Annotated in this window: 106 protein-coding genes, 2 tRNA genes, 1 rRNA gene and 1 other RNA gene (1 of these 110 running past the window's edge); 61 read left to right on the top strand and 49 right to left on the bottom strand. The window is 55.5% G+C overall.

Translation table 11 applies throughout. The features are described 5' to 3' along the window. Nucleotides 1-4: 4 nt before the first annotated feature. Nucleotides 5-120: ribosomal RNA gene (rrf, locus tag BGP77_RS01120) — 5S ribosomal RNA — on the top strand. Nucleotides 121-314: 194 nt separating this feature from the next. Here rrf and BGP77_RS01115 read toward each other — a convergent pair. After that, the gene (locus tag BGP77_RS01115) at nucleotides 315-2249 is read right to left on the bottom strand and encodes a sigma-54-dependent Fis family transcriptional regulator (RefSeq protein ID WP_108162883.1); all 1935 of its coding nucleotides are present in this window, start codon (nucleotides 2247-2249) and stop codon (nucleotides 315-317) included. A 349-nt stretch (nucleotides 2250-2598) separates the two neighbouring features. Here BGP77_RS01115 and BGP77_RS01110 point away from each other — a divergent pair, with 349 nt between their 5' ends. The 6 genes from BGP77_RS01110 to BGP77_RS01085 all read left to right on the top strand — a co-directional run bounded on the left by BGP77_RS01110 (nucleotide 2599) and on the right by BGP77_RS01085 (nucleotide 8627). Continuing rightward, nucleotides 2599-3687, top strand: a complete 1089-nt coding sequence (locus tag BGP77_RS01110; RefSeq protein ID WP_108162882.1) for an ABC transporter ATP-binding protein — start codon at nucleotides 2599-2601, stop codon at nucleotides 3685-3687. A gap of 1 nt (nucleotide 3688) precedes the next feature. Next, a complete protein-coding gene (locus tag BGP77_RS01105) occupies nucleotides 3689-4789 on the top strand; it encodes an ABC transporter ATP-binding protein (protein WP_108162881.1) in 1101 nt (366 codons plus the stop codon). Continuing rightward, nucleotides 4782-5663, top strand: a complete 882-nt coding sequence (locus tag BGP77_RS01100) for a carbohydrate ABC transporter permease (protein WP_108162904.1) — start codon at nucleotides 4782-4784, stop codon at nucleotides 5661-5663. The genes BGP77_RS01105 and BGP77_RS01100 overlap by 8 nt, the downstream gene beginning before the upstream one ends. A 4-nt stretch (nucleotides 5664-5667) precedes the next feature. After that, nucleotides 5668-6546 carry a carbohydrate ABC transporter permease gene (locus BGP77_RS01095; protein ID WP_108162880.1) on the top strand — a complete coding sequence of 293 codons (879 nt, stop codon included), beginning with the start codon at nucleotides 5668-5670 and terminating at the stop codon, nucleotides 6544-6546. A gap of 13 nt (nucleotides 6547-6559) precedes the next feature. After that, complete coding sequence (locus tag BGP77_RS01090) at nucleotides 6560-6835, top strand: DUF2160 domain-containing protein (RefSeq protein WP_233252265.1); 276 nt, start codon at nucleotides 6560-6562, stop codon at nucleotides 6833-6835. Between the two features lie 67 nt (nucleotides 6836-6902). After that, nucleotides 6903-8627 (top strand): ABC transporter substrate-binding protein, encoded by a 1725-nt coding sequence (locus tag BGP77_RS01085; RefSeq protein ID WP_108162879.1) that lies wholly within the window; start codon nucleotides 6903-6905, stop codon nucleotides 8625-8627. A gap of 35 nt (nucleotides 8628-8662) precedes the next feature. Here the strand turns inward: BGP77_RS01085 and trmB are convergent, their stop codons facing one another. The 6 genes from trmB to ftsY form a co-directional block, all read right to left on the bottom strand. After that, entirely contained in the window at nucleotides 8663-9358 is a 696-nt protein-coding gene (gene trmB, locus BGP77_RS01080; protein WP_108162878.1) for a tRNA (guanosine(46)-N7)-methyltransferase TrmB, read from the bottom strand. Nucleotides 9359-9372: 14 nt separating this feature from the next. Beyond that, nucleotides 9373-9762, bottom strand: a complete 390-nt coding sequence (locus tag BGP77_RS01075) for a DUF423 domain-containing protein (protein WP_108162877.1) — start codon at nucleotides 9760-9762, stop codon at nucleotides 9373-9375. An 81-nt stretch (nucleotides 9763-9843) separates the two neighbouring features. Further along, complete coding sequence (gene rpoH / locus BGP77_RS01070; protein ID WP_199224155.1) at nucleotides 9844-10716, bottom strand: RNA polymerase sigma factor RpoH; 873 nt, start codon at nucleotides 10714-10716, stop codon at nucleotides 9844-9846. Nucleotides 10717-10920: 204 nt separating this feature from the next. Beyond that, complete coding sequence (ftsX, locus tag BGP77_RS01065) at nucleotides 10921-11889, bottom strand: permease-like cell division protein FtsX (RefSeq protein WP_108162876.1); 969 nt, start codon at nucleotides 11887-11889, stop codon at nucleotides 10921-10923. Further along, nucleotides 11886-12563: a cell division ATP-binding protein FtsE gene (ftsE, locus tag BGP77_RS01060; protein WP_108162875.1), complete on the bottom strand. Its 678-nt coding sequence runs from the start codon at nucleotides 12561-12563 to the stop codon at nucleotides 11886-11888. The genes ftsX and ftsE overlap by 4 nt, the downstream gene beginning before the upstream one ends. Further along, complete coding sequence (gene ftsY, locus BGP77_RS01055; RefSeq protein WP_108162874.1) at nucleotides 12560-13543, bottom strand: signal recognition particle-docking protein FtsY; 984 nt, start codon at nucleotides 13541-13543, stop codon at nucleotides 12560-12562. Before ftsY ends, ftsE begins: the two co-directional genes overlap by 4 nt. A 213-nt stretch (nucleotides 13544-13756) precedes the next feature. Between ftsY and BGP77_RS01050 the strand changes: the two genes are divergently transcribed. From BGP77_RS01050 to coaD, 4 genes are all read left to right on the top strand, one after another. Next, on the top strand, nucleotides 13757-14638 hold the full coding sequence (locus BGP77_RS01050) for a hypothetical protein (RefSeq protein WP_108162873.1): 882 nt from the start codon (nucleotides 13757-13759) through the stop codon (nucleotides 14636-14638). After that, entirely contained in the window at nucleotides 14639-15223 is a 585-nt protein-coding gene (rsmD, locus tag BGP77_RS01045; RefSeq protein WP_108162872.1) for a 16S rRNA (guanine(966)-N(2))-methyltransferase RsmD, read from the top strand. Between the two features lie 58 nt (nucleotides 15224-15281). Further along, nucleotides 15282-16685 carry a coniferyl aldehyde dehydrogenase gene (locus BGP77_RS01040; RefSeq protein WP_108162871.1) on the top strand — a complete coding sequence of 468 codons (1404 nt, stop codon included), beginning with the start codon at nucleotides 15282-15284 and terminating at the stop codon, nucleotides 16683-16685. Nucleotides 16686-16751: 66 nt separating this feature from the next. After that, nucleotides 16752-17243 carry a pantetheine-phosphate adenylyltransferase gene (gene coaD, locus BGP77_RS01035; RefSeq protein ID WP_108162870.1) on the top strand — a complete coding sequence of 164 codons (492 nt, stop codon included), beginning with the start codon at nucleotides 16752-16754 and terminating at the stop codon, nucleotides 17241-17243. A 3-nt stretch (nucleotides 17244-17246) separates the two neighbouring features. Here the strand turns inward: coaD and BGP77_RS01030 are convergent, their stop codons facing one another. Further along, nucleotides 17247-18374 carry a succinylglutamate desuccinylase/aspartoacylase family protein gene (locus tag BGP77_RS01030; RefSeq protein ID WP_108162869.1) on the bottom strand — a complete coding sequence of 376 codons (1128 nt, stop codon included), beginning with the start codon at nucleotides 18372-18374 and terminating at the stop codon, nucleotides 17247-17249. 159 nt (nucleotides 18375-18533) lie between these two features. Between BGP77_RS01030 and BGP77_RS01025 the strand changes: the two genes are divergently transcribed. Next, nucleotides 18534-19574: a GMP reductase gene (locus BGP77_RS01025; RefSeq protein ID WP_108162868.1), complete on the top strand. Its 1041-nt coding sequence runs from the start codon at nucleotides 18534-18536 to the stop codon at nucleotides 19572-19574. Nucleotides 19575-19577: 3 nt separating this feature from the next. On the opposite strand, the gene BGP77_RS01020 is transcribed toward BGP77_RS01025, so the two are convergent. The 8 genes from BGP77_RS01020 to BGP77_RS00985 form a co-directional block, all read right to left on the bottom strand. Then, nucleotides 19578-20105, bottom strand: coding sequence for a DUF6436 domain-containing protein (locus BGP77_RS01020; protein ID WP_108162867.1), 528 nt, complete (start codon nucleotides 20103-20105; stop codon nucleotides 19578-19580). Then, nucleotides 20098-21630 carry a methyl-accepting chemotaxis protein gene (locus BGP77_RS17980; RefSeq protein ID WP_158269229.1) on the bottom strand — a complete coding sequence of 511 codons (1533 nt, stop codon included), beginning with the start codon at nucleotides 21628-21630 and terminating at the stop codon, nucleotides 20098-20100. Before BGP77_RS17980 ends, BGP77_RS01020 begins: the two co-directional genes overlap by 8 nt. A gap of 335 nt (nucleotides 21631-21965) precedes the next feature. Next, the gene (locus BGP77_RS01010; RefSeq protein WP_108162865.1) at nucleotides 21966-22448 is read right to left on the bottom strand and encodes a GNAT family N-acetyltransferase; all 483 of its coding nucleotides are present in this window, start codon (nucleotides 22446-22448) and stop codon (nucleotides 21966-21968) included. Then, nucleotides 22445-23509 carry a glutathione synthase gene (gene gshB / locus BGP77_RS01005; RefSeq protein ID WP_108162864.1) on the bottom strand — a complete coding sequence of 355 codons (1065 nt, stop codon included), beginning with the start codon at nucleotides 23507-23509 and terminating at the stop codon, nucleotides 22445-22447. Before gshB ends, BGP77_RS01010 begins: the two co-directional genes overlap by 4 nt. A 99-nt stretch (nucleotides 23510-23608) precedes the next feature. Continuing rightward, on the bottom strand, nucleotides 23609-24217 hold the full coding sequence (locus tag BGP77_RS01000) for a CDP-alcohol phosphatidyltransferase family protein (RefSeq protein ID WP_108162863.1): 609 nt from the start codon (nucleotides 24215-24217) through the stop codon (nucleotides 23609-23611). Nucleotides 24218-24219: 2 nt separating this feature from the next. Further along, on the bottom strand, nucleotides 24220-24861 hold the full coding sequence (locus BGP77_RS00995) for an ATP-binding cassette domain-containing protein (protein ID WP_108162862.1): 642 nt from the start codon (nucleotides 24859-24861) through the stop codon (nucleotides 24220-24222). Nucleotides 24862-24866: 5 nt separating this feature from the next. Then, on the bottom strand, nucleotides 24867-26582 hold the full coding sequence (locus BGP77_RS00990) for an ABC transporter permease (protein WP_108162861.1): 1716 nt from the start codon (nucleotides 26580-26582) through the stop codon (nucleotides 24867-24869). After that, nucleotides 26579-27769 carry an ABC transporter substrate-binding protein gene (locus BGP77_RS00985; protein ID WP_108162860.1) on the bottom strand — a complete coding sequence of 397 codons (1191 nt, stop codon included), beginning with the start codon at nucleotides 27767-27769 and terminating at the stop codon, nucleotides 26579-26581. The genes BGP77_RS00990 and BGP77_RS00985 overlap by 4 nt, the downstream gene beginning before the upstream one ends. Nucleotides 27770-27944: 175 nt before the next feature. Between BGP77_RS00985 and glnE the strand changes: the two genes are divergently transcribed. Both glnE and BGP77_RS00975 read left to right on the top strand, forming a co-directional pair. After that, nucleotides 27945-30761 carry a bifunctional [glutamate--ammonia ligase]-adenylyl-L-tyrosine phosphorylase/[glutamate--ammonia-ligase] adenylyltransferase gene (gene glnE, locus BGP77_RS00980; protein WP_108162859.1) on the top strand — a complete coding sequence of 939 codons (2817 nt, stop codon included), beginning with the start codon at nucleotides 27945-27947 and terminating at the stop codon, nucleotides 30759-30761. Nucleotides 30762-30794: 33 nt separating this feature from the next. Continuing rightward, nucleotides 30795-31832, top strand: a complete 1038-nt coding sequence (locus BGP77_RS00975; protein ID WP_255414336.1) for a branched-chain amino acid aminotransferase — start codon at nucleotides 30795-30797, stop codon at nucleotides 31830-31832. A 59-nt stretch (nucleotides 31833-31891) separates the two neighbouring features. Here the strand turns inward: BGP77_RS00975 and BGP77_RS00970 are convergent, their stop codons facing one another. After that, a complete protein-coding gene (locus tag BGP77_RS00970) occupies nucleotides 31892-32197 on the bottom strand; it encodes a YhbY family RNA-binding protein (protein ID WP_108162857.1) in 306 nt (101 codons plus the stop codon). 19 nt (nucleotides 32198-32216) lie between these two features. On the opposite strand from BGP77_RS00970, the gene rlmE reads away from it, so the two are divergent. The 16 genes from rlmE (at nucleotide 32217) to BGP77_RS00890 (ending at nucleotide 49503) form a co-directional block, all read left to right on the top strand. Then, nucleotides 32217-32888 carry a 23S rRNA (uridine(2552)-2'-O)-methyltransferase RlmE gene (gene rlmE, locus BGP77_RS00965; protein ID WP_199224154.1) on the top strand — a complete coding sequence of 224 codons (672 nt, stop codon included), beginning with the start codon at nucleotides 32217-32219 and terminating at the stop codon, nucleotides 32886-32888. A 45-nt stretch (nucleotides 32889-32933) separates the two neighbouring features. Beyond that, nucleotides 32934-34844: an ATP-dependent zinc metalloprotease FtsH gene (ftsH, locus tag BGP77_RS00960; RefSeq protein WP_108162855.1), complete on the top strand. Its 1911-nt coding sequence runs from the start codon at nucleotides 32934-32936 to the stop codon at nucleotides 34842-34844. Between the two features lie 73 nt (nucleotides 34845-34917). Beyond that, nucleotides 34918-35763 (top strand): dihydropteroate synthase, encoded by an 846-nt coding sequence (gene folP, locus BGP77_RS00955; RefSeq protein WP_108162854.1) that lies wholly within the window; start codon nucleotides 34918-34920, stop codon nucleotides 35761-35763. 28 nt (nucleotides 35764-35791) lie between these two features. Further along, on the top strand, nucleotides 35792-37141 hold the full coding sequence (glmM, locus tag BGP77_RS00950) for a phosphoglucosamine mutase (RefSeq protein ID WP_108162853.1): 1350 nt from the start codon (nucleotides 35792-35794) through the stop codon (nucleotides 37139-37141). Between the two features lie 106 nt (nucleotides 37142-37247). Then, nucleotides 37248-38003 carry a triose-phosphate isomerase gene (gene tpiA, locus BGP77_RS00945; protein ID WP_108162852.1) on the top strand — a complete coding sequence of 252 codons (756 nt, stop codon included), beginning with the start codon at nucleotides 37248-37250 and terminating at the stop codon, nucleotides 38001-38003. A gap of 5 nt (nucleotides 38004-38008) precedes the next feature. Beyond that, entirely contained in the window at nucleotides 38009-38383 is a 375-nt protein-coding gene (gene secG / locus BGP77_RS00940) for a preprotein translocase subunit SecG (RefSeq protein WP_233252264.1), read from the top strand. Between the two features lie 5 nt (nucleotides 38384-38388). Beyond that, nucleotides 38389-38475: transfer RNA gene (locus BGP77_RS00935), tRNA-Leu, on the top strand. Nucleotides 38476-38782: 307 nt separating this feature from the next. Next, a tRNA-Met gene (locus BGP77_RS00930) sits at nucleotides 38783-38859 on the top strand. A 437-nt stretch (nucleotides 38860-39296) separates the two neighbouring features. Continuing rightward, on the top strand, nucleotides 39297-39758 hold the full coding sequence (gene rimP, locus BGP77_RS00925) for a ribosome maturation factor RimP (protein WP_108162851.1): 462 nt from the start codon (nucleotides 39297-39299) through the stop codon (nucleotides 39756-39758). 56 nt (nucleotides 39759-39814) lie between these two features. After that, entirely contained in the window at nucleotides 39815-41308 is a 1494-nt protein-coding gene (nusA, locus tag BGP77_RS00920; protein WP_108162850.1) for a transcription termination factor NusA, read from the top strand. A gap of 19 nt (nucleotides 41309-41327) precedes the next feature. After that, on the top strand, nucleotides 41328-43916 hold the full coding sequence (infB, locus tag BGP77_RS00915) for a translation initiation factor IF-2 (RefSeq protein ID WP_108162849.1): 2589 nt from the start codon (nucleotides 41328-41330) through the stop codon (nucleotides 43914-43916). Between the two features lie 87 nt (nucleotides 43917-44003). Then, nucleotides 44004-44399 (top strand): 30S ribosome-binding factor RbfA, encoded by a 396-nt coding sequence (gene rbfA / locus BGP77_RS00910; RefSeq protein ID WP_108162848.1) that lies wholly within the window; start codon nucleotides 44004-44006, stop codon nucleotides 44397-44399. Between the two features lie 39 nt (nucleotides 44400-44438). Beyond that, nucleotides 44439-45368: a tRNA pseudouridine(55) synthase TruB gene (truB, locus tag BGP77_RS00905; protein WP_108162847.1), complete on the top strand. Its 930-nt coding sequence runs from the start codon at nucleotides 44439-44441 to the stop codon at nucleotides 45366-45368. Between the two features lie 130 nt (nucleotides 45369-45498). Next, on the top strand, nucleotides 45499-45768 hold the full coding sequence (gene rpsO / locus BGP77_RS00900) for a 30S ribosomal protein S15 (protein ID WP_108126065.1): 270 nt from the start codon (nucleotides 45499-45501) through the stop codon (nucleotides 45766-45768). Between the two features lie 253 nt (nucleotides 45769-46021). After that, nucleotides 46022-48142, top strand: coding sequence for a polyribonucleotide nucleotidyltransferase (gene pnp / locus BGP77_RS00895; RefSeq protein WP_199224159.1), 2121 nt, complete (start codon nucleotides 46022-46024; stop codon nucleotides 48140-48142). A 203-nt stretch (nucleotides 48143-48345) separates the two neighbouring features. After that, nucleotides 48346-49503: an SH3 domain-containing protein gene (locus tag BGP77_RS00890; RefSeq protein ID WP_108162845.1), complete on the top strand. Its 1158-nt coding sequence runs from the start codon at nucleotides 48346-48348 to the stop codon at nucleotides 49501-49503. Nucleotides 49504-49508: 5 nt separating this feature from the next. Here the strand turns inward: BGP77_RS00890 and BGP77_RS00885 are convergent, their stop codons facing one another. Both BGP77_RS00885 and BGP77_RS00880 read right to left on the bottom strand, forming a co-directional pair. Continuing rightward, on the bottom strand, nucleotides 49509-50159 hold the full coding sequence (locus BGP77_RS00885; RefSeq protein WP_108162844.1) for a replication protein P: 651 nt from the start codon (nucleotides 50157-50159) through the stop codon (nucleotides 49509-49511). Nucleotides 50160-50199: 40 nt separating this feature from the next. Next, nucleotides 50200-50943, bottom strand: coding sequence for a DnaT-like ssDNA-binding domain-containing protein (locus BGP77_RS00880; RefSeq protein ID WP_108162843.1), 744 nt, complete (start codon nucleotides 50941-50943; stop codon nucleotides 50200-50202). A 209-nt stretch (nucleotides 50944-51152) separates the two neighbouring features. Between BGP77_RS00880 and BGP77_RS00875 the strand changes: the two genes are divergently transcribed. Both BGP77_RS00875 and BGP77_RS00870 read left to right on the top strand, forming a co-directional pair. Then, nucleotides 51153-52031, top strand: coding sequence for an ABC transporter ATP-binding protein (locus tag BGP77_RS00875; protein WP_108162842.1), 879 nt, complete (start codon nucleotides 51153-51155; stop codon nucleotides 52029-52031). 17 nt (nucleotides 52032-52048) lie between these two features. Next, nucleotides 52049-53059 (top strand): ABC transporter permease, encoded by a 1011-nt coding sequence (locus tag BGP77_RS00870; RefSeq protein WP_233252263.1) that lies wholly within the window; start codon nucleotides 52049-52051, stop codon nucleotides 53057-53059. Between the two features lie 7 nt (nucleotides 53060-53066). Here BGP77_RS00870 and BGP77_RS00865 read toward each other — a convergent pair whose 3' ends face one another. Next, nucleotides 53067-54017 carry a patatin-like phospholipase family protein gene (locus tag BGP77_RS00865; RefSeq protein WP_108162841.1) on the bottom strand — a complete coding sequence of 317 codons (951 nt, stop codon included), beginning with the start codon at nucleotides 54015-54017 and terminating at the stop codon, nucleotides 53067-53069. 153 nt (nucleotides 54018-54170) lie between these two features. Here BGP77_RS00865 and BGP77_RS00860 point away from each other — a divergent pair, with 153 nt between their 5' ends. Continuing rightward, complete coding sequence (locus BGP77_RS00860) at nucleotides 54171-55082, top strand: bile acid:sodium symporter family protein (protein WP_233252262.1); 912 nt, start codon at nucleotides 54171-54173, stop codon at nucleotides 55080-55082. Here BGP77_RS00860 and BGP77_RS00855 read toward each other — a convergent pair. The 12 genes from BGP77_RS00855 to BGP77_RS00800 all read right to left on the bottom strand — a co-directional run bounded on the left by BGP77_RS00855 (nucleotide 55079) and on the right by BGP77_RS00800 (nucleotide 66876). After that, nucleotides 55079-56056, bottom strand: coding sequence for an AraC family transcriptional regulator (locus BGP77_RS00855; protein ID WP_108162840.1), 978 nt, complete (start codon nucleotides 56054-56056; stop codon nucleotides 55079-55081). The two genes, BGP77_RS00860 and BGP77_RS00855, sit on opposite strands and share 4 nt — an antisense overlap. A 32-nt stretch (nucleotides 56057-56088) precedes the next feature. Then, the gene (locus tag BGP77_RS00850; protein WP_108162839.1) at nucleotides 56089-56859 is read right to left on the bottom strand and encodes a 1-acyl-sn-glycerol-3-phosphate acyltransferase; all 771 of its coding nucleotides are present in this window, start codon (nucleotides 56857-56859) and stop codon (nucleotides 56089-56091) included. Nucleotides 56860-56939: 80 nt separating this feature from the next. Beyond that, entirely contained in the window at nucleotides 56940-58196 is a 1257-nt protein-coding gene (locus BGP77_RS00845) for a type II secretion system F family protein (protein ID WP_108162838.1), read from the bottom strand. Next, on the bottom strand, nucleotides 58189-59916 hold the full coding sequence (locus tag BGP77_RS00840) for a GspE/PulE family protein (RefSeq protein WP_108162837.1): 1728 nt from the start codon (nucleotides 59914-59916) through the stop codon (nucleotides 58189-58191). The genes BGP77_RS00845 and BGP77_RS00840 overlap by 8 nt, the downstream gene beginning before the upstream one ends. After that, a complete protein-coding gene (locus BGP77_RS00835) occupies nucleotides 59917-60759 on the bottom strand; it encodes a hypothetical protein (protein WP_108162836.1) in 843 nt (280 codons plus the stop codon). A 2-nt stretch (nucleotides 60760-60761) separates the two neighbouring features. After that, nucleotides 60762-61748, bottom strand: coding sequence for a M48 family metallopeptidase (locus tag BGP77_RS17860; protein ID WP_146171156.1), 987 nt, complete (start codon nucleotides 61746-61748; stop codon nucleotides 60762-60764). Next, complete coding sequence (locus tag BGP77_RS00825) at nucleotides 61745-62653, bottom strand: ExeA family protein (RefSeq protein WP_108162834.1); 909 nt, start codon at nucleotides 62651-62653, stop codon at nucleotides 61745-61747. The genes BGP77_RS17860 and BGP77_RS00825 overlap by 4 nt, the downstream gene beginning before the upstream one ends. A gap of 8 nt (nucleotides 62654-62661) precedes the next feature. After that, on the bottom strand, nucleotides 62662-64269 hold the full coding sequence (locus BGP77_RS00820; protein ID WP_108162833.1) for a secretin N-terminal domain-containing protein: 1608 nt from the start codon (nucleotides 64267-64269) through the stop codon (nucleotides 62662-62664). 4 nt (nucleotides 64270-64273) lie between these two features. Next, nucleotides 64274-64603, bottom strand: coding sequence for a hypothetical protein (locus BGP77_RS00815; protein WP_146171155.1), 330 nt, complete (start codon nucleotides 64601-64603; stop codon nucleotides 64274-64276). After that, a complete protein-coding gene (locus tag BGP77_RS00810; RefSeq protein WP_108162831.1) occupies nucleotides 64596-65243 on the bottom strand; it encodes a hypothetical protein in 648 nt (215 codons plus the stop codon). The genes BGP77_RS00815 and BGP77_RS00810 overlap by 8 nt, the downstream gene beginning before the upstream one ends. Next, nucleotides 65240-65947 (bottom strand): hypothetical protein, encoded by a 708-nt coding sequence (locus tag BGP77_RS00805; protein ID WP_108162830.1) that lies wholly within the window; start codon nucleotides 65945-65947, stop codon nucleotides 65240-65242. The genes BGP77_RS00810 and BGP77_RS00805 overlap by 4 nt, the downstream gene beginning before the upstream one ends. Next, nucleotides 65944-66876, bottom strand: coding sequence for a hypothetical protein (locus tag BGP77_RS00800; RefSeq protein ID WP_108162829.1), 933 nt, complete (start codon nucleotides 66874-66876; stop codon nucleotides 65944-65946). The genes BGP77_RS00805 and BGP77_RS00800 overlap by 4 nt, the downstream gene beginning before the upstream one ends. Nucleotides 66877-67052: 176 nt before the next feature. Between BGP77_RS00800 and trmL the strand changes: the two genes are divergently transcribed. Next, entirely contained in the window at nucleotides 67053-67520 is a 468-nt protein-coding gene (gene trmL, locus BGP77_RS00795; RefSeq protein WP_108162828.1) for a tRNA (uridine(34)/cytosine(34)/5-carboxymethylaminomethyluridine(34)-2'-O)-methyltransferase TrmL, read from the top strand. A gap of 11 nt (nucleotides 67521-67531) precedes the next feature. Here the strand turns inward: trmL and BGP77_RS00790 are convergent, their stop codons facing one another. From BGP77_RS00790 to BGP77_RS00765, 6 genes are all read right to left on the bottom strand, one after another. Further along, nucleotides 67532-68725, bottom strand: a complete 1194-nt coding sequence (locus tag BGP77_RS00790) for a UbiH/UbiF/VisC/COQ6 family ubiquinone biosynthesis hydroxylase (protein WP_108162827.1) — start codon at nucleotides 68723-68725, stop codon at nucleotides 67532-67534. Next, complete coding sequence (locus tag BGP77_RS00785) at nucleotides 68722-69936, bottom strand: FAD-dependent monooxygenase (RefSeq protein WP_108162826.1); 1215 nt, start codon at nucleotides 69934-69936, stop codon at nucleotides 68722-68724. The genes BGP77_RS00790 and BGP77_RS00785 overlap by 4 nt, the downstream gene beginning before the upstream one ends. Nucleotides 69937-69991: 55 nt before the next feature. Beyond that, the gene (locus tag BGP77_RS00780) at nucleotides 69992-70186 is read right to left on the bottom strand and encodes a DUF3185 family protein (RefSeq protein ID WP_108162825.1); all 195 of its coding nucleotides are present in this window, start codon (nucleotides 70184-70186) and stop codon (nucleotides 69992-69994) included. A gap of 81 nt (nucleotides 70187-70267) precedes the next feature. Further along, nucleotides 70268-71107, bottom strand: a complete 840-nt coding sequence (locus BGP77_RS00775) for a carbohydrate ABC transporter permease (RefSeq protein WP_108162824.1) — start codon at nucleotides 71105-71107, stop codon at nucleotides 70268-70270. A gap of 28 nt (nucleotides 71108-71135) precedes the next feature. After that, nucleotides 71136-72050, bottom strand: a complete 915-nt coding sequence (locus BGP77_RS00770) for a carbohydrate ABC transporter permease (protein ID WP_108162823.1) — start codon at nucleotides 72048-72050, stop codon at nucleotides 71136-71138. A gap of 113 nt (nucleotides 72051-72163) precedes the next feature. Then, nucleotides 72164-73417 (bottom strand): ABC transporter substrate-binding protein, encoded by a 1254-nt coding sequence (locus BGP77_RS00765; protein WP_108162822.1) that lies wholly within the window; start codon nucleotides 73415-73417, stop codon nucleotides 72164-72166. A gap of 266 nt (nucleotides 73418-73683) precedes the next feature. Here BGP77_RS00765 and BGP77_RS00760 point away from each other — a divergent pair, with 266 nt between their 5' ends. Genes BGP77_RS00760 through BGP77_RS00745 form a run of 4 tightly spaced genes read left to right on the top strand, consistent with a single transcriptional unit; the run spans nucleotide 73684 to nucleotide 77633 of the window. After that, nucleotides 73684-74973, top strand: a complete 1290-nt coding sequence (locus BGP77_RS00760) for an ABC transporter substrate-binding protein (RefSeq protein ID WP_108162821.1) — start codon at nucleotides 73684-73686, stop codon at nucleotides 74971-74973. Further along, a complete protein-coding gene (locus BGP77_RS00755; RefSeq protein ID WP_108162820.1) occupies nucleotides 74973-75698 on the top strand; it encodes a response regulator in 726 nt (241 codons plus the stop codon). The genes BGP77_RS00760 and BGP77_RS00755 overlap by 1 nt, the downstream gene beginning before the upstream one ends. After that, nucleotides 75685-77145, top strand: a complete 1461-nt coding sequence (locus tag BGP77_RS00750) for an ATP-binding protein (RefSeq protein ID WP_158269228.1) — start codon at nucleotides 75685-75687, stop codon at nucleotides 77143-77145. Before BGP77_RS00755 ends, BGP77_RS00750 begins: the two co-directional genes overlap by 14 nt. Nucleotides 77146-77195: 50 nt before the next feature. Beyond that, nucleotides 77196-77633 carry a nucleoside deaminase gene (locus BGP77_RS00745; protein WP_108162818.1) on the top strand — a complete coding sequence of 146 codons (438 nt, stop codon included), beginning with the start codon at nucleotides 77196-77198 and terminating at the stop codon, nucleotides 77631-77633. 15 nt (nucleotides 77634-77648) lie between these two features. Here the strand turns inward: BGP77_RS00745 and BGP77_RS00740 are convergent, their stop codons facing one another. The 6 genes from BGP77_RS00740 to BGP77_RS00715 all read right to left on the bottom strand — a co-directional run bounded on the left by BGP77_RS00740 (nucleotide 77649) and on the right by BGP77_RS00715 (nucleotide 82791). Then, on the bottom strand, nucleotides 77649-78476 hold the full coding sequence (locus tag BGP77_RS00740) for a phytanoyl-CoA dioxygenase family protein (RefSeq protein WP_108162817.1): 828 nt from the start codon (nucleotides 78474-78476) through the stop codon (nucleotides 77649-77651). A gap of 56 nt (nucleotides 78477-78532) precedes the next feature. Continuing rightward, nucleotides 78533-79189 carry a glutathione S-transferase family protein gene (locus BGP77_RS00735; RefSeq protein WP_108162816.1) on the bottom strand — a complete coding sequence of 219 codons (657 nt, stop codon included), beginning with the start codon at nucleotides 79187-79189 and terminating at the stop codon, nucleotides 78533-78535. Next, entirely contained in the window at nucleotides 79186-79560 is a 375-nt protein-coding gene (locus tag BGP77_RS00730) for an MmcQ/YjbR family DNA-binding protein (protein WP_108162815.1), read from the bottom strand. The genes BGP77_RS00735 and BGP77_RS00730 overlap by 4 nt, the downstream gene beginning before the upstream one ends. A 34-nt stretch (nucleotides 79561-79594) precedes the next feature. Continuing rightward, on the bottom strand, nucleotides 79595-81475 hold the full coding sequence (gene dxs, locus BGP77_RS00725) for a 1-deoxy-D-xylulose-5-phosphate synthase (RefSeq protein ID WP_108162814.1): 1881 nt from the start codon (nucleotides 81473-81475) through the stop codon (nucleotides 79595-79597). Nucleotides 81476-81668: 193 nt separating this feature from the next. Then, nucleotides 81669-82553 (bottom strand): polyprenyl synthetase family protein, encoded by an 885-nt coding sequence (locus tag BGP77_RS00720; RefSeq protein ID WP_233252261.1) that lies wholly within the window; start codon nucleotides 82551-82553, stop codon nucleotides 81669-81671. 4 nt (nucleotides 82554-82557) lie between these two features. Next, the gene (locus tag BGP77_RS00715) at nucleotides 82558-82791 is read right to left on the bottom strand and encodes an exodeoxyribonuclease VII small subunit (protein WP_108162813.1); all 234 of its coding nucleotides are present in this window, start codon (nucleotides 82789-82791) and stop codon (nucleotides 82558-82560) included. 197 nt (nucleotides 82792-82988) lie between these two features. Here BGP77_RS00715 and pomA point away from each other — a divergent pair, with 197 nt between their 5' ends. Continuing rightward, on the top strand, nucleotides 82989-83741 hold the full coding sequence (pomA, locus tag BGP77_RS00710) for a flagellar motor protein PomA (protein WP_108162812.1): 753 nt from the start codon (nucleotides 82989-82991) through the stop codon (nucleotides 83739-83741). Nucleotides 83742-83762: 21 nt separating this feature from the next. After that, nucleotides 83763-84728, top strand: a complete 966-nt coding sequence (locus tag BGP77_RS00705) for a MotB family protein (RefSeq protein ID WP_108162811.1) — start codon at nucleotides 83763-83765, stop codon at nucleotides 84726-84728. A 58-nt stretch (nucleotides 84729-84786) separates the two neighbouring features. Here the strand turns inward: BGP77_RS00705 and BGP77_RS00700 are convergent, their stop codons facing one another. The 5 genes from BGP77_RS00700 to BGP77_RS00680 all read right to left on the bottom strand — a co-directional run bounded on the left by BGP77_RS00700 (nucleotide 84787) and on the right by BGP77_RS00680 (nucleotide 89133). Continuing rightward, nucleotides 84787-85686 (bottom strand): universal stress protein, encoded by a 900-nt coding sequence (locus tag BGP77_RS00700; protein WP_108162810.1) that lies wholly within the window; start codon nucleotides 85684-85686, stop codon nucleotides 84787-84789. Between the two features lie 105 nt (nucleotides 85687-85791). Further along, nucleotides 85792-86376, bottom strand: coding sequence for a BON domain-containing protein (locus BGP77_RS00695; RefSeq protein ID WP_108162809.1), 585 nt, complete (start codon nucleotides 86374-86376; stop codon nucleotides 85792-85794). Continuing rightward, a complete protein-coding gene (locus BGP77_RS00690; RefSeq protein WP_108162808.1) occupies nucleotides 86376-86969 on the bottom strand; it encodes an SIS domain-containing protein in 594 nt (197 codons plus the stop codon). The genes BGP77_RS00695 and BGP77_RS00690 overlap by 1 nt, the downstream gene beginning before the upstream one ends. Beyond that, nucleotides 86969-87325, bottom strand: coding sequence for a YraN family protein (locus BGP77_RS00685; RefSeq protein ID WP_108162807.1), 357 nt, complete (start codon nucleotides 87323-87325; stop codon nucleotides 86969-86971). The genes BGP77_RS00690 and BGP77_RS00685 overlap by 1 nt, the downstream gene beginning before the upstream one ends. Next, on the bottom strand, nucleotides 87325-89133 hold the full coding sequence (locus BGP77_RS00680) for a penicillin-binding protein activator (RefSeq protein ID WP_158269227.1): 1809 nt from the start codon (nucleotides 89131-89133) through the stop codon (nucleotides 87325-87327). The genes BGP77_RS00685 and BGP77_RS00680 overlap by 1 nt, the downstream gene beginning before the upstream one ends. Nucleotides 89134-89234: 101 nt before the next feature. Between BGP77_RS00680 and rsmI the strand changes: the two genes are divergently transcribed. From rsmI to argJ, 21 genes are all read left to right on the top strand, one after another. Then, nucleotides 89235-90104 (top strand): 16S rRNA (cytidine(1402)-2'-O)-methyltransferase, encoded by an 870-nt coding sequence (gene rsmI, locus BGP77_RS00675; RefSeq protein WP_108162805.1) that lies wholly within the window; start codon nucleotides 89235-89237, stop codon nucleotides 90102-90104. Between the two features lie 41 nt (nucleotides 90105-90145). Then, nucleotides 90146-90492, top strand: an RNA gene (gene rnpB / locus BGP77_RS00670) — RNase P RNA component class A. A gap of 455 nt (nucleotides 90493-90947) precedes the next feature. After that, complete coding sequence (gene mraZ / locus BGP77_RS00665) at nucleotides 90948-91403, top strand: division/cell wall cluster transcriptional repressor MraZ (protein ID WP_108162897.1); 456 nt, start codon at nucleotides 90948-90950, stop codon at nucleotides 91401-91403. Further along, entirely contained in the window at nucleotides 91400-92338 is a 939-nt protein-coding gene (gene rsmH / locus BGP77_RS00660) for a 16S rRNA (cytosine(1402)-N(4))-methyltransferase RsmH (RefSeq protein ID WP_108162804.1), read from the top strand. The genes mraZ and rsmH overlap by 4 nt, the downstream gene beginning before the upstream one ends. After that, entirely contained in the window at nucleotides 92338-92643 is a 306-nt protein-coding gene (ftsL, locus tag BGP77_RS00655) for a cell division protein FtsL (RefSeq protein ID WP_108162803.1), read from the top strand. Before rsmH ends, ftsL begins: the two co-directional genes overlap by 1 nt. Then, the gene (locus BGP77_RS00650; RefSeq protein WP_108162802.1) at nucleotides 92643-94313 is read left to right on the top strand and encodes a penicillin-binding protein 2; all 1671 of its coding nucleotides are present in this window, start codon (nucleotides 92643-92645) and stop codon (nucleotides 94311-94313) included. Before ftsL ends, BGP77_RS00650 begins: the two co-directional genes overlap by 1 nt. After that, entirely contained in the window at nucleotides 94310-95755 is a 1446-nt protein-coding gene (locus BGP77_RS00645; protein ID WP_108162801.1) for a UDP-N-acetylmuramoyl-L-alanyl-D-glutamate--2,6-diaminopimelate ligase, read from the top strand. The genes BGP77_RS00650 and BGP77_RS00645 overlap by 4 nt, the downstream gene beginning before the upstream one ends. Next, on the top strand, nucleotides 95745-97085 hold the full coding sequence (murF, locus tag BGP77_RS00640; protein ID WP_108162800.1) for a UDP-N-acetylmuramoyl-tripeptide--D-alanyl-D-alanine ligase: 1341 nt from the start codon (nucleotides 95745-95747) through the stop codon (nucleotides 97083-97085). Before BGP77_RS00645 ends, murF begins: the two co-directional genes overlap by 11 nt. Next, nucleotides 97085-98167, top strand: coding sequence for a phospho-N-acetylmuramoyl-pentapeptide-transferase (gene mraY, locus BGP77_RS00635; RefSeq protein ID WP_108162799.1), 1083 nt, complete (start codon nucleotides 97085-97087; stop codon nucleotides 98165-98167). The genes murF and mraY overlap by 1 nt, the downstream gene beginning before the upstream one ends. Before the next feature lies 1 nt (nucleotide 98168). Next, nucleotides 98169-99503, top strand: coding sequence for a UDP-N-acetylmuramoyl-L-alanine--D-glutamate ligase (gene murD, locus BGP77_RS00630; RefSeq protein ID WP_108162798.1), 1335 nt, complete (start codon nucleotides 98169-98171; stop codon nucleotides 99501-99503). After that, on the top strand, nucleotides 99500-100690 hold the full coding sequence (gene ftsW / locus BGP77_RS00625) for a putative lipid II flippase FtsW (RefSeq protein WP_108162797.1): 1191 nt from the start codon (nucleotides 99500-99502) through the stop codon (nucleotides 100688-100690). The genes murD and ftsW overlap by 4 nt, the downstream gene beginning before the upstream one ends. Continuing rightward, a complete protein-coding gene (gene murG / locus BGP77_RS00620) occupies nucleotides 100687-101766 on the top strand; it encodes an undecaprenyldiphospho-muramoylpentapeptide beta-N-acetylglucosaminyltransferase (RefSeq protein WP_108162796.1) in 1080 nt (359 codons plus the stop codon). The genes ftsW and murG overlap by 4 nt, the downstream gene beginning before the upstream one ends. After that, entirely contained in the window at nucleotides 101763-103208 is a 1446-nt protein-coding gene (gene murC, locus BGP77_RS00615; protein WP_108162795.1) for a UDP-N-acetylmuramate--L-alanine ligase, read from the top strand. Before murG ends, murC begins: the two co-directional genes overlap by 4 nt. Beyond that, nucleotides 103205-104134 (top strand): D-alanine--D-alanine ligase, encoded by a 930-nt coding sequence (locus BGP77_RS00610; protein ID WP_108162794.1) that lies wholly within the window; start codon nucleotides 103205-103207, stop codon nucleotides 104132-104134. Before murC ends, BGP77_RS00610 begins: the two co-directional genes overlap by 4 nt. After that, the gene (locus tag BGP77_RS00605) at nucleotides 104131-104904 is read left to right on the top strand and encodes a cell division protein FtsQ/DivIB (RefSeq protein WP_108162793.1); all 774 of its coding nucleotides are present in this window, start codon (nucleotides 104131-104133) and stop codon (nucleotides 104902-104904) included. The genes BGP77_RS00610 and BGP77_RS00605 overlap by 4 nt, the downstream gene beginning before the upstream one ends. An 8-nt stretch (nucleotides 104905-104912) precedes the next feature. Next, entirely contained in the window at nucleotides 104913-106163 is a 1251-nt protein-coding gene (gene ftsA, locus BGP77_RS00600; protein WP_108162792.1) for a cell division protein FtsA, read from the top strand. A gap of 110 nt (nucleotides 106164-106273) precedes the next feature. Beyond that, on the top strand, nucleotides 106274-107434 hold the full coding sequence (gene ftsZ / locus BGP77_RS00595; RefSeq protein WP_108162896.1) for a cell division protein FtsZ: 1161 nt from the start codon (nucleotides 106274-106276) through the stop codon (nucleotides 107432-107434). A gap of 138 nt (nucleotides 107435-107572) precedes the next feature. After that, entirely contained in the window at nucleotides 107573-108490 is a 918-nt protein-coding gene (gene lpxC, locus BGP77_RS00590) for a UDP-3-O-acyl-N-acetylglucosamine deacetylase (RefSeq protein ID WP_108162791.1), read from the top strand. A 13-nt stretch (nucleotides 108491-108503) separates the two neighbouring features. Then, nucleotides 108504-109424, top strand: a complete 921-nt coding sequence (locus BGP77_RS00585; RefSeq protein WP_108162790.1) for a M23 family metallopeptidase — start codon at nucleotides 108504-108506, stop codon at nucleotides 109422-109424. 167 nt (nucleotides 109425-109591) lie between these two features. Next, nucleotides 109592-112327 carry a preprotein translocase subunit SecA gene (gene secA, locus BGP77_RS00580; protein WP_108162789.1) on the top strand — a complete coding sequence of 912 codons (2736 nt, stop codon included), beginning with the start codon at nucleotides 109592-109594 and terminating at the stop codon, nucleotides 112325-112327. Nucleotides 112328-112337: 10 nt separating this feature from the next. Further along, nucleotides 112338-112434: the 5' portion of a bifunctional glutamate N-acetyltransferase/amino-acid acetyltransferase ArgJ gene (argJ, locus tag BGP77_RS00575; RefSeq protein ID WP_108162788.1), read on the top strand. Its footprint extends 1127 nt past the window's final position; only the first 97 of its 1224 coding nucleotides appear in the window; the start codon lies at nucleotides 112338-112340; its stop codon lies beyond the right edge, outside the window.

Here is a 112434-nt window from a genome sequence, read left to right as displayed (position 1 = left end):
TTTGCTTGACGACCATAGAGCTGTGGAACCACCTGACTCCTTGCCGAACTCAGTCGTGAAACGCAGCCTCGCCGATGGTAGTGTGGGGCTTCCCCATGTGAGAGTAGGTCATCGTCAAGCTTTTAATACCGCCCCGGACCAGAGATGGTTCGGGGTTTTTTATTGTCTGCAACACAAGCACTACGATGACCTCCTCTACGAGAAGCGGAGTGCCGCCCAGGTCAGAGATGGCTTGGGCGGTTCGACGACTCGATTTTTTATGGCATGAAGATCAGGGGCGACGATAGCCCGGGAACGCGCTTTTCCGCCGTGCTTCAACGCAAATATTTATAAACCGTATTTCGACTCACACCCGCCAATCGCGCGGTACGGCTAATATTGCCTCCGGTTTGCTGGTAATACGTCGTTATCTTCTCAGCCAGTGTCGCCTGCATAGGCTCTGCTTGAACGCCATCCAATGAATGAGATTCCTGATTTCTTGGCGAAGGTTCTAAGTCGTCGTAAAAATCTTCTGGCAGATGCTCGGGCTTAATAAGACCATCATCGCTCATGGCGCTGGCAACTTTTAAAACGTTACTTAATTGGCGCATATTGCCGGGCCAGGGGTGTTGTAGAAACAGGTCCAGCACGGCGGGAGACAGCTGCAGTTGAACGTCTTCTGATTGCAGGCGTTGAGTGGCGTAGTTGATCAGTTCGGCTTTATCCGTTCGGTGCCGAAGTGCCGGTAGAGTAACGTTTAATCCAGCCAGACGATAATACAGGTCCTGGCGAAACTCGCCCTGCTGAACGGCCTGTTTCAGATCGCGATTGGTGGCAGAGATTAAGCGGATATTGATCGGATAGGTTTCTGTCGAACCCAGTGGCGTTACGACCCTTTCCTGAAGAACCCGGAGTAATCTCGCTTGCATGGTAATCGGCATTTCTCCGATTTCATCCAGGAAAAGCGTGCCGCCATCCGCGCGGCGAATCAATCCGATAGCGCCATCCTGGTTAGCACCGGTAAAGGCGCCTTTTTGGTACCCAAACAGTTCCGATTCAATAAGGTCGGCAGGAATGGAAGCACAATTGACGGCTACCAGGTTCTTCTTTCGGCGACTGCCATGGTAGTGCAGTGAGCGAACCAGAATTTCTTTGCCTGCGCCTGTCTCGCCATGAATTAAAACAGGAATGTCCTTTTCGATGACTTTGCTAAGTTGCAGCAGCACCTGCCGTACGTTCGCATCGCCATGCTCTAATTCGTCAAAGGGAACAACATCGAAAGGCAAATCGTCGTGCTTAGCAAAGCTCGTTGCTTTCGGTGGGACGGTTTCTTTTGCCGTCTGTGCTTGTCGATAATCCGGTATTTTAAGCGGCGGGGCTGAAGGAGGCTGCACCCTGACCCAGGTGTGGTATCGGCCGAACGCCTTTAATGAAAGAGGCGTGTTAGCGGGTTGATGACATAACTCCAGAAAACGGCAATCGAAGATTTGCTCGATGTTCAACAGTGCCAGATCTTTTGCCAGCATTGCCCAGGCGCGTCGATTGGCGGAAATGACTTTGCCACTGTCGTCTAACACCAACATGCCAGACCAGTGAGAATCCAGACCACTGATGTTAGCGCTGAAGGTGACAATAAAGTGATCCCGCTGGAATGCTGCATAGATCAACTGATTCTCAACACTGAGCGACATCAGCTTCACCATGCCAAGGGTATGATCCTGAGGCAGGTAGGCGTCGGACGAGATGTCGAGGACGCCGATCATCTTTTTGTGTGTGTCGTAGATGGGTGAGGCCGAACCGACCATATAGCGATTTGCTCGCAGAAAATGCTCGTCGCGGCTGACTTGTACAGCCTGACCAGTCGCTAAGGCAGTACCGATGGCATTGGTTCCCGTACCTACTTCTCTCCACTGATAGCCCGGAAGCAAGCCGTGACGATCACTGTCATGAAATCGGCTCGCCCCCCATGTATTGAGCACCTGGCCTTGATTATCAGCCAGAACAATCAGGCAGGCTGAATTGGACAGAATGTTCTGGTAGTGGGGCAAAACCTCTGTTTCGGTGGTGTGAACTAGGTTGTGATGTTCATCGAGTAACGCGGCCACGTGCCCTTTACGCACCTCGCCAAACTGCGGTTGGCTGCTGTGTGACAAACCATAGGATTCGCACCGAGACCAGGAGTTCTCGATGACTTTATGGTGGGGCAGGTCCGCCGTTTTTGACTCGGTTGATTGCAAGCCCAGGAGTAAGGCTTCATCTGTATCTGTCATTGCCGTTCTCAGGTAGAAGTTTCGTTATTGTTGTACTTCTTCCAGCCTTATCAGGCGCTTCCAGCATACCTGAAGTGTGTTCAACCGCCACTGTTCATAACGCTGAACAACTGTTGAACATTGCTAGTTAGATATGAACACAAATGAACAATGGCAAAAAGTTCTGATGGCACGAGTTTCTTATTGATCGTTTATAACCTATTGAAAAATAGGGTAATTTAAATTTGTTCGTTTTGTTTCGTATTATTGGCACTGAAGTTGTAATAACCCCAGAAGAACGCTGAAAGACTGACTGCAAACGTTTCAATGAACAGCAGTGGTCAACAATAACAACAAAAGAGAAGCAGCAATGTCCCTAGCCCTTGAGCGCGTCAGCAAAGTCGTTGGCGGTCAGGAATGGATCAAAGACATCAGTCTTACGCTGGAACCTGGGTCCTTCAATGTCCTGCTCGGACGTACCTTAGCGGGTAAAACCACGTTGATGCGGCTGATGGCCGGCCTGGAACGTCCGACCTCAGGTGCCGTCATTATGAACGGCGTCGATGTAACGGGTATGCCAGTTCGCAAGCGCAACTTATCGATGGTCTACCAGCAGTTCATCAATTACCCCGACCAAACGGTGTATGAAAATATTGCTTCCCCTCTACGCCTGGCTCGGTTGCCAAAAGACGTTATTGATCAACGTGTACGCGAAACGGCTCAGATGCTGCACATTGAAGCGCATCTTGAGCGTTTCCCTTTGGAGCTTTCTGGCGGTCAGCAACAACGCACGGCGATGGCTCGGGCCTTAGTTAAAGATGCCGACCTGATCCTGTTTGATGAGCCTTTGGTTAATCTCGATTACAAACTGCGTGAAGAGTTCCGCGAGGAATTGCGTGAATTGTTTAAAGCCAAGCATTGCATCGCTGTTTATGCCACGACGGAACCCAATGAGGCATTGGCACTCGGTGGGCACACCGCCGTTTTGCATGAAGGTGAGCTGCTGCAATACGGTAAAACCCCAGACGTTTACCACCGCCCTAAGGATATTCTGACTGCCCAGATGTTCTCGGAACCGCCCATCAATATCGTTGCCGGTCGAGTAACGGAATCGGAAGTGACGTTTGATGAGTCGGTACATTTCAAATTGAATCAGGATTTAAGCGGGCTGAAACCCGGTAATTATCAGTTTGGTGTGCGGGCGTCACACATCGGCTTGGTGCCTCACGCTGACGATGATCTTGAACTAACCGTACGGGTGGACCTCGCAGAGATCAGTGGTTCTGAGACCTTTCTTCACGTTCGTAGTGAACAGTTTGAGTTGATTCTGCATTTATCGGGCGTACACGAATACGCGGTTGATCAAGTAGTAAAGGTTTATTTTCCTACTCACAAAATTTATGTCTTCGACTCAACCGGCGCTGTTGTTCATGTGCCAACACGTTTAGGAGGTCGATGATATGGCGGAAATTATCTTACGAAGTCTGGCGCATACGTACGACGCCAAAGCAGGTGCTGACTCGGACTATGCCATCCGGCAAATGGATCATGTTTGGCACCAAGGCGGCGCATACGCTTTGTTGGGGCCTTCCGGCTGCGGCAAGTCAACGATGCTCAATATTATTTCAGGCCTGCTCAGCCCTTCGGAAGGTGAGGTGTTGTTCGACACGGAAAGAGTGAATGAGCTTTCCCCGGAAGAACGCAACATTGCCCAGGTTTTCCAGTTTCCAGTGGTGTACGACACCATGACCGTCTACGACAACCTGGCCTTTCCGTTAAAGAATATTGGTATGGCCAAACATTTGATTCCAGCCAAGGTTCATGAAGTTGCCGATATTCTTGAACTGACGTCTGTCTTGCATCGAAAAGCTAAAAACCTCAGTGCTGACGAAAAGCAAAAGGTATCGATGGGGCGTGGTTTGGTTCGCGATGACGTCTCTGCCATTTTGTTCGATGAACCTTTGACTGTTATCGATCCACAGTTGAAATGGAAATTGCGACGCAAGCTCAAGCAAATTCATGAGCGCTTTAATATCACCATGATCTACGTTACGCACGATCAGCTTGAAGCATCGACCTTTGCGGAAAAAATTGCCGTTATGTACGACGGCCAGATCGTCCAGTTTGGGACGCCACGAGAATTGTTCGAGCGTCCGGCACATACATTCGTCGGGTTCTTTATCGGCAGTCCCGGTATGAACTTTCTGGAGGTGACGGTCGACGAACACAATGTTCATTTCTCAGGTTTACGAATCCCAGCTAATCCACGGCGGTTGCAGAGTGCAATCGCCTCGGGGTCATCCAACATCAAAGCGGGCATACGACCAGAGTTTATACACGTTTGGGATGAGCCCAATGATGAAGCTTTTGAAGTTGAGGTGCAGGACGTAGAGGACCTGGGTACCTACCGAATCCTGTCATTTTATTTGGGTGGCCAGATAGTCAGAGCTCGTTTAAACGAAGACCAAAATATTCCTTCGCAAAAGGCCTACGTTAGTTTTCCCGAGCAGTGGTTGAATATCTACGTCGATGAATATCGAGTGGGGGATGACGATGAATAAAGTGGAGAATAACAAAGCCTGGTTTTTAGTATTGCCCATGCTTTTGTTAGTGGCTTTTTCAGCCATCATTCCGTTGATGACGGTGGTAAATTATTCGGTTCAAGATATTTTGGGTAGCAGCGCGTATTTCGTTGGCACCGAATGGTTCAAGGATATCCTTAACGACAGCCAGTTACAGCAGGCACTGATCCGGCAGTTTATTTTCTCATTCACTATTCTCGCCATTGAAGTACCTTTGGGTATTGGCGTTGCACTGATGATGCCCAAAAAAGGTTGGCGGGCGTCCCTGATACTCATACTGGTCACGTTACCGTTGTTAGTGCCCTGGAATGTCGTGGGAACCATTTGGCTGATTTTTACTCGTACCGATATCGGCCTGGCTGGCGTTGGGCTGCGGGAGTTGGGTTATGCCTACAACATCACCCGTAATGATGGTGATGCCTGGGTAACCATTGTGTTAATGGATGTCTGGCATTGGACGCCCTTAGTCGCTCTGCTGTGCTATAGCGGCTTGCAGGCAATACCTCAGGCCTATTATCAGGCGGCGCGAATTGATCGCGCATCACGCTGGGCTATTTTCCGTTACATTCAGCTGCCTAAGCTGAGCAATGTGCTAGTCATCGGTGTGCTGCTTCGGTTTATGCACTCGTTCATGATTTATGCCGAGCCTTTTGTTTTAACCGGCGGTGGTCCAGGCAGTTCAACGACCTTCTTAAGCCAGACCCTGACTACCATGGCCATCGGCCAACAAGACCTGGGGCCTTCAGCCGCGTTCTCCATTATATATTTTCTGATCATTCTGGCGGTTTGTTATTGCTTCTATGTGGCCATTTTGAATATGGGGCGTGACAAGAACACGTCACAGCCGAGGTAAGCTTATGACAACTTCAAATCATTATTCGACATCGCAGACAACGACTTTCGTGAAGCGGAAATTACGGAACAATCCGAGTGCCCAACGTTGGCGACAACGTTTTTTTCTCGGCCTGTTTCTCATTTTCCTGCTGTTGCCGATCTATTGGTTAGTGAGTATGTCGTTTAAGACCAATACTGAGATACTGTCCGGTTTTTCGTTGTTTCCCAAAAGCCTGACCTTCGACAGCTACATCGAAATTTTAACGGACCCGAGTTGGTATATGGGGTACGTCAATTCACTGTTGTACGTTGTGACGAACATGCTGATCAGCATTCTGGTCGCATTGCCGGCTGCCTATGCATTCAGTCGCTACCGGTTTATTGGTGATAAACATCTGTTCTTTTGGCTGCTGACAAACCTGATGGCACCGCCTGCTGTTTTCCTGCTGCCTTACTTCCAGCTTTATTATTCGGTTGGTTTATTCGATACCCATATCGCCGTCGCGTTGGCGCATTGTTTATTCAATATACCGTTGGCGGTCTGGATTCTAGAAGGCTTTATGAGCGGTGTTCCTAAAGAGGTGGATGAGACGGCCTACATTGATGGTTACAGCTTTCCGCGCTTTTTTGTTCGAGTATTTATTCCAATGATTCGTTCGGGTATTGGCGTCACACTGTTCTTTTTATTCATGTTTTCCTGGGTGGAACTTCTACTTGCCAGAACGCTGACTGCGACAGATGCGCAGCCGATCGGTGCCATCATGACACGGACGAGAGGTGCTTCAGGCATTGATTGGTCATTATTGGCTGCAGCAGGAACATTAACCATCTTACCCGGTGTTATGGTGGTTTATTTCGTACGCAATTATATCGCCAAGGGCTTTGCTCTGGGCCGGACCTGAAAGGAGTGGTGTGATGCTTCAGTGGATGGTGTGGACCTTACCGACAGCTGCCTTTTTTACGGCGATTGCTGTGATGTTATTTGGCATGACCTTATGGCAGCTGTGGGTTCCCACAATTGAACGCAAGGGTTTTTTACCGATCGTCACGACTCGTGGCGATCGACTTTTTATTGGTCTGTTGTGTGCAGCATATTTGCACTTGGCTGTTGTCGGTTTTACCGACATTTCGATTTGGTTTGCCTTAGGTGCGTCGGCTGTATGGATGGCCATTTTAATGCGCTGGGGTTAAGTCAAATTAAAAGTCATGGACGAGATAAACGTCAAGGATGACAGTTCTCGATAGCAACGAGGTGGCTATGAATAACAATAAGATCCCCTACCTATCTACGCTGGCTCTCAGCGCTTTGATGGCCTCCGGCAGTGTACAGGCGGAAGATCGACGCGCCGTTATTGAACGTTGGATTGATGAAGAGTTCCAACAGTCAACACTGACGCGTGAGGAGCAAATTGCAGAGCTGGAGTGGTTTGCCCAAGCCGCAGAACCTTTCCGAGGCATGCAGATTAATACGGTCGCTGAAGGTCTGACGACGCATGAGTACGAAGCGAATGTGTTGGCTAAAGCATTTGCCGAGATTACTGGTATTGAAGTCACCCATAACATCATCGGTGAAGGGGATGTTGTGGATACCATGCAAACGCAAATGCAGTCGGGTCGAAATATTTACGATGGTTTCGTTAATGATTCCGATGCCATTGGTACGCATATTCGCTATGGCGTGACTACGAATATTTCGCAAGCGATGGAAAATGAGTGGGCGGACTATACGTTGCCTACACTCGATCTGGATGATTTCATCGGTATTCAGTACACCACTGGCCCGGATGGCAGTATCTTCCAGTTGCCGACGCAACAGTTTGCTAACCTGTATTGGTTCCGCTACGACTGGTTCCAGCGCGCTGATTTTCAGGAACAGTTCCGCGATATCTATGGTTACGATCTGGGTGTGCCCACGAACTGGACAGCCTATGAAGATATAGCGGAGTTCTTTACCGAACACGTTGGCGAAATCGACGGTCGAACCGTATACGGACATATGGATTATGGTCGCCGCGATCCATCTTTGGGTTGGCGCTTCCACGATTCCTGGTTATCGATGGCCGGCATGGGCAGCCAAGGCGTGCCCTTTGGCAATCCGGTCGATGACTGGGGGATTCGCGTGGATGAAAACAGTAATCCGGTGGGTGCCAGTGTGTCACGAGGTGGAGCAACCAACTCGCCGGCATCGATTTTCGCGGTTACCAAGATGGTCGACTGGTTACGTGACTATGCGCCGCCTGAAGCTCAGGGGATGACCTTTGGCGAAGCCGGTCCGGTTCCGGCTCAGGGTAACATTGCTCAGCAGATGTTTTGGTACACCACTTTCACCGCCGACATGATTGATCCGGAACTGCCCGTTAACAGTGACAGCGGTCCGCTGTGGCGTATGGCGCCGTCACCGGCAGGGCCTTACTGGGAAGAAGGCATGAAAGTGGGCTATCAGGACGTTGGTTCCTGGACGTTTTTTGAGTCAACGCCAGAAGATCGACGCACCGCAGCTTGGTTGTTTGCGCAGTTCACCACCGCTAAATCAGTGTCTTTGCAAAAACTGTTGACCGGGCTGACACCGATCCGTCGCTCTGATATCGAGTCGGATCAATTCGGTGCTATGGCGCCCCGTCTGGGCGGCCTGGTTGAGTTCTATCGCAGTGAGAACGAAAACTGGTGGACACCGTCATCAACCAATGTGCCTGATTACCCGCGTATGGCGCCCTTGTGGTGGCAGAACCTGGCGCCCGCCGTCAATGGTGATATCAGTGCCGAGGAAGCCTTGAACAACTTGGCAGAGGAGATGGACGACATCATGGCGCGTTTGGCACGGGCGAACGTCTTTGATCAATACGCGCCGAAGCTGAATGAAGAGCGAGACCCGGAATATTGGTTGTCGCAGCCTGGCTCGCCAAAAGCCAAACTCGATAATGAAATGCCGCGTGGAACCACAGTTCCCTACGATCAGTTGATTGAAAATTGGATCAATAATTGAGTTCGAAAGGGCCAGCAGTCGCTGGCCCTTTTTGGTTAGAGCGTTCGGTAAATTAAATCCCAAACACCATGCCCTAAACGTTGGCCACGTTGTTCGAATTTAGTAACGGGGCGATGTTCAGGGCGCCCGTTTTGATAGTTTCCAACACCGGCGGTGTTTTCAAAGCCTTCGGCCGCGTCCATGACTTCCAACATATGCTCAGCGTAGTTTTGCCAATCGGTCGCCATGTGAAAGGTGCCGCCTTGGATAAGCTTACGTCGCAGTAATTGCGCGAACTCTGGTTGCACGATACGACGTTTGTGATGACGTTTTTTATGCCACGGATCAGGAAAGAACAGCTGGACACAGTCCAGGCTATGGTCCGCAATGCAGTCGTGCAGAATTTCCACCGCATCTTCTCGGAAGACCCGGATATTGCTCAGGTTATCTTGCTGCACATGATGCAGCAGGCGGCCAACGCCCGGCGTATGGACTTCAACACCAATAAAGTTTGCCTGCGGGCGGGCGCGTGCCATTTCGGCCAGCGAGTCGCCGTTGCCAAAGCCAATTTCGAAGACGACCGGTGCGGTATTACCAAATACCTGGTTTAAATCCAGCCGCCCCATTTTGTGTTCAAGGCCAAAATCCTCCCAGCCAGAGTCCAGGGCTAATTTCTGGCCTTCAGTCATGCGGCCGGTACGCATGACAAAACTGCGAATTTTGCGCTGAATGGGCGCTCTTTCCTCGGTCATGAAGCATCCTTTGATTAACGAGTCGGGCGCCAGCGCCACAGAATGAATGTGAACCAGGTCCAGCCGGTTAATTGGCCCAAGCCACCAATGGGGGTTAAGGCACCGAGTATCGACATATCCAGCAGCACCAACGCATAAAGACTGCCGCTGAACACTATGCTGCCCAGCGCCAGACAGTATGCGGGTCCTGTCAGTTTTTGTTCGAGTGTATGGAGCTGGATTGCGCCTATCGCCAACAACGCTAAGGCGTGGATAAGTTGATAACGCACCGCCGTTTGCCAGGTCTCAAGGCGCTGGTTGCTCACCAGTGTTTCCAGTGCATGGCTTCCGAAAGCACCAAAGGCAACGCCAAGACCCGCCAGTATCGCGCCTGCTATCAGAATGAGCCGAGAGTGTGCATTCATGGTTATTTCGCTGTTCGTTTAAACGTAAAAAAGCCGCTGATAGTACAGCGGCTTTAATCATTGCGTGAAAAAGCAGAAAGGTTAGAAATCGATGCTCATGACCTTTTTAACTTTCTTCATCGCATTTTTTTCGAGCTGACGAATACGCTCAGCTGAAACGCCATAAACATCAGCCAATTCATGTAAAGTGGCTTTGTTTTCGTTCAGCCAGCGACGCTGGATAATGTCTTTGGAACGATCATCCAGATCAGCCAGAGCAGCAAAAAGTTGCTCATTGGCATCGCTCTCGTAATTTTCCTGCTCGACCAGAGCGGCGGGATCGGCACCCTGAGACTCTAAGTAGTGCACAGGCGACAGGGCCGGACCCTCGTCGTCGTCTTCGGTCGGTGCATCGAAGGTGGCATCGTGAGCGGTTAGGCGACCTTCCATTTCATAAACGGTCTTGAGATTAACGCCCAGATCGTCAGCAATGGCTTGGGCTTCGCGCTCATTCAACCATCCCAGACGCTTTTTAGAGGAGCGCAGGTTAAAGAAGAGTTTGCGTTGTGCCTTGGTGGTCGCAACTTTGACAATGCGCCAGTTACGCAGGATAAATTCGTGGATTTCGGCTTTGATCCAGTGCACAGCAAAGGATACCAGGCGAACACCAACTTCCGGATTGAAACGACGGACAGCCTTCATTAGGCCGACATTACCTTCTTGGATCAGGTCGCCCTGATTCAGGCCATAACCGGAATAGCTTTTCGCGATGTGAACTACAAAACGCAGGTGAGACAAAACGAGCCGACGTGCTGCGTCGATGTCTTCCTGGTAATAAAGTCGCTCAGCCAGTTCTTTCTCTTCTTCTGCGGTGAGCAGATCGAAGGCATTGACTGATTGGATGTAAGACTCCAGATTTTGGCCTGGTGCCAAGGAATCCAGAGCTAGAGCCGGAACACTGCTGTTCAGTTTCACGTTGTCTCCTCCCCATCACGCGTTTGTAACGGTGGATGCGGTTTATGTGTCACTTATACTATCAGAAAACCGCGGTACGACCCTAGTATCGCCAGTAAAGGTCCTGCAAAACTAGGGCTACGTTTGGATGGTAACGATAGCGAAATTCCATCGTCCTGCCAGTGAACAAAGTCACCTACGCAGCGCGGGCTTCTTTGGATCAATCTAACGCGGTTCGGCTTCGCGCAAATGGCGCCATAGAGCAATGTGGGTGCCTGTCAGGCTGACCAGGGTGGCGCTGAGCAACAATATGAAGGTTTCACCAATATCGAGCCAAGTGACGTGCGCGTCCAGTCCATAGGTATCCAGAAAAGCACTGAGCGGCGTATGTAACCACCAGGCAATTCCACTGACCAGAATCCAAGCAGCCATGCCGCCGAGCAGGCCGTACCAAAGGCCTAAGTATAAAAAGGGACGTTTGATAAAGGCTTCGGTGGCGCCCAGTAATTTGACGATGCGAATCTCTTCTTTACGAGATTCGATGGCCAGGCGAATGGTATTTCCGACCACCAGCAGAACAGCAACGCCCAGCAATATGGCTAAACCGGTCACGCCCGTGGCAATCAATTCCAGGAAACGATTAAGCCGGTCAATCCAGGCCAGATCGAGTTGAACATCTTCGACCTGTGGCAGGCTGGTAATTAACAGCTGCAAGGCTTCTAGGTCGGTTGAGCTCTGGCCGTCAGGAACGACGACGATGCTGGCGGGCAAGGGGTTACTTTCCAATTGCAGGCGATCATCGTCCAGTGTCAATGACTGACTGAAGCTCTGCCAGGCCTCATCGGCCGCCACGTAACGCGTGCTGATTACTTCTGGACGCTGGGCTAACTCCTCGGTCAGGGTTTGGCCTTCTTCCAAACTGGTGGCGTCGGTCAGATACAGGGTGATCTGACCGCCAGCCTGCCAGCGTTCGGTCTGATGTTCCAGTGACGCCAAAGCGAGGTAAAACAGGGTCGGTAACGTCAGAGAAATAGCAATGACCAGCCAGGTTAGGGCGCTTGAGACTGGGTTGCGCACCAGTCTCATCAACGCAGCTACGGCGCAATCCCGATGGTGGCGTATCCAGGCAGCAGAAGCGCCCTGGGCCGGTTCATCGCGGCGGCGGTTCATGGCTTGCTGACGTTGAGCCGTCATGAGCGGCCTCCACCAAAAGGCGTGGTCAGTAAGCGGCCTTCTTGTAAGGAAATCACGCGATAGTTCAGTCGTGCGATCAATCCCAGGTCGTGACTGGCGATGAGCACAGTGGTGCCCACGCGGTTAAATTCTGAAAACAGAGCCATGATGTCGCGTGACAACGCCGGGTCGAGGTTTCCGGTCGGCTCATCGGCCAGAAGCAGAGCCGGTTTTCGAACCACGGCTCGGGCGATGCCGACTCGTTGCTGTTCACCGCCGGACAGTTGAATGGGGCGGTAGTTTTCGCGCTCCAGCAAACCGACTTTATCGAGGGCGGCGCGGACTCGGCGGGTGACATCGCGGGGGTGCTCTCCGGCAATCACCAGCGGCAGGGCGACGTTGTCAAAAACAGTTTGATCCATCAATAACTGGTGGTCCTGGTGCACGATGCCCAGATCGCGCCGAAAGAACGGCACCCGGCCTTTGCCTAATCGATTGAGCAATTGGCCATTGACCCTGAGTTGGCCCGATGAGGGTTTTTCGATGCGCATGATCAGTTTCAGCAGGGTGCTTTTTCCGGCGCCACTGTGACCGGTTAAGAAAACCATCTCGCCGCGTTCAATGTGCAAATCAACGCTGGCGAGGGCCTCGTGACCCCCGTCGTAGCGTTTGCTGACCTGATCGAAATGAATCATTCGCTGTCCTGGTCCAAAAGCGCATCGACAAAGGTGTCGGCTTCGAAGGGCCGCAGGTCATCGACCTGTTCGCCAACACCGATAAAACGAACCGGAATCCCCAGTTTGCGTGCCAGCGCGAAGATCACGCCGCCGCGAGCGGTGCCGTCCAATTTGGTTAACGCAAGACCCGTTAAATGAACGGCATCGGTAAAGCTTTGTGCTTGGCTGATGGCGTTCTGGCCGGTACCAGCATCCAGTACTAGCAGTACTTCATGCGGTGCCGTGTCGTCGAGCTTTTTCATCACCCGAACCACTTTGCTCAGTTCCTGCATCAGGTTGTCTTTGTTGTGCAGGCGGCCAGCCGTATCGGCGATGACGACGTCAATATCGCGCGCCTGCGCGGCTTGGACGGCATCGAAAATCACCGAAGCACTGTCAGCGCCCGTATGTTGAGCGATGACTGGAATGTCGTTGCGTTCACCCCAGGTTTGGAGCTGCTCGACAGCGGCAGCACGGAAGGTGTCACCTGCAGCGAGCAATACCGAGTGACCGTCTTTTTCCAAGCGCTTACTGAGTTTGCCGATGGTGGTGGTTTTGCCCACGCCGTTGACGCCGACGACCAGAATCACATAAGGCGACTTGCTGCGATCGATCTGTAACGGCGCCTCAACGGTTTTGAGTTCGTTCACCAAGGTGTCGCGCAACGCCGCCACCAGCGCATCGCTGTCTTTGAGCTCGCGACGACCCAAGGTCTCAGTGAGTGATTCCAGAATGGCCCGGGTTGCTTCAATGCCGACATCGGCTGTCAGTAGCAGCGTTTCTAATTCTTCAAGCAGGTCGTCGTCGATCTGCTTTTTGCCGCCCAGAGCCGCAGCCAGGCCAGATGTCAGATTGCCTCGGGTACGGCCCAGTCCTTGGCGGACCCGGCCAAACCAGGAGGCTTCGTTATCAGGAGTGTCGGTCGTTGTGGTCGAGCGCTTTTTGCCAAAGCCGAACATGGAGGATCAAACCTTCTAATGGATGACAGGCCGTGGTGGCCCTAAGCCGGCCTATGCTAGCAAAAGCGCTCGGCGAGCCAAAGCGAAGTGTCCATCGTGGCATCTGAAGCAGGGCTTAGGTACATTTGTCGCCACGAAACGTTTGCCGCATCACAGAACGTTTTGGATCACCGCCAACCCTGATGGGGTGTCATCAATTAATCTGGATCGAGCATGTTTCATTTTAGCCGTCGAACGCTCTGGATCATTATTTACGTCACCATTCCGCTGATCTTTATTTTGAACCAGTTGGGTGGCGAGCCCGATGCCGATTCGGCTGAGGCTGACCCTCAGCGTTGGTCGCTGGATGAGGTCGACTTTGAACAAACGAGCAATCGCTGGCAGGTGGATTTACCGCAAGCCGAACAGATTCGTCTGAGTGTTGTTCAGCCACAGGCACCCGCCGAGATGTTGGCAACCGGCGACTCATCCGGTCTCAGTCTCTCTCGCCAGGGCGGGCAGTTTGTGGTCACTGTCGTTAATCCGGCTCGACTTCAGTTGCTGGAGACCAGCGTTGATTTTCTGGTCGATTGGCTGCCAGACAGCGATGAACGGCGCATCGTTGTGTCCGGATCGTTAAATGATGAATGGCTGGCCGCCTTGGAGCCCTTAAATGGTCCGTTGCGCGGTGAGGCGCTCCCGGGTGAGGTTCGCGCGGCGGCGGCCGTATCGCGACTGACGGCACCACCGATGGGCAGTGATGAGCAACTGGCCTTTCTGATCTGGGTGGATGTGCTGGAGCAGCGACTGGGTGGCTACCAGCCAGATGTCCGTTGGGATCATCGTGCCGTTCGCAGCCAAGTACTGTTTAACCAGACTTTGGCGCCATCGCTGTTTGAACCTGTTACGGAAGACGAACTGGAACCGGTGCTATCGGCTTATCAGAATGCGGCGGCGCAGCGCCAGCGTCGGGCCGATCAGATTCATCGTTACTTGTTAACCACGGCGGTCTATGAATTACCGTTGGATTTCTTGCTGCGCCAACCCGAGCGACTGGCGCAGGTCGATCTGGCTGCGGTCAACCAACAACGTCAACAGAGCATGGAATCCCGCTAGATGGCACGTAGAAATCGCCCCAACCCCGGCCGTGGAGCTGGCCTGGTTCGTTTGATTGGCGGTCAGCATCGTGGCCGGCGTTTATCAATTGCCAACCTCGATGGCTTGCGGCCGACTGGCGATCGCCAGCGCGAAACCTTATTTAACTGGTTGCAGTTTGAGCTGGCTGGCAGTCGAGTCGCTGATCTCTATGCCGGAACCGGGGCTTTGGGTCTGGAGGCATCATCTCGCGGCGCACAGCGGGTCTGGCTGATTGAGCAACACCCGCAGGCGGTGGCGGCTCTAAAAGCGGCGGTGGGGCAGTTGCAGTCCGACGCCGATGTTCAGACCGCCGATGCCCTAGATTGGTTGAAACGCACCGAGGACGGTCCCTTTGATGGCGTTTTCGTCGACCCACCCTTTGCCGCACAGCTTTGGCAACCCACGCTGGAGGCGCTGTTGGCACGGCCGTTGTTGCGCGACAATGCCTGGGTCTATGTGGAGGCTCCAACCAATTGGGCACCGGTGGTTCCCGAGCAATTTCAGCTGAGTAAAGAGAAAACCAGCGGTGATGTGGTGCAACGGCTTTATCGTTACATATCTTAATTGACCGGCGGTCAGTTGGTTGTTAGCGTCGCTATCCTTGTTTCCAGGAGTCAGAGCGATGGCGGATCTTAATGCACTGTTTGACACTCAGCGTCGCGCCTTTGCGCAGCAACCTTATCCCAGCCTGGCGGAGCGCAAACATCGTCTGCGCCAACTCAAACGTCTGATTCTGGATAATGAAACGGCCATTGCCGAAGCTTTAAATGCTGATTTCGGTGGGCGGGCGTTTTATGAAACGCGTTATGCCGAAGTGCTGCCTGCCATCACCAACATCAACCACACTCTGCGTTCTTTGCGCCGCTGGATGAAGCCGCAAAGGCGGTTGCTGCATTGGTTGTATCAGCCCGCAACCGGTGGTGTCTGGTCACAGCCCTTAGGTGTCGTGGGCATTATGGTGCCTTGGAACTACGGTCTGTTGTTGTCGTGTGGACCGCTGATTTCTGCACTGGCGGCGGGCAATCGCTGCATGATTAAACTGTCCGAGTTGACGCCGCGTTATGGTGAATTAATGGCGCAACTGATCGCGCGTTATTTTTCTGCCGATGAAGTGGTGGTGATCAATGGTGAGCGAGACGTTGCTCAGGCGTTTTCGGCATTGCCATTTGACCATCTCGTGTTTACCGGTTCCACCGCCGTTGGCCGTCATATCATGACAGCGGCAGCTGCCAATTTAACCCCAGTCACCTTGGAATTGGGCGGCAAAAGCCCAGTATGGGTCGACCCCAGTATCCCGGTTGACGAAGCCGCTCGGCGCATGGTCTTTACCAAATGCACCAATGCGGGCCAAACCTGTGTGGCACCCGATTATGTGCTCTGCCCACCGGATCGCATTGAGGCATTTACCCATGCCTATCTGGCAGAAGTGAAACGCCAGTACGGCGACGATCCACGGCTCAGTCCCGATTATTCCGCCATCATTAATGCGCGCCAGCATCAGCGTTTAACCGATTATCTTAAACAGGTTCAGCAGGCCGGGGGGCAATTGCATTGGGCGGGGCCTGCCCCGGATCTGGACGATACGGATGCCAAACTGCCGCCGGTGGTGTTGACGGGTGTGGATCCGGAAAGCGGCGTGATGCAAGACGAAATTTTCGGGCCTTTGCTGCCGGTATTGCCGTGCACAGATGCCGCCGCTGCCGTTGAGTTCATCAATCAACGTCCCCGTCCCTTGGCGCTTTATGTCTTTGGCTATGCGCGCGCGTTGAAACCGCTGTTTCGCGAACGTACTCACAGTGGCTCAATGATGTTTAACGACGCCCTGATTCAAGTTGCTCAGGACAATCTGCCCTTTGGCGGTGTCGGTGCCAGTGGTATGGGGAACTATCATGATCGAGCCGGATTTGAGCGGCTGTCGCACATGAGATCGGTGATGGTTAAAGGGCGTTGGTCCAGTATGAAGCTTGTCTATCCACCCTATGGTCGCTGGATCCACCGCCTGATCCAGTGGATCGTTCTGCGCTGATCGCGCATTTGTACGCCTATGGCGGCTGGGTTACCATTCGCCGGCGTTTGAGCCCCGGAGCTAGGAATGTCCCGAACTGTCGTCTATCCAGGAACCTTTGACCCCATCACTCTCGGTCATATGGATTTGGTCGAACGCGCCTTGCGTCAGTTCGATAAAGTCATTCTTGCGGTCGCAGCCAGCCCCAAGAAAAAACCCTTATTCAGTCTGGATCAGCGTGTCGCTCTGGCGCGCGAAGTTACCAAAGACATGGGCGATGTTCAGGTCGAAGGGTTCCGCAATCTGTTGGTCGATTTTGCCCGTGAACAAAATGCGTTCACCATTTTACGCGGCTTGCGGGTGGTGAGTGATTTCGAATACGAATTCCAGCTTGCCAACATGTATCGGGCGCTGGCGCCGGATATCGAAAGTCTGTTTATGACGCCGTCCGAACAGTTCTCTTTTATCTCTTCAACCTTTGTGCGGGAAATTTCGCTGTTGCGCGGTGATGTCACCAAGATGGTGCATCCAGTCGTGCAACAGGCGCTCAAGGAAATCTACCACCAGGAAGAAGGCTGACGTCTAGTTGGTCAATTGTGTGCCGGGTTTGATCTGGCGTTCCTGGGTGGCAATCATGGCCAACTGCGTACCTGGGTAAACGATGTAACTTTGCGTGCGGCCGAATAACAAGCCGTCGGTCGGCGCGTAAACCGCCTCGCGTTGCGGACCCTCTCCGTCGAGCTGAACCACGTCAGCCAGATGGTCCCCCTGGCGGATGTGTTCACCCAGTTCACGTCGATACACCACCAACCCATTGCTGTTTGATGACACCACCTTAACCTGATCGACGTTAAGCGTCGTTGGTGGCAACCCCATTTCACTGGCTTGTGACTGAGCGCCACTGTTGCGCACAAAACCCTGCTTTTCCAGAAACGCCAGAAGGCCTTCGGCGTCACGTTGGGCAAAATTCTCATTCACATCTTGCCGGCCTCGTAATTCCACGGTGGCAGCAAAGCAGGGGCGATCGAGTGGCGCGTTCAGTACGTCGGCGACTCGTACCCAGGGCTGGGTGTGGCTGCCATCAAAGGCCACGGTGCCCCGCACGTCTTCTTCTAAGCGAACCGGAAATCCCAGACAGTCAGCTAACTGTGCGCCGATGTCAGTCTGGTGATCGCCGTAGAAAACATGCGGTAAGGCGGCATCGTCGCAATGAAGATCGAGTACGACGGTGGCATCGAGAGATTGACTGAGCAGCGCTTTGTGCAGTGCATCGATTTCGTAGTCCGCGTTTTTCTCGTCGACCAACTGCCGCAGTCCGGTACGGACCATGCGGTCGTTGGCGGCTGCGTCCGAACCTAATTGGCTGCTGAGTCGATCAATCAAATCATCGCTGTCGATGGCCATGCCGCGATTAAAGTTGCGGCCGGTGGTGGCATCGAAGCGACCAGGGAATTTCCCAAACAAGCGCTGATTTAACCCCACCGGATTCGCGTAAGGCACGATGACAATGCGCTGTGTTATTTGCCCAGCGGCTTCCAGGCGTTGCAGTTTTTCGAGCAGTACTTGAATGGTTAACAAGCCAGGCCATTCATCGGCGTGTAAGCCGGCTTGCAGATAGGCTTTGTGTTCGCCCTGGCCAAATTCGTGCACGGTTAAAAAGCGCTGATGACCCGGTGCTGGGGCCGGAAGCGGTAGGCGGGTGGTGTGCATGGGGTGCTCCTGAAACGTCTAGAGACTGAACCGGTATTCGCTCAGTTTCGGATGGCGCAGTGTACACCTAAGCGACCGTCGACGGGCAGCATTGGTGATGCTTCACGGCGCTGATATGCTGAATCCATCCGAACAGGCGATGGCTGCGGGAGTGTGATGATGCGTGTTGAAGACGAGGTCAAGCTGGGTTTCAAAGATGTCATGATTCGTCCCAAACGGTCCACGCTCAGCAGCCGTTCTCAGGTGTCGCTTGAACGTGACTATGTGTTTCGTAACAGCCGGCGGCAGTGGTCGGGTGTGCCCATTATTGCCGCCAACATGGACACCGTCGGGACCTTTGCTACGGCTAAAACGCTGGCGCAATCGCAGCTGATGACAGCGGTGCATAAGCATTATTCACGTCCGCAATGGCGAGATTTTCTGGCTCAGGCCAGTGCTGATGATTGCGCAGGTTTGATGGTCAGTTCCGGCACCTCCGATCAGGATTTTAAACGGCTGGGTGACATCCTGGCGCTCGACGACCGTCTGGCATTTATTTGCGTGGATGTGGCCAATGGCTACTCCGAACATTTTGTGCAGTTTGTTGCCAAAGTCCGTGCCGCCTTTCCAACACACACCATCGTGGCGGGGAACGTGGTCACTGGCGAGATGACCGAAGAGTTGTTGTTGGCCGGCGCCGATGTGATCAAGGTGGGCATTGGCCCTGGTTCAGTGTGTACCACACGCATGAAAACCGGCGTGGGTTACCCCCAGATCAGCGCGGTTATTGAATGTGCCGATGCCGCTCACGGACTGAACGGTCATGTCATTTCTGATGGAGGCTGTACTTGCCCAGGCGATGTGTCCAAAGCTTTCGGGGCCGGAGCCGACTTTGTCATGCTGGGCGGAATGTTGGCGGGGCATGATGAAAGCGGTGGTGAGCCGATCGAGATCGGTGGCCGACAGTACCGGCAGTTCTACGGTATGAGTTCAGAGACCGCCATGGGCAAATACCAAGGCGGTGTGGCCAATTACCGGGCCAGTGAGGGAAAAACCGTTAAGGTGCCTTATCGTGGCCCGCTGGCGGCGACCTTACAGGACATTCTTGGTGGTGTGCGCTCAACCTGTACCTATGTGGGTGCATCCGAGCTGCGTGAGCTGACCAAGCGCACAACCTTTATTCGCGTTCAAGAACAGGAAAACCGCGTCTTTACCGAGTGATGTTCAAACTGAGCAATAGCAGCCACGCGCCAGCAAGGGCAGTTGCAATTGGGCGTTATCCGGGCGGCTCAGATAGCTTTCCAACAGGCTTGAACCAGAGGTGCATTCCAGGCCGGTATTGATGGGACCGGCGTAGAGCAACTCGCCTTGGCGGGTTTGAATCGCAGCAAAGGGGGTGGCGGGAACCAATGACCGTAATGGGGCGGGTAACTCGGCCAGCTGCTGATACTGAAATTGCGTATGGTCGCCGTATCGTTCCGCCAGGTCGTCTAAGTGATCGACCGAGAAACGATTACAGCGGCAGTTATTCGCACGCACGATGGTGACCGTGATCGGCTCTTGTGATGCCGGGGCTGGCAGCAAATCCGTCAACTCGGTCACGTACTGATCCAGGTCGGGATAACTTTGCAGAATGCGATTATCGGCGTCGAAATCCTGAATCCAGCGAAACTGAAACCACCAGAAACCCAGGCTGATCAGCACCAGCCAGCTAACGGCCAGTGCGATCGCCAAGGTGTGACGACTAAACACGGAAGCGCGCCAGCTCGGTATCCAGTGTGCGGAAAGCGTTCAGGAGGTCGTTCAGTCGAGTATCGTTTTCGCTGACCGTTTCATGCGAGCGCTGGGTCAGTGTCGACAACTCTTCCAAGGTGCTGGCCAACTGGTCGGATGCTTTGGATTGATGAGCGGTTGCGTCTTTAATGCGCTCATTTTGACGAGCCGTTTCCGCCATGCCTTCATTTAACGCTTCCGACAGGCTTAAGGCGTTATCCGATTCCTGGGCGTTGTTGCCAACTTGCTCAACCACGCCGCTGATGGCGGTGACCGCTTGATTCGAGCTGGTCGACAACCGCGTCAGGATGTCGTTGATTTCGAGCGTTGACGTCTGGGTTCGGCCAGCCAGGGCGCGCACTTCATCGGCAACAACGGCAAAGCCGCGCCCTTGCTCACCCGCGCGGGCCGCTTCGATGGCCGCGTTCAATGCCAGTAAGTTGGTTTGCTCAGCGATTTTCTCGATAACGGTCAGTGTATCGGTGATGCTGGAACAATCGGCGGCCAGCTGGCCGACCACGGTTTGGGCTTCGCTTAAGCGCTGCACCAGGCCGTCGGCGCTGGCTTTGGTCGCCGAAACACTGTTGCGCATGCTGTCACTGGTGCGGTGACTTTCTTCGGTGGCGCTGGCGACTTGTTCGGCGGAATCGGCCACATCCTGTGACAGCTGAGAAAGTTCGGATGTTTGTTCCGCCGCGTTTTGGAAGCCACTGTCCTGATCATGAGCCTGGCGCACTAAATCATCAAAACGGGTGCGCATGGTTTCCAGTGTGGCGATCAGTGAACGGCTGTTCTGGCTGACGTTCGTGGTCAATTGATGAACCTGCTCCAGAATGCCATTGAACTGCGCCAACAGCGGATTGTCGGTGTCGATGGCTCGGACGGTCAGATCCACACGACCGGGTTCGGCACTGATCGCCTGGCTGACGCGGGCAATTTCGCGTGCCGTTGCCAAAACCGGACGCACTACTCGGACCAGCAACAGCAAGATGCCGGTTTCGGCCACGACGTAGAGGGCGTGAACCAGGATAAAACTGACCGCATTGAGGTCGCTCGCGGCCAGATAGCTGGTGTCGTATACAAAGACCGGTGCGCCTTGAGCCTGAAGCAAAGCAAACGTCAGGTGATGCACTGCTGCGGTCGCCGCGGCCGCCAACAGCGCCCAGCGATCTTGAAATGCAAACAGCACGGCGAGCAACACGAAAAAGCCGAAATGCAGTTCAATCAGGCCCTGGCCTTGATGGACATGCAGAGCGGTCATCGCCATAAAGCCGGCACCGAAGGCAAGGCGGACAACCAATCGCCCGGGTACCAGCCAATTAAGCGCTATCGGTCCTGCTGCAATGGGGATGCCGAGAAACAGGGCTTCAGCCCAAGTTTGGTGTACCGGCGCCAATGCCAAAGCCATTAATAAAAGGCCGGCCATGATCAGGGTCATAAGCTGGCCGATCACACGATCATAATCGGTGATGATTCGATAGACGATGGAGCTGGATTGACTCATTGAGTGCCTCGATACAGCGACGCCAGAGCGCGATGGCGACATTCATGCGGTTATTCTAATGTATTTGAACTTGACCACTGTTTTATTGATCAAGCGCAATTGTGTAGCTAAATCACGGTAAAATCGGACTTGGCAATAGTGAGTTTAGCAGGCGCACATCTGTCCGCATGGTTGATTTTTGAACATTACCATTCATTTGACTGAATGATTAACAAATTGTGATTCAGTTCCGCTTTGAACGATCTGAAAGGCAGACTAGAAGAAGACCTGGGTTCCGCCAGGGTGAATTGCAAAGATTCACAACACAGTGGGATTCGGGTGGTAAAACGAGGGGGTTATGGTTGGCGCTTGTTGAGCGCGCATTGCCAGCGCTGCAGCGTTTCGCCCTGGTCGGCGAGGAAGTCGCCACGGTATTCAAAACCCTGTTGGGTCAATACTGCCTGACTGGGCTGGTTGTCTGGCTGAGTAACCGCCAGAACGTGAGACAGCCCGGCGCTCGCGGCTCGCTGGCATAACCAGCTGACCAGCGCCGTAGCCAGTCCGCGCCGACGGTAATGGGGGTGTACGCGGTAGCCAATCTCAACACATCCTTGGCGAGGCTGTCCTTTGAACCCGCCCGCAGCCACCCAGCGATAATCCATCCAAATACCGGCGGGGCGGTACCATTGGGTGTCACGGGTGGCCGGTGCGAGCTGGTCGATCAGGCTGGCGACCAGGGCCGTTGAGTCGAACAGTTCTCGACAGCGGTCCGGCCGCGCCAATAGCTCTTTGAGCGTGGCATCGGACAACCAGTCAATGACCAGAGGCGCTTGTGTCATCCGTCCGTGGGGTCGTTGTCGAGCAGGTCGCGGGAACGCAGATCCGACAGACGCTTCATCAGGTGTTCCAATTCAGCGTGTTTTTCCTGGCGTTCATTGACACGATCTTCGAGGAAATCGATCACTTGACGCTGCAATTTAGTCTTGCTCAGGCGATTGATGTTAGTAATGCCACCCGGGTTGCAGACGTTGACTTCCAGCAGCCGTTCGCCGATCAAATCCAGGCCGACGAAGTCGAGGCCATCGGCCACCAGCTTAGGGCCAATCTTACGACAGACCCGTTTCTGGCCTTCGGTCAGCTTCCACGGATGAGCACTGCCACCGGCCTGAATGTTGGCCCGAACGTCGCCTTCAGCTGGCTTGCGGTGGTACGCACCAATGGCCTTGCCGTTGAGCATCAGCACGCGCACGTCGCCGTTTTCAGCGCCTTCGATGTATTCCTGCAGAATGACGTAGTTATTGCGTTCACGATCGATGTAGAAATCGAGCAGGGAATTAATGCTCGACTGCGCCGATTTCTCCAGCACGATCACACCGTGACCGCCGCTGCCATCGAGCGGTTTGAGAATCATCCGATCCTGTTTGCTCTCACGAATGACGCGCTTAAGGTAATCCTTGTTTTTGGAGACATGCGTCTCCGGCAGGAAATCATTGGATGGGTCATGGAAGGTTGTGTTGTACAGCTTGTTGCTGGCCTTGCGCAACCCGTCCACATCGTTGATGACCAACGTTTCGTTTTTGACCGCATCGAGAAAGCTGAGCAAGGTGGGCTCGATGGGCGGATCTTTGCGCACCATGATGCAGTCGAACGCATGCAAGGGCAGCATTTTCTCATCGAACTGCACCCGTTTATACAGTGATGACACACTTTCGGGCACTTTTTGCATCGGTTGAATGATGCGAGAAAAACCGTGAACCACATTGTTGCGGACGGTCAGATTCTGTGGATACAGCAGGGCCACCTTATGCTGACGCATCAGGCATTCCTGGATCATGACCAAAGTCGAGCTCTTGCCCGGTTCGATGTCTTCCCAGGCGTTGATCAAAAAGGCGATGTACATGTCTGGCCCTTGGTTGGTGAACGACAGCAGCCTAAACCGCTTTGCCGGTATCAAGCAATGCGCGTGCCTGCAATGCCGGAAAGCGGGCGCCTAGGATACTCAAGTGCGCAACGTGTGAAAGCCCCCGATGACGCGAGTCGCGGTAGTGATGACGCATAGCGCAAAAAACACGCTCGCTAACAGCACAAACGCATCGGGCCACAGGCACATCAATACAAAGAAGGCGATGGTTTCGGTGCCTTCTGTGATGCCGCCTAAATAGTAAAAGCCTTTGTTTGGATAACTCATGCTGGTTAAGCCGCGACGTTCAGCCTGAATGGCAAACGCCAGAAAGCTGCTGCCGGTGCCCATAAAACCGAACAACAACAGGGCTGCCGGTAATGCATTGGTTTCTGGTCGTGCCAGCGCAAAGCCGGCGATGATGGCGGCGTAGAACAGAAAGTCGAGCACAATATCCAGAAAGGCCCCGCTGTCGCTGGGGTGATTTAGCCGGGCAAGCTCGCCATCCAAACCATCGGCGATCCGGTTCAGGGCAATGGCCAGCAGCGCCAGTCCGTACCATTCGACGGCCAATAATGGCAGCGCCAGCAGGCCGATGCCAAAGCCACCGAGAGTCACCTGATTGGCGCTGATCTGGCGTTTGTCCAATTGGCGCGCTACGCCATTCAGCGGGCGTTTGATCAGTCGCAAAGTCCAGCGATCGAGCATGGTTATTCTCCGCTAGGGGCGATTAGTTGCAGTAAGGGTCCGTTATCGGAACGGTCTGAGGGATCGTGTGTCACCAGCAAGGCTGGAATGCCCAGTTCGGTAATGCGGGCAAACACCCAATGGCGAAAACTCTCACGCAGTTGTTGATCAAGTTTGGCAAAGGGTTCGTCGAGCAGTATTAACTGAGGCTCCGCCAGCAGCGTTCGCAACAGGCTGACGCGGGCGCGTTGACCACCGGACAGCGTAGCGACATCACGGTTACCCTGGCCCTCCAGACCAGCGCTTGCCAGTGCCGATTCAATGCGCACCCGGCGCTCGGCTTTGCTGAGCCCGGCCGGTAATCCGAACGCCAGGTTGTGAAAAACATCCAGATGCGGGAACAACAAGTCGTCCTGAAACAGAATGCCGACACCCCGATCTTCTACCGGTAACGCCGTTAAGTCGCGACCGTTCAGCCGGATGTCACCCTGACACTGAAACGCCGGCATCAGTGTGCCGCAAATGGCCGCCAGTAATGTCGATTTTCCCGAACCGCTGGGGCCCATTAATGTCGCAATTTCGCCAGCGGCCAGCTGGAAGCTCAGTGGCTGAAACAGAGGCTGTTGATCCAGACAGATGCTGAATTGTTGTAATTCGAAACTCATGCGTATCAAGATCCACCTTGTTGTAAGTCGCGATGACGGCGATAGCGCCAACTCACCACCAATGCGGCCAGAGCAAAACCCAGTAACGGCAGGCCTTGTTGTGCCAGCGCAGACACGGCCGCGGCGCGGCGGTCACTGCCACTGGCGAGACTGACGGCTTCGGTGGTCAGGGTGGCAAAACGACCGCCACCGATAAAGAGTGTCGGTAAGTATTGAGCGACCGAAACGGCAAAGCCGGTCGCCAGCGAATAACCAATCGGCCGCCACAGCATGCCCAGCTTGATGCGCCACCAGGCTTGCCAGCGTGAACCGCTGAGTGACTGCGCCAGCCAGCTGTAGCGGTCATCAAAGGCGCGGTAAGGGCCGCTTAACGTTAAAAAGGTATAGGGCAGTACAAACACCAGGTGGGACCAGACCAGAACCCACCAATGACGATCCAGATTGAGCCAGATCAGACTAACCTGAAAGCCGAACAGAAAGGCAATTTGCGGCACCAGTAACGGTAAGTACAACAACCACAGCAGGCGCTGAGCATTGAAATCACGCCGTTGATAGTTCAGTCGGACTTCATTTTCCAATGCCGCTATGACCAGAATGAGCGCGATCAGCGCTGCACACAGTCCCGTGCTGAAGGTCAGCCAAAGCGCCGAGCCGAATTGCCTGGGCGCGTTTTGCCAATGGCTCCAATCGAACTGTGGCAGGGCGTCCGGGAAACGCCAGGGGCCGGCCAGCGACCACAACACCAGCACGACCAGAGCACCGCCATAAGCCACCACTCCCAGGCCGAGCACGCTACTGGCGAGCGGGTGCAATCCAAGCGCCTGGCGCCAGCGCCGGCCGTTAAGAACCGCGCGTTGCTGCCAATAGCGCACCAGCGGTTCGGACAAGCGCAGGCTGAATAGCACGGCCACGGTCAGCAATAATAAAGCCGTAGCACCTGCCGCTCCGGGCAAGCGCAATAACAGGTCGGGGTCGTTGAAGAGCCGGTTCACCAAGACGGCCAGGGTCGGCGGGGTGGTTGGTCCGGCAATCAATGCCAGATCGACCACTGAGAGGTTATAGGCGGCGACAGCAAAGAAGGGCAATCGCAGCCGCGGATACAGTTGTGGCCACAATAATGTCAGCCAAATTTTTGTTCGTCCGTAGCCCAGGCTGCGCCCAAGCCACAGCGTTTGGGACACCTTCAGCGATGGCAGTGACGCCAGCGCCATAAACACCAGGAAAGGCGTCTCTTTTAACGTCAGTACCAGAATCAAGCTGATGCCCCAGGGGTCCTGAAACGTCAGCCAGTTGGGCGGGTAGACTGGTACGCCGGTCAGGCTGGCGAACAAGCGCATTAACCAGCCGCTGGGCGTGATTAAAAATCCCAGGCCAATGGCAAAGGCGGCATGAGGCACTGACAGGACCGGCGCCAGCCAGCGTTCCAGGCGCCGAAACAGACTCGAAGGGTAGAACGCCATCAGCAGTATCAGCGTGGCGACAACGGCCAGCACCGCGGAGCCAAGCCCGGTGATCAATGTCAGCTGAGTGGCGCGGATAAAGCCGGGGTAGTCCAGCAACTCGCGCCAGGGCTGTAAGCTGAAGTGGGTTTGATCGAGGGCGGGGAACCAGCCAAACGCAGGCAGCCAGGTACCCGCTAACCCGAGACTGACCGGTATTAAAAAAACCGCCAGTATCAGGGTGGGGACCCAGCTGAGTCTGAATCGTGGTGCTGAATTCAACGGGCGTAGCGTTCCAGCCAGGCTTGTTCCAGAGCGCCAACCCAGGAAGTGTGTGGTTCGCGCAAGACCGAACCCAGTTCGTCCGGCGGTAGAGTCGCCACGCCGGTCGGCAGGGCGTCAAACAGCGCGCGTTGCTCGGCGTTGAGCTTATCCATGGACAAAACGGTTGGGTCACCCCAGACATCGGTGTTGGCTTTGCGTGCTTGAGCCTGCGGCGACATGAGGAAGTCGGCAACCACTTGAGCAGCCGCTGTGTGACTGCTGTTGTAAGGAATGGCGACAAAATGGGTGTTACCGATGGAGCCGGCGTCATGCACGTAGGTGCGGATGCTGTCGGGCAACTCACCATTGGCGATGGCGTTGCTCGCATCGTTGGGATTGAAGCTTAACGAGATAACGATTTCGCCGTCGGCTAACAGCCGCTGCATTTCAGGAGCGCCATTGGTGAAGGTCTGGCCGCGTCGCCACATCAAAGGGTGCATTTCATCCAAGAATGTCCACAGCGGTTCGGTAACGGCCTCAAAATCTGCCTGCTCAACCGGCTGATACAGCGCGTCGGGCGTTTCGGTCAGCTCAAGCAGCGCCTGTTTCAGGAAGGTGGTGCCATGAAACGCCGGAGGGGCCGGGTAAGTAAAACGTCCCGGGTTGCTGTGGGCAAAATCGAGCAGCTGGGTCATGGACGTTGGTGCGTTTTCCAGTCTTGCACTGTCGTACATAAACACCAGCTGGGCCATGCCCCAGGGCGCTTCGAGGTGATCAACCGGGGTGGTGAAATCAAAGCGGGTGGTGGGTTTGTTTTCGGTATCGACCCATGCGTAGTTCGGCAGGTTATGAGTGAAGGGGCCAAACAACAAATCGTTGGCTTTCATCGCGGCGAAATTCTCGCCATTGATCCATACCAAATCGACCGAGCCGTTGTCATCGCGACCGGCGGTTTTTTCGGACAAAACCTGGCTAACAACAGCGCCGGTTTCGGCCACTTTCACATGCTCCAACTGGATGCCGTATTCCTGCTCCACCTGATCCGCCACCCAACTGAGGTACTCGTTGATTGGCTGGCTGCCGCCCCAGGCATGGAAGTAAACTGTCTGGCCGTCGGCGTCGTTGAGCACGTCTTGCCAGTCGTCGGCCCAGGTTAAACAACTGAGGGCGGTGAGGGTGGTGAACAGCAGAGATAGGCGTTTCATGGAATATCCTTAAAGGAAGAACGATCACGGCGGACGATGTTACCCCAAGCAGACTCCGTCTTGGGGGCTAAAGTTCCTTAATTCGTTGTTGTTGTGCAATTGGATGACAGGGATGGTGCTTGACAGTTCACAGTGGGCTGGCGAGCCTGAGCGATCTTGAAATAAGGAGTTCTCGATGACCGACGCCCATCACCCGCTGACGGATCACGCTGCCTGGCCAACGCTGACGGACGAACAACAGCAGTCGCTGCATAAGGCCGTGACCTGCAGTCCATGGTTGGCGCAATGGCTGGAAGGTCGCATAGCGGATTGGTCTGAGTTTGCCAACAGTCTGCATCAGGATGTTGATCCTGCGGGGCAGTTGCAGGCGCTCAGTCAACATTGGTCAGTGGACAATGAAGCCCAGGTGCTGGCTGATTTGCGTCAATGGCGGAATTGGCATTTGGCACGCCTGATCGTGCGCGATGCAACAGCTGTGAGTAACGTGCGTGAGACGGCGCGTGCCGTGTCCGATCTGGCCGATGCCGCCATCCGAGAAGCACTGGATTATGCGCATCGTTTTTGGGCGCAACAATGGGGCGAGCCGGCACCTTCTGACTATTCAGATGACCCTCAGCGATTGGTGGTTTTGGCCATGGGAAAACATGGCGCACGCGAGCTGAATTTGTCGTCCGATATTGATTTGATTTTCGCCTTTCCCAGCCAAGGCGAAACCAAGGCGGGCAACAGTCATGAAGCGTTTTTTACTCGCGTCGGACGCAAGCTGATTCAATTGCTGGATGTGCGTACGGAAGACGGTTTTGTGTTTCGTGTCGACATGCGGTTAAGGCCGTGGGGGCAAAGCGGTGCCTTGGTCAGCAACTTCAACGCGATGCAACGGTACTACACCCAGCAAGGTCGAGAATGGGAACGCTACGCCATGATCAAAGCGCGACCGGTGACTGGTGACCCTGCAGCTTGTGATGCCTTGATGGCGGAATTAAAACCCTTTGTGTATCGACGCTATGTGGATTTTCAGGCGTTGGGTGCACTGCGACGACTGAAAGATTTGATTCAGAAAGAAGTTCGTCGTCAGGGTCTGGAAGACAACATTAAGCTCGGTCGGGGTGGTATCCGTGAAGTCGAATTCATCACTCAGGCGTTTCAATTAATTCGCGGCGGTCAGGATACCGAGCTGCAACAGACGGGAACCTGGCCGGTCTTGAAATTGTTGGCGGGTGAAGGGTATCTGCCCGCCGGTGTGGTCGAAGAACTGACCGCGGGTTATGACTTTCTGCGCGACCTGGAGCACCGTATTCAAGCATTGCACGATGAGCAAACACAGCGTCTTCCCGCTGACCCGGCCGACCTGGAGCGACTGGCGTTCAGCCTGGGTTTGACTGACACCGATGCATTGCTGGCACTGCTTGAGCAACATCGAGAACGCATTCATTTCCATTTCAGCCAGGTGATCGCTGAAGACAGTACAACGGACGTCGATGCCGAAGCTCAGTGGTTGGCGTATTGGCAAGACCCCGCAGCGCAACCCGAGCAATTGCCCGCCGCCGCCGCGCAAGCGTTGCAAGCGTTTCGTGACGAGCCAGCCGTGGTTCGCCTGGAAGGTGAAGGCCGCGCTAATCTGGATCGCTTGATGCCGTTGTTATTGACGGAACTGGCGCGGACAGATCAGTTAGACAGCGGCTTTAGTGCCATTCGCCCCATCCTCGAAGCGGTGTTGCGGCGCAGCGTTTATTTTGTGCTGCTGGTGGAAAACCCAGCGGCGTTGCGCCAGCTATGTCGCCTCGCGCCAGCCTCTTCCTGGATTGCTGGTTTGCTGGAAAACAAACCCTATCTGCTCGATGAATTGACCGACCCGGACAGCCTGTATCGGTTGCCGCATAAGGTCGAATTAAAAGATGAGCTGCTGCAGATGTTGTTGCGCATTCCCGGTGATGATCTGGAGCAGCAAATGGAAGTGATGCGTCATTTTCGGCACGGCCGGGTGTTGCGGGCGGCGGCCTGCGAAGTCACCGAGGCCTTGCCGCTGATGAACATATCCGACTATTTAGCCTGGGTCGGTGAGGTGGTGGTTGAACAGGCGTTGGCGTTGGCCTGGCAGCAAATGGTTGATCGCCACGGTCGTCCCAGCCGGGTGAATGGCGATTGGTGTGAGCTCGATTTTGCGGTCATTGCTTACGGTAAGATGGGCGGTCTGGAACTGTCCTATGAGTCGGATTTGGATCTGGTCTTTCTGCACGATGCCGACAGCCAGGGGGAAACCGAAGGGCCTAAAGTGATCGATAACAGCCTGTTTATGGCGCGCTTGGGCCAAAAACTGATTCATCTGCTGTCGGCACAAACGCCGTCGGGCAACCTGTATGAAGTGGACGCCCGCTTGCGACCGTCAGGCAATTCCGGCTTGTTGGTGAGCAGCCTGGCTGCCTTTGCCAAGTATCAGCATAACCACGCCTGGACCTGGGAGCATCAGGCGCTGGTGCGGGCGCGGTGTATTGCAGGGGACCCGGCGGTCAAACAGCAATTCGAGAAGATTCGTGCGGAGGTCATTCAACGCGGTCGTGACCGGGAAACCTTGCGTCAGGAAGTGGTTGAAATGCGCGCCAAGATGACCCGCCACCTGAGCAGTTCAGACAACACTCTGTTCGATATAAAGCAGGATGCCGGCGGTATCGTCGATGTGGAATTTATGGTGCAATATGGCGTCTTATCATGGGCTGTGGACTACCCGGAGCTGACGCGCTGGTCAGACAATATTCGCTGTCTTGAGCAGTTGCATCGGGTCGGTTATCTGAGTGAAGCAGAGCACCGTCGTTTGTTGTCTGCCTATCTGGTGCTGCGCCAAGAGGTGCATCAGCGCATTTTGCAGCGACAGGCCAATGTGCTTGACGACACTCAGATCAATGCCGAACTGGCCGGTGTTCGCGAAGCAGTGACCGACTGTTGGCAAACCCTGATGGAAGCACCACCCCGCCAGCCTGAGCGCCGTTCGGAGTGATGTTGTAGATCGCCGGTCTCGCCGGCGCCGTTAATGGTCCGCCCGGACCCTGGAAATTTGGAAACCAAAATGGCTGCATTTGGAACCGTTTTTATGCCGCAGATGGCGCAGGCCCGGTACGAGGGTGGGCGTTGGTCGTCGACTGAAATCGTCCCGTCCGACGCGCTCACGCTCCATCCTGGCGCGCATGTTCTGCATTATTCCAGCACCTGCTTTGAAGGTTTGAAAGCGTTTCGGCATGCCGATGGCTCGGTGAAACTGTTTCGTGTGGAGGCCAATGTAGAGCGCCTGGCGCAGAGCAGCCGTTTGCTGAACCTGCCTGCCATCGATAAAGCTCAGTTGACCGAAATGATTGTCGATCTGGTGGCGCGCTTTAAAGATGACGTGCCACAAGCACCGGGCTCAATGTATATCCGTCCGACTCATATTGGCACCGAAGCGGCCATTGGTAAGGCGGCGGCGCCGACCGATACGTCGTTGCTGTATGTGTTGCTGTCGCCGGTAGGCGATTATTTCAGTGGCGGTGGTGACGGTTTGACGCTGCTGTTGGAAGAAGATGGCATGCGCTGTGCCGCTCATATGGGCATGGTGAAAAGCGGCGGCAACTATGCTTCGGCACTGACGCCTATTCTGTCGGCTAAAGCCGAATACGAAGCCGACCAGGTACTGTTCTGCCCGGGTGGCGATGTTCAGGAAACCGGTGCCGCTAACTTTATTTTGATCGACGGTAACGAAATCATTACCAAAGGCTTGGACCGTTCTTTCCTGCACGGCATTACTCGCGACTCGCTGCTGACATTGGCGCGCGATCGAGGCATGACCGTCAGTGAACGTAATATGAGCGTGGATGAACTTCTGGAACGCGCCGCCAAACCCGGCACTGAAGCGGCTTTGTCTGGCACTGCGGCGGTGCTGACACCGGTCAGTCGGTTGATTCGCAATGGTGAATCATATCCGGTGGGCTCCGGCAAACCCGGCCCGACCACTGAAGCATTGCGCCTGGCGCTGAATCAGGTGCAGTGGGGCGAAGCGCCGGATGAGCATAACTGGCTGACGCCGGTAGGCGCTTAACGCAGAACGGGAGACGCTTGGCGCTGTTTTGCGTTTCCCGTCTCCCGTTGAGCGTCTGCCTACACTCTCAACAGATTAGACAGTTTCGGGTTCGGCTTGTCTTCGCGACGCAACAGCAATGCAACGTGGCCAATGGATTGCACCAGTGTCGCGTCCAGTTGCTCACAGACGGAGGCAATGGCGGCTTTCTTTTCGTCGCGGTCGGCCAGGTTGACCTTAATCTTAATCAGTTCGTGATCGCGCAGCGCCCGGTCGATTTCCGCCAGGACGGATTCGGTCAGGCCTTTTTCAGCAATGGTGACCAGCGGATTGAGGTCGTGACCAATGGTCCGGTAGCGTTTTTTCTGTTCCTGATTCAAACTCATTTCACTTAATTCCAACTCGATGCGTGCGAGCGCGCCATTGTACGTTACAACCGCCCAAACGAGGAAACCCGTGGCCCGATCTAAAAGCAGCAATGACTGGCTGCGCGAACATTTCGATGATCAGTATGTGCGCCAGGCGCAACAAGATGGCTTTCGCAGTCGCGCCAGCTACAAACTGATTGAGATCATAGAGAAAGACAATCTGCTCAAGCCGGGCATGACGGTGGTCGACCTGGGTTCGGCACCGGGTGGCTGGTCGCAGGTGGCTGCCCGCGCTGTGGGTGATGAGGGCCGTGTGTTCGCGTCCGATATTCTGGATATGGACCCGGTTCCCGGAGTCGAATTCATTCAGGGGGATTTCACCGAGCAGGATGTCTACGACGCCCTGATGGCGCTGATTGGGGAGCGCCCGGTGGATCTTGTAATCTCCGACATGGCCCCCAACATGAGCGGGGTGGCCGCGGTTGATCAACCGGCTGCTATCTACCTGGTCGAATTGGCATTGGAGATGGCAACGGCTATCCTGAGACCCGGCGGCAATTTCGTCGCCAAGGTCTTTCACGGCGAGGGCTTCGATGACTACGTCAAAGCCGCCCGTCAGGCTTTCACGCGTGTGGTGATGCGCAAACCGAAATCATCACGCGCCCGCTCCCGCGAAACTTATCTGGTTGCCCAGGGGTTCCGGGGTTAAGCGACAACGCAGCTGTGCTGCAAAGAATGAGTAAAGTTGAACCTTATGGCTAAGAATCTAGTTCTCTGGTTGATCATAGCGGCCGTGCTGCTGGCGGTGTTCAATAACTTCGACATGGCGCCCAGCACTGAAGAGATGAGCTATTCCCGCTTCGTCCAGCAGGTCGAGCAGGACCAGATCCGTTCAGTGACCTATCAGGGTTTGAACATCCAAGGCATTCGTCGAGACGGTTCGCGCTTCGACACCGTTCGCCCGCCTTATGTGGATGACTCCCAGCTGATCGATCAGATGATCGAGCACAATGTCGATGTGGTGTCCAAGCAGCCGGAGCAGCAGAGCATTTGGACTCAGTTGCTGGTGGCAGCCTTCCCGATCCTCATCATTCTGGCGGTATTCATGTTCTTTATGCGCCAGATGCAAGGTGGTGCTGGCGGCGGTAAAGGGCCGATGAGCTTTGGCAAAAGCAAAGCCAAAATGCTCAGTGAAGATCAGATTAAAACCACCTTTGCCGATGTGGCCGGGGTAGAAGAAGCCAAAGAAGACGTTCAGGAGCTGGTCGAATTCCTGCGCGATCCGGGCAAATACCAGCGTCTGGGCGGCACCATTCCGCGCGGCGTGTTGATGGTAGGTCCTCCGGGTACCGGTAAAACCTTACTGGCTAAGGCCATTGCTGGCGAAGCGAAGGTTCCGTTCTTCTCCATCTCCGGTTCCGATTTCGTTGAAATGTTCGTGGGTGTGGGTGCGTCCCGTGTTCGCGATATGTTCGACCAGGCTAAGAAACAAGCGCCGTGCATTATTTTTATCGATGAGATTGATGCTGTCGGCCGTTCGCGCGGTGTTGGCATTGGCGGCGGTAATGATGAGCGCGAACAGACATTGAACCAGCTGCTGGTTGAAATGGACGGCTTCGAAGTCAACGACGGCGTCATCGTGATTGCGGCGACCAACCGTCCTGACGTGCTCGACCCAGCCTTGCTGCGTCCGGGTCGTTTTGACCGCCAGGTTGTCGTTGGTCTGCCGGATATTCGCGGCCGCGAACAAATCCTCAAAGTGCATATGCGCAAAATCCCGGTGGCGGATGACGTCAATGCCGCTGTGATTGCTCGTGGTACTCCGGGCTTCTCAGGCGCTGATTTGGCGAACCTCTGTAATGAAGCCTCTTTGTTTGCCGCTCGACTGAGTCGTCGCGTGGTGAGCATGGAAGAGTTTGATCGGGCAAAAGATAAAATCATGATGGGCGCAGAGCGCAAATCCATGGTGATGTCCGAGAAAGAGAAAATTAACACCGCCTATCATGAATCCGGCCACGCCATTATCGGTCGTCTGGTGCCGGAACATGACCCGGTTTACAAGGTGTCGATTATCCCGCGTGGTCGCGCTCTGGGTGTGACCATGTATCTGCCGGAAGAAGATCGTTATTCGGTCAGTAAACGTCACTTGGAAAGCCAGATTTGCAGTCTCTATGGCGGTCGTATTGCCGAAGAGATGACCAACGGTGTCGATGGCGTCACTACGGGTGCGTCGAACGACATCGAACGGGCTACCCAGTTGGCGCGCAATATGGTGACCAAGTGGGGCTTGAGTGAACTCGGTGCTCAGCAGTTCGAAGAAGAACAGCAGGGTTACCTGGGTGACCAGGGCTCTATGTCTAAGGTGTCGGGTGAAACGGCCAAGGCAGTGGATGCCGAGATCAAGCGGATTCTCGATAAGTGCTACAAGACCGCTTACGACCTGCTGGAAGACAACCGCGATAAGCTGGAAGCGATGAAAGATGCGTTGATGGAATATGAAACCATCGACTCTGAGCAGATTGAAGCGATCATGAATGGCAATAAGCCGAACCCACCGAAAGGTTGGGAAGATCGCAACAAAGGCGGTCCGGATCCCGATCCGGCACCGGCAGGCCAAACGGCGGATGACGACGGTGAACTGAACCGTGAAGGTCAGCCGGAGTAAGGCGAAATAACAAGCCAGATTAAACGGCGCTGCGGCGCCGTTTTTTATGTGCGCAGAGAAATGAGAGGGTGGAATGGACAGTTGGCGACAGTGGCGTTGTGGTCATCGCACTCTGGATCTGAGTCGCACTCAGGTCATGGGCGTTTTGAACGTTACGCCGGACAGCTTTTCCGACGGAGGGCGTTTTGTCGGTCAGTCGGCAGCGATTCATCACGCCGAGGCGATGGTAAGCGCCGGTGCGGCTCTGATTGACATTGGTGGTGAAAGCACGCGCCCCGGTGCTGCCGAAGTCAGCGTGCAGCAGGAACTGGACCGAGTGCTGCCCGTTGTTGAGGCACTGGCGAACCGGGTCGATGCTGCGTTGTCTGTCGATACCAGTACCCCTGAGGTCATGCGCGAAAGCGCTCGGCTGGGCGCGCACCTGATTAATGACGTGCGCGCTCTGTCTCGGCCGGGCGCGCTGGAAGCGGCGGTCGATACCGGTTTGCCGGTGTGCCTGATGCACATGCAGGGGCAGCCAGGCACCATGCAACTGAGCCCTCAATACGCCGATGTGGTGGATGAGGTCGAGCGCTATTTGGGCGAGCGCATCGCTGCGTGTGAAGCGGCTGGGTTGAGTCGTCAACAACTTATGGTTGACCCAGGGTTTGGCTTTGGCAAAACAGTGGGCCACAATCTGGCGCTGCTTGATCAGCTGACCCGTTTCCGTGCTTTCGATTGTCCGATTCTGGTGGGCATGTCACGTAAGTCTATGATTGGTGATGTGTTGGGTAAGCCGGTTGATAAGCGTTTGTATGGCAGTCTGGCCGTCGCGGTCACGGCAGCGTTGAAGGGCGCGGCCATTGTTCGCGTACACGATGTGGCCGAAACGGCCGATGCCATTGCCATGACCAATGCCGTTCAGTACGGCGCCAATTAGTACTGCTTTATAGGGAGTTACACTCCAGGTGAGTGACGTAAAACGTTATTTTGGAACCGATGGAATTCGCGGCCGTGTCGGCCAGGGCGTTATAACTCCCGACTTTGTATTGAAGCTGGGCTGGGCTGCGGGCCGGGTCTTTGCGCGTGAAGGTAAGGGGCGCATTCTGATCGGTAAAGATACTCGTATTTCCGGCTATATGTTCGAGTCGGTTCTGGAGGCCGGTTTGTCCGCAGCCGGTTGCGATAGCTTGATCGTGGGTCCGATGCCGACGCCGGCAATTGCCTATCTCACACGCGCTTTTCATGCCGATGCGGGTATTGTGATTTCAGCGTCACACAACCCCTATTATGACAACGGCATCAAATTCTTTTCCGCAGCCGGCACCAAACTGCCGGATGAATTGGAACTGGCCATCGAAGCCGAACTGGATCAATTGCTGACCACCGCCGACAGTGATCAGCTGGGTAAGGCCAGTCGCATCCCTGATGCCGGTGGTCGTTACGTCGAATTCTGTAAGAGCACCGCTGGCTATATCGGTCTGGGTGGCATGAAGATCGTGCTCGATTGTGCGCACGGCGCCACCTACGACGTGGCTCCGAAGGTATTCCGTGAACTGGGTGCCAATGTCAGCGTCATCGGTGCCCAGCCGGACGGTTTGAACATCAACGAAGGCGTGGGTTCGACCCATCCGGCCAACCTACAGCGAGCGGTTCTGGAGCAGCAGGCTGACCTGGGTATCGCTTTTGATGGCGATGGCGATCGGCTGTTGATGGTCGATGGTGATGGTGAATTGGTCGATGGCGATGAGCTGTTGTACATCCTCGCCGTCCATATGAAAGCGAGCGGCCAATTGGCCGGTGGCGTTGTTGGCACCTTGATGACCAATCTGGGGCTGGTGGTGGCGCTGGAGCGAGAAGGCATTGAGTTGGTTCGCGCACAGGTTGGTGACCGCTACGTGCTCGAACAACTGAATGAGCGTGACTGGAACCTGGGTGGTGAGAATTCCGGTCATCTGGTGTGTAAGCACGTGACGACCACTGGCGACGGTATCGTGTCAGCGTTACAGGTATTGTGTGCATTGATCCAGGCGGATCAGACGTTGTCTCAAGCGAAGTCTGGTATGCGCAAGTTTCCGCAAGTGATGATCAATGTACAGATGCCAGAGAAGAAAGACGTCTTGTCGTTGCCATCGGTGGTCGATGCCATTGCTCACGCTGAGGCTGAACTGGGACGTGCGGGTCGTGTGCTGTTGCGCCCATCGGGAACAGAACCCTTGGTTCGGGTGATGGTCGAAGGTGAGGACGTCGCACTGGTCAAACGCACCTGCCGCGAACTGGCCGCTCAGGTGGAAGCTGCGGTGCAGGAAGCTATTTAGCGCTTTAGGGCTAAGCCCTTGTTTTGAAACCACTCTTTTTTGAGATCAGCTTGCCCATGGCAGGCAAAGGAAGTACACTCTGCGCCCGTTTTGAGGGAGGCCTGCAATGCGCCGCAAGCTGGTAGCCGCAAACTGGAAGATGAATGGCAGCAAAGCTCAGACTGAAAGTCTGTTGAATGCATTTGTTGCTGGCATTGATGCAAAAGCCATGGACGCGGTGGTGTTTCCGCCGGCGTTGTACGTTGCTCAGGTTGCCCAGTTGTTGAACGGCACTGGCATTGAGTGGGGCACTCAAAACGTTCATGCCGCCGAGAAAGGCGCCTATACCGGCGAATTATCTCTGGGCATGGTGAAGGATTTTGGCTGTCACTATGTGTTGATTGGTCACTCTGAGCGTCGTGAGCTCTTTGCTGAGAGCAACGCCGACACAGCGACTAAGGTGGCAGCAGCGCTGGCTGCAGATGTAACGCCCATGCTGTGCGTTGGTGAGACGCTGGCCGAGCGTGAGGCCGACACCACTGAGCAGGTGGTCGGTGAGCAGCTGGATGCCGTATTGAACGAAGTGGGCATTGCCGCGTTCAAGCGTATCGTTATCGCATACGAACCCGTTTGGGCGATCGGTACGGGTAAGACAGCGTCGCCGGAACAGGCTCAGGCCGTGCATGCTTTTATTCGTGGTCGTCTGGCGCAAGCCGATGCGGATGTGGCGGCTCAAAACCGCATTTTGTACGGCGGCAGCGTTAAAGCCGCCAACGCACAGGAATTGTTTCAGCAGCCGGATATTGATGGCGGGCTGGTCGGCGGGGCGTCCCTGTTGGCTGAGGAGTTCGTCGCCATCTGTCAGGCGGCAGCAGAGGTTTAACGGATATGATGGTTGAGAATTTGGTTTTGGTTGTGCACGTCTGCCTGGCCGTAGCTTTGGTCGGTTTCGTGCTGATCCAACGCGGTAAGGGTGCGGATGCCGGTGCTTCTTTTGGCGGCGGTGCCTCTCAGACGGTTTTTGGCAGTGGCGGCAGTGGTAACTTCCTGACTCGCACCACCGCTATTTTAGCAACCGGCTTTTTCCTGACCAGCTTTGGCCTGGCTTATATCGCCAAGCAAAAGGCGAGTGGTCTGGATGATTTGGGTCTGGATATTCCCGCTGCAGAACAGAGCGTGAATACTCAGTCCGAAACGGCTGATGATCTCGGTGAGATCCCGGCTGGTGAAGGCAGTGCAACATCGGACGTGCCTGCTCAGTAAGTTTTGCCGACGTGGTGGAATTGGTAGACACGCCATCTTGAGGGGGTGGTGGGCTTTTGCTCGTGCTAGTTCGAGTCTAGTCGTCGGCACCAATACCCGGGCCTGGTTTCCAGGCCCGTTTTCTTTCTCCTGGACTGATTAGTCCGGGCAGCCTTGAAAGTCGAGTGACGCATCCCTATAATTCGCGCCGCCCGAGGATGATCCTTAGTGGGTATCGTCTAATTGAGGCCAGCCGGAATGGTTCCGGGATATAAATAACCTGAGAGTTTATTGCGGGGTGGAGCAGTCTGGTAGCTTGTCGGGCTCCCACACCGCAAAAGTCGAAGGGAGTCTAAACGACCTTCGGCTTATGAGACCGACCCGGCCAGGTTCCGGGATATAGAAAACCTGAGAGTTTATTGCGGGGTGGAGCAGTCTGGTAGCTCGTCGGGCTCATAACCCGAAGGTCGTAGGTTCAAATCCTGCCCCCGCTACCAATTGATGTGGTCGTTCAGCTTTAGGTTGTGCGTCCAAGCGGTACGGTCCAGTCTGCACATCCGTGTGCAGCCGTAAAAACGGACAGGAAGCATGCTTCCTAGGCGTCCATTTTTACTCTGCCCCCGCTACCATTTGAAATGTTGTTTCTATATAAGAATCAGCATTTCAGGAATTCTGCGGAATTCCAGGGTCTTCGGACCACCGGAAGCCAGAGGGCCTTCCGTAGCATAAAGAAGTCCGTTGGACTTCAGCATTAAGCCCCTCATGCAGGGGCTTTTTTGTACGTGCAGCCTCGCAGTGAGGTGAATGGCTACCGACGGCAGCCATTGTCGAGATCAGTTGGTTTTGATCTGGGCCTGCGGAATCGACGCTCGTGCGATGGTTCCAAAGTTGCCCTTTTTTTGTTTTTGAAAAAGCGCTTACACAGAGGACGCCCATGGCGAAAGTAGATGAACTGACAACGCTGATCGAGCCGGTTGTGACTGGCTTGGGCTACGTGTTCTGGGGACTGGAATATGTAGCGCGTGGCAAGCACAGTTTGTTGCGCGTCTATATCGATCATGAAGATGGCATTACGGTCGATCATTGCGCGGAAGTCAGTCATCAGGTCAGTGCTGTGATGGATGTTGAAGACCCAATCAGCCAGAACTACACACTGGAAGTGTCATCACCGGGCATGGATCGGCCGTTATTCACATTGGAGCAATTCGCTCTTTATATTGGCGAGTGGGTTGATGTTCGATTGCGCGTTCCGTTCGAAGGGCGGCGTAAGTTTAAAGGCGTGCTGAGCGCCATTGAAGACGGTGATATTTGCGTCACCTTAGATGGCAGTGATTACTTGCTGCCGATTGAAAGTATAGAAGTGGCGCGTTTGGTTCCGAACTTCGACAACGCATAACCGATTAATCGTAAAGGAAAGCCCGGTACAGGCCCGGCAAACGAGAGGCTGAGACGATGAGCAAAGAAATTCTTCTGGTCGTGGACGCGGTAGCGAATGAAAAGGGTGTATCCCGTGAAGTCATTTTTGACGCCATGGAACTCGCTCTTGCCGCTGCGGCCAAGAAGCGCTTCGACGACGAAGGCGAAGCGGACATCAAGGTAGTCATCGACCGCGAAACCGGGGAATACGAAACTTTCCGTCGCTGGACGGTGACGGCTGATGACGTAGTGCCGATGCTAGGGTCCGAATGGACTGTCGAAGAAGCGCATGAGGTCGACAAGACTCTGCAACCGGATGATGTCTACGAAGAAAAAGTAGAGAACGCCGGCTTCGGTCGCATCAGTGCGCAGGCGGCCAAACAAATTATTGTGCAGAAGGTTCGTGAAGCTGAGCGAGCGAAAATTGTTGAGCAATATCGCGAACGCGTCGGCGAAATGGTACTGGGTACAGTCAAGAAAGTGACTCGTGACAATATCATTGTCGACCTGGGTAACAACGCCGAAGCGGTATTGCCACGCGAAGAAGTGATCGGTCGCGAAACGTTCCGCATCGGTGATCGAGTTCGCGCTGTGCTGCAAGGCGTGCGCGCCGAAGGTCGTGGCCCGCAACTGGTGCTGAGTCGCGCCAGCAGCGAAATGCTGATCGAATTGTTCCGCATTGAAGTTCCGGAAATTCAGGAAGAAGTGATCGAAATTCGTGGCTGTGCCCGTGACCCGGGTTCTCGCGCTAAGATCGCTGTGAAAACCAACGATGGACGGATTGATCCGGTTGGTGCTTGCGTCGGTATGCGCGGTTCGCGTGTGCAGGCGGTTTCTAACGAACTGAATAACGAACGTGTCGACATTATTCTGTGGGACGACAACCCGGCGCAATTGGTGATCAATGCCATGGCGCCAGCAGAAGTGGCTTCCATCGTTATGGATGAAGACACCCACACCATGGATGTTGCCGTTGCCGAAGATAACCTGGCGATCGCCATTGGCCGCAGTGGACAAAACGTTCGTCTGGCCAGTGACTTAACCGGCTGGACCATCAACGTGATGACCGAAGCCGAAGCGGGTGAAAAACAGGAAGCTGAAGCCGGTCAGCTGGTGACTTACTTTGAGGAAAAACTCGATGTCGATGAAGACATCGCTTTGGTCTTGGTTGAGGAAGGCTTCACCACGTTGGAAGAAGTGGCCTATGTGCCGCAGGAAGAGTTCCTCGCCATTGAAGGGTTTGATGAAGACATTGTTCAGGAGCTGCGTCAGCGCGCCAAAGACGTGCTGTTGACTCAGGAGCTGGCCAGTGAGGAACAACTGGATTCCGCCACCCCTGCAGAAGATTTGTTGACCATGGAAGGTATGGATGACGCCCTTGCACGCACCTTGGCGAGCAAAGGTATTTGCTCCATGGAAGATCTGGCGGAACAGAGCATCGATGAACTGATGGACATCGATGGAATGAACGAAGAGCGCGCCGGTCAATTGATCATGGCAGCACGGGCGCCTTGGTTTGAAAACGACTAATCACGGGTAGGAGGAATCCATGGCAGAAGTCACCGTTAAACAACTGGCGGAGAGCGTTGGTACACCCGTTGATCGTTTGTTGAAACAGATGAGCGATGCGGGTCTGCCGCAGCAGTCGGAAAGCGACGCGGTCAATGACGACCAGAAGCAGACCCTGTTGACGTTTTTGAAGAGCAGTCATGGTGAAAGCAATGACGGTTCGCCGAAAAAAATCACCTTAAAGCGCAAGGTCACCACCCAATTAAAAACCGGTGGCTCTGCGCGCGGCAAAACGGTCAATATCGAAGTGCGTAAGAAGCGCACCTACGTTAAGCGCGATGCAGCTGACGCGACTGAAAATGACGTGCCTGCTGAAGAAAATGCTGCGCCGGCTCCAGCACCGACGGCTGATAACAGCGCCAGTCGCCGTGCTGAAGAAGATGCCAAGCTGGAAGCGGCGCGTCAGCGTGATGCCGAAGAAAAGGCAAAAGCTGAAGCGGATCGCAAAGCGGCTGAAGCCGCGCGCAAAACGTCTGAAAGTGACGTGGTCGAAGAAGATCCGCAATTGGCTGTTGCGGATGCCGAAGCCAAACTGGCTAAGGAAGATCGCACCACTGAGAAGAAGAAACACAAGACTGAAAAACCGGTCCGAGTCGACGATGGCCCGGCGGGTGACAGTCGTAAAGCGGGCCATAAGAAAGGCGGTAAGAAAGCCGAAGTGGCTCAGCGTTCAGCCAGCGGCCGTGGTGGTAACAAACACCAGCAAATGCTGTCGGCACTGGATGAAGGCGAAGGTGATGGTTTTGGTCGCCGCCGCCGTCGCAAGTCGAACAAACGTCGTGATCACCAGTTTGAACGCCCAACCGCTCCGGTCGTGCGTGAAGTTCAACTGGGTGAAGCCATTACCGTGGCGGACCTGGCAAGCCAGATGTCGATCAAGGCAGCTGAGGTGGTCAAGGTATTGTTCAAGATGGGTGTGATGGTGACGGTTAACCAAAGCATCGATCAGGACACGGCCATTCTGGTGATCGAAGAGATGGGCCACAAGTATGCGGTCGTCAATGAGAACGCCATGGAAGATGATCTGATGGAAGTGAGCTACAGCGGCGACGAAACCGCTCGTGCTCCAGTCATCACCGTGATGGGTCACGTTGACCACGGTAAAACCAGCTTGCTGGACCATATCCGCCGCACACGAGTGGTGGCGGGTGAGTCCGGTGGTATTACCCAGCACATCGGTGCGTATCACGTTAAAACCGACAAAGGCATGATCACCTTCCTGGATACACCGGGACACGCCGCCTTTACCGCGATGCGTGCACGGGGTGCTCAGGCAACGGACGTGGTGATCTTGGTCGTGGCCGCCGACGACGGTGTGATGCCGCAGACCGAAGAGGCCGTTCAACACGCCAAAGCGGCCGGTGTGCCGTTGATCGTGGCCATCAATAAGATGGATAAAGAAGAAGCCGACCCCGATCGTGTGATCAACGAACTGTCACAGCGTGATGTCATCCCTGAAGCCTGGGGTGGTGATACGCAGTTTGTTCAGGTATCTGCGCATTCGGGTCAGGGCATCGACGAACTGCTCGACGCCATCTTGCTGCAGGCGGAAGTGTTGGAGTTGAAAGCTCACGCGACCGGTCCGGGTAAAGGTGTGGTGGTTGAATCCAGTCTCGATAAAGGCCGCGGTGCAGTTGCGACCGTACTGGTTCAGTCCGGTCAGCTGCGTAAAGGTGACGTTGTTCTGGCAGGTTCTTTCTACGGCAAGGTTCGAGCCTTGTTGGATGAAACCGGTCAACAGGTCGACGAAGCTGGTCCGTCCATTCCAGTTGAAATTCTCGGCTTGAATGGCACGCCTGACGCCGGCGATGAATTCGTGGTCGCAGAGAACGAACGAACGGCCCGTGAAGTTGCTGAAATGCGTTACGAGCGTGCTAAAGAATCGATCCAGGCGCAGCAGCAGGCGGCCAAGCTGGATGCCTTGTTCCAGGGCATGGGTTCGGACGAACTGCAGAACCTGAACATCGTCCTGAAAGCCGATGTGCGCGGTTCGCTGGAAGCCATCAGCGCTTCACTGCAGAAGCTCAGTACTGACGAAGTGAAGGTGAATATTATCGCCAGCGGCGTTGGCGCGATTTCCGAGTCCGATGCCAACCTGGCGATTACCGCCGGTGCGGTGGTGTTCGGTTTCAACGTTCGTGCCACGGGTAAAGCACGTACGGTTATCGAAAACGCGGGTCTGGATTTGCGTTACTACAACGTCATCTACGATTTGATCGACGACGTCAAAGCCGCCATGAGCGGTCTGCTGTCGCCCGATCTGCGTGAAGAGATCGTCGGTCTGGCGGAAGTGCGCGACGTCTTCAACTCACCGAAGTTCGGCCAAGTGGCGGGCTGCATGGTGGTTGAGGGTACCGTCTACCGCAACAAGAAGATCCGCGTCCTGCGCGACGAAGTGGTGATTTTCGAAGGCGAACTGGAATCTCTGCGCCGCTTTAAAGACGACGTACAGGAGGTACGTCAGGGTATGGAATGCGGTATCGGTGTACGCAACTACAATGACGTTAAAGCGGGCGACAAGATCGAAGTCTTTGACGTGAAAGAAGTGGCTCGCAGCATCGAAGACTGATGCGTCCACCCTGCCTGACGGCCGGGTGGATGACTGCCCAGACTGACCCATCCGGTTGGTCTGGGCGCTAATCGTTTAGGTAATTTCATGGCTAAAGACAACAGTCGCCTGCGCCGTATCGGCGATCAGATTCAACGCGATCTGTCGGTGCTGATTCAGCAGGAAGTCAAAGACCCACGCCTGGGCATGGTGACCATTAATGCGGTCAAGGTCAGTCGCGATCTGTCCTACGCCGACATTTATTTCACCTGCATGGCCTTTGGCGATAACGCTGAGGCTGAACAGCAGCGCAGTGAACAAGAAGCGGTGCTGAATAAGGCCAGCGGTTTTTTGCGCTCCATGCTGGCTCAGGAAATTCAGCTGCGCGTGATGCCGCAATTGCGTTTTCATTACGACGAAGTGCTGGAAAGCGGCACTCGCCTGACCGGTTTGATTGACGAAGCGCTGCGTCAGGACCAGGCCCGTCATCAGGACGACGACTGAGTCGTCCTTTTCTCCCCTCATCAATATCCAAGCTGATTCATGGCACGCAAACGAAAAGGTCGTCCGCTGGATGGCGTGATACTGGTCGATAAACCCGATGGCTGGTCGTCGAATGGCGTCCTGCAAAAGGTGCGTTGGTTGTTTCAGGCGCAAAAAGCTGGGCATACCGGCGCACTTGATCCGCTGGCCACCGGCTTGCTGCCGATCTGTCTCGGTGAGGCGACTAAATTCAGTCGTTTTCTGCTCGATGCCGATAAAGCCTATCGCGCGACAGCCCGGTTGGGCGTGCGTACCGATACGTTGGATGCCGAAGGCGAAGTGATCGACACCCAGCCCGTGCCGACCTTGCAACGTGAAACGGTAGAACAGTTGCTGGCCGAACGCTTTACCGGTGCCATTGAGCAAGTACCGCCCATGTATTCAGCGCTTAAGCGCGATGGTCAGAAACTCTATGACTTAGCCCGCCAGGGTAAGACGGTTGAGCGCGAAGCGCGTCCCGTGCAGATTTTCAGTCTCACCCTGGTTGAGCTGCACGACGACGAACTGGTGTTGGATGTGCACTGCTCCAAAGGCACCTATATTCGGACTCTGGTCGATGATATTGGTACTGCGCTGGGTTGTGGTGCCCACATCACCGCGCTTCGGCGCACTCGCCATGGGCGTTTTAGCCTGGATCAGGCGCAGCCATTGCAGACGCTGATTGATCGGCAAGAGACGCAAGGGCATGAAGCCTCGGATGAGTGGTTGTTGCCGTTGCAATCCCTGTTAGTGGATCTGCCCGTGATTGAGTTGACCGAAGCCCAAGGGCGACGTTTCAGTCATGGCAACCCGGTTAACCGTTTTACGCTGGAAACGCCGTTCGAAGGCCTGGCTCAGGCGGTTGCTAACGGTCATTTTTTGGGCGTGGGGGAAGTCGACGCCAATGGTGAATTGCGGCCGCTTCGAGTGGTCGCAACCAATGCCGTTTGAGGCTTTGTTCCCGCTCGGTTGCTGATGTATAATCCCGCGCGGTTTGCAGCTGTGTGGCTGTACGCTGGAATGCCACTGTTAATATGCGCGGTGGACACTCCTTTTATTTGGCATATTCGTGGAGTTACCCATGTCACTGACAGTTGAACAAAAAGCGGAAATCGTTAAGGAATTCGGTACTGGCGCCAACGATACCGGATCCCCTGAAGTCCAGGTTGCATTGCTGACCCGTAACATCGAAGGTCTGCAAGGCCACTTCAAGGATCACAGCAAGGATCACCATTCTCGCCGTGGCCTGATCCGCATGGTTAACCAGCGTCGTAAGCTGCTGGATTACCTCAAGCGGAAAGACGTCGAACGTTACGCTACCCTGATTAAGAAACTGGGTCTGCGTCGCTAAGCGATACCGCCAAGGGCTCCGTCAGGGGCCCTTGTTCGTTTCAAGCCAGTGTCACTGTGCTCCCGCCCGTTTTATTTGGATCTGACTTTTCGGACGACCGTGAACAACGATATTTCCCCGGGCAGTTGTTATACCGCCTGCGGAGCTTCTATCCATGAGGCCCCTTGGTTTTTAGAAACCGGGACTTTATCGATAGAAGCATCGTTGGGATCGGGGTCCACCATTCACCAAAAAGGAGACTCGAGTGAGTCATTTGACCCCTAAAACCCATAGCTTCCAGTTCGGTGGCAAGACCGTCACCCTGGAAACCGCTCGTATCGCTCGCCAGGCCACTGGCGCTGTATTGTGCACCATCGATGACACCGTGGTGCTGGCGACCGTTGTTGCCGCCAAAGAAGCCCGTGCGGATCAGCCGTTCTTCCCTCTGTCTGTTCACTATCAGGAAAAGTACTACGCCGCTGGTAAAATCCCGGGTGGCTACCTGAAGCGTGAAGGTCGTCCTTCTGAAAAAGAAACCTTGACCTCGCGTCTGATCGACCGTCCGATCCGTCCGTTGTTCACTAAAGGTTTCATGAACGAAGTTCAGGTCATCATCAACGTTGTCTCTGCCAACAAGACTGATGATCCGGATATCGCGGCAATGATTGCGACCTCTGCCGCGCTGACCATCTCCGGTGTTCCGTTTAACGGCCCGATCGGTGCTGCCCGTGTTGGCTATACCGACGCCGAAGGCTACCTGCTGAACCCAACCTTCGAGCAACTGGAAAGCTCGCGCTTGAACATGGTTGTTGCCGGTACCTCCGATGCGGTGCTGATGGTTGAATCAGAAGCGCAGGAACTGACTGAAGACCAAATGCTGGGAGCGGTACTGTACGCTCACCAGGAATACCAGGCCGTCGTTGAAGCGGTAAAAGCCTTTGCCGCTGAAAACGGTAAGCCGCGTTGGGATTTCCAACCGAAAGCTGAAAACACCGCTTTGATCGATCAGGTTAAGTCGGCCTTTGGTGACAAGATTGCTCAGGCTTATCAGATTTCCGACAAGATGGAGCGTTACGCCGCTCTGGACGCTCATAAAACAGCCTTGGTTGAGCAACTGGCCAATGACGAAGAAGGTCCGTCAGCTGACGAACTGAAAGGCGTCTTTGCCAAGTTGGAGAAGCAACTGGTCCGCGAACGCATCGTTAAAGGCGAGCCGCGCATCGATGGTCGCGACACCAAAACGGTTCGTCCGATCACCGTTGAAGTCGGTGTATTGCCGAACGCTCATGGTTCTGCGTTGTTCACCCGTGGTGAAACTCAGGCATTGGTTGCTACCACCCTGGGTACGTTGCGCGACGGTAAGATGGAAGATCAGCTGAACGGCACCATCACCGACCACTTTATGTTCCACTACAACTTCCCGCCGTTCAGCGTCGGTGAAGCGGGCCGTATCGGTGCGGTTGGTCGTCGCGAAATCGGTCATGGTCGTCTGGCTAAGCGTGGCGTTCTGGCCATGATGCCGAACCAGGATGACTTCCCTTATACCGTTCGTGTGGTCTCTGAAATCACGGAATCCAACGGTTCCTCATCCATGGCCTCCGTTTGTGGTGCTTCCTTGGCAATGATGGACGCCGGTGTTCCGGTCAAGAACCCGGTAGCGGGTATTGCCATGGGTTTGGTGAAAGAGAGCGATGGTTTTGCTGTTCTGACCGATATCCTGGGTGATGAAGATCACCTGGGCGACATGGACTTCAAAGTGGCGGGTACCCGTACCGGTGTCACCGCGCTGCAGATGGACATTAAGATCGAAGGCATCACCGAAGAGATCATGGAAATTGCTCTGGAGCAGGCTAACGCTGCCCGTCAGCACATCCTGGACGAAATGGGCAAAGTGATCGAAACCTCTCGTACTGAATTGTCGGACAAAGCACCGACTATGCAGACGATGAAGATCGATACCGACAAGATCCGAGACGTTATCGGCAAGGGTGGTGCGACCATTCGCTCCATCGTTGAAGAGACCGGCGCTGAAGTCGATATCTCTGACGACGGCAGCGTACGCCTGTACGCTCCGGATAACGCCTCGGCGACCGCCGCCAAGAACAAGATTCTGGCGCTGACCACCGAGCCGGAGCCGGGTACGGTGTATCAAGGTAAGGTTGTACGCATCGCCGACTTTGGTGCGTTCGTACAGTTCCTGCCGGGTAAAGACGGTCTGGTGCACATTTCCCAGATTGCCGACCGCCGCATTGAGAAGGTGACCGATGAACTGAGCGAAGGCGACATCGTTGTGGTCAAGATTCTGGATGTTGACAATCGTGGTCGCGTTAAGCTGTCGATCCGCGAAGTGTCTGACGAAGAGCGCGCATCTTTCGCAGAAACGCCAGCTGAATAACGGTCAGGCACACTGAAAGACTGAAAAACCCCGGTTTACCCGGGGTTTTTTTATGGCATTATCAGAAAGGTCCGGGATTTCCCTCCCAAGATAGGCATTCTACGTTTAACGGCCTGTGGTATGCTTCATGGCTGTACCTTAGCGATGTTTCGGCACCGACGCCTATTGCACGGTGTTACAACCAGTGGTTGAATGAAAAGGTTATGAAATTTTTGGCTGATTCTGATGTGACAAGCACTTCGTTCTGGTTGCGCCATCCTGACTCAACTCAGGCGGCGGTTCACCTGGCATTACAATGGCTTGCCTACGTATATCCTTCCAGCGAACAACACCTGCGCGATACGTTGCAGCGTTCGCTGTCCTATACCGACGACACTCTGGTCGAGCGTTGGCGTCAGCTGCTCGAAAATCAGTCGTTGGAACAACATGTTGAAGCATTGCGCTGGATGTCGGAAACGCTCTCGCGTGATCAGGTCCCGTTTTTAGTCGAAACCTGTTGGCGGATGCTGTTGGTATTTCACGAAATGCCCAGCCAAGTGCCTTTGGCGCTGCGGTTAATGGGGCGGATTCTGGGTATTTCCGAAGATCGCGTTTTGGAGATCGGTGAGCGCGTTCAGCGCGAAACCCAGGATGAAAACGGCGATATTGAACGTCCGCCGTTATTGCCGGAAGATCCACGATATCTCGACCGTATTGAATGGCGTTTGTTTGGTGTTCAGGCTCGCACGCGCCGCAATCCGCTTCCCAAGGCCAATAAAGACAGTCAGTGGATGTCCTACACCCTGGTGTTTTTGATTGGTTTTATGATCGGTGGCGGATTTGTCAGTTATATGGTTTGGGGGGCTCCCCAGTGGGGTCGTCAACCTGTTCCGCGTCTGTCGCATCTCGTCGCGGATCCGGTGAATACTCCGCAAACCGCGGTGATCGAAGAAGACACGGCTGCACCAAGCGAACCGGTTGTCGAAACAGCGCAGACCGAGACCCCGCCGGTTGAACCAGTTGCCACAGCCGAGCCGGAACCGGCTCAGGTGGCGGTGGCAGAACCGGAACCCGCGCCACAACCTGAACCTGAGCCAGAACCCGTGGCACCAGCACCCGAACCGACACCGATTGTTCAGCAGCAACCAAGTGATGGCCCGGCAGTGTCCTCAACCGGTTCAGAAGAAGTGCTGATGGCGGTAACCGCATCGGTGCTGAACGTTCGGGCAGAGCCGTCCACCTCTTCTCCGGTGATTATGAAACTGGGGCAGGGCGCACGCGTCTGGGTCGATCCAGAGCAAGCGCAAGGTTTTTGGGCGCACGTTCGTGTGGCTGGGGAAGTCGGTTATGCCAGTGGTAACTTCCTGACACCGGCCAACTGACCCTCTTACTCCGGTAATTCCACCTTTAGCTCGAGCGCCTCAAGGCGCTCTTTGCTGTGGTGCCGATAGCGAGCACGTAACTCGCTGCCGGCCGGCTTTTCCAGATAATACGCCAATTGATAGGCGTCACCTTCGCTGGCGCCAGCGGCTTTCAGTTGTTCCACCAGATGCTCTTCAGCACTGAAATCGGGTGCTGGCAGCGCCACTTCTTCTGCCTCGAAATCCACTTCCTCGCCATCGGCCAATCGCTCGACCAGGTTGCGATAGACGCCTTCAAAAGCCGGCCAGCTGTAACGTTCTGGTTCAGAGCGCAGCTTAAAATACCCGGTTTCTCGTGCAGCCCACTGCACGGCCGGGTGTTGCCAGTGGTGCTGCAGAGGGGCGTGACTGTTTTGACAGGCTTCGAGATAGGCGTCTCGGATGGAGGGTAACCCCAAGGCTTGTGGATCCGGCGTTAAATAGCGCACGAACTCGGCGATGGTCGGTGGCCACGCCAGCTCCAGTTTGCATTTTTCCAAAGCATATTCGATGCGCGACTGTTCAACGCCTGCCAGGCTGTAGGCCCATTCGCGTTTGGCCTGAGTCAGGGTTTCTTCATCCCCGTAGGCACTTTCAAAACGGTGGGTATAGATCAGCTGCATACGCGCGAAGATCATGTTCACCAACAGTTTGGTGTCATGATCCAGCGCGCCTTTGCTACCAGTCGGTGTCGCGGATGTTACGGAGAGCTTCCCGGACTTTAGCCCGCTTGTCCCGACCAGGGTTTGCAGGCTCTTGGGTGCGTTGGTTGCGCTCATAACGGCCCTTATTGTTCAGTTGATCGTGCCAGGCGCGCTGAACCCAGTTCAGAAAGCGCACGTCCCAGCTGTATTCCGCCTTGTCTCTATCCTGATAGTACTGACGGAATTTAGCCAGTTCCGACAGCGCAAAGGTCAGCGGTATGTCGTGAAAGGTGAGTAGCCGCGGGAAGTCTTCTGATGGTTCCCAATCGGCATGCATTCGGCTGCGTTCTGCACGGACCGAGGGCATCTGCGGTTGATCCGCTTTTAAATAATCGAGGTCATCCTCAACCTGATTGCGCCGCCGGGCATCGTTCATGCGCCGCACAGGCACGCGCTCGACAGGTGGAGGCTCGGGTGGCGGTGTCTGTGTTGGCACTGATGCGCTCGGCTGTGGTTCGGCAAGATCAGCCAGGGTAATGTGCCAGGGACCTTCCCCGGAAGCTTCCAGCAGCCCCTGAGCCTGTAAGCGGCGCAGCACCGAGCCGACCTGGACCATACTCCAGAACGGCAGCAGGCGTTGCCGGTGCTGATCCGTCAGTTGCAGGCTCGGGCCACTCATCAGCGTCAGCTCACTGAGCAACTGATACAATAGGGCTTCTTCCAGGCCCAGGGTTTCGGCCAGGGCCGGAGAAACCACCAGGACTTTCTCGGGTATCACTGAGGTTACTCTCCGATGTGCCGGGTAAGACCGACGTGGATAGTCGGTTTGAATACAGCGCAAAATCACCGCATCGGCGGAAGCGCCAGTCTAACATTGCCGACGCCCTCTGTAGAATGACAATCGGCCATGGCGTCCGTTGGTGTACGGCGTTAGGCTGCGCAGCGCGGCTGCATTGGCCGTCAATTACAGGAGTGTCTCATCCAGGCATGAACGATCTTTTGTCCGTGCAGCATCTGACCAAGCGGTTTAAAAACCTGACCGCGGTCGATGACATCAGTTTCAGCGTGGCGTCAGGCCAGTGCTTTGGGGTTCTTGGTCCGAACGGTGCCGGCAAGACCACCGCCATTGAGGTGATTGAAGGCATCCTGCCGGCCACTTCCGGAGAGGTTCATCTGTTTGGGCGCCCGGCTCGGCGACGTGATTATCAGCGCGTCGGTATTCAGTTTCAGCATACCGCGCTGCCGGATTTTTTAACGGTCCGTGAAACCTTGCAGCTGTTTGCGGCCTTTTATTCGCAGCCATTGGCGCAGGACGAGCTGATTGAACTCTGTGCCCTAAGCGATTTTATTGATCGTGACACTCGTCGACTGTCCGGCGGTCAGCGGCAACGGCTGTTATTAGCGCTGGCCCTGATAAACGATCCGGACCTGCTGTTTTTGGACGAACCCACGACCGGTCTCGACCCGCAATCTCGGCGCCATTTCTGGTCGCTGGTTCAAGCGGTTAAAGCACGCGGTAAGACGGTCGTACTGACCACGCATTATATGGATGAAGCCCAGGTGCTGTGTGATGAAATTGCCATCATGGACAATGGCCGCATCATCGAACAAGGCGCGCCCGCGCAATTATTGCAACAGCATTTTGATGGCGTGAAGGTACATCTGCCTTTGGCTTCGCTGAACGAATTTGATTTGCCCTTTATCGCACACCCGCGTGAAGACGGTGTTGATATTCAAACCACACAAGTGGATGAAACCGTGCGCCAGTTAAGCGCCGCCGGAGTACCTCTGGACGGTTTGAAAGTCAGCAGCCCGAACCTGGAAGATCTCTTTTTGAAACTCACCGGCCATGCACTGCGTGTCTGACTGAACGGAGCATCCTCATGTTGAGCCGCATGTTGGCCGTGTTAAGAGCACGTAATAAAGAGTTTTTACGCGACCGCAGTTCTCTGACCTGGAACCTGGCATTCCCGATCATTTTGATCCTGGGGTTTTATTTATTGCTTGGCCAGGCGCAGCCGATGTTTAAAGTGGGTGTGATCAGTGAGCAGGATGCATACGTGAATCGACCGCAATTCATGGCGCTCGATCACATTCAGTTTGTGCCGTATGAGCAGCTGTCCGTAGCGTTGGATAAAGCACGACGTCATCAAATTGATTTGGTGATTGATTTGGACCAGCGACGCTACTGGGTTAACGAAGAGAGTCGCCAGGGTTATATGGTTGAACGATTGCTGGCGGCTTCGGATGCGGACTTTCAGCGCCGTCGCATCAGCGGTGAACCGATTCGCTATGTGGACTGGGTGCTGCCGGGCATTCTGGGTATGAACATCATGTTTGCATCGCTCTTTGGTGTCGGGCATGCCATTGTTCGGTATCGCAAAAACGGCATGTTAAAACGCCTGAAAGCAACGCCTTTGTCGGCCGTGGAATTTGTCAGTGCGCAAATTCTGTCTCGCCTGATGACGGTACTGTTTCTGTGTGTTTCCATTTTTTATGCCAGTCATTGGCTGTTGGGCACGTTGATGTTGGGGTCGGTTTTAGCCTTATTGCTGACCTTTATGCTGGGTGCACTGGCGATGATTTCTCTGGGATTGGTGGTGGCCAGCCGCACCCGCAGCGAAGAGTTGACCAGCGGGTTAATGAACATGGCGGCCTGGCCGATGATGGGCTTGTCGGAAGTCTGGTTTTCGTTGGAAGGTGCGCCCTTATCGATTCAGAACCTATCGCAATGGTTACCGCTGACGCACCTGGTGCAGGCGTCGCGTGCCATCGCCACTGAGGGAGCGGGATTGGCCGCCGTCAGTCACCACTTGCTGACCTTGGCGACGATGACGGCGGTGTTATTAGCGATCGCGGCCGTGTTATTCAACTGGGACAGCGACCGCCGTTAAGTCACGGTTATTGGCCATCCAGGCTTGGTGGTTCGTCACCTATCGATTCGCTGGTTTTATTGCGATATCGTTCGAGAGCTTCTTCGCATAATTGATAGCCTTCATCGATGATGTCTTCGGCCAGGTTGTAGTCAAATAAGCCGCCGACGCTGCGCGGAATTTCAATCAGAATATCCGGTTGATGCGCCGCTAACTTCATGTGGGCAATGGTGTTTTGCATGGTGTCGATGGAGCGGTTTATCAGTTCCATGATGCCCCATTTGTTTTGCGGTTCGGCTTCCTTGGCGTCTTCATTCCACCAACGATCGATAAACCGGCCAACCGCGCGCTGGACCGTGTTTTGATCTTCCGGATTGGTTTTGAGCGCTTTCTTCTTGCGCACGGCAGCCTTGGGTCTAGGAATTTCTTCACGGCCGTTCAGGTTCACGGCCAGTGTCAGGTCGGTGACCGTTCTTAACGTCGGAGCCATGGGCACCGGGTTCAGGACACCCCCATCGACCAGCATCATGTCGCGGTAATAATGCGGTTTAAAAACCGAAGGAATGGCGATGGATGCGCGAATGGCTTCAAACAGCGAGCCTTCGGTGAACCAGACTTCGCGTTGGCGTTCGATGTCGACGGCCACCGCGGTAAATTCAATGGGCAGTTCTTCTATCTTGGCGTCACTGACCAGCTTGCGCAAAACGGTCATGATTTTGTCGCCCTTGAACAAACCGCCGCCGTCAAATGATAAGTCGAGTAACCGCAACACGTCACGCCGGTCCAGAGCCGTCACCCAGCCTTGATACTTGTCCAGCTTGTCCGCCGCGTAAAAGCCACCGATCAGTGCGCCGATGCTGGCACCGGCGATGTTAGTGATTTGATAACCGTTGTCTTCCAGGCAGCGAATAATACCGATGTGAGCCATACCTCGCGCACCGCCGCTGCCCAATACCAATGAAACTGTTTTTTTCGTCACGTCGGTGTCTCCTAAACAGCCATCCGAAAATCGCCAATGAGTTGGCGTGAGGTTATTGTTCCACTTCGTCCCGGGCGATAAAAGAGCTTTGCCGGTGGCGCTGCGCCAGGTTTGCCATGCTAGACTGCGTCGATGCCGTAATGGAGTTGTGTTGTGCTTGATCAAGTCCGGATTGATTTTGACCCTGCCAGTTTGGATTTATTAAACGCCTTATTGGCGCTCATGATGTTTGCGGCGGCCTTGTCGGTTCGCACCGCTGACTTTCGCTACATTTTGCGCTCACCCAAAGCGCCGGTGATCGGATTAATTTGCCAGTTTCTGCTGCTTCCCGCCGCTACCTATGGCCTGACCCGACTGCTGGACCTGTCGCCGTCGATTGCTCTCGGAATGATCCTGGTGGCGGCCTGTCCCGGTGGCAGTTTCTCCAACATCATGACATGGCTCAGCCGTGGTCATTTAGCAACCTCAGTGAGCATGACTGCCATTTCTTCAACGGCGGCGCTGGTGATGACGCCACTGAACTTTATGTTTTATGCGCAGTTGAATCCCGATACCCGACCGATCGTTGAAGCCATTGCTGTCGAGCCTTGGCAACTCATGAAACTGGTTGCCATGGTGTTGGTCATTCCGTTGTTTTTGGGAATGTTTGTTGGCCAGCGCTATCCCGAATTTGCGCGTCGTGCCGACCGGCCTGCGCGCTGGTTATCCTTGCTGATATTTCTGGTCTTTGTGGGCATTGCCTTCACGCGCAATGGCGATCTGTTTGTGCAACACGCGGCGTCGTTCGCGGGCCTGGTCATTCTGCACAACGCAGTCGCACTCAGTCTGGGTTGGGGATCAGCCCGTTTGGCTGGATTGAGTGAGACCGAGCGCCGGGCAGTAACCCTGGAAGTGGGTATCCAAAACTCTGGGTTGGGGCTGATTATTTTATTCAGTTTCTACCCGCATCTGGGCGGTATGATGCTGATTGCCGCATTCTGGGGCGTCTGGCATCTGGTCAGTGGTCTGACCTTGTCAGCGTTCTGGTCAAGGCGCCCACCACAGAGAGACGTCGCAGCCGTTTAACGCTGTTGGGCTGCATACTGGCTTGGTGAGCAGCCTGCCCAGCGCCGGAACGCTTTGCTGAACGCTGAGTCGTCACCAAAACCCAGGTGTTCAGCGATCTCGGCCAGAGATAATTGACCACTTGTGAGCAGGGTGCGGGCTTCCGCAAACTTCACTTGATCCGACAGCAGTTTGAAGGTGGTGCCTTCGTCCGCCAGCTTTCGGTTCAGGTGTCGTCCGCTCATCTGCAATTGCTCCGCAATACGATCCCGTCCCCAGCGTGGCTGGGCCCGAATCCAATCACTCACCTCTGCCAGCAGACTGTCTTGCTCCAGTTCAGACAATTGATGGTCGGCCAACACCTTCATACGACGATACAGCGCCGCATTGCTCTGATTTAACGGCAGTTGCAGTTGAGCGGCATCGAACTGTACGGCATCAGCCACTTGATCAAAGCTGACTTCAGTGCCCAGAAACTGCCGATAGACCTCCGCCGGGGCCTGAGGGCCGTGGCTGAAGGCAACGCGATCTGGTTGAAAACGATCGCCCGTCATCCAGCGACCCAGATGAACCAGTGTCGCCAGTGCCGCCTCGACGCGTTGCGCACGAGCGGCTTCATAAAGGGGGGCATAGAGTAAGGTGGCGCGACCGTCGCCCTGGACAAAGGTGAATTCGCCACCTTCGCCGACCAATGGGTAATACGCGATCAGTGTTTCCAGGGTTTCTTCCAGCGTTTCACTGCTGAGCAGCAAAAAACCGACGATGTCGAGGTTGCCCGGCAGGAAATGCTGGCTTAATCGCAGCCCGATGGAGGCATCGCCACTTTGCTCCAGCGCGGTTTGCCAAATGCGGTCTTGCAGCTCCAAAGGTACGCGCGTGGCTTGATCGTAGCGATCCAACTCGGCCTGAAGTTCGGCAGGCAGGCTTAACCCCAGGCTGGGCAGATTGGTGAGGATGGCCTGGGTAAAGGAATGCGTCACCGTTTTTTCATGCATGACGGCGGTCTCGTAGCCTGATTAACGACGGCTCAGGGCAGTTGTGCCGGTTGGTGCATGGCTTGCAACCAGGCTGCCTGAGCGGGTAGCGGTTGATCATGCGGTAAATCTTCCGGCTGCACCACTGCGATCACCTTGAGCCGAATGCGCTGGCGCTTGCCCAGTCGATACGCCCAGACCTGGGCCAGAGCACGCACGATGGGGTGGATGCGATGCAGCAGTTGCCGGGTCGGCGACTGGGCCATTTGCACATCCACCAGCACGATGGGTTTGCCGCTGGTATGAGCCAGCCGGACCACGCCGGTGCGCCATTTGGGATCTTTCGCTTGCTGCCAGAAAGGTTGCGCCACGCTGATGCCACCGGCGGGTGTCATCACCAGACGCCCACCTTCGGCCAGTAAGGCTTCGGCAGCATTCAAGGAGGCCCGGCCAGCGCGTGAGCGGCGTTGATTGTCGAGCCGTACCGACAGGAAGATGCGCTGCAGCGGCTCAAAGACGTTGAGGAAGTGGCGCGCAATGACCCGGGTTTTTAGCCCGGGGCGACTGGCCAGCCAGGCCAGAGCAAGGCCATCGAACAAACCGTGCGGATGATTACCCGCCACGATGCACGATCCCAGATCGTCAATCAGTTCGGCGTTTTCGACGTCCAACTGAAAGGCATTGCGCCGAAACAGCCAGTCGAGCATGCCGTGCAACTGACCATTGCCAGCACGCCATGCCTGATTGAGTAGTCGGTCGGCCCAATCGACGCCAACCAGTTTGAACAGGCCCCGTCGCAGTGGGCCTGGCCAGTGTTCCAACATACCGCTTGTCCTGCTGCACTGTGATTTGCTGTTGTGGCCACCGTGCGCGTCGGTGGCGTTGTGGGTCTTATTATGCCGCGTCAGCTGCCGTAGGCCGAGCCCAGATCCCACATTGGCAGGAAGACGCCGAGAATCAGGATCACCACCATGATGCCCATAAAGGCCAGCAAGATGGGTTCGATGAGTTCGGTCATGCGTTTTAGATCATAGTCCACTTCTTGATCGTAGAAGTCGGCGATGTCGACCAACAACTCAGAAACGTTACCGGTTTCTTCACCGACAGCGATCATTTGCAGAATCAGCGGGTTGAATAAGCCGCTGCTGGAGGCGGTGGTCAACAAGGACTCACCGCGTTCGATGCCCGTGACCATCTGTTCAATGCCGCTGCCAATATAGCGGTTGCCCACGGTTCGGGCAGAGACTTGCAGCGCTTGCAACATCGGCACACCGGCATCGAGCATCATGGCAAAGGGACGTGCAAAACGCCCCAGAGCAATGCGTTCAAACAGACGGCCAAGCAGCGGGAGTTTTAGCAAACCATGGTCCCAGTGGATGGCGCCTTTGGGGGTGCGCTTCCAGCGCATCAAACCGTAAACCGCTGCGGTGATCAGGACCAATAAATACGGCCAGCTGGTGAGCATAAAATTCGACGTGCCGATCAACACACGGGTGGGCCACGGCAGTTCGGCACCCAAGCTGGCGAAGACGCCGGAGAAGGCGGGAATCACTTTGAAGGTCACCGTCAGCATCGCCAAGGTGATGGAAACCGACACAAAGAGTGGATAGCGTGTGGCGGCTGACAGGCGTTTGCGGGTGTCTTTTTCCCGTTCCAGGTGGCCGATCAATTGTTGGAAAGCGCTGTCCAGCCGGCCGGTGGTTTCACCCATATGGATCATGGATACAAACAAATCGTTAAAGGCATCCGGGTGTGCCCGCATGGCCATCGACAGCGTATTACCCTGGGTCAGACTGCGCGCGACATCCGTTAGCACCTGGCTCAACCGGGGCGAAGCGGTGGCATCGGCCAGACCATTGATGGCACGCATTAGCGGGATGCCGGAACGGGTCAGGGCGTGCATCTGGCGGCAGAACATGATCAGTTCGTCCAGTTTGACGCGTCGGCGCAGCACACGAGTGAGCCACGGCAGCGCATCGTCTTTGGCCACCGGACCACTCTGAGTTTTGGCGCTGCGTTTCTTTTTGGCGACCTCAATGCGAGTTGGCGTTATATCCTGACGGCGCAGCAATTGGACCAGCGCACTTTGCGACGCCGCATCCTGAAAACCTTCTACCTGTCGACCTTCGGCATCGCGTCCGCGGTAAAAAAAATCAGGCACGTTCGGCGTCCAAGTCGTTGAGATCGACACTGATCTTGAAGACTTCTGCCAGGTCGGTCACGCCCTCGCGAGCGTATTCCAACGCCCACTCACCCATGGGTTTAAAGTCTGGGTTGCGGCGGGCGGCGGCGACAAAGCTGGCGTGATTCTGTTCGTTCAGTGCGACCAACATGGCGTCATCCAGCTCGAGCCACTCGAACACCCCGACACGCCCACGGTAGCCGGTGTTGTTGCAGTGGTAACAACCATTGCCCTGATAAAAGGTGTCGTTGGCAAAACGGCCGCCGGCCATATTCTGCAACCAAATACGTTCGCGCGCCGAAGGTTCATAGGGCTGGCGACATTCTTCGCAGACTTTACGCACCAGTCGTTGCGCCAGCACGCCACGCAGCGCGGACGCGACCAGATAGGATTCCACCCCCATATCAGCCAGGCGCATCGCGCTGGAAATGGCGTCGTTGGTGTGCAACGTCGACATCACCAAGTGACCGGTCAGTGCCGCCCGGGTACCGATGGCGACCGTCTCCTGATCGCGCATTTCACCCACCAAGATCACATCCGGGTCCTGACGCAGGGCCGAACGCAGAATGCTGGCGAAATTGAGTTCGATCTTCGGGTTGACTTGCACCTGATTCACCCGCGACATGCGATATTCGATGGGGTCTTCGGCGGTGATGATTTTGCGTTGAGCCTGGTTCAGTCGCTTCAGCGCCGAGTACAGGGTGGTGGTTTTACCGCTGCCGGTCGGGCCGGTCACCAGAATCAGACCATAGGGGCGTTCGATCATTAGTTCGAAGCGCTGGCGAATGCTCTCGGGCATCCCCAGGTCGGCCAGTGGTTGAATGCCGGCGCTTTGATCGAGCAGACGCATCACCACCGACTCACCGTACTGCACCGGCAGCGTTGATAAACGCACATCGATAGAGCGGTTGCTGACACGGATATTGAAGCGGCCATCCTGAGGCAGACGGCGCTCAGAAATATCCAGGTTGGACATGATCTTCAGCCGCATCACCAGAGCCGAGGCGACGCGTTTTTCCTTGATCACCTGTTCCTGTAAAGCGCCATCGACGCGCATCCGAATGCGGAACACGCTTTCATCCGGTTCGATATGCACGTCCGACGCGTTAATGGCGACGGCGTCTTCCAGAACGCTTTGCAACAAGCGAACGACCGGTGCGTCCTGTAAATCGGTGTCGTCAGCCAGATCGCTCAGATCGAAATCGCTGCTGCGCAGCGAGCCTTCGAGTTCGACGGCAATGGACTCAATCTGGCCGGTGCGGCGATACACGGAGTCGAGCGTCGCCAGCAATTCCGACTCGCGCACAATGGCAGGCTTGACGGTTTTTTTGAGTCGTTTTTCGACTTCATCAATGGCCAGCAAATCCAGTGGATCGGCCATGGCCAACAGCAGGCCATCGTCATTATCGGCCAGCAACAAACAGCGGTAACGTCGCGCCACCGCCTCATCGAGACGTTTCAGCGTTTCGCCATCGAGCTGGAATTGGCGCAGTTCAATAAACGGAATTTTCAGGTGATCGGACAAGGTCGACAGCAGTTTGTTTTCTGCCACCAACCCCATATCGACCAGCACCCGGCCGATTTTTTTACCGGTCAGCTGCTGTTCTTTCAGCGCCAATCCCAGTTGGCCTTCGGTGATGAGCCCGGCGTCGACCAGTAAATCGCCGAGGCGGACTTTTTTGCGTTCTTGGGCGGTCATTTAACTGTCCAGATAATTCAGGCGTTGCTTGGCGAAACTGAGCAGCTTGGCATTTTTGCCACCTTCGAGATAGCGTCGATAATGACTGCCCGCTTCGTCTGGCAATCGCGCTTTTTCCAAAGACACGCCCAGTAGCAGATGCCAACTGGCTTTGATTTTTGGTTGCTGTACCAACTTCTGGAAAAAATGAATCGCTAACAGATGCTTATTGCGCGCCTGTTCTGTCAGACCCGCGTATTCCAGCAGCATGGGGTCTTGAGGGGCCAGGTCGAGGCCTTGCTGATAGGGTTCGACGGCGTCGTCGTAGTACTGGCATAACAGGTACAGCCAGATCAGCAGTAATTTGATGCGCAGCGATTGGGCAAACTCATCCTGAGCATCTATCAGGAACATTTCCGCTTCCGGATACTGGCCCAGACGAATCAACTCAACCGCCATTTCAACCACCTGGCGTTCATCGCTGCCGCTTTCGGGGTAGCGCGCCAGATTCGGTTTGGGAATCGGAATGGTCAGGTTCGGGTTGATTAATACCAACGCCTCGGACGGCATGATCGTTGTGTTGCCGAGTTTGTATCGGGTGGTGTGCTCTTGCGGCTTTATAATTTGGTGTTTTTCGCGCGCTTCAGCCAGTCGTTTGAGCATCGTCTGGGTGCGTGGGAACAGGTCGTAATTCAGCGCCAGATTCATAAGATCGTAAAAGCCGATCAGACGATCGCGCAGCACCAACCGGCCCAGGCCGCGGGCATCATCCTTGTATTGCAGCTCGCCCAGCAGTCGATCCAAGGCTTTTGGGTCGATGTCGCTGTGCTCCAGCAGGATGTTGTGCAGGGAATTGATCGCCATGACTACGGTCTCTCCAGTGACCGAATTTGTTGCTCGGCAAACGCCGTCAGACTAGGGTTATCGGCCGCAAATCTGTCCAGATAAGTTTGGTATAGAAGGCGCGCCTGCGCCAGTTGACCGCTGTTCTCGGCGTTGATCGCCCAATGCAGTTGCCAGGCACTGTGTCGCGGTTGAGCGCGTGCCAGCTGCTCGAACAGCGTCACTGCCTGTTCGGGGCGACCGGATTTTTCATGCCACACCGCCAGTAAAGCCCGTGCTTCGTTGTCATTTTGACCGTCCAGCAGAGCGCCGATGGCATCGAGCCGATCCTGACTGAGCAATAATTTAGCCAGCCAAAGGCGGGGCTGATCAGCATTGGGTTGTTCCGCGATCCAGCGCCGCAATGTCATTTCCGCTTCTGCCCATTCCCCGTTGGATAGTGCCTGTTGCACGCTGTCCTGATGGCCGGTATCGAGTTGAATGCGCGACTGGCCGGGCGTCTGCGCGAGGGGCTCAGCCGAAGGCGCGGCCTGGGTTGGCTGAGCATTCACGGTTGGTTTCTGGTCTGATGTTACTGCTGCTGTATTAACCGCAGCTGCCTTTGGCTGTGCGACTGGGGCTTCAGGTGCTGCAGCGGTTTCCGGTGCGGGCACCGGCGTACTGTCAGGGGCAGCTTCAACCGCAGGAGCCGAATCAACCGGCTCTCTAGGCGGTTCTGCGGCTTGGGTCGTCGCTTCTTCTGGCGCTTCCTGAGGGGTTGGGGTCCGATCCATTGGTTGTGGTTGCGATTCTTGGCGAGCAGCGGCAATGGGCTCGAACGGTACCTTCGAATCAGGGCTTTGGTGCCATGGCGCCCAGACTAGCAGCGCTGTCAGTGCCAGGGCTAAAGCAACAATCAGCCACCAAAACAGGTTGGAGCGAGTCGGGTTCGAACGGTGTAAGGGGTTGAATCGGCTGGCGTTTCTTGGGGTGGGTGTTGTACGCGTCAGAGCCTGATGGATCCGGCTCACACCAGCCTCCACAGCGTCACTGCAAGCAGAATGCTGACCGCGCCAACCGCGAACCACAGGCCGCGCCCGGGCTTGCCGCGACGCGGTTGGCTGTCGAGCCAGGCGTGCTGTACATCGCGCGGTTCGACCTGCGAACGCTGATCGGCATAGGCCGACAACAAGGCTTTGTGTGCCAGGACATTGATCATGCGCGGTACGCCCTTAGCACGCCGGTGCAGCTGTGACATGCTGCGCCGATTAAACAACGGCTGGCCATTGTAACCACTGTGCGTGAGGCGGTATTCGATGTACTGGCGCGTCGCGCGTCGATCCAGGGTTTTTAAGTAGTGCGCAAAGGTGATGCGCTGGCGCAGCTGACGAAAACGATCCTGATCGAGCAAATCGTCAAGTTCAGGCTGACCAAACAGAATCACCTGCACCAATTTTTGCTGTTCCGTTTCAAGGTTGGTGATCAGGCGCAGCGCTTCGAGTGTTTCGGCTGGCAGAGACTGGGCTTCATCAACCACGATGACGACGCCTTGTGCCTGCTCGGCGAGAGCCAGGATGCGGCGGGTAATATGATCGAGCAGGGCATTATTGTCGCTTTGCTGATCCAGTTCCAGGCCCAGCTCCTGGCCGACCGCGCGGTACAGACCGACGGGCGATAACATCGGGTTGGGGATATAAACCGCATGGAAGCGCTCCCGGGCTTCCGTGTTTTCATCCAGATATCGCAGCAGGCGACGGCACAAAATCGTTTTACCCGTGCCGACATCGCCAACGATTTTTAAAAAACCTTCGCCGGTATCGAGGACGTGGGTGAGCAGCAAGAAGCAGCTTTCGTGGTCAGACAGTCGTACAAACAACTGAGTGTCTGGCGACAGGCTGAACGGCATTTGGTGCAATCCAAAATGAGCTTGGTACATGACGAATCCTAAGGCAGCCGGCGCAGTACGTCGTCCAGGTCGTCAACCGTGGTTTGACTGCCGTAGACGATGGGCTTGAGCAGGATGACCAACTCACTTTTTTCCTGACTGTCGCGTTGTTGGCCGAACAACCAGAGCCGGGAGAGACCCGGAATGCCGGTATTGGAGTTTTGCTGTTGCTGTGACAGCAAGCCACCAATTACTACAATCTGACCACTGCCAGCACGAATGACCGAGTCGGTTTCGCGGACGCTGGAAAAAGCCAGCGGCAGGTCGTAGGTTGAACCGCCGACGTTGATCACCTTGGTGCGTTCGACCACTTCGGTCACCGACGGCCGGACGTGCAAAATGACGTTGTCGTCGGCACTGATTTGCGGCGTGACATCCAGCGCAATGCCGGAGAAGAACGGTGACAAGGTAAATTCGGGGTTAGATTCGGTGATGCCGTCGCCATCAGAATCACCGGTGCTGGAATTCACTTCGGTGACAAAAAATTCATCGGTGCCAACTTTGATGACCGCTTTTTGATTGTTCACCGTCGACACGCGTGGACTCGACAACACTTGAACGCTGCCCTGATTGGACAACAGCTGCAGCACAGCGCCAAAGTCGTTGCTGCCGACGCCGAGCGAGAAGACGCCGCCGATATCGGCCTGGCCCTGCAGTTGATTGCCGCTCAGGCCCAGCCCGCTGACGATGTTGGACGCGCTTAGGTCATCGGCAAAGGCCCCCCAGTTAATACCGGAACGATGTTCGTTGCTGAGAGTCACTTCGATGACCTTGGCTTCGATCACCACTTGCTTTTGCAAACTCAGTTCAGCATCGGCCAGAAAACCGGCAACGATGTCGTGTTCACGCGGCGTGGCACGAACCACCAACAGGCCGGTTTGCGGGTTAACCACCACCTGGCGACCTTCTTCGGAGTTCAGTAAGCCGAGAATGGTGGTTTCCATGCCCACCCAGAAATTGGCGCTGTACTCGGTCGCGACGCTGCTGGCCTGGTTGGAATTGCCGTTTTCCTGACTGGTGATCTGGCCGCTGGACACGGTGGTGTCGGAGCGACCGGAACGATTGATGTTCAGGTAGTTCAGTTGGTAAATGCGTGTCTGAATCTGGTTTGGCAGGACCCGGTAGCCATAATCGGTGCGTTGGTAGTCATAGCCATAGAGGTCGCGAACCGCGGCCAATACCTGATCGATGGTCACCGAACGCATATTGAGGCTGACGCTGCCGGTGATTGACGGGTCGGTCAGAATGTTGATGCCTTCGGTACGGCCCAAATCGGCGAAGAAACGTTGCAAAGGAACATTGGTGGCCTGGACATCAAAACGGCGCTGAACGGTGGCCGGTACGCTGAAGTCGAGTAACGGTTCATTTAATTCCGGCGGCGTTTCGACGCGCGGTCGCTGGGCGGCTTGGCGGCTGGCGCTGTCCGCAGCATCGCGCTGTGCTTGCAGCGTATCGCGCACGCTCAAAGGCGCCATCTCCGGCTCAGCGGTGGTGGCGGTTTCAGTCGTGTTCGGGTTGGACGCGCAGCCGGTGACCATAACGGTCAGCAGCGCTAGGCTTAACAGCGTCTTCCCGGGGCTATTGGCTGCAAAAGGCAGTGGCAGCAAAACGTCAGTCCTCGTGAGACATGGATATTTGCAGTGATCCGGATTGGGCAGGCGTCAAAGTACGCCGTTCTCCATTGCCCTGGATCACTACTCGGTCGGCTTCAATGCTGACCACTCGATAGTTACCGAGTCGTTCATTGACGCTGAGCCATTGGCCGTTGATCACGGCGTAGGCCTGTTGATCCAAAATATAGACGCTCTCCAGCGTCAGCGGTGTCTGATTATCACTATTTACAGAGCCGCCAGGCTGAGGGCGTGGTGGATCCGGCCGCATTGGGTCAGCCGCAGCGCAACCGAGCGTCGCACACAACGCGACACAGAGTACTCTAAACATTCATCCAAACCTCTTGATCGCTGAGGGTATGCACATCCAGATGAATGCGCAGTTGTGGGTGTTCCGTGGTTTCAATGCTCAACCGGTCCCAAAATAAGTGCCAAGGCAATCCTTCCAGCGCACTCAGATAGGCCGTCAGGTCGTTAAAGGTTCCGGTCAGTGTCAGTTCCAGTTTGTGCTGGTAGAGCGCGCTTTGGCCGACATCGGCCGGGCGCACTTCGGACACTGGCTGAACCGACAGGCGTATCAGTGTCAAATCGCTGCGCTCGAGTAGCTCACGCAACACCGACACCATTTGCTGAGGCGGAATCAGCACCTCGGTGATATTGGCCATGCGCGCGTCAAGTTCAGCCAGCTCAGCTTCTAAAGCGGCGTTGCGTTCGCTCAATTGAATGACCACCGGGTTATCACGTGCCTGGGTCAGGTTGCCCAGCGCTGCGGTGTTGGCGGTATGTTCGAGCGTCAGTTGCTCCAGTCGCTGGCGCTGCGATTCATGCTCGCTGATGCCACTGAGCAGGCCCAGGCCATAACCGGCGGCCGCCAGGACCACCATTGTGGCGATCAACAGCAACAGCCGTTCGCGCAGTTGCAGGCGTTCGAGCTGCAAGCGCAGCTTGAGAGACAAGGCTGACCGGTTCATTGCAGTAACTCCGGCAGGTTGGTCATCGGTAGACTGCTTTCGGGTTGGTCGAGCAATCGAGCCGCTTCGCTGGGCTGCGTTGGGTTAGGTCGGGTGTTCGTGGCCGCACTCGGAGCAACGTCCAGGTCTTCGGCGATGGTAAAACGCCACAGTTTGTCGCTGCTTTGTTCAATATTCAGATTGCGAATGCTCAAGCCCTGAAACACATCACCTTCCAGTTGGCCCAGATAGCGCGGTATCAAACTGGGACCCCGCGCCATGCCTTCCAGCTCCAAATGGCTGTGGCTGTCGCGCAGTTCAATTCGGGTCAGCCAGAGACCGTCCAGGTCGTGTTCAGACAGACTGGCCAGCGGCGCAGCAAAGCCACTGGCGGCGGTGTCGAGTTGATTGGCCAACCCCTGCAATTCACCTCGTCGAGCAATGAGTCGGGCTTGCAGGGTTTCGTTGCTGGCGCGCAGGTCGGCTTCGCTGCCGAGGCTGGGGAACGATTGGCGCAGACGATGCAGCTCCAGCGCACTGTCTTCAACACGTTGTTGTTCTGCCTCAATCTGGCGTTGCAACGAAGCAGCGGTCATCAGGTGATAGCTCAGATAGCCCAGACCGGCGATCAGCGTCAGTGTGATACCGAGCACGAAGGCGGGTAATTGAATCTGGCCCTGACCCGGCAGTATTTCGGGACGCATGAGGTTGATATGGCGGGTCATGACTCGACTCCGCGAAAGGCTGTACCGGCTAACGGCAGAGACGATTCGGGCAGAGCCTCGTTCAATACCTGTACATAATCTTCCAACCGCAACGGCATAAAACGTAAGCCGAGCTTGGCACCGAGGTCATCAATCATACCGCTGGTGCCGGGCCAGCCGGTCAGGTTGAGTTGATGGATGCTGCCCAGGCCGAGTTGGGATTCGTAGTAATCAAACGATCGGCGCAGTTCGAGCACCAAGGAATCGCGTTGAATATCAGTTTGACCTTCCAGAATCAATGCATCGCCGTCGGCCTCGGCGCCGAGGTCTTCATAACCGATGTCAAAGCGGCGAGTCAGCACCAGTTCGCCATGATAGATCAGCAGTAACTGGCAGTGATCGGGACGCAAGTGCAGCAAGCCGTTTTGCTGATGATTCGTGGCGCGTAACGCCAGATTGCGCAGCTGCAACTGGTCAATGTCGATCTCGGTCAGAGTCAGGCCGCGCTTGGCCAGCGCCAAAGCCCATTGACGCAACGGCTGCTGATGAGTGGCAACAATAAAGGCCATGCGCGTTCGCCCGTGATAGGCTTGCGCCGGCAGCAGAATGACTTCCAGGCTGGCCTCGTCGAGATCATAATGCAGCAACTCCGCTGCTTTCAGGCGCAATGCCGCTTCCATTTCATCGGCGGGCACTTCGGGCACGTCGACCAGTAACAGTTGGTAGTAGCCCTCGCCCAGCAACAGGTTGAGAGTGCCTTTGGCGTGTTCAGCAACGCGGTCGGCCAGTTCCTCGGCGCGGTTTAATGGATCGTCTTCAGCGTGCCAGGGTTGCGCGGACAACTGAGGTAGCGCACCTTTGCTGGCGCGTAATTGGGCAAACCCGAAACCGTTGGGTGTCAGGTAAAGCCAGTTGTGGGAGCCGCTGCGGGCACGCTTAATAATTGCCAAGAACCGAATACTCCGGCGATTTTCTAGGCCCGGTTTGATACCCGGCTGAATTCACGCCAATCGTCTGATTACTGACGGTGAGGGCCGCTATGGTGTGCATCCGAACGCCCAGCGTCAAATTAATGTGTATTTTTCTTACCTTAGACCATTATCACTGATTAAAAGGTAGACCATCTGTGTTCCATATCGTGTTGTATCAGCCGGAAATACCCCCGAATACCGGCAATATTATTCGGCTGTGTGCCAACACCGGCTGTCAGTTGCATCTGATCGAGCCGCTGGGCTTTTCCATGGAAGAAAAAGCATTGCGCCGGGCCGGTCTGGATTATCACGAATTCGCTGAAATCCGGCGCTACCGTGATTACCAACACTTTCTTGAAAGTGCCGCTCCTGAGCGCTTATTTGCGCTGTCGACCAAAGGTCGTGCCGGGCCTGCCGACGCTCAGTTTCAGGCCGGTGATTATCTGATGTTCGGCCCTGAAACCCGAGGTTTGCCCGCCGATATTCGCGAGTCGTTACCGGCGCAGCACGTGTTGCGTCTGCCCATGGTGCCAGGCAGTCGCAGTCTGAATTTATCCAACGCGACGGCCATTATGTTGTATGAAGCCTGGCGCCAGATTGGTTATCAGGGCGCCCAAACATAACCATTTAAGGTTCAGCCAATAGCGGCTTCAATAAAAGGCCGCTTAGCCCAGGGCAGCCGTTGCAGGCCAGACAACCCCAGGTTTCTGGTCAGCACCGCGGCCGGATGGTCGCTGCCAAAGAGACGTTTAAAGCCTTCCATCGCCGCCATGGTGGTTAAATTGTGTGTCTGGCGACGTCGTTGATAGCGACGTAACACAGCGCTTTCGCCGGGCGATAAGTGCAGTCGTTTCGCTCGACCCCACTCCTGTGCCAGTACATCGGCATCGCGAAAACCGAGGTTAACGCCTTGGCCTGCGAGTGGATGAATGGCGTGGGCGGCGTCGCCCAACAACACAAGCCGGTCCTGTATATAGTCCAGACTGTGCATTTGCGCCAGCGGAAACTTAAATCTTGGGTCGGTGAGCTCGATCTTACCGAGACACCCTTCACTGGCGCGGTTCAGGGCGGTCAGGAAGTCGGCGTCTTCCAGCGCGAATAACTGCTCAGCGCGTTCGGTGTCGGCGCTCCAGACAATGGAGCTCCACTGTTGCTCGGCGCCTTCATCCGATAGTGGCAGAAACGCCAGTGGGCCGCTGTCGAGAAATACCTGACGAGCCGTTTGGTGATGTCGCTTGGAGTGACGAATGGAGGTGACCAAGGCGGTTTGGCCGTAACTCCATTCGCGGGTGGTAAAGCCAGCCTGGTCGCGCAGGCTGGAAAACTTGCCGTCACAGCCCGCAATCACCGCAGCTTGAAAGCGAGTGCCGTCATCCAGTTCCACCGCCACGCTGTTTCCCTCGCGCTGCCATTCGTGCAGGCGATTTCCCAGATAGACGGTAATTGCCGGCAGCGCTTCGACGCGTTGCCAAAGTGCTTGGGTAATCCAGTGATTTTCGACGATCTGGCCCAGATCGTCGGCACCTATCTCGGCGGCATCAAAGTCGATTGCACCCTGACCTTGGCCATCCCAGACGTGCATTTTGGTGTAGCGGCCAATGCGATCAGCCGGAATGTGTTGCCAGGCATTCAATTGACTGAGCCACTGCCGATTGCGCGGACTGATGGCGCTGACACGCGGTGCGAACTGGCCCGCTTGTGGGACGACCGGCTCGGAACGATGCGATTCGATCAGGGCAACTTCCAAGCCCTGCTCGGCGCTGGCCACAGCCAGACTGAGCCCGACCATACCGCCACCGATGATCACAGCGTCGTATTGAGTTTTCATAAAACGGTCTCCGGTAACGGTGCGCCCTGGCTCAGGCCCATGCTGGCCAGTACGAAACTGTGGCTGAGTCGTGGATGGCGGTCGAGCATGTTCAGACCCAGGTTACGACCCAGGCGCAGCACCGGATTGGCGCTGGCAAAGGTCCGCACCAGACGATCCGAAAAAGTCGCGGTGAGCCGCTGATCGCTGGCAATGGCATCGGCCAGTGGATGCAATAAGCGAATATCGCCAGGATCCTGTTTGGTGGCGGTTGCCTGGTTGAGTACATCCGCCGCACGCATCAGGCCACGAATGGCCAGATTGAAACCCTGGCCAGCGACCGGATGCAACGTGGCGGCAGCGTTGCCCAGAGCCAACAAGCGGGGCCGCACCGGGTCGATCAACTCGCGGCGCACCAGTGGGTAATCAAAGGTGGTGCCAATATCGGTGATGCGTCCCAGCCGTTGTCCGAACGCGGTGTTCAGCCAGGCCAATTGTTGTTCTGCGCTCATTGCATCTACACGCAGGCGTTGGGTCTCGGGCAGCGTCCAGACCAGCGCCGAGTAATCACCGAACGGCAGTAGCGCGATGGGGCCTTGTTCGGTAAAACGTTCATAAGCGCGACCATTATGGGGGTCGCTGGTGCGCACGGTGGCAATGCGCGCCCAGCACTGATAATCGGTTTGCTGAGCGGTAAGGCCGACCTTGGTGGCCAGTGGAGAGCGGCCGCCATCGCACAAAATGACCAGTCGGGATTCGATGGATTCGCCGGAACTGAGCGTCAGCGATTGAGCCTCCTGGCCGGGGCTGATGGCGGCAACGCTGTCGCCAAAGCGCCAATCCAGTCCGTCCAGTTCGCGAGCGCGTTGCCACAAACCCTGGCCCAAATTGGCGTTGGCGACCACGGCGCCAAAATCGTTATTTAAGTCGGTGGCGTCCATGCGGTGGTAACCCAGATGACCGCGATCGCTGACTTCAATCCAGCGAATCGGACTGGCGTGGGGCTCCAGCAAAGGCCAGACGTTCAGGCGTTGGTAAGCGCGCTGGCTGTAGGCGGATAACGCCGTCGCGCGGTCGTCGAAACTGGGAGAGCGGGGGGCTGTGCTTTCCGGCTGGGGAGCCGGGTCGATCAATGTCAGGCGAGCGCCCGCGCGGAGCGCGGGCTCAAGGGCGATGGCCAGCGTCAGGCCGACCAAACCGCCGCCGACAATGGTTATGTCGTAGCGGGGCATAGCGTGCTTCGCATCCGGTGTGGAGCGCGGATGATAACAGGCCAGAGGCCGCCGGTCAGGCTTTACGCATCACCATAAAGAAACCAACGACAACCAATACTGCGCCGGCGGCATAGCGGATCATGACTTGGGTGTTTTCGCCGCCCACCGCATCGGTGACGACACCGGAAACGGAATGCGACATATCGTAGCCCCACCACAGGCAACCCGCGCCCAGCACCAATAAAACCAATCCAATCATTTTCTTCATTGTTCAACTCCTTATGTGAGTGACGCAGCGAGTTTAATCATACTTGATCACTGTTTGGCTACCGATCCCATCACGCTTTTCTTATTTCACGGCGCCGGAGGTCAGACCACGAATCAGGTGTTGCGACAGGAAGGCGTACAACACCAGTACCGGCAATACCGCTAACGACAATGCGCTGAGTACCGAATTCCAATCGGTCGCGTACTGACCGATAAACTGTTGCACTCCTAGCTGAATGGTCTGAGTGCTTGGCCCAGGAGCCAGGATCAACGGGAACCACAGATCGTTCCAGATCGGCACCATGGTGAAGATGGCCACGGTGGCCACGGCGGGTCGAATCAACGGCAAAATAATCTGAAAAAACAATCGGTATTCACTGACGCCTTCGCAGCGAGCGGCTTCTTTTAATTCTTCGGGAACCTGGCCGACAAATTCGGTCAGAATCAAAATGGCCAACGGCAAACCCTGTGCGGTATAAACCAGAATTAACGCCATCTGTGTGTTGACCAGATTCAGGCTCACCATGATCTCCAGAATACTCACCGTACCGAGCCGAATCGGTACCATGATGCCCATGGCCAGAAACAGCGCCAGTAACCGATTACCGCGAAAGCGATACTCCGATAACGCCCAGGCGGCCATCGCACCAAACAGCATGACCAGAAACAGCGGCACCAGCGTGACCAATAAACTGTTGCCAAAAAACAGCAGGAAATTCGACTCTTCCAGCACCTTGGCGTAACCGTCGAGACTGAACGAATCCGGGCCGGGTAATGCCAGTGGATCCATAAAGATGGCGCGACGGGATTTAAAGGAATTAATGATCACCAATAGAATCGGAAATAGGGCGATCAAGGAATAACCCAGCAACGTCAGATGCACCAACGCCTTGCTGCTGAGACTGTGTGACGGTCCGTTCATCGGGATCGATTCCTCAGCTTGATAAAAGTCATAATTGATAGCGCGTCAGGCGGCGCTGAATGACGAAGAAATACAACATGACGCCCACCAGAATGACCAGGAACATCATGGTAGCGACGGTGGCGCCCATGGTGGCGCTGCCGATTTGGGACTGATAACCGAAGAAGGTCCGGTAGAAAAAGGTACCCAGAATATCGGTGGAAAAATTCGGTCCAGCCAGGGCGCCTTTCACGGCATAAATCAATTCGAATGCATTGAAATTACCGACAAAGGTAAGGATGGTGACCAATCCCAACGTCGGTAAGATCAGCGGTACGCGAATGCGCCAGAAGGTACGCCAGGGTGACGCGCCATCGACACGGGCGGCCTCGATTAAATCGTCAGGAATGGACAGCAGGGCCGCGTAGATCAGCATCATCGGAATACCGATAAACTGCCATACCGAAATCAGGGCCAAGGTAATTAAGGCACTGCCTTCGCGGCCGAGCCAGGCTTCGAATAAAAAGTCCAAACCAAAAAACGCTAAGAAGCCTTCAGAAACACCCCACAAGGGACTCAGAATCAGCTGCCAGATAAAGCCGATGATCACCACCGATAATAACGTCGGTAAAAAGATCAGTGTGCGATAAGTACGCCCACCGCGCAGATCTTTCATGCTCAACAGCGCAGCCAGCATTAACCCGATGGGGTTCTGCACCAGCATATGAATGATGAAGAATTGGGTGTTATTCCACAGCGCATTCCAGAACGGACCGGACCAATTCGGATCGCTGAGCAAAGTGACAAAATTACTCAGGCCAGTGAACGAACGCACTCCGTCGGTAGTGTCGGTAAACAGGCTCAGGCGCAGAGTGTCGAACAGCGGATAGGCGCTGAATAAGGTGTAGATCAGCACCGCCGGCGCCAGAAAAAACAGCAGGTGCCAGGGAAAAGCGCGTTTCATGTTAGATCCTCGGAAGACCCAGTGGCCGCAACGAATTGTTCCGGCGACATAAAAAAGGAGAGGCCGAAGCCTCTCAAAGAGCCGCGTTAACAAGCCGGCTCATCAGCCCATCATCAATTGGACTGAGGTTCGTACCATTGCGCGAAACCGTCTTGAATCTGCTCAGCAGCTTCTTCCGGTGACAGCGTGCCGTTAAGCACCTGGCTGGAAACCACCCACAGCTCCTGTTCCATATTCGGAGTGCCGCGGTTCATAACCTGGGCGTTCAGACGAATGGTGGATTCGCAGTCGTTGCGCCAGGAAATCATTTCGGCGGCAACCGGATCCTGAACGTCGACGTCGTGACTGGACAGCGAGAAGAAGCCGGTCACTTCGTTGGTGAACAGATCGGCAAAGTCGGCGCTGGCTACCCAGTCGAGGAACGTACGAGCGGCGTCGGCGTTGTCACTGGCCGGGTTGATGCCGATGCCCATGTCGGTGTGGTCGGAGATGTAGCAGGTGTCACCGCTGTCTTCGACCGGTGGCTTGAACGCACCGAATTCAAAAATCGCCTGACTGTTGAAGTAGGAAATATCCCAGGAACCGGTCGGGTAGATGGCCGCGCGGCCCAGGGCGAACAGGTTCTGCGAATCGCCATAGGTTTGGGCTTCATAGCCGCGACCCATGTAGTCGCCCCATTGCGCCATTTCTTCCCAGGCGGCAACGAATTCTTCATCAGTGAATTTGGCATCGCCAGACAACAACGCCATGCGACCTTCTTCACCGTCCCAATAGTTTGGACCGATGTTGGTAAAGACGATCTGGTTCGCTTCCCACTGGTCGTTGGTGCCCAGCGCCAGCGGTGTATAGCTGGAGTCTTCCTCGATGGTCTCTAACGCATCGAAGAATTCATCGCGGGTTTGCGGAACCTCAAGGTCCAATTCATCAAAGATGGCTTTGTTATAGAAGAAGCCATGAATGACAGACGCCATTGGCAGACAGAAGGAGGTGTCGCCGTCATCGGTGCTCCAGGCGCGCTTGGCGAAATCCTGGTAATTATCCAGCGCATCCAGACCGTTCAAAGGTTCCAAATAGCCTTGATTGAACAGGCTCAGTGACTGGTCAAAAGGGCGGCAGGTGATTAAGTCACCCGCGGTGCCTGCCTGGAGGCGAGCATTGATGGAGGAGTCGTATTCGGTTGGGGCGGTGGCGTTGAAGCGCACTTCGATGTCCGGATGCTCGGCATTGAAGGCTGGGATCAGAATGTCTTCCCACAAATCTTTGTCGTCAACACGCCAGCTCTCGATGGTCAGGGTTTGCGCCTGAGCAGCCAGGCTCAGGGTTGCGGCCAGAGTAATGCCGGCCACACAGTGTTTAAAGTTAGGCATTTTGATTCTCTCACTATCGTTATTGTTCAGGCCGGTGTTCAGGCCGACCGAACCACTCTAGGAGGCTTGGCAACCTGACTGTGAATGTCGTCTAAGTGGCTGTGAAAGGTGACTGATAGACAGCCGCTAGCCGACGCTGCATGGTCTTGCCAGCGGTCATGAATCCAGATCTTTGGCTTGCCAAAACTTGCCGGTAAGACAACACCCACCAGCGGTAAGAGACGGCTAATATTTAGTAATACTTTGAAGGGTTTTGCTGGGTTAGGATGGCTGGATATTTGTTGTACAGCCAGACACTCACCATGCGTCGCATTATTACTTGCTGCACCTTTGTGTTTCTTTCCATGTCGCAACCTGTTGTGGCACAAATTGCGGCGCAAAAGCCAATGCTGGAAGTGTTGCACTGGTGGACATCGGCCGGTGAGGTTGACGCCGCGCAGGTGCTGAGACACGGCCTGGCAGAGCGGGGCGTTAACTGGGAAGACTACCCCGTGCCCGGCGGCGGTGGCGATTCTGCCATGGCGGTGCTCAAGGCGCGGGTGATTCATGGTTCACCGCCTGGCGCCGCACAGATTATTGGACCCAACATTCAGTACTGGGCCGGATTGGGGTTTCTACAGCCGCTGTCGAATCCATCCTTAGCCGCCGATGGTTTGTTCTATCCGGTGGTGGATGATCTGATTCGTATCGATCAGGAAGTCGTCGCCGTGCCGCTGTCGATCCATCGCATCAATTGGATGTGGCTGAACCCGGCCGTTTTTGAGCGGTTAGACCTACCCTTACCGACCACCTGGAGTCAGTTATTGCGGGCCGCACCACGACTGCGTGAGGCAGGTATCGTACCGCTGGCACATGGCAATCAGCCTTGGCAGAACGCGACATTATTTGAAGTGTTATTGCTCAGTGAGGCAGGGCCGGAATTTTATCAGCGTTATTTTGTCGAGCAGGACCCTGCTGTGCTCGAAGACGCCCGAGTGGTTGCCACCTTCGAACGTTTACGGCAACTGAAAAGCCTGATGGACCCGGGCATGATTAATCGCAGCTGGCAGGACGCCAGCCGCATGGTAGCCGACGGCGCCGCCGCCACTCAGATCATGGGCGACTGGGTTAAAGGCGCGTTCACTGCCTGGGGGCTGCAAGCCGGTGAAGATTATTTGTGCCTGGCAGTGCCCGGTACCAATGAGCAACATCTGTACAGCATTGATACCTTTGTGCAGTTTCGCGATAACCCCAACCCGATCTCTTTCCAACCCTTTATTGAAACCTTGCTGGCACCGCAGGTGCAGCGAGAATTCAGCCTGGCCAAAGGGACAATTCCGGTTCGCCGTGATCTGACGATGGCGGGTTTTGATGATTGTTCGCGAGCTTCACACCATGTGTTCAGTCAGGCAGCGGCGGAACATCGTTTAGCACCTTCGATGGCCCATTCGATGGCAACATCACCGGAAACCGAAGATGCTGTTTTCGAAATAGTGCACCGCTTTTTTATTGATGACAGTCTCAGTCCCGAGGTTGCAACGGCGCAATTGGCGCAATCGTTAAGAGCTTTGAAGTGATGAAAACCAAACGCATTGTTGTCGTCGATGACGACTATAAAATTCGCGAGTTACTAAAAACCTACCTGGAAAAAAATAATTATCAGGTAGATGTGGCTGGCGATGGCGAGTCGTTTCTGACGTTGTTTCGGCAAACGCCGGATATATCGTTGATCGTGCTCGACATCATGTTGCCCGGTCAGGATGGCTTCAGTGTGTGCCAGAAGGTACGAGCGGTTTCAGATGTCCCCATCATCATGTTGACGGCGAATGCGGAAGAAACCGATCGCGTTGTCGGGTTGGAAATGGGCGCGGACGATTACATTGCCAAACCCTTCAGTCCGCGCGAATTACTGGCGCGAATTAAAGCCATTCATCGTCGCTATGAGCCGGTACAAAGCAGCGCCGAAGACGGTGGCCGTTATTATCGTTTTCGCGGGCATCTGCTCGATGGACTGGAACGCACTCTGACGTTGGCTGGCAGTCCTTCGGAAAGCATCAGTGGCGCTGATTTTCAATTGCTGAAACTATTTCTCGATCACGCCGGTGAAGTGCTGTCGCGTTCCTATTTAATGAAGGCGACGCGCGGCCGTGACTTAGGCCCACTCGATCGTTATCTGGATGTGCAGATCAGTCGTTTGCGTACGCGTTTGTCATCGGGCAGCGACACTCAGTTGATCAAGACCGTGCGCGGTCAGGGGTACGTTTTTACCGCCGATGTGGAACGTTTGCATGCGCCCGATTAACGCCTGGTTGCCTCGGTCACTCTTTGCGCGTTTGCTGTTAGTAATGTTAACCGGTATCAGTCTGGCGCAGCTGAGCACCAGTCTAATCTGGGCGGGCCAGGTACGCAGCGACAGTCAGGCACGCATTACCGAAAACGCTCAGTACATGGCCGTGTCGCTGGCTGCCACCATTCGTTATTTTCAGGCGTTGCCGGATAACGTCCGGCCGATTGTGATTGAACAACAGCGTGAAGTCGGCGGTAGCCGATTGTTTATCAGCGTTAACCAGGCGCGCTTGCCGGTGGAGCCTGAAGTTAATGATCCGCTCAGAATGCCGTTGCTCGACGCTATTCAGGTGCAATTAAGAGCGGAAATTGATCAGCCGGTGCAATTGGCGCTAGCGATGCCGGGGTCGGTTCGACTCTATGACGAACGCATTCCGATTGCTGAAATTCCGGTGCGCTGGATTCGCCAGTCGCTGGTGCTGGAACCCGATCCGGCACCGATCGTGGTCGCTCAGGTGCCGCTCGATAATGGCCATTGGCTGTATCTGGCAACGCTGATGCCGGATCCTTATATTCTTGATCGCGACCGCGGTTTGGCTCCGGAGCGTTGGTGGTCGCTTGGGGCGACACTGGTTGTGGTCGGGGTGCTGTGTTTTGTGTTCGTGCGCTGGCAGACCCGGCCTTTGCGTCGTCTGGCGGAAGCCGCGGATGCCTTTGGTCGCGGCGTTGAAGAACCGCCCGTCTCGGCATCGGGCATGCGTGAACTCGATGCGACCGCCGATGCGTTTGAAGCCATGAAATTGCGCATTCAACGGTATCTGGATGATCGCGAGCGGCTCTTTGCCGCCATCTCACACGATTTACGTACGCCGATCACCCGGCTGCGATTGCAGGCTGAACTGATTGATGATGAGCCATTGCGGTTGTCGCTGGATGAAGATCTTGAAGAATTGGAAATGATGGTCAAAGGCGCGCTGCAAACAGTGCGCGATACCGATATTCATGAAGACCCGCGCCCCGTCGATCTGGGGGCTTTGTTGTTAAAAATTGCCGGGGAGCGACGCGTTGCTGCGCAAGCCGTATCGGTCACGGTGTCGGATTCAGTGGATTACGTCGGCAAACCCCTGGCACTCAAGCGCGGTTTAGCCAACCTGATCGACAACGCCATCCAGTATGGGGATCGTGCTGAGGTGAGTCTGGCGGTGGTCGGCGACAGTGTGGAAATTCGTATTCGTGATCATGGTCCGGGCTTGCCTGATGACGATCTGGTGAAACTATTCAAACCCTACAGCCGGCTCGATCATGGCCGAGCACGGAATGCTGGCGGTATGGGCCTGGGATTGGGGATTGCGCAAAGCATTGTGCACGCTCATGGCGGTGACTTGCTGTTGGCGAATCACTCCGGTGGTGGTTTGTCGGTACGGGTACGCCTGCCGCTGATCTATGCCGTGCGACGGCTGTAAAAAAGCGCTAACGTTCTGGCTTGTGAAGGCATGACAGAGGACAAGACATCATGGATAAATTTCTACAAGCGGCGATCGATGAAGCGCTACTGGGATTAGCCGAAGGCGGCATCCCCATCGGTTCGGTGTTGGTCCATCAAGGAAAAATCATCGGGCGGGGTCATAATCGCCGTGTACAAAGTGGCAGTACGGTTTTGCATGGTGAAATGGATGCGCTGGAACATGCCGGCCGGCTGCCCGCATCGGTCTATCAGGAGTCGGTGATGTACACCACCTTATCCCCCTGTTCGATGTGCAGTGGTGCGATTTTGCTGTACGGCATCCCACGCGTGGTGATCGGTGAAAATCAGACCTTTATGGGAGAGGAAGGATTGCTGCGTGAGCGCGGTGTAAGTGTTGAAGTGGTGCAAAACGCCGAGTGCATTGCCTTGATGGAACGCTTTATCGCGGACCAACCTCAATTATGGAATGAGGACATCGGTGAGTAACCGATGCCCTTCGCTTCACATAAAAAATTCGCCCAGTGTGGGACGTTGCAACCAGTTTTCTGTCGCATAGGGCAGGGCGCCATCGACGACATGAAACGTCAGAGCCATGCGCGATTGGGTAGACCGATTGGCGGCGCTGTAATGCGGAAGGTGACCGTGGAACACCAGCAAGTCACCTGCTTTAACGGGCATGGCGGTGCCGGTATCGGTTGGCCAGGGTGTATCATCCAGCGCCACCATGGTTAACTCGTCGCCGTGGCGATAAAAGCGTTCGCGCAGCGGACCGGTCTGTCCCCCCGGATCCAGCCACAGGCAGCCGTTTTCAAGCGTCGCATCTTCCAGGGCAAACCAATAGGTCAGGACGCTGCTGGGTTCGGTGTAGAAAAAACTGGCGTCCTGATGCCAGACCACTTCACCACCAATGCGTGGCTGTTTAAAAATCACCATGGTCTGATACAGGCTTGGTTTTTGTTGCCCCAGGTCGCGGGCAATCTCGGCAAAGACATCACGCTGAGCCAATTCACGATACACCTCGTCGAGGTCATGCAGAGCGTGGCCAATTTTGTTAATGCTTTGAGCGCGAGGCTGAGTCAGTTCTCCGGCGTCGTTAAAGGCGGCTTCTTCAAAAAAACAGCGCACGGTTTCGGCCGAGCCGAGAAAAAAATCGTTGTTGATCTGGGCGCGGTCGGTGGTGGAAAAACGATGGCTGGGATCCAGCTCCGCCTGTTCAATGAGCGCATACGCGCGGTCGATAAGCGTCTTGCGGTCGGTTTCACTGAGCTGCTGCTGAAACAGCAGATAACCGTCGCGGTCAAACGCTTGTCGTTGTTCGGCATTGAGCATGGCGTGTCTCGTCGATGTGTAGTCAAATGTGGGTTGAAGGTTAATCGCCAGACGGGTCAGGCATCGGCGATTTCTGAAGCGTCAATGGTTTCGCTTTCGTCGCGCGCGTCGCTCAGCCATTGCTGCATAGCCTCCAGCCGGTTTAACTCATCCATCCATTGGCTGACGGGTTTGGGGGTGGTTATGTCATAGGTAGCAAAGCGTGAGGCGATGGGGGCATAGAACGCATCAGCAATTGAAAAATCACCGAGTAAAAATGGTCCGCCGGATTTTTCCAGCAACTGACCGAGCAGTTCGTTCAGGCGATCGATGTCCTGCTGCGTTGCGGCGTCGGGTTTAAAACCAACCACTTTCCGTCGGCAGTTCATCGGCATGTTGGCACGAACGGCGCCAAAACCGGAGTGCATTTCAGCGACAGCGGCGCGACCCAAGGCGCGTAAGTTGGGTTGGCCAGGCCAGCCCTGGCCGTCGAGAAACCGTTCGTTGATGGTTTCAGCAATGGCCAGTGAATCCCAAATGGCCAAGCCGCCCAGGTCGAGTACGGGCACTTTGCGGCTGGGCGAATATTGGGCCATGAGCGCATCGGTTTTGGCGTCGAATAAGGGGATGCGGATTTCCTTAAAACGAATGCGGAATTGCGTCAGCAGTAACCAGGCACGCAACGACCAGGACGAATAGTTTTTGTTGCCAATGATCAGGGTCAGGTCGTTCATTCCTTGTCTCCATCTTGACTGAGTCGCCTCTGCACAGCTTTGGGCAGTTTGCTTTTAACCAGTTCGTAGGAATCGTCGATCCAGCTTTGCACCAGCTCAATGTCCAGGCCGGCTTCGAGGTCGATGGTGTTCCAGTGTTTTTTATTCATGTGATACCCGGGCGTTACAGCACTGAAGGTATCGCGAATGATCAACGCTTGTTGTGGGTCGCACTTCAGGTTTATGCCCAGCGGCGAGCGGTCGGTCATCAGCAATGCGAACATTTTTCCGGCGACTTTATAGACCAGAGCCTGTGGACCAAAAGGCGTTTCTTCGCGAGTGCCGGGTTTGGCGTTCAGCCGTTCCCGCCACAATTCAACCGCATCATTCATAAGGCCTCCGTTGCCACCGCACGCTGAGGTTGTTTTAGGGCCAGCGTTGCTCAATAGCCGCTCGGATACCCTCGGCATCGAGTCCAGCCTCGTGCAACATCTCTGCGGGTTTGGCGTGGTCGATAAAGCGATCCGGTAAGCCCAGCTGCAAGACGTCTGCATGGATGCCTGCGTCGTGCAAACATTCGCAAACCGCAGAACCGGCGCCGCCCATGATGGCGTTTTCTTCCACCGTGACCAGTTTGCTGTGCGAATTTGCGACGGCCAGAACTCGGTCACGATCCAGCGGTTTGATAAAACGCATATTGATCAGTGTTGCGTTCAGTTCTTCGGCCACTTGTTGCGCCGGCGTGACCAGGCTGCCAAACGCCAGGATGGCAAGTTCAGAGCCGTCACGCAGTACCTCGGCCTGACCGATAGGCAGGTCGTCCAAGGCGTCGTCAAGTGCCGCGCCGGGGCCTGTGCCGCGTGGGTAGCGCACCGCGGCCGGACCTTCATGACGATAGCCGGTGGTCAACATGCGCCGGCACTCAGCTTCATCTTTCGGCGCCATGATCACCAGATTAGGGATGCAGCGCAGGAAGCTGAGATCGAAGCTGCCCGCATGCGTCGGGCCGTCTTCACCGACCAGACCTGCACGGTCGATGGCGAACAGAACGTCGAGGTTCTGAATGGCAACGTCGTGAATCAGCTGGTCATAGGCGCGTTGTAAAAAGGTGGAGTAGATGGCGACGACGGGTTTGGCGCCGTCACACGCCAAACCGGCGGCGAGCGCAACGGCGTGTTGTTCGGCAATGGCGACGTCAATGTAACGCTTGGGAAAGCGTTCGGAAAACTGCACCAAGTCGGACCCTTCACGCATCGCCGGAGTAATGCCAACCAGCCGTTCATCCACGCTGGCCATATCACACAGCCACTGGCCAAAAACGGCGGAATATTTGATGCCGCTGGGAGCACTGCTGGCGGTTTTGGGATCGGATTTTTCCAGCTTGGTGATGGCGTGATATTTAATCGGTTCATTTTCTGCAGGCGTAAAACCTTTGCCTTTTTGTGTGGCGACGTGCAGAAATTGCGGACCTTTAAAGGTGCGTAAGTTACGCAGTGTTTGCGCGAGCCCGACCACATCGTGGCCATCGACCGGGCCGACGTAATTAAAACCCATTTCTTCAAACAGCGTGGCCGGTGACACCATGCCTTTAACGTGTTCTTCAGCGCGACGGGCAAATTCCAGTACGGGTGGCAGGTTTTGCAGAACTTTTTTGGAATTCTCGCGCAGGTGCGAATAGGTTTTAGAGGCAAACACTCGCGCAAAAGCAGTCGACAGTGCACCCACGTTTTCTGAGATCGACATGTCGTTGTCGTTCAGAATGACCAGTAGGTTAGCTCCGTCATGGCCGGCGTGATTGAGGGCTTCGAACGCCATGCCGGCAGTCAGTGCACCATCGCCAATCACCGCCACGCTCTGGCGACTTTCGCCCAGCAGGCGGTCGGTAATGGCCATACCCAGTGCCGCTGAGATGGAGGTGCTGGAATGACCCACTCCGAAGGTGTCAAAGTCGCTTTCACCGCGCTTGGGAAAAGCCGCCAAGCCTTTGGCCTGACGCATGGTGTTCATGCGTTCGCGTCGGCCCGTCAAAATCTTATGAGGATAGGCCTGATGGCCAACATCCCAGACCAGCTTTTCGTCAGGCGTGTCATAGGCGTAATGAAGCGCGATGGTCAGTTCGACGACGCCCAGTCCGGCACCGAAATGCCCCCCGGTCTGGCCAACACTGTAAAGCAAGAATTCGCGCAGTTCGTCGGCCAGAGTGGGCAGGTCTGCCGTGTTTAACCGGCGCAGATCAGCAGGCAGGTCAATGCGGTCGAGCAGTGGCGTACTGGGCCGTTGTTGTGGAATGCGAGTAAATACCTTCATGAATCCTTAGTGGTCCTGCCTGAGCCAAATATGGCGTCCGCGGCTGGTGAGCCGAGGTTGGTATAACGGATGAAGTTGGACCCAGCCTAAGGCCATGGCCGGTCCGCTTAAAACCACCCTTAAGATGGCAGTGCCCAGTTTACCGGAAAGCGTTCAGTGACCCCAGCGACAATCGGTCGGACAGTGACTGGCGTCAGTGATTACGATCCAGCAGCCAATCGGCCAGCCAGTGCAAGGGGGCGTCGGCTGGCAACGACAACTCGGTCAGGGCGGCGTGGGCAAGATCGGTTTGTAATTTGGCGTGATGACGCGCCTTATCCAGACCCAGCAGGCTGACATAGGTCGATTTGCCGCGCGCCACATCACTGCCCTGAGGTTTGCCCAGGGTGGCCGTGTCGGCGGTGACATCCAGAATGTCGTCGGTAATCTGAAAGGCCAAGCCGAGGGCTGCACCGTAGCGCTGCAAGCTGTCGAGTGTGGCGGCGTCGGCCTGGGTGCACAGCGCGCCCAGCTCGATGGCGGTTTCAATCAGAGCACCGGTTTTTAAGCGGTGAACGCCGGCCAACTCTGACAGTTCCAACGATTGCCCTTCAGCCAATAAATCGCGCATCTGACCACCGACCATGCCGGTTTGGCCACTGCTGTGTGCCAGACGTCGGACCATGGTCAGACAAACCGCCGGATCGATATCGGGCTGATGGCTGAGGTGCTCAAAGGCGAGGCTTTGTAAGGCGTCACCGGCGAGGATAGCAGTGGCTTCGTCGAAGGCGCGATGATTGGTGGGGCGGCCGCGGCGCAGATCGTCGTCGTCCATGGCGGGCAGGTCGTCGTGGATCAGGCTGTAAGCGTGGATCATTTCCACGGCAGCCGCTGGCGCCAGCCAGCGAGTGCTGTGGTCACCCAAGCTGACGGCGGTCGCATGCACCAGCAGGGGGCGTAATCGTTTGCCGCCACCGAGCACCGAATAACGCATGGCATCGGTCAGGCGCGGAGCTGTCGCGTCGCTCAGCAGCCGGTCCAGGTGGTCTTCGAGTTGCTCGCGGGTGGCCTGTTGAAAGGCACGCAGATCGGTGGGCACGGTGTCAGTCTTCGTCGCTTAACGGCTCTAGCCGCTCGACTCCCTCATCACCCAGCAGCACCTGAACTTTTTGTTCGGCCTGGTCCAGCGCTGACTGGCAGTCGCGGGTCAGTTTGATGCCTTGTTCGAAAGTCTTCATGGCGTCGTCGAGTGACAGTTCACCAGACTCGAGGCGCTCTACCAGTTGTTCCAGCGCTTGCATCTGGCTTTCGAAATCGGCTTGTTGGGTGTCGCTCATGGGGGCTTCCTGCGGACAGTTGGGCGCAAAGGTAACGGCGCCGGCAAAAGGAATCAACTATTGACCGCGGCGGCCGATACTCTGGTTACCCGTGCCAGTGTGCGTCCGATTGCTGCGTAAAGACAGCGGAGGCGGCCTAGTTGCTGCTAGAATACACTGTCGGGTTTGCAAACCGGATTGCTTGGGGAAGGAAGACTGTGGATTTAGCTTCTATTATCGGCCTGATTGGCGCCTTTGCCATGGTCGCCATGTCGATGCTGTTGAACGGCAGTGTCGGTATGTACGTCAATGTGCCCTCCATCCTCATTGTGGTGGTTGGCTCCATCTTTGTGGCCATGTCGAAACTGACGCTGGATAAATTCCTCGGTGTGGGTGGCATCATCGGCAAGGCCTTCTCATTCAAAATCGTTCAGCCAGAAGACCTGATCGATGAAATCGTTGAACTGGCCGATGCCGCTCGTAAAGGCGGTTTGTTGTCGTTAGAAGGTCGTGAAACCAGCAATGAGTTTCTGGCCAAGGGCATTCAGTTGCTGGTCGATGGTCACGATCCTGATGTGGTGCGTCAGCTGATGACGCGGGATATGAAGATGACGACTGAACGTCATATGGCCGGTGGTTATTTCTTCTCCTATATCGGTGACGTGGCGCCCGCGATGGGCATGATCGGTACGCTGATTGGCCTGGTGGCGATGTTGGCGAATATGGACGATCCCAAGTCCATTGGCCCGGCGATGGCGGTAGCCCTGCTGACGACGCTTTATGGCTCCTTTATGGCGACGGCCTTTGCGCTGCCAATCAAAGACAAACTGAAGTTGCGTGCTGAAGAAGAAGAGCGCATTCAGCGCATGGTGATTGACGGCTTGTTGTCCATTCAGGGTGGTCAGAACCCCCGTATTATTGAGTCCATGTTGAAGAGCTATCTGCCTGCGACCAAGCGTGGCGTTGATTAAGGCAGCATCAGCGGAGACGTCATGAGCGAAGAAGTCGAAGACGAATGCCCCGAATGTGAGCCTGGCCTAGCCGCCTGGATGGCCACGTTCTCGGACCTGATGGCACTGCTGATGTGCTTTTTTGTGCTGTTGCTGTCGTTTTCTGAGCTGGATGCGCTGAAATTTAAGCGTCTGGCCGGTTCGTTGCGCAACGCTTTCGGGGTGCAAACCGAGATTACGGCCGACCGTGTGCCCAAAGGCACCAGTATTATTGCGCGTGAGTTCAGTCCGGCGCGGCCAGAGCCGACGCCGATTAATGTGGTTCGTCAAAATACGGTGGACGAACTGCGCGACTCATTGGAAGTGCTGTGTCAGGACACCATGCTGATGCAGGAAGAAGCGCAGGGCACTGAAGGTCAGCTGACCCGGCGTGTGGTGGTGCCGAATGACTCCATTGATGAAGAAGTGCAGCGTCAGGCGGAAGCGATGGCCAGTGCCTTGTCGGATGTTATTGCCGAAGGCTTGCTGGAAATTGAAACCATTGAGCAGACCATCGTGATTCGCGTTAAGGAGCAGTCATTCGGCGAAGGAACGGATTATGTCGCCGATCGCTTCCTGCCTATTCTCGACCGGGTGCGTGAATTGTTGGTAACGGTGCCGGGTGAAATTTCCATTGAAGGCCATACCGATACTATTCCGATTGCCTCGGGTCCATACCGCAATAACTGGTTGCTCAGTGCCGCTCGCGCGTTGTCAGTGGGCGAGTATTTATGGGAAGCGCCCGAGATGGATGAAGAGCGATTCCAGATTGTTGGCCATGGCAGTACCGAACCTTTGGCCAGCAACGACACGGTTGACGGGCGCGCGCAAAACCGACGAGTGGAAATCATTGTGACGCGCGATAACCCCGATTATGAAGGCGAGATCGTACCGCCGGATGAGCAGGGAGAAGATGTCGATTTCGGTGAGCCATCGCTCTTTGGATTGGAACCGGAAGAGATTTTCTAAACGATCAGTTCATAAAAAAGGCCCGGATAATCCGGGCCTTTTTCGTTATAGACGGCGACTATTTAACAATCAGAATATCGACGGTAATTCGGTCGAGAATTTTTTCAGCGGTATGACCGAGCAACCACCGTTCCAGACCTGAACGAGGGACGGCGCCCATAATCACCAGGTCAATGTTGGCTTGATGCAGGTGGTCTGGAATGACGGACAGGGTGGAACCGGTCTCCAGGACAGTATTGGACTCAGCGATTTGGTGCTGGTCCGCCAGCGCTTTGAGTGCGGTTTCGTGCTGATCGCGAATGTCTTCGCTGATATCGGCGCTGTCGATGGTTGGCTGATCCAGATAGATCAGTAAAGGCGTCGGGTCATAAACGTGCAGCAGTTGCAGTTCGCCGCTCATTCGACTGGTGAAATCCTTGCCCCAGCGAACGATGTGCTCGTCCAGTGAATCCGGTTTGTCGTTGGCCTGAACTGGATCAACAGCGGCCGTAACGCGAATTGGATCGTTCCAGGCGTTGGCTTTGGTCAGCAGTATCGGCAATGGGCAATGACGGATCAGTTCCCAGTCGGTCTGGCTGAAAAAAGTTCGTTGGATAACGTTTTGATGATGCGTGGCTTTGACCACCATGTCGGTTGGGTTTTGTTCCAGAAAGTGCAACAGGGCCGCGCCGGCATGCTTGTCCCACTGGCCCTCTGTTGTGACTTCAACCCCTTCGCTGCGCGCTATATCGGCAATGGTTTCCAAGCCTTCCAGCAGGCGATGCATGTAGGCTTTTTTAGCGCGTTCGGCAGAATCCGGATCGAGCGGATGATTGGAGGCCAGGGTGGCGTTGTAGCCACAGGCGAAAAGGGTTAGGCGGGCATTTTCAAGTTTCGCCAGCCGGCTGGCTTTTTGCACCGCCAGCGCGCTGTCTTCGGCTGGATCTATGAGGACGACAATGTGCTGGTTCGCGAACATGATGGCTCCCCTTTGCGTCGTTTTACGACGGACGTTTTAACACGCCGTCGCAGTGAACTGCTGCATTAAGGTTAGCGCGTTGCGAACCAATTGTCCTAATTTCGGTCAGGTATTATTGGCCGTGGCTCTTGAAAAAACAGTGACGACGCGCTGCACACCGTTCACTTCCGTGGCGATCTGAGCGGCTTGGCGCGCGGTGTCTTCGCTGACGCGTCCCATCAGATAAACAATGCCTTCTTCGACAATGACCTCAACGTGTGATGACGGGAAGTTATCGCGCGTGAACATGCGCGACCGGACTTTTACGGCCAGCCAGCTATCGTTGGCGCGTACGCCCGCAGAGAGCGATTCCTGGACGGTCAGATGATTGTGCACCGCCTTTACCGCAGGATCGCGACGTACCACTTCAGACGCCTGACGTACCAGGGCGTCGCTGGCAACCTGGCCCACCAGCAAGATGATTCCCGCGTTGCTGTGAACCTTCACCCGGCCCTCTTTTAAGCCGGGTGCGGCTTTTTCCAAATTGACTTCCAGGCGTGCGGTCAGGCTGTTGTCATCGATTACTTCGCCCATGGAACGGCCTTCCGGGTTGGGCGTAATGGGTTGATCACCCGACACGCCACCCAGCAGGGAAGCGCAGCCGGTCAGGCAAAGTGTCAGGGCGATTGGAATCAGGTTCAGAATTTTCATTAGGGTTCACTTCCAAACAATTGGTGCTCGATTAATTCGCCGAGGCAGTTCAACAATAAATGGTGGGTGAGCTGAATCAGGCCGCTTTTATCCGCGGCTACTCGCAGCTCAACGTCGTTGTCTTCCAGCAAGGTGGCAATGTCACCCCCGCTGCCACCGGTCAGTGCCACCACTCTCATGCCCATTTCGTGCGCAGCCTGAATGGCTTTGATAACGGGCGGTGCGTTGCCGGTGGAAGACAGGGTCAAGAGAACATCGTTGGGGTGGCCCAGTGTTCGAATCTGGCGCGCGTAGATGTCGTTAGGGTTGGTATCGTGGCTGATGCCGGTCAGCAAAAGTCCATCACCCGACAATGCCAGCGCTGGCAGACCGGGCCGTTCCAGTTCAAACCGACTCAACATGCGGGTGACAAATCCCTGGCCGTTGGCCGCTGAGCTGCCCATGCCACAGACTAAAATTTTGCCATCGCCGAGCAAGGCTTGCGTCAGCAGTTCGGCGCCATGATGGAGCAGTTCATCCAGCTGTTCAGCGACCAGCTGGAAGCTTTCCAAGCTTTGGCCAATTTGTTCGTAAATGATGTCGTCTGGTTTCATCAGGCGGTAAAAGCTCCTTTGATCCAGTCCAGTTGGCCATCGGCCCCTAAGGTGATGACGTCGAACCGGCTGGGTCGTCTGGCCTGGCGCGGATGGTCCTGTAAATAGCGCTGGGCAGCGGCGATCAGTTTTCGTTGTTTGCTCACTGTGACTGACGCGGCAGCGCCACCGTAACGAGGATTGCGGCGCTGGCGCACTTCAATAAACACCAGGCTGTCGCCATCTGCACAAATCAAATCCAGTTCGCCCTGAGTAACGCGATAATTGCGCGCCAGCGTACGCCAACCCTGTTGTTCACGGCACCAGCGTTCAGCTTGATCTTCGGCATCAACACCGGCGCTCGGTTGCCATGCCATCAGAAGCGGGGCTCCGTTGACGGCAATGGACCGTTGCTGGCTTGCGCGACGCCTTCGGTGATGGTCGCCCAGGTGAGTTCGCGATGGATGCGCCGGCTTGGATCCAGGCGCAGTATGCCGGTTTCACCATAGACGCGTGCCGTCGGGAAACGCTGCAATTGCACCAGACGAGGGTGTAATTGATAGGCGTCGACGCCAAGGGCGATCAGCGTTTCATAGCCGCTGAACTCTTCATTGAAAGCTTGCTCAACGCTGTTCTCCAGCTCGGACTGGTGCAGCTTCCAAGGCATTTCGACGAACTGAACGCCATTGAGGTCTTCGTCGCGTTCACGATTGAGTGTGCCGGCATACAGATGGGACGTCCCCATCACTGGGATGGCCGTGGCGTATTGGTAGTTCAGAATGGGTTTGAGTTGTCGCGCTTGGGGCGGGAAGGCGACCATAAAAATGAGGTCGATGTCCTGGCGTCGGCGCGGCTCGAACACCACATCACGTTCGGTTAAGCGGGCAATGTTGCGTTCACGTTGTTCGCTGTCGTCGATGTTCAGCGCACGTTTGACGGTGTACAGATACTGGTCGGGCTGGGTAAAGAGGGAGCGACTGGTAATTCGCCCACCTTGACGTTCCCAGCGTTGAATAAAGGCATCACTGACTTTGCGTCCCCAGTCGCTATTCGGTGCCAGTACCATGGCGCGGCGATTACCTTCTTGCCACGCTTGGTCAGCCACCTGGATGGCTTCATCTTCTGGTGCGAGACCAAACTGATAGAAGTTCTCGGGCGCAGACTGCCGATCATCGCCGTAGTTCAAGGCCAATACCGGTACGGTGAGAGCGGCCTGACTTTGCAGTCGCTGTACCCGGTTTTTATCCAGCGGGCCAATCACCAGATCGGCCCCTTCAAACACGGCCTGCTTATAGACGTTGTAAACATCGTCGTTAAGCGCGGTATCAAAGAAGGTGATGGCCGGCGTTTCACGACCGTTGGTGCGGGCTTCATACCAGGCGGCCAGTAAACCACTGCGAATGGCGCGGCCGGCTTTTTCCAGCGGACCGGACAGCGGCACCAGAACGGCGATGTTTTGCGGCTGGCGGTTAGCCAGTTCGCGCAGCAAAGCCAAATCGCCGGGTAAATTTTGGGCGGCCGGATGGTTGCGATGGGTGTTAATCCAATTGGTGATGGCCAGTAACTGTTGGCGCACATCGTCAACGTTCTCACGGGTAATGAGGGCCAGTTCCAGCCAGCCGGTTAAGTCCGGGCTGGATTCTGCGGCAATCAGGGTGCGCAGTTGCTCTTCCGGTACGCGCTGCAGCGCCGACCAGATACGATCGCGGTTGTTTTGGGCAACGTCGCCGTCCAATTGCGGCGCTAAAAAGATGCGTTCACGAGCGGCAGCCAAATATTCACCCACCAGTTCGTAGGCTTCGGCGCGTTTGAGGCGCAAATCAATTTGGCGCTGCATAGGAAGGCCGTCATACAGATAAGCGGTGTCACCCACCAGCCAGTTCAAAGCCTCCTGACCATCGTTGCGTTGCAGTGCCAGTTCGGCGCGCAATTCTGCATAGTCGGTTTGTTCAGCAATGGACAGTTGATCAAACTGAATCACACTTAACGCAACTTCAGCGTCTTCTGTGCGTTCTTGTGCCAATAATTGGCGAGCGATATCGAGACGTTGCTGGACGCTGTCGATGGACGATAAGTCCGCGATCGGGCTGTCCATTCCGGTCGGCCTGGGACCCTGACTGGCGCAGCCGGCCAGCAACAGTGCAAAAAGCCAGGCAAGCAGCCGGGCGCTGGAGCGCAATGGCATTGTTAACTTCCACCCAAAGACGGTTACAATAATGAACCGCATTCTACTCCAGAAGGGGGCGCGCTTGAAAATCGCGCCGCCGCACAACTGACAGGCCTCTCATGACCACCGACTCTTCGTTGCCCAGCGCTCTTTATGTGGTGGCAACGCCCATCGGCCATCTCGATGATATAACCCGTCGTGCCGCACAGATACTGAGTGAGGTTGAGGTGTGTTGCTGTGAAGATACGCGTCACAGTCGCCGCTTGCTGGATCATTTAGGCGTGCGTCCGAAGCTGGTTTCAGTGCACGAACACAATGAGCGCGAGCGAATCGACTTTATTCTTTCTTTACTCGAGCAAGGTCAGCGAGTGGCGTTGGTCAGCGATGCGGGAACGCCGTTGATTTCCGACCCAGGGTTTCCGCTGGTGCGTGCCGTTGTGGCTGCCGGTTATGACGTTCGTCCCGTGCCTGGCGTCAGCGCGGTCACCGCTGCACTCAGTGTGGCGGGCTTGCCAACTGACCGCTGGGTTTTTGAAGGTTTTTTACCCGCCAAGCCGGGGCAACGTCAGCAGCGGTTGCAGCAATTGGCCAGTGAGAGTCGCACCCTGGTGTTCTATGAAAGCAGTCATCGCATTGAGCGCTGTCTGGAGGATATTGTGACCGTGCTCGGTGCTGATCGTCCGCTTTGCTTAGCGCGAGAATTGACGAAGCAGTTTGAAACAGTGCTGCGCGGTTCGGCGGGTGAGATTCGCGAGCAGGTCGCAACCGATGCCGATCAGCGCAAAGGCGAGTTTGTCTTAATGGTGGGTGGCGCGACTGAAACCACCGACACGGTTCAAAGTCAGCTGGATGGTGAGCAGTTGATGGCTGTCCTGGCACCACTGATGCCGCCCAAAGCGGCAGCGGCGACCCTGGTTGAGCTGATCGGTGGTCGGAAAAAAGACTGGTATGAGCGGATCATCGCGCTGGAAAAGCCCGCGTCGCACTAAAACACTTGCCAATCCTGTGCAAACCCGTATTGTGCCCGGCGCGAGCTGGCCAGGCAGTCGCCGCTTCGAAAGAAGGGGAGGAAAGTCCGGGCTCCATAGGGCAGGGTGCCAGATAACGTCTGGGCGGCGAAAGCCGACGGAAAGTGCAGCAGAAAGGAAACCGCCATTCGCTTGCGGATGGTAAGGGTGAAAAGGTGCGGTAAGAGCGCACCGCGGCTCTGGTAACAGAGTCGGCGATGGTAAACCCCACCTGGAGCAAGGCCAAATAGAGTCCCATTAAGGCGCGGCCCGCGCTGGGACCGGGTAGGCTGCTTGACCCGGACGGTGACGTCCGGGCTAGATGAATGACTGTCCACGACAGAACCCGGCTTATCGGCCAGTTCGCCTTTTTTCCGAACGGGAGACGCTAGACGCACGCTGCGCGGATGGCAGATGCTTGTTTAGCGTCTCCCGTCTCTCTTCTTAACCAAGTTCCTGCATGGCAGGCCGCTTTTAACTTCTCTTGGTTATCTTTTCTCTCCTTTTTATTCGAAAACAATCTTTTACTTAACAATCCACTTTAACTTTCGCGGCTAACTCATCCGCTGCACGCCTCTTTGCGCAGTTAGTGTTTGCTAACTTTTTTCTGGGGACTGTGATCCACTTCGTAAGCTTCTGTTTTACCTGCTTTTTTTTTGGCTTTCCCGGCTAGTGACCACTTGCTTGTGGCTGTTGCCACTCCTATAGTGTCGCATTGTGGAGAAAAGTGGCGGAAAGTGGGTTTTTGGGGATGTAAGTAACCACTAACTCAGCGTCAGGAATCAAGCAGCGGAACAGACCTCTATGGCTGGGACACAAACGATGATGTTGCGGGGCGTACATACCCTGGCGTTAGACGCCAAGGGTCGTATTGCTGTGCCCAGTCGTTATCGCGCCCTGCTGCAGTCAATGGCCGAAGGCGCCTTGGTCACCACGATTGATACCGAAGCTCGCTGCTTGCTGATTTATCCGCTGCCTGAATGGGAAGTGATTCAGGAAAAGATTTCTGCTTTATCCAGTTTCAACAAAGCGGCGCGCCGCATTCAGCGTTTATTGGTTGGTCATGCCACTGACGTCGAGATGGATGCTTCTGGTCGTGTTCTGGTACCGCCGCCGCTGCGCGATTACGCCGAACTGGATAAGAAAGTCGTGTTGTTGGGTCAGGGTAATAAGTTTGAGCTCTGGTCCGAAGAACAGTGGGCGCAAACGCGGGACGCCTATCTGGATGAAGCCGGTGATGCGGAAACGCTCACTGCCGAATTGGAGCAAATTTCATTGTGACCGTTGAGTCGGGTCAGTTCAGTCATGAAACGGTGTTGCTGCAGGAATCTGTGGCGGCATTGGCGGTCGACGACGGCGTTTATGTGGATGGCACCTTTGGTCGTGGTGGTCACAGTCGACTGCTGCTGACGCGCTTGGCGAGCGATGGTCGACTGGTGGTGGTCGATAAAGACCCGCAGGCCATTGAACAGGCTGAGCAACTGGCCAGAGATGACGCGCGAGTCACCGTCTGTCACGCCAGCTTTGCCGACTTGAAAGTGCAGTTGCAGGCGCTGGGTTTGGTCGGTCAGGTGCGAGGTTTGTTGCTGGACTTGGGCGTGTCGTCACCGCAGTTGGACGACGCTGAACGTGGGTTCAGTTTTCGCTCAGACGGTCCTTTAGATATGCGCATGGACCCGAGCCAGGGCGAAAGTGCGGCCGATTGGATTGCCCATGTTGGTGAAACCGATTTGGCAAATGTGTTGTATCGCTATGGCGATGAGCGTTACAGCCGCCGCATTGCGCGCGCCATTTTGCGCGCACGCGACGAACAGCCACTGACGCGGACGTTGCAGTTGGCGGAAGTTATTGCTCAGGCGCATCCGGCTTGGGAGCGACACAAGCACCCGGCCACGCGCAGTTTCCAGGCCATTCGGATTCACATTAACAACGAACTGAGTGATCTGGATCGGTTGTTGGCCGATGCCGTTGAGATTTTAGCGCCGGGCGGTCGTCTGGCTGTGATCAGCTTTCACAGCTTGGAAGACCGGGCGGTGAAGCAATTTATGCGTGAAGCCGAGCAGGGGCCTGAATTACCGCCGGGCTTGCCGATTCCCGAAAGCGCCATTGAAAAAAGTATGAAGCGTGTGGGTAAAGCGATACGGCCCAGTGCAGCGGAAACCGCCGTGAACCAGCGTTCACGCAGTGCCACTTTGAGAGTGGCAGAGAAGTTGTAATGGCAACGGCCTGGCCTCGACGTTTGGTAACGCTGTTGCTGCTGGTGTTGGTGCTGATTTCAGCCTTCGCCGTGGTTATGGGGACCTACCAGAGCCGGGTGCGTTATGCCCAGCTGGAGTCGATGCGTCAGCAAAGCCAGGCGCTCGAAGAGCAGTGGGGTCGGCTGTTGTTGGAAGAAAGTGCGTTTTCATCGCCAGCGCGAGTCGAGCGTTTGGCGCGTGAGCAATTACAGATGACAGAGCCCGGTGATGATCAGGTGCGTTGGTTGGGCCGGGCGCAATCCGAGCAAGGGGCAAGCCGCTGATGTTGGCGAACTGGCGTTTTTATTTCGTGCAAACCGTACTGGGAGCTTTGGTGCTTCTGGTCGTATGGCGCGTGGTCAGTTTGCAGGTGCTCGACAAAGATTTTCTGATCGATCAGGGCACGTCACGCTGGCAACGCATTGAAGTGGTGAATGCGCCGCGCGGCATGTTGACGGATCGTCATGGTGAGCCGGTCGCGGTGAGTACGCCGGTCGTGTCTGTTTGGGCTGACCCGCGCGAGTTACGCGAAGAAGACATACCCGCGCTTGCCGAGGCGGCGCAGGTGTCAGCTAGAACGTTGGCGGCGCGTCGCCAGCAACATCGCGCCTTTATGTACGTCAGTCGCCATCTGGCGCCGGAAGTGGCTGAGCAGATTCTCGATCGTGGTATTGCCGGTGTGTACGGCCTGACCGAATACAAGCGGTTCTATCCGGCCGGTGAAGTGGCAGCGCACGTCGTTGGCTTTACCGATGTCGACGATCACGGACAGGAAGGCGTTGAGTTGGCGTTCGAAAACGAGCTGCGTTCCGAGCCCGGCCGCAAAGAAGTGATTCGAGATTTGCTCGGTCGCGCCGTACGCGATGTGGGTGAGTTGCAGGCCCCGCAACCGGGTCGTGATCTCAGTCTGACCATTGATTTGCGCTTGCAGTATCTGGCCTATCGCGAATTGAAAAAAGCGGTGACGCAATACGGTGCGCGCGGCGGTTCGGCGGTGGTGATGGATGTGAGTACCGGTGACGTTCTGGCGATGGTGAATCAGCCTGGGTTTAACCCCAATGACCGGGCTCAGTTACTGCCAGCGTCGACACGCAATCGCTCCATGACCGATCAGTTTGAACCGGGCTCGGTGATGAAGCCGCTGAGCATGGCGACGGCTTTATCCAGCGGGCAATTCAGCCCGGCCGATGTCATCGATACAGCACCCGGTTATTTGCGATTGGGTGAGTACACCATTCGCGATTTTCGCAATTACGGTCAGCTCGACATGACGGGCATCATCACCAAATCGAGCAATGTCGGTATGGCTCGCGTGGCGATGCAGCTTGATGGTCAGCAGATGTGGGAAACCTTCTATGGACTGGGCTTTGGGCAGACTACGGGCATTGGTTATCCCGGCGAAGCGACCGGACGGTTACCCAACCCTCTGAGCTGGCATCCGGTTGAACAGGGTGCTATGTCCTACGGCTATGGTTTGGCAGTAACGCCGCTGCAGCTGGCTCAGGCTTATGCCACTCTGGCCAACGATGGGCGCCGGGTGAACGCTCGTATTTTGCTCGACACGCCAGTACAGCCCGGTGAGCAGGTGGTTTCTCCGGAAGTCGCGCACGAAGTGCTGACCATGATGGAAACCGTCGTCACGCCCGCTGGTACGGGCAGCCGGGCCGCGCTGGACTGGTACAGCGTGGCGGGCAAGACCGGTACGGTTCATAAAGTCGGCGCTCAGGGTTACGAAGATCAAAAATACATCTCGTCGTTTGTAGGCATCGCACCGGCGCACGACCCGCAAGTGATTACCGTGGTTGTCATTAACGAACCACCCACGGATCACTATTACGGAGGTGAAGTTCCGGCGCCGGTATTTCGCGGCATTATGAATCAGGCCTTGCCATTGTTGGGTATTCAGCCGGATCGCATTCCGGCCCAGGCGCGTTTGCAGGAGGCAGGCTCATGAAAGTGCTGTCGACCTGGTTGCCTGAGCATTCCGAACTGACGGGTATTAAAGCGCTCGATTTAACGCTGGACAGTCGCGAAGTGCGTCGCGGCAGTGTCTTTGTGGCGTTGGCGGGTGCGTCGTTCGACGGTCATGACTACATCGACGAGGCCATTCAGGCTGGTGCAGTTGCCGTATTGGCTGAACGCTCTATCGGCGAGCGTGACGTTCCGATCATTGTGCTCCCGCAATTACGCAGTGAATTGGGTGAGCTGGCGCATCGTTTCTTTGATGCGCCGTCTGAACAGTTAGGCGTGATCGGTATTACCGGCACCAACGGTAAGACATCGACCTGTCAGTACATTGCTCAGTCGCTGGATTTCCTGGGTCGTCGCTGCGGCATTATTGGTACCAACGGTCAGGGCTTGTGGGGCGCGTTGCAACAAACGCAAAACACCACGCCTGATGTGATTCGATTGCACAAAGAATTATCGCGTCAATGGGTGCAAGGCGGCCGATATTCGGCGATGGAAGTATCGTCGCACGGGCTCGATCAGGGTCGTGTAGACAGCGTCCGTTATCGCACCGCGGTGTTCACTAACCTCAGTCGGGATCACCTCGATTACCACGGCACCATGGAAAATTATGGCAACGCCAAATGGCGCTTATTCCAGTGGCCGGGTTTGGTGAATGCTGTGGTCAACCTCGATGACGACTGGGTTCGTACGCATAAAGACAACATTCGCGCGCAGCGCGTACTGACCTATGGCGAAGATGCACAAGCCGATGTTCGTGTGCTGGCATCGCGTTGCCATCCCACGGGTTTGGACGCGCGCGTTGCAACGCCCTGGGGTGAAACCGAACTGAATTTGCCATTGCTGGGGCGTTTTAATCTGAGCAATGCGCTGGCGGCGTTTGCCGTGTTGTTGTGTGAAGACGTGCCGCTGTCAACGGCGGCGCGTGTTCTGTCAAACCTGCGTCCGGTCAGTGGACGCATGGAAAAATTATTGATCGAAGGCGGTCCGACGGTGGTGGTGGACTATGCCCATACACCGGATGCGCTGGAGAAAGCGTTAAGCGCTTGTCGCGATCATGTGGAAGGCCGCCTGGGTGTTGTGTTCGGTTGCGGTGGCGATCGTGATAAAGGCAAGCGGCCAGAAATGGCGGCGGTTGCGGAAGCCAGTGCAGATTTTGTGGTGATTACCGATGACAACCCGCGTTCAGAATCGTCAGCCAGCATTTTGGCCGATATTCGCGCTGGTTTTAGCGCTCCTGAGGCGGTGACTGTGATTGCTGACCGACACGATGCCATTGTCGACACCCTCGGTCGCAGCGGTGAAAACGACGTGATTCTAATCGCGGGTAAAGGTCACGAGGCGTATCAGGAAATTTCCGGTGTGCGTCACGACTTCTCCGATCAGCAAACGGTGCGCGATTGGCTGGAGGCTCAGCATGTGGACTGAACCGAGCCTGAGCCAATGGGCGGCAGCCGCTGGTGGTCAACTGGTCGGCAGCGATGCGGTGATAACGCAGGTATCTACCGACAGTCGTTCGTTGTCGCCCGGCGATAGTTATGTTGCCCTGAACGGCGAGCATTTTGATGGCCACGCCTATGTTGAGGCCGCCATTGACCAGGGCGCTTCCGCATTGGTTGTTGAGCAAGAACAGAACACGACTTTGCCGCAAATTATTGTACCTAATACCCGTTTGGCATTGGGTCAGCTGGCCGGTCTGTTGCGGCAGGCATTTACGGGTCAGGTGGTTGCCCTGACTGGCAGCGCTGGCAAGACATCGACACGCGCCATGCTGCAACACATTTTTGCGCAACAGCCCGGTCTGTTAGCAACTCAAGGCAACTTCAATAATGACATCGGTGTGCCTAAAACCTGGTATCGAATCGGCGCGGAGCATCGTCGGGTGTTATTGGAGCTGGGTGCCAATGCTCAGGGTGAAATTGCCTGGACCGCTGGTTTCAGTCAGCCGCATGTCAGTCTGCTGTTGAATGCCTCTGAAGCGCATGCTGAAGGTTTTGGTGGTTTGGCCGGAGTGCGTCTTGCTAAGGGCGAAATCATTGAGGGCACGCTACCGGACGGTTATTGCATTTTGAACCGAGATGACCCGGCCTTTGAACAGTGGTTTGAACGTGCCGGGTCGCGTTCGGTCATCAGCTTTGGTGAAACCGATCAGGCCGATGTTCGGTTGCTGGATTATGAAACCACCGCGACCGGGTCTGCGTTTCGTTTGCTACTGCCGGCCGGAGAACTGTCTGTAAGTTGGTTGATGCTGGGTCGGCATATGGCAATAAACGCCGCCGCCGCCGCTGCAACTGCCTGGGTTGCGGGGATGTCGCCGGAGGCGATTCGTGAAGGGCTGGCGTCGATGCAGCCTGAGCCGGGTCGGTTGCAGCCGTTGCCGTCTCAGCACGGTGGCCTGTTGATCGACGATTCCTATAACGCCAATCCCGCATCGGTACGTGCGGCGATCGAGGTGTTGTCGCCTAGCAGTGATGACACTCTGCTGATTTTGGGTGACATGGCTGAGTTGGGCGAAGACGCGGTCAGCTTGCATGCCCAGGTTGGTGAATACGCCCAAGGCAAGGTTCGTGATCTGTGGACAGTCGGCCCCTTATCGGCTTCGGCCAGCGCGTCCTTTGGCGGCGAACATTTTAATTCGATTGAATCGTTGGTGGCGGCATTGTCATCGCGTCTGACTAAAACCACTGCGGTGTTAGTGAAAGGATCACGCAGCGCAGGCATGGAAAGGGTTGTTGAAACCCTGAAAAGGAAACCTTGATGTTTGTTTGGTTAACGCCCTATTTAATGGAATTGCACAGCGGCTTTGGCGTGCTGCAATACCTGACGCTGCGCGCCATCTTTGGAGTGCTGACAGCGCTGGGCGTGTCCTTATTGTTGGGGCCCTGGCTGATTCGTACGTTGCGTCAATATCAAATTGGTCAGTCGGTACGCAGCGATGGCCCGCAAACCCATTTAAGCAAAGCTGGCACGCCAACCATGGGCGGTGCTTTGATTCTGATTTCTATTATTGCGTCGGCCTTGTTGTGGTCCGATCTGAGTAATCGCTATGTCTGGATCACCATCGGCGTGACCGCCGGTTTCGGTGTTATTGGCTGGGTTGACGATTACCTCAAAGTGGTTAAACGCAACAGCAAAGGCTTGCCGGCGCGCACCAAATATTTGGCGCAATCAATGTTCGGTCTCGGTGCCGCATTGGCCTTGTTTTTAACCGCCGGTGGAGTGGTTGAAAACACGCTGTATGTGCCATTCTTTAAAGAGGTTGCGATCACCCTGGGCGGCTTCTTTGTGGTGCTGACTTACTTTGTCATTGTCGGTACTTCTAACGCGGTAAACCTGACCGATGGTCTGGATGGTCTGGCCATTTTGCCCACGGTACTCATTGCCGGTGCGTTAGGTGTTTTCGCATACGCCGCCGGTAACAGTGTTTATTCCGAATACCTGCAGATTCCTTATGTGTTTGGCGCCGGCGAATTGATTGTTTTCTGTGGCGCTCTGGTCGGTGCGGGTCTTGGATTCTTGTGGTTTAACACCTATCCGGCTCAGGTGTTTATGGGCGATGTCGGTTCGCTGGCGTTGGGCGCTGCACTGGGTGTCATAGCGGTGATTGTGCGCCAGGAATTAGTGCTGTTCATCATGGGCGGTGTCTTCGTGGCTGAGACGCTGTCGGTCATTTTGCAGGTAGCGTCATTCAAGTTAACCGGGCGCCGAATTTTCCGCATGGCGCCTTTGCATCACCACTATGAATTAAAGGGTTGGCCCGAGCCTCGGGTCATTGTTCGTTTCTGGATCCTCACCGTTATTTTGGTGTTGATCGGACTGGCTACGTTGAAGATTCGTTGAGATGAAACCGATCACGGCACAACGCGATTATCTGGTCGTCGGCTTAGGCGCAACAGGCTTGTCCTGTGTGCGCTTTTTGCGCGCGCGCGGCCAAGGCGTTGCTGTGGTCGACAGCCGGGCCGAGCCACCGGGCCGAGATGTGTTGCAACGGGATTTCCCGGAAGTCGAATTGACCACCGGCGCGTTTTCGGCAGATCAATTAAAGCAAGCTGACATCTTGGTGATGAGCCCGGGAGTGCCTTTGGCCACGCCGGCGATTAAGGCCGCTATTGATGCCGGTGTACCGGTAACCTCGGATATTGAATTGTTTCATCAGGCGTTTGACGGGCGGCTGGTATTGATTACCGGCTCCAACGCCAAATCCACCGTCACTTCCTGGGTCGCGGATATGGCGCGCCTGTCACGTCAGGCTTATGTGGTGGGCGGCAATCTGGGTAAGCCAGCGTTGGAGTTATTGGAAGAACCGGCCGATCTGGCGATTCTGGAACTGTCCAGTTTTCAACTGGAACTGCTGCCGCCGATGATTTCCGATGTGGCGACCATTTTAAACGTCAGCGAAGACCATCTGGATCGCTACGACAGCTTTGACGCCTATCGTGAAGCCAAGTTGCGTATCTATCGCGGCGCTAAGCAGGTGGTGTTTAACCGAGCGGATGCGTTGACACAGACGCCGCTGGAAACGCCGGAGGTGTCGTTCGGTTTGGATCAGCCGGCTGCAGGTCATTTCGGTCTGGTGCAGCACGACGGAGAAGAGTGGTTGGCCCAGGGTGATCAGCCGTTATTGCCCAGTCGTGAAGTGGCTTTGCCGGGTCGACACAACCTGGTGAACGCTCTGGCCAGTCTGGCGTTGGGTTCGGCGGTGGATTTGCCGCACGTAGCGATGTTGGAATCGTTGCGCAGTTTTAAAGGCTTGCCTCATCGCTGTGAGTGGGTGGCGACCAAAGCCGGTGTGCGTTACGTCAACGACTCTAAAGGCACCAATGTCGGTGCAACGCTGGCCGCCGTCGAAGGCTTGGGCCGTGAAGCCCCAGGTCGCTTGATTCTGCTGGTCGGTGGGCAGGGCAAAGACGCCGATTTTGCCCCGTTAACCAAACCGGTGAATGAGTTATGCAAGTCGGTGTTTGCGTATGGCGAAGACGGCGATGTGTTGGCCAGTGTGATCGGACCGTTGACGCAAAGAGTCGAGCGCATGGAAGACGCTTTTGCCGCAGCAGTCTCGCAAGCCATTGAAGGCGACACTGTGTTGTTGTCACCGGCCTGCGCGAGTTTCGATCAGTTCCGCAATTTTGAGCATCGCGGTGACGTCTTCCGCGCTCAGGTGGAGGCTCTGTCATGACCGCTCAAGCACGCAGTTTACCGTTGCTGACAGATCGTCTTGGTGCCGCCTATCAGCCGCTGTGGCGCGGTGATCGCTGGTTGCTGGGCAGCGCCTTTTCGCTGCTGATTCTGGGCGTGGTGATGATTGCTTCGGCGTCCATTGATATCAGCCAGCAAAATTTTGGAGTGCCTTACCACTATACGATGCGTCACCTGGTGTATCTGACGCTGGGTGTGTCGCTCGCCGCGCTGGTGTCGGTAGTGCCAATGGTGGTGTGGCAGCGATTGAGCGGCGTGTTTTTGATCGCCTCATTGTTCTTGTTGGTGCTGGTTCTGATTCCCGGTATCGGTCGCGAAGTGAAAGGCAGCTGGCGCTGGATTGACTTGGGGCCGGTGGGTTTCCAGCCATCGGAGCTCGGTAAGGGCGCGATCATTCTGTATGTGTCCGCTTATCTGGTGCGCCGACGCGATGAAGTGATGACGCAGTTGTCCGGTTTTATTAAACCACTGGCGGTGATGTCGGTGATGATCATGCTGCTGTTGCTGGAGCCGGATTTCGGCACGGTGGTGGTGGTGTTGGGCACCATTCTCGGCATGTTGTTTTTGGGCGGTGTGAAAGCCGGTCAGTTTTTCCTGGCGATAGTGGCGGCCGGTGGTGCCATTACTGTGATGGTGTTGTCGCAGACGTATCGGGTGCGACGCGTTCTGGCGTTTTTGGACCCCTGGTCGGCCGAGAATGTGTATGGCAGTGGCTATCAGTTGACGCAATCGCTGATCGCCTTTGGTCGTGGCGAATGGTTCGGTGTTGGCCTGGGTAATTCGATGCAGAAACTGTTTTATCTGCCCGAAGCCCATAACGATTTTATTCTCGCCATTATCGGTGAAGAGCTGGGTCTGATTGGTGTGCTGGCCGTGCTGGTGCTGTTCGGGATTTTGATTCAGCGGATGTTTTTTATCGCTCGCCTGGCCGAACGCAAAGGCTATTTGTTTGGCGCTTTTGTCAGCTATGGCATTGGTTTGCTGTTCGCCATTCAGGTGCTGATCAACATCGGTGTGAATACCGGCTTGTTACCGACCAAGGGGCTGACGCTGCCGTTCTTATCGTCCGGTGGTACCAGTCTGCTGTTGTGTTTGTCGTTGCTGGCGCTGGTCAATCGCGTCTACAACGAATCGCTCGCGCGCGACACCGAGGAGGCCACGTCATGAAACGCATTTTGATCATGGCCGGCGGCACCGGTGGGCATATTTTTCCGGCGATGGCCGTCGCTGAGGCGTTGCAGGATGCTGGCTATCAAGTCAGTTGGCTGGGTGCGCGCCGAGGCATGGAATCTGATCTGGTACCGCGCGCGGGTTTTGATTTGCACACCCTGGGTGTAACGGCCTGGCAGGGCGGTGGATTGCTGCGCAAATTGATCGCGCCGTTCAATCTGGCGCGTGCCTTGTTGCAGGCGCTGGGTTTGCTCGGCCGATTAAAACCGGCGGCGGTGATTGGCTTTGGTGGCTATGCCTCAGCACCGGGTGGTGTCGCCGCCTTGTTGCGTGGCGTGCCGCTTATATTGCACGAACAAAATGGTGTCCCGGGTTTAACCAACGCTCGCCTGGCGAAACGAGCGACGCGCCTGTTGCAAGCCTTTCCGCGCACCTTTGTTGGTGACGTCGAGGTGGTTGGTAATCCGGTACGCGCTGCGTTAACGGCCTTGCCGTCTCCAGCCGAACGCGGTTTAGGCGGTCATGGTCGTTTGCGGGTTTTGGTGATGGGTGGCAGCCAGGGTGCCCAGGCATTGAATGAAACTGTGCCGGCGGCGGTGGCTCAGCTGTCGACAGCGCAACAACCGGAGATTTGGCATCAGGCGGGGCGAGCTAAGGCTGACGATACCGTGGCGGCCTATCGCGCCGCGGGTGTTGACGCCAGCGTGGTTGAGTTTGTTGATGATATGGCCAAGGCCTATGGCTGGGCTGACTTGGTGATTTGCCGCAGTGGTGCGTCAACGGTATCGGAATTAGCAGCGGTGGGTGTGTACAGCCTGCTGGTGCCGTATCCGTGGCATAAGGATCGTCAGCAGTATCGCAATGCACAATGGCTGGTGGACGAGCAGGCTGCGGAGCTGTGCGATCAGGCGGATTTAACCGCCGAGAGTTTGAGTGAACGGTTGCGCTATTGGCACAACCATCGTGATGAATTGAAGGCAGGCGCGCAGCAAAGTTGGCGTCTGGGAATACGCGATTCGGCTCGCCGAGTGGTTCGAGTCGTTGATGAAATATTAGTGGAGCAAGCCGCATGACGCGTCTGGATTTAAACAATGGCCAGGAATTTCCGATCCCGGAGATGCGCCGCATTCGTCGCATTCATTTTATCGGTATCGGTGGTGCTGGCATGTGCGGTATTGCGGAAGTGTTGCATAACCAGGGTTATGCCATCAGTGGATCCGATTTGAAGCGCAGTGCCGTCACCAACCGGCTCGAAGAGCTGGGTATGACGGTGTATTACGGTCACGACGAAAGCAACGTCAGTGGTGCGGATGTAGTGGTCGTATCAAGCGCCATCAATCCGGCAAACCCGGAAGTGAAATGGGCATTGGACCGTCGCGTGCCGGTCGTTCGCCGCGCCGAAATGCTGGCGGAATTGATGCGCTATCGCCACGGCATTGCAGTAGCGGGTACCCACGGTAAAACCACGACCACTTCTCTGATGGCGTCCGTAATGGCCAAAGGCGGCCTGGACCCGACCTTTGTGATTGGTGGCAAATTGAACAGCGCCGGTGCTAATGCGCGTTTGGGCAACAGTCGTTATCTGGTGGCCGAAGCCGATGAGAGCGATGCGTCCTTTTTGCACCTGCAACCGATGACCACCATTGTCACCAATATTGATGCCGATCATATGGACACCTATGACGGCGATTTTGAACGCTTAAAAGATACCTACATCCAATTCCTGCACAACCTGCCGTTTTATGGTCTGGCGGTGTTGTGCATCGATGATGAACACGTGCGTTCCATCCTGCCGCGACTGAGCCGTCAGTTCGTCACCTATGGCTTTAGTGAAGAGGCAGATTACCGCGCTGTCGACATTCAGCAGGAAGGCATGGTGACGCGTTTTCGCGTCGAGCGTCCGAGTGATATGCCGGCTCTGGATATCGCGCTGCGCATGCCAGGCGACCATAACGTGTTGAATGCGTTGGCGGTGATTGCCGTCGCCAGCGATGAAGGCGTATCCGATAGCGGTATTCAGGAAGGCTTGAACGAATTTGACGGCGTAGGCCGCCGCTTCCAGGTGCAGGGCGAGTACAGCATTCCGGACGGCAAGGTGATGCTGGTCGATGATTACGGCCATCATCCGCGCGAGCTGGCGGTGACCTTTGATGCCATTCGTCGTGGCTGGCCCGATAAACGTTTGGTGGTGCTGTTTCAACCACACCGTTACAGCCGGACCCGCGATCTCTACGAAGACTTTGTCGATGTGCTGTCCAAGGTCGACGCACTCTTGCTGCTCGATGTTTACGCTGCGGGCGAAGAACCCATTCCCGGTGCCGATGGACGTAGCCTGAGCCGCAGCTTGCGTATGCGCGGCAAGGTGGAGCCCATCTTTATTGAACATCGCGACAAAGTACTGGAGGCCCTGCCAGACGTTCTGCGTGATGGCGATTTGCTGCTCACTCAAGGTGCCGGTGATATCGGTGCGTTGTCGGTAGAAATTGCTCAGGCTCAGCTGGGGTTTAAAGCATGACGGCGGGTAAAAAGTTTCAGCGAGTGGCGGTGCCATACGGCGGTATGTCGGCCGAGCGCGACGTTGCGTTGAACAGTGGCATGACCGTCATTCAAGCGTTGCGCGATGCGGGCTATGACGTTGTTACTTTGGACGTCACCGATAAATCGTCGTTGGTGGATTGGGTCAGTCAGCTGAATGTTGATGTGGTCTTCCCGATGTTACACGGCCGTGGCGGCGAGGATGGTCAGTTACAGGGACTGCTCGAATGGTATGGCCTGCCTTATGTCGGAAGCGGTGTGCTCGGTTCGGCGTTGGCGATGGATAAATTGCGCTCTAAGTGGGTGTTTTCCAGTGCTGGTATCGCGACCCCACCGTTTGCGGTGATTCGCTCTGATGCCGAGCGCGAAGTGGTGCAAACACAACTGGACTATCCGGTCATGGTTAAGCCGGTGCACGAAGGTTCCAGTATCGGCATGAGTCGTGTCGATACGGCCGAGCAGTTGGCCGCCGCCTGTACGGAAGCCTTCCGTTTCGACAGTGAAGTGATGATTGAACAGTTTATTGCTGGCAGTGAATACACCGTCGGCATTGTCGGTGACCTGGCCTTGCCGGCTATTCGTCTGGAAGCCGCGAATAGGTTTTATGACTACCAGGCGAAGTACGTCTCGGATGACACCCGCTATTTTCTGCCCTGCGGTTTGAGCGAAGCGCGCGAAGCCGAGGTGCAGTCACTGGCACTGCAGGCGTTTCGTGCCTTGGGTTGTGAGGGCTGGGGTCGGGTCGATCTGATGATGGATGCGGCCGGTCAGGCCATGGTATTGGAGGTCAATACCATTCCAGGCATGACCGATCACAGTCTGGTGCCGAAGGCGTCACGTGCTCACGGCTGGGAGCTGCCGCAATTGATGCATGAAATTCTGGCTACGGTAGGAACGCCCTCTTGAGTGATGCGCGCAAGCGTAAACAGGGCGCCACCTTAAGGCGGCGGCCGCTGAACTGGCGTAAACCGCTGCGCTACGGGCTGCGTGCCCTGGCTGGCGGTGTGGTGTTGGCACTGTTGATCAGTGCCGGGCGCTGGGTGCTGGGTTTTGAAGTCAGCTGGCAGCCTATGGCACTGCAACATTGGTCTGTGGATGAGGTGATGGTGTACCAAAGCCGGGCTGAACTGGACGCTGTCTTGGCGCAGTACCAAGGTCGCAGCCTGCTGCTGATTTCCCCAGAGGCCGTGCGCAAAGAGGTTGAAGCGTTGCCCTGGGTTGCTCAGGCCATGGTCAGCAAAACTTGGCCGGATCAGTTGCAGCTTCGCATTGAAGAGCATCAACCGGTGGCACGTTGGAATGGTGAGCAGGTTTTGAACAGTGACGGCGAGCCGTTGTCGCGCCCGGTGGCCGATTTGGTGTTGGCCGATTTACGAGGCCCCAATGGCCAGGCCAAGCGAGTCATGGATCAGTACCTGCAATATTCCCGGGTCTTTGTTGATTCGGGTGTTCGGCTCGCGGGAGTGCGCATGCATCCGCGCGGTGCCTGGGATTTGCAATTGGATAACGGTATTCAGGTGGCGCTGGGGTCCAGTGACATGCTCGATCGCACCACCCGGGTGGTGGCGTTGTTGGAGCGGCGCCCGCTGGAATTGGATGACATTGAATACATTGATGCTCGTTACCCGAACGGTGTGGCCGTCGGGCGGCGAGCTGACAACGAACCATCGGCATGAGGTGAATCATGACATCGCCTTTTAAAGGAAAATTGATCGTCGGGCTGGACATTGGCACGTCCAAGGTCGTTGCCATTGTTGGCACGGTGACGGCTGAAGGCGGGATCGAAATCGTCGGCCTTGGCTCGCATCCGTCACGCGGTTTGAAAAAGGGCGTGGTGGTTAATATCGAGTCCACTGTGCAGAGCATTCAGCGCGCCGTGGAAGAAGCGGAGTTGATGTCCGGGTGTGATATCCATTCGGTCTATGTCGGTATTGCGGGCAGCCACATCAGCAGCCTGAACAGTCACGGCATTGTTGCGATCAAAGAAAAAGAAGTGATCGAAGCGGACTTGGAGCGGGTGATCGATGCGGCTCAGGCGGTAGCGATTCCGGCGGATCAGAAGATCCTGCACATCCTGCCGCAGGAATACATCATCGATAACCAGGAAGGCATCAAAGAGCCGCTGGGGATGTTCGGTGTGCGTCTGGAGGCCAAGGTGCATCTGGTAACCGGAGCGCAGAATGCCGTTCAGAACATCGAGAAGTGTGTGCGTCGCTGTGGATTGGAAGTCGATCAGATCATTCTGGAGCAGTTGGCGTCATCGCAGTCCGTGCTTACGGATGACGAGAAAGAGCTGGGTGTTTGCATGGTCGACATCGGTGGCGGCACGACCGATATGGCAATTTTCACCGAAGGGGCTATTCGCCACACCGCGGTGATTCCCATCGCCGGTGATCAGGTCACCAACGACATTGCTATGGCGTTTGCGACACCGACGCAGCACGCCGAGGAAATCAAGATCAAGTACGCCTGCGCGCTCTCACAGCTGGCCGGTGAGCATGAAACCATCAAGGTGCCTTCGGTAGGCGATCGCAGCCCGCGCGAACTGACCCGTCAGGCGTTGGCCGAAGTGGTTGAGCCGCGGTATGAGGAGCTGTTCAACCTGGTCAAGGCAGAACTGCGTCGCAGTGGTTTCGAAGACATGATTCCGGCCGGCATCGTGCTGACCGGTGGCACCGCCAAGATGGAAGGTGCTGTTGAACTGGCTGAGGAAGTGTTTCATGTGCCCGTTCGTCTGGCGACGCCTCAGGGCGTTTCCGGTTTGTCGGACGTGGTCTCCAATCCCATCCATGCGACCGGTGTGGGGTTATTGCAGTACGGCTTAAAGCAACTGCGTACCAGCGGTGGCGGGCAGGCCGTCGCCAAGGGCAGAAACTCAGACGATGACTTGGGTGGCTGGGCGCGCTTTAAGCAATGGGTCGCAGACAATTTTTAATGACGCAGTTAACAACAGAATTCAGGGCTCGGGCGTAACGCTCGATTGAATAAAACGAGGATAGGAGCAGGAAGATGTCCAATTATGATACCGACATGAACGGTGGCGACATGTTCACGCTGGTCGATGAACAGCCGCAATCCGCAGTCATCAAGGTCTTTGGTTGTGGTGGTGGTGGTGGTAACGCCGTGCGCCACATGCTGGAATCAAAGATCGATGGCGTCGAATTTATCTGCGCCAATACCGATGCCCAGGCATTGCGTGGCGTTGGCGCGACCACTCAACTGCAGCTGGGTAATGGCATTACCCGTGGTTTGGGTGCAGGTGCTAATCCGGAAGTGGGTCGTCAAGCGGCATTGGAAGACCGTGAGCGCATCGCTGAAGTCCTTAAAGGTGCGGACATGGTGTTCATCACTGCCGGCATGGGCGGCGGTACGGGCACTGGTGCTGCTCCTGTGGTGGCTGAAGTCGCCCGCGACCTGGGAATTTTGGCGGTTGCTGTAGTGACCAAACCATTCCCGTTCGAAGGCCGCCGTCGTATGAAGGTGGCGATGGAAGGTCTGGAATTGTTGCGTGAAAGCGTCGATTCGTTGATCACCATCCCGAACGAGAAGCTGCTGACCGTGCTGGGTAAGAACGTCACCCTGCTCGAAGCGTTCTCTGAGGCGAACAATGTGTTGCAAAATGCCGTACAGGGCGTGGCGGATTTGATCGTTCGTCCGGGCACCATCAACCTCGACTTTGCCGACGTCCGCACTGTGATGTCTGAAATGGGCATGGCGATGATGGGGTCGGGTATCGCATCGGGTGAGAACCGTGCTGCCCGTGCCGCCGAGATGGCGATTCGCAGTCCGCTGCTGGAAGACGTCGACCTGACCGGTGCCCGCGGTATTTTGGTGAATATCTCAGCAGGTGTGGATCTGGGGCTGGACGAATTTACCGAGGTGGGTAATACCATTGAAGAATTCGCATCAGAAGAAGCGACCGTCGTTGTTGGCACGGTTATTGATCCTGAGCTGAAAGATGAAGTTCGGGTAACGGTGGTTGCAACAGGCATTGGTCAGGGCGAAGCTCGGGCCGCCAAGCCACAGGTTGCCGTGGACAACACGCGTAAATCGGATGGCAGTGTCGACTATAAAAAGCTGGAGCGCCCCACCGCGGTGCGTAACGCTCAGCCGGCCGCCCCAGAAGAGGACGCTAAGCCCGTTCGCAGTGCGAAAGATCTGGATTATTTGGACATCCCGGCCTTTCTGCGGCGTCAAGCAGACTGAGAACTGGTTAATAGTTGTGCAGCGCACCATTTGTGCACAGCTTCGGTTCTGCTAGAATGCCGGCTCTTGGAACAGCTAGACGGTATTCCGCAGGCCCCAGGCTAAGGAACCACTTACTTTATAGGGTCAATTCACCCCATGGTTAAGCAACGCACTCTGAAAAACACCATTCGCGCCACTGGCGTGGGCCTGCATTCAGGCAAAAAGGTGTACCTGACGCTGAAACCAGCGCCAGTGGACACTGGTATCGTATTCTGCCGCACCGATCTGGATCCGGTGGTGGAAATTCCTGCTCATGCCCTGAATGTGGGCGATACCACTTTGTCCACGACGTTAGTGCAGGGTGATGTGAGCATCGACACGGTCGAACATTTGTTGTCCGCCTGTGCCGGCCTGGGTGTTGATAATGCTTATATTGAAGTCAGTGCTGCTGAAGTCCCGATTATGGATGGCAGTGCAGGCCCGTTCGTCTTCCTGCTGCAATCCGCCGGTATTGAAGAGCAATCCAAGGCTAAGCGCTTCATTCGTATCACCAAGCCGGTATCCATTATTGATGGCGACAAAGAAGCTCGCTTCGAACCTTATGACGGTTTTGCTGTGCGCTTTACCATCGATTTTGATCACCCGGTATTTCGTGATCGTGCTCAGACCGCCGAGTTGGATTTTTCCACAACAGCGTTCGTAAAAGAGATCAGCCGGGCTCGAACGTTCGGCTTTATGCGCGACTTTGAATACTTGCGAGCGAACAACCTGGCCTTAGGTGCCAGCGTTAATAACGCTATTGCGGTTGACGACTACAAGATACTGAATGAAGATGGTCTGCGGTACGAAGATGAATTCGTCAAACACAAGGTGTTGGACGCGATTGGCGATCTGTATCTGTTGGGCCATAGTCTGATTGGTCGTTTCACAGGTGTGAAATCCGGTCACGGTCTAAACAACCTCCTTCTGCGCGAGCTCCTCAAGCAAGAAGACGCTTGGGAGTTTGTGACCTTTGAGGAGGGCGAGGCTGAATCCGTGCCCATCGCTTACGCGCCCGTTCTGGCAACGAGCTAGGTAGTACTGCGGTATGAACATCATAGTGGTTAGCCGACGGCACGGTCGGTCACGTACGGTTACATTTTCTGCTTTGGTGACGATGCTGGCACTCGGTGTCGTCAGTTTGGTTACTTTGGCTGTTTTGTCGATTCAGTGGATTCGAGCCAGCGAGCCTTCCATCATCGATATTCAGGCCGTTAAGCAATGGCAACAGCGCCTGGTCAGTCAGGAAAGCGAGCTGGACCGTACTCGTGAACATACTGAAGAGCAGATTCGTGCTCTGACGGTAAAACTGGCGGAGTTGCAATCGCGCCTGACGCGCTTAGATGCGTTGGGTGAGCGTCTGGTTGACGTTGCTGAGCTGGATGACGGTGAGTTTGATTTCACCATTCCGCCAGGTGTAGGTGGTCCTGAAACCGAAGCAGGCAGCTATACACCACCGGATATTGTGGGCGCGCTGGACAGTCTCTCTTCAATGATTGATGACCGCGAACAGCAGTTGTCAGTGCTCAATTCTTTGTTAGGTGATCGTAAGATTCAGTCGGCAACCTTTGTCGCTGGTCGTCCCATTGAGCGAGGCTGGATGAGCTCTCGCTACGGTTATCGTAACGATCCTTTTACCGGTGATGTTGCTTGGCACGATGGTGTCGACTTTGCTGGCAAGGATGGTTCTAACATTATTGCAGTGGCAGCAGGCGTTGTTACTTGGGCCAGTGAGCGTTACGGCTATGGCAACATGGTCGAAATTAATCACGGTAATGGCTATGTGACTCGCTACGCACACGCCAAAGAAGTTCTGGTTAATGTGGGTGATGTGGTTAAAAAGAACGATGTGATTGCTTTGATGGGCAGTACAGGTCGTTCAACCGGTCCGCATACTCACTTTGAAGTGCACCATCGTGGTCGCTCAGTCGATCCGGCGGAATACATTAACCGTGTTGCACGCTTCTAAATAGTTTGGGTCGAGTACAGCCTGTACTCGGCCCAATATGTCTCCCTCCTGATTTGATAACATCCTGATGGCGATTCTTCGCCAATTTCAAAGACAAATGCACTTGCAGTCAGTATAGTGGGCCACCACTTAAGTCTTTGAATCGAATCCAAAAACGACACATTCCTATGTTCACCTCTCTGATCCGTAAGGTGGTCGGTACCAAGAACGACCGCGAAGTAAAGCGGTTGAGCCGCTTAGTTCAACGTATTAATGCTCTTGAGCCTGATATGCAGGCGCTGACTGATGATGGTATTCGAGAGAAAACCGCACAGTTCCGCCAGCGTCTGGAGCAAGGCGAAACACTCAACGCCATACTGCCGGAAGCTTTTGCGCTGGTGCGCGAAGCCAGCCAACGAGCGCTGGGGCTGCGTCATTTCGATGTGCAGATGATTGGTGGCATGGTATTGCATGCTGGCAAGATTGCCGAAATGAAAACTGGCGAGGGCAAGACGTTGGTGGCAACTTTGGCGGTTTATTTAAACGCCTTGCCAGCCAAAGGCGTACACGTTATCACCGTAAACGACTACCTGGCACAGCGTGACTCCGACTGGATGCGCCCGCTTTATGAAGCGCTGGGAATGACGGTGGGTGTGGTCGTTTCGCGTCAGGACCCTGCACAAAAACGTGCGGCTTACGAAGCTGATATTACATACGGGACCAATAACGAATTTGGTTTCGATTATCTGCGCGACAACATGGCATTCAGCCTGGCGGATAAATATCAACGGGGACAGCCGTTTGGCATTGTTGATGAAGTTGACTCCATCTTGATCGATGAAGCCCGGACGCCACTGATCATCTCCGGTGCAGCAGAAGACTCCAGCGAACGCTATCTGCAAATCAATAAGTTGATTCCGAAGCTTCAGCGCGCCTTCGAGGCAAATGAAGGTGAAGACGCCAAGCCAGGCGACTTTATGGTTGACGAAAAGAACCGCACCATTGAGTTGACTGAACAAGGGCACGAAAAAGTTGAAAGCCTGTTGCAGCAAGGTGGTTTATTGCCCGAAGGTGAATCGCTTTATGCACCGCATAACCTCTTGCTATTCCATCATGTGACTGCGGGCTTGAAGGCGCATCACCTGTTCCAGCGCAATGTTGATTACATTGTACAAGATGGCCAGGTCGTCATTGTTGATGAGCACACGGGTCGGACAATGCCCGGTCGTCGCTGGAGTGATGGTCTGCACCAGGCGGTTGAAGCCAAAGAAGGGCTGACGGTACAAAAGGAAAACCAGACGCTCGCATCGACCACCTTTCAGAACTACTTCCGCCTGTACGACAAGTTGTCCGGTATGACCGGCACAGCAGACACCGAAGCGTTTGAGTTAAACCAGATTTACGGGCTGGACGTGGTGGTTATCCCCACGAATAAACCCATTACCCGAGTCGATAAAAACGATCTGATTTATCTGACCGAAGCGGAAAAATACAACGCCGTTATCGAAGACATTATCGCCGAGCGCGATAAAGGTCGTCCGGTCTTGGTGGGCACAGCATCTGTCGATGCATCAGAGCGTATTTCTGAAGCGCTGACAAAATCCAAGATTGAGCACAATGTACTCAACGCCAAGCAGCATGATCGCGAAGCCGATGTTATTGCTCAGGCAGGTCGCCCAGGTGCCGTTACTATTGCCACGAACATGGCTGGCCGGGGCACGGATATTGTACTGGGTGGCAACTGGAAAACCGAAGCGGACAAGCTGGAGAACCCGTCTCAGGCTGACCTAGATAAGCTCCAGGCTGAGTGGAAAACGTTAAACCAGCAGGTTCTTGATGCCGGTGGTTTGCACATTATCGGTACCGAGCGGCACGAAAGTCGACGCATCGATAACCAGTTGCGTGGCCGTGCTGGTCGTCAAGGCGATGCTGGTTCATCGCGGTTCTTCCTGTCGATGGAAGACAACCTTATGCGAATTTTTATGCCGCCGCGCATGAAAGGCATGATGCAGTCGCTGGGCATGAAAGAAGGCGAAGCCATCGAAGCACGTATGGTGACCAATGCCATCGAGAAAGCACAGCGCAAGGTTGAAAACCGCAACTTTGATATTCGTAAGCAGTTGCTGGAATACGATGACGTGGCTAATGATCAGCGTCAGGTTGTCTATCAGCAACGTGATGATTTGATGGCGTCAGAATCCATTGAAGATGTCGTCGACAACATTCGTACTGAAATCGTCGATTCAGAAATCAGCTATTACGTGCCACCACAAAGCCTGCCTGAACAGTGGGATATAGCTGAGCTGGAAAAGGCCCTGCAGCGTGAGTTTGCCGTCGAGTTGCCGGTCCAGAAATGGCTGGATGAGGACGATCACCTCAGTGAAGAAGGCATTCGTGAACGCATTCAGCAGGCTGTTCACGATCGTTACAAAGAGAAAGAGGCTGCCGCTGGAGCGCAAGCGCTGCGTCAGTTTGAAAAACAGGTCATGTTGCAAGTGCTCGATCAACACTGGAAAGAGCACCTGTACAACATGGATCACCTGCGTCAGGGCATCCATCTGCGTGGTTATGCGCAGCGTAATCCCAAGCAGGAATATAAGCGTGAATCCTTTGAGTTGTTCCAGTCGATGCTGGAGCAGGTTAAGGCCGATACCATTCGTATCTTGTCCAACGTCAAAGTCAGAACGCCGGAAGAAGCCGCTGAAGAAGAGCGTAAACGTCGTGAAGCCGCAATGGCTCGAATGCGTTTCCAGCACGCTCAGGCATCGGCGATGGCAGACACAGAAGGCAATAACGCCGAACAACCTCAAGCCAAAGCCTCCGCTCAACCGCAGACGCGTCAAACTCAGAAAGTGGGTCGGAACGAACCTTGCCCTTGCGGTTCAGGCAAGAAGTACAAGCAATGTCATGGCAAATTGAGTTGAGGATAACAGCATGGCGGTGGGCCCGGGGCTGACAGGACAGTTACTGCCGATTGACGGCGTTGAAATTGGGGTTGCTCAGGCGGGCATTAAGCGGCCCGGACGAAACG

Origin of the sequence: Saccharospirillum sp. MSK14-1, assembly GCF_003054965.1 — a bacterium.
Taxonomy (GTDB): Bacteria; Pseudomonadota; Gammaproteobacteria; order Pseudomonadales; family Natronospirillaceae; genus Saccharospirillum.
This window is presented reverse-complemented; position numbering and strand designations above follow the sequence as displayed.

Bases quoted from the DNA above. Each gene is read 5' to 3' on its own strand.
- ftsE (WP_108162875.1), bottom strand. From the start codon at position 12,563: ATGATTCATTTCGATCAGGTCAGCAAACGCTACGACGGGGGTCACGAG.
- BGP77_RS00715 (WP_108162813.1), bottom strand. From the start codon at position 82,791: ATGAGCGACACCCAACAAGCCGATTTCGAAAGCCAGATGCAAGCGCTG.
- BGP77_RS00890 (WP_108162845.1), top strand. From the start codon at position 48,346: ATGAAATTTTTGGCTGATTCTGATGTGACAAGCACTTCGTTCTGGTTG.
- BGP77_RS01030 (WP_108162869.1), bottom strand. From the start codon at position 18,374: ATGCACACCACCCGCCTACCGCTTCCGGCCCCAGCACCGGGTCATCAG.
- dxs (WP_108162814.1), bottom strand. From the start codon at position 81,475: ATGAAGGTATTTACTCGCATTCCACAACAACGGCCCAGTACGCCACTG.
- BGP77_RS00840 (WP_108162837.1), bottom strand. From the start codon at position 59,916: ATGACCGCCCAAGAACGCAAAAAAGTCCGCCTCGGCGATTTACTGGTC.
- BGP77_RS00695 (WP_108162809.1), bottom strand. From the start codon at position 86,376: ATGAAAATTCTGAACCTGATTCCAATCGCCCTGACACTTTGCCTGACC.
- BGP77_RS00985 (WP_108162860.1), bottom strand. From the start codon at position 27,769: ATGAAACGCCTATCTCTGCTGTTCACCACCCTCACCGCCCTCAGTTGT.
- BGP77_RS00610 (WP_108162794.1), top strand. From the start codon at position 103,205: ATGACGGCGGGTAAAAAGTTTCAGCGAGTGGCGGTGCCATACGGCGGT.
- BGP77_RS00790 (WP_108162827.1), bottom strand. From the start codon at position 68,725: ATGAAAACTCAATACGACGCTGTGATCATCGGTGGCGGTATGGTCGGG.
- murG (WP_108162796.1), top strand. From the start codon at position 100,687: ATGAAACGCATTTTGATCATGGCCGGCGGCACCGGTGGGCATATTTTT.
- BGP77_RS00645 (WP_108162801.1), top strand. From the start codon at position 94,310: ATGAAAGTGCTGTCGACCTGGTTGCCTGAGCATTCCGAACTGACGGGT.
- BGP77_RS00885 (WP_108162844.1), bottom strand. From the start codon at position 50,159: ATGATCTTCGCGCGTATGCAGCTGATCTATACCCACCGTTTTGAAAGT.
- BGP77_RS00855 (WP_108162840.1), bottom strand. From the start codon at position 56,056: ATGCATGAAAAAACGGTGACGCATTCCTTTACCCAGGCCATCCTCACC.
- murC (WP_108162795.1), top strand. From the start codon at position 101,763: ATGACGCGTCTGGATTTAAACAATGGCCAGGAATTTCCGATCCCGGAG.
- BGP77_RS00805 (WP_108162830.1), bottom strand. From the start codon at position 65,947: ATGACCCGCCATATCAACCTCATGCGTCCCGAAATACTGCCGGGTCAG.
- BGP77_RS00775 (WP_108162824.1), bottom strand. From the start codon at position 71,107: ATGAACGGACCGTCACACAGTCTCAGCAGCAAGGCGTTGGTGCATCTG.
- BGP77_RS00785 (WP_108162826.1), bottom strand. From the start codon at position 69,936: ATGCCCCGCTACGACATAACCATTGTCGGCGGCGGTTTGGTCGGCCTG.
- BGP77_RS17980 (WP_158269229.1), bottom strand. From the start codon at position 21,630: ATGAGTCAATCCAGCTCCATCGTCTATCGAATCATCACCGATTATGAT.
- mraY (WP_108162799.1), top strand. From the start codon at position 97,085: ATGTTTGTTTGGTTAACGCCCTATTTAATGGAATTGCACAGCGGCTTT.
- BGP77_RS01090 (WP_233252265.1), top strand. From the start codon at position 6,560: ATGCTTCAGTGGATGGTGTGGACCTTACCGACAGCTGCCTTTTTTACG.
- BGP77_RS00825 (WP_108162834.1), bottom strand. From the start codon at position 62,653: ATGTACCAAGCTCATTTTGGATTGCACCAAATGCCGTTCAGCCTGTCG.
- BGP77_RS00995 (WP_108162862.1), bottom strand. From the start codon at position 24,861: ATGAGTTTCGAATTACAACAATTCAGCATCTGTCTGGATCAACAGCCT.
- secG (WP_233252264.1), top strand. From the start codon at position 38,009: ATGATGGTTGAGAATTTGGTTTTGGTTGTGCACGTCTGCCTGGCCGTA.
- BGP77_RS00705 (WP_108162811.1), top strand. From the start codon at position 83,763: ATGAGCGAAGAAGTCGAAGACGAATGCCCCGAATGTGAGCCTGGCCTA.
- BGP77_RS01095 (WP_108162880.1), top strand. From the start codon at position 5,668: ATGACAACTTCAAATCATTATTCGACATCGCAGACAACGACTTTCGTG.
- ftsH (WP_108162855.1), top strand. From the start codon at position 32,934: ATGGCTAAGAATCTAGTTCTCTGGTTGATCATAGCGGCCGTGCTGCTG.
- BGP77_RS00970 (WP_108162857.1), bottom strand. From the start codon at position 32,197: ATGAGTTTGAATCAGGAACAGAAAAAACGCTACCGGACCATTGGTCAC.
- BGP77_RS01115 (WP_108162883.1), bottom strand. From the start codon at position 2,249: ATGACAGATACAGATGAAGCCTTACTCCTGGGCTTGCAATCAACCGAG.
- BGP77_RS01110 (WP_108162882.1), top strand. From the start codon at position 2,599: ATGTCCCTAGCCCTTGAGCGCGTCAGCAAAGTCGTTGGCGGTCAGGAA.
- BGP77_RS00680 (WP_158269227.1), bottom strand. From the start codon at position 89,133: ATGCCATTGCGCTCCAGCGCCCGGCTGCTTGCCTGGCTTTTTGCACTG.
- mraZ (WP_108162897.1), top strand. From the start codon at position 90,948: ATGTTGCGGGGCGTACATACCCTGGCGTTAGACGCCAAGGGTCGTATT.
- BGP77_RS00870 (WP_233252263.1), top strand. From the start codon at position 52,049: ATGTTGAGCCGCATGTTGGCCGTGTTAAGAGCACGTAATAAAGAGTTT.
- ftsW (WP_108162797.1), top strand. From the start codon at position 99,500: ATGACCGCTCAAGCACGCAGTTTACCGTTGCTGACAGATCGTCTTGGT.
- BGP77_RS00815 (WP_146171155.1), bottom strand. From the start codon at position 64,603: ATGTTTAGAGTACTCTGTGTCGCGTTGTGTGCGACGCTCGGTTGCGCT.
- infB (WP_108162849.1), top strand. From the start codon at position 41,328: ATGGCAGAAGTCACCGTTAAACAACTGGCGGAGAGCGTTGGTACACCC.
- ftsA (WP_108162792.1), top strand. From the start codon at position 104,913: ATGACATCGCCTTTTAAAGGAAAATTGATCGTCGGGCTGGACATTGGC.
- BGP77_RS00780 (WP_108162825.1), bottom strand. From the start codon at position 70,186: ATGAAGAAAATGATTGGATTGGTTTTATTGGTGCTGGGCGCGGGTTGC.
- BGP77_RS00760 (WP_108162821.1), top strand. From the start codon at position 73,684: ATGGCTGGATATTTGTTGTACAGCCAGACACTCACCATGCGTCGCATT.
- BGP77_RS01050 (WP_108162873.1), top strand. From the start codon at position 13,757: ATGTTTCATTTTAGCCGTCGAACGCTCTGGATCATTATTTACGTCACC.
- BGP77_RS01075 (WP_108162877.1), bottom strand. From the start codon at position 9,762: ATGAATGCACACTCTCGGCTCATTCTGATAGCAGGCGCGATACTGGCG.
- ftsX (WP_108162876.1), bottom strand. From the start codon at position 11,889: ATGACGGCTCAACGTCAGCAAGCCATGAACCGCCGCCGCGATGAACCG.
- BGP77_RS00730 (WP_108162815.1), bottom strand. From the start codon at position 79,560: ATGAATGATGCGGTTGAATTGTGGCGGGAACGGCTGAACGCCAAACCC.
- BGP77_RS01105 (WP_108162881.1), top strand. From the start codon at position 3,689: ATGGCGGAAATTATCTTACGAAGTCTGGCGCATACGTACGACGCCAAA.
- rlmE (WP_199224154.1), top strand. From the start codon at position 32,217: ATGCGTGCGAGCGCGCCATTGTACGTTACAACCGCCCAAACGAGGAAA.
- BGP77_RS00770 (WP_108162823.1), bottom strand. From the start codon at position 72,050: ATGAAACGCGCTTTTCCCTGGCACCTGCTGTTTTTTCTGGCGCCGGCG.
- gshB (WP_108162864.1), bottom strand. From the start codon at position 23,509: ATGTACATCGCCTTTTTGATCAACGCCTGGGAAGACATCGAACCGGGC.
- BGP77_RS01000 (WP_108162863.1), bottom strand. From the start codon at position 24,217: ATGCTCGATCGCTGGACTTTGCGACTGATCAAACGCCCGCTGAATGGC.
- BGP77_RS00750 (WP_158269228.1), top strand. From the start codon at position 75,685: ATGCGCCCGATTAACGCCTGGTTGCCTCGGTCACTCTTTGCGCGTTTG.
- BGP77_RS00765 (WP_108162822.1), bottom strand. From the start codon at position 73,417: ATGCCTAACTTTAAACACTGTGTGGCCGGCATTACTCTGGCCGCAACC.
- BGP77_RS01100 (WP_108162904.1), top strand. From the start codon at position 4,782: ATGAATAAAGTGGAGAATAACAAAGCCTGGTTTTTAGTATTGCCCATG.
- rimP (WP_108162851.1), top strand. From the start codon at position 39,297: ATGGCGAAAGTAGATGAACTGACAACGCTGATCGAGCCGGTTGTGACT.
- BGP77_RS00810 (WP_108162831.1), bottom strand. From the start codon at position 65,243: ATGAACCGGTCAGCCTTGTCTCTCAAGCTGCGCTTGCAGCTCGAACGC.
- trmB (WP_108162878.1), bottom strand. From the start codon at position 9,358: ATGACCGAGGAAAGAGCGCCCATTCAGCGCAAAATTCGCAGTTTTGTC.
- BGP77_RS00650 (WP_108162802.1), top strand. From the start codon at position 92,643: ATGTTGGCGAACTGGCGTTTTTATTTCGTGCAAACCGTACTGGGAGCT.
- truB (WP_108162847.1), top strand. From the start codon at position 44,439: ATGGCACGCAAACGAAAAGGTCGTCCGCTGGATGGCGTGATACTGGTC.
- ftsZ (WP_108162896.1), top strand. From the start codon at position 106,274: ATGTTCACGCTGGTCGATGAACAGCCGCAATCCGCAGTCATCAAGGTC.
- lpxC (WP_108162791.1), top strand. From the start codon at position 107,573: ATGGTTAAGCAACGCACTCTGAAAAACACCATTCGCGCCACTGGCGTG.
- folP (WP_108162854.1), top strand. From the start codon at position 34,918: ATGGACAGTTGGCGACAGTGGCGTTGTGGTCATCGCACTCTGGATCTG.
- murF (WP_108162800.1), top strand. From the start codon at position 95,745: ATGTGGACTGAACCGAGCCTGAGCCAATGGGCGGCAGCCGCTGGTGGT.
- BGP77_RS01025 (WP_108162868.1), top strand. From the start codon at position 18,534: ATGCGTGTTGAAGACGAGGTCAAGCTGGGTTTCAAAGATGTCATGATT.
- BGP77_RS00740 (WP_108162817.1), bottom strand. From the start codon at position 78,476: ATGCTCAATGCCGAACAACGACAAGCGTTTGACCGCGACGGTTATCTG.
- ftsY (WP_108162874.1), bottom strand. From the start codon at position 13,543: ATGTTCGGCTTTGGCAAAAAGCGCTCGACCACAACGACCGACACTCCT.
- BGP77_RS00700 (WP_108162810.1), bottom strand. From the start codon at position 85,686: ATGTTCGCGAACCAGCACATTGTCGTCCTCATAGATCCAGCCGAAGAC.
- BGP77_RS00685 (WP_108162807.1), bottom strand. From the start codon at position 87,325: ATGGCATGGCAACCGAGCGCCGGTGTTGATGCCGAAGATCAAGCTGAA.
- BGP77_RS00850 (WP_108162839.1), bottom strand. From the start codon at position 56,859: ATGTTGGAACACTGGCCAGGCCCACTGCGACGGGGCCTGTTCAAACTG.
- nusA (WP_108162850.1), top strand. From the start codon at position 39,815: ATGAGCAAAGAAATTCTTCTGGTCGTGGACGCGGTAGCGAATGAAAAG.
- tpiA (WP_108162852.1), top strand. From the start codon at position 37,248: ATGCGCCGCAAGCTGGTAGCCGCAAACTGGAAGATGAATGGCAGCAAA.
- BGP77_RS01040 (WP_108162871.1), top strand. From the start codon at position 15,282: ATGGCGGATCTTAATGCACTGTTTGACACTCAGCGTCGCGCCTTTGCG.
- glnE (WP_108162859.1), top strand. From the start codon at position 27,945: ATGACCGACGCCCATCACCCGCTGACGGATCACGCTGCCTGGCCAACG.
- BGP77_RS00835 (WP_108162836.1), bottom strand. From the start codon at position 60,759: ATGGCGATCAATTCCCTGCACAACATCCTGCTGGAGCACAGCGACATC.
- BGP77_RS00745 (WP_108162818.1), top strand. From the start codon at position 77,196: ATGGATAAATTTCTACAAGCGGCGATCGATGAAGCGCTACTGGGATTA.
- BGP77_RS00585 (WP_108162790.1), top strand. From the start codon at position 108,504: ATGAACATCATAGTGGTTAGCCGACGGCACGGTCGGTCACGTACGGTT.
- ftsL (WP_108162803.1), top strand. From the start codon at position 92,338: ATGGCAACGGCCTGGCCTCGACGTTTGGTAACGCTGTTGCTGCTGGTG.
- rbfA (WP_108162848.1), top strand. From the start codon at position 44,004: ATGGCTAAAGACAACAGTCGCCTGCGCCGTATCGGCGATCAGATTCAA.
- secA (WP_108162789.1), top strand. From the start codon at position 109,592: ATGTTCACCTCTCTGATCCGTAAGGTGGTCGGTACCAAGAACGACCGC.
- BGP77_RS01085 (WP_108162879.1), top strand. From the start codon at position 6,903: ATGAATAACAATAAGATCCCCTACCTATCTACGCTGGCTCTCAGCGCT.
- rsmI (WP_108162805.1), top strand. From the start codon at position 89,235: ATGACCACCGACTCTTCGTTGCCCAGCGCTCTTTATGTGGTGGCAACG.
- rsmD (WP_108162872.1), top strand. From the start codon at position 14,639: ATGGCACGTAGAAATCGCCCCAACCCCGGCCGTGGAGCTGGCCTGGTT.
- coaD (WP_108162870.1), top strand. From the start codon at position 16,752: ATGTCCCGAACTGTCGTCTATCCAGGAACCTTTGACCCCATCACTCTC.
- BGP77_RS00975 (WP_255414336.1), top strand. From the start codon at position 30,795: ATGGTCCGCCCGGACCCTGGAAATTTGGAAACCAAAATGGCTGCATTT.
- BGP77_RS01010 (WP_108162865.1), bottom strand. From the start codon at position 22,448: ATGACACAAGCGCCTCTGGTCATTGACTGGTTGTCCGATGCCACGCTC.
- BGP77_RS00735 (WP_108162816.1), bottom strand. From the start codon at position 79,189: ATGAACGACCTGACCCTGATCATTGGCAACAAAAACTATTCGTCCTGG.
- BGP77_RS00690 (WP_108162808.1), bottom strand. From the start codon at position 86,969: ATGAAACCAGACGACATCATTTACGAACAAATTGGCCAAAGCTTGGAA.
- BGP77_RS00875 (WP_108162842.1), top strand. From the start codon at position 51,153: ATGAACGATCTTTTGTCCGTGCAGCATCTGACCAAGCGGTTTAAAAAC.
- BGP77_RS00755 (WP_108162820.1), top strand. From the start codon at position 74,973: ATGAAAACCAAACGCATTGTTGTCGTCGATGACGACTATAAAATTCGC.
- murD (WP_108162798.1), top strand. From the start codon at position 98,169: ATGAAACCGATCACGGCACAACGCGATTATCTGGTCGTCGGCTTAGGC.
- rpsO (WP_108126065.1), top strand. From the start codon at position 45,499: ATGTCACTGACAGTTGAACAAAAAGCGGAAATCGTTAAGGAATTCGGT.